Here is a 114,042-nt window from a genome sequence, read left to right on the forward strand (position 1 = left end):
TCGATCCAGGGCGCCATTGACGAGGCAAACCTCACGGTCTCCAAGGCCGAGTCCATCCGCAGTTTCGTCGTCCTGGACGCCGATTTCACGGTGGAATCAGGGCACCTGACGCCCTCGCTCAAACTCAAGCGGGCCGCCGTCGTGCGGGACTACGAGGAGCACATCAACCGCATCTACGGCTGAGCCCGCACGGGCGTCCGGCGCCTCAGACGGTGTGCCGGGTCCGCTCTGTTCCGGTTTCCTCTGTGCCTGAGTTGCCGGTGTTGCCTGAGGTGCCGGCGATTCCTTCCGTGCCGTCCGCCGGCGCAGCCCCGGCGGTGACGCCGGAGTCCGTGTCCGTGTCCGCGCCCTTGGACACGTCCGATGCCTTCTTCTTGCCAAGGCCGCGGCGCCGGCGCGTGGGCCACGTCAGGATGAGGGTGATCAGGGAAGCCAGCAGGACGAGGGCGCCGATGACGATCCCGGCGTCCATCCAGAACTGGCCCGGGAACAGCCGTATCAGGGTGTCCTGGAGCGAAAACGTCCAGGTCCCGTTGGCGAAGAAAATCCGGTGGAAATCGGTGAAGAACTGCTCCCAGCCGAGCATGGCGAGGGTTCCGAGACCGATGATGACCGCGAGGGTGACGATCGAGCCGGCGAACAGGCCGCGCCGGACTCCGCCTGTGTGTTTCCGCTTCAGGTAGATCACCGCAACCAGGCCCAGCAGGATCAGCAGCGTGCCGGCACCGAACGTCGACAGGATGACGGCCTTGACGTCGGCCATGTGACTGACCTCGCCGTCGCGGAACAGCCGCTCCCCGCTTTGGTCCACAAGGCCGCCGAGGTAGCGCGGGCCCGACCAGTTGCTGAGATAGTCCACGGCGTAGGAGCCGTAGGTCATGCGGTCATCGGTGCTGAAGCCGTAGCCGTCGCCGGGGAAGCCCGGACGGTTGTATTCGACCCAGAGGAACAAGGGGCTGGTCACGGCGCGGACGGCCAGCACCAGCAGGATAAGCGGGTAGAACACGGCCAGGAGCACCTGCATCACCCGCGGAAGGACCGGCTTGGTCCTGGCGGCCTGCTCGCGTTCGGCAGTGCGGCGCTCGGCATTGCGGCGTTCGAGATCGTCCTGCGCGGTAGAGGCATCCACCTGGCCTGCATCCTGCCGGGCAGCGTCCTGACCGGTGGCGGCCGCCTCGGCCGCCTTGCGGTCGGCCCGGCTTTCCGGCTGGCCCGCCGTGGACACGGCCGACGGCGCCGCCGTGCCCGCCGCTGGTGTGCCCGGCGCCGTCGTGCCCGCCGCTGCCGTTGTGCCCCTTGCCGTTGTGCCGGTTGCTGCTGCGCCGGCCTCTGGCGCGCCATGTTCCGTATGGGCCGCCGGAACGGCTGCGGACGCCGCGGCGGACCCGGCGGTGGACTTCGCCGTGGAATCGGGTGCGGGCTTGGCGGCCGGGGCCGGCTTCATCCAGTCGAACGCCGGCTCGTCGGTGTCGTCCGTCGGATCCAGGTGCGGATCCGGACGGTCGGGAGTGGTAGGACTTTTGTCAGTCACGTGGAGCTTCGCTTCCGTAGGCTTTCGTGCTGCCCGGCCTGCGCCCGGCTGCGCAACTTATCTGGCTCCGAGCCTACCGTCAGAGGATTAGGCTCGGCGAGGTGCCACCCCGTCAGTTGGCGTATTGGGCCCAAGGGATGTTCCAATCCCCGAATCCGTCGTCGAAGTTGGCGTAGTCCCCCTCGGTGTTCACCACTTGGACGACGTCGCCAGTGGTCATATTGTCAAAGACCCACTGCGCCCCGTCCGGGCCCAGGCCGATGCAGCCGTGCGAGAGGTTTGCCTTGCCCAGGTACGGCATTGCGGTGTCCGTGGCCTGGTGGATGAACTCCCCGCTCGGCGTCAGGCGCGTAGCGTAATTGACGTCAAGCTGGCCGTAGTAGGCCGGGTCCCCCGGCTTGAGCCCGATCGTGGAGGCATCCATGTGCTCCACGCGGTGCTTCTCCATGAACACCAGGAAGCCTCGGGCCGAGGGGAACCGTGTGTCGCCCATCGTCGCCGGCCACTGCCCCACCGGCTTGTCATTGATGCTCACCGAGAACGTATGCGCCTTGGCATCGGCCACGGCCACTTTCTTGTCCCCGATGTGGACGGTGACGGTCTTGTTGAAGTTGCCGACCTGCCCGTTCCCCAGTTCGACGCCAAACATCTTCATTTCCATGGTGATGGTGCTGTTCGCGGCCCAGAAAGCCTCAGGCCGGTACCGGACCGTGTTCTTGCTGAACCAGCGGAAATCGCCCTTCTGGCCGGACGTGGAGGTGATCTTGATGGCCTTCTCGACGGCGTCCCGGTTCAGGACCGGCTCGCTGAAGGTGATCTGCAGGGGCTGGGCCACGCCCACCTTCATCCCGTCCAGGGGGTAGATGGCGGCGTCGGCCTCGTTGGCGGTCGAGACGGTGGTGAACGTCCGTGTGCTGTGGGTCTGGCGCCCGGCGCCGTCCACCACGGAGTAGGTGTAGCTGTAACGGGTGTTGAACGCGAGGTCAGCGGACGAAGTCCAGGCCGCCCCGTCCGCGCTGAGGGTGCCGTCGACGGTGCCGCCGTCGGCGCTGGTGAGCGCCACACGGTCAATGCGGCCGTTGGTGACCTTGAGGGACACCGGTGCCGCCGGGTTGACCTGCTTGGCGTCATCGGCGGGTGTGACGGCGAGTTCAGCGGGGGCAACCACGGGGACTGCGAGTCCCGGCGTCGACCGGGCCGGGGATCCCGCCTCGGAGGAAATCGCGGACTGGGCCAGCCCCGGTGCCGCGGCGGCGAAGGCTCCGCCGCTGGCAGCCAGGGCGCAGACCACCCCCAGCAAGGCGATTTTGCGGCCGGTACTCCAGGTCTTCAGGGCCATCACAGGACCCGGGCGTTTCCACACGTCATCTTGCCAGCATATGCGAGTTACCTTGGAACCCCTGGCGGATTCGACCACGATCCGGTTACAAAAGGGCCCACAAAACGGTCACAAAAAAGGGCCCCGGACCTTCGTCCGGGACCCTTTGGAGGGTTCCTAGTAGCGGTAGTGGGTGGCCTTGTACGGCCCGGCCACCTCGACGTCCAGGTACTCGGCCTGCTCCTTGGACAACTCGGTCAGCTCCACGTCGAGGGCGCCCAGGTGCAGCCGGGCCACCTTTTCGTCGAGGATCTTCGGCAGCACGTAGACCTGCTTTTCGTATTCGCGCTGCCCCTCCGGCTGGCCGGCCTTCGTGAACAGTTCAATCTGGGCGATCGTCTGGTTGGCGAAGGAGTTGCTCATGACGAACGAGGGGTGTCCGGTGGCGTTGCCGAGGTTCAGCAGGCGGCCCTCGGAGAGGACGATGATGGAGCGACTGCCCTTTCCCGTGTCGGGGTCTGAGTCGAAGACCCACTCGTGGACCTGCGGCTTGATCTCGACCTTCTTGATGCCGGGGACGCGGGCCAGCCCGGCCATGTCGATCTCGTTGTCGAAGTGGCCGATGTTGCCCACGATCGCCTTGTCACGCATGCCGGCCATGTGCTCGGCCATGATGACGTCCTTGTTGCCGGTGGTGGTGATGAAGATGTGGCCCTCGCTGAGGACGGATTCGAGCTTCGCCACCTGGTAGCCGTCCATGGCCGCCTGGAGCGCGCAGATCGGGTCGATTTCGGTGACGATCACCCGCGATCCCTGGCCGCGGAAGGCCTCCGCGGCGCCCTTGCCGACGTCGCCGTAACCGCAGACGACGGCGACCTTGCCGCCCATCAGGACGTCCGTGGCGCGGTTGATGCCGTCGGGCAGGGAGTGGCGGATGCCGTACTTGTTGTCGAACTTGCTCTTGGTGACGGAGTCGTTGACGTTGATCGCCGGGAACAGCAGCTTGCCCTGCTCCGCGAGCTGGTACAGGCGGTGCACGCCGGTGGTAGTTTCCTCGGTGACGCCGAGCAGGAGCGCGCCGATGCGGGTCCACTTCTGCGGGTCGGCCTGGAGCGAGGCGCGCAGCACATCGAGGAAGACCCGGCCTTCCTCGGACTCGTCCTCTGCGGCGGCGGGAACGGCACCGGCGGCCTCGAATTCGACACCCTTATGCACCAGCATGGTGGCGTCGCCGCCGTCGTCCAGGATCATGTTCGGACCGAGCTCGGGGTTGGCGTCGGCGCCGGGCCAGGTGAGGATCTGCTTGGCCGTCCACCAGTATTCCTCCAGCGTCTCGCCCTTCCAGGCGAAGACGGGGACACCCTGCGGGTTCTCGACGGTGCCGTTGCCGACCACCACGGCGGCCGCGGCCTCATCCTGGGTGGAGAAGATGTTGCAGGAGGCCCAGCGGACCTCGGCGCCGAGCGCCGTCAGGGTCTCGATCAGCACGGCGGTCTGGACCGTCATGTGCAGCGAGCCGGCGATGCGGGCACCCTTGAGCGGCTGGCTGGCGCCGAACTCCTCGCGCAGGGACATGAGTCCGGGCATCTCGTGCTCGGCGAGGCGGATCTGGTGGCGGCCCGCCTCGGCCAGGGAAATGTCCGCAATCTTGTAATCGAAAGTCATCTGAATCCTTTGTCGTGGCCGGTGGCTTGGCATCTCTGGAGCTGGGTAATTCCTGCTGGTTCTGGGGCTAAGCAGTCATTCGCTGCCGGGGGCGTCCGCGATGGGTGTCCGGCGGGTTTTGGTGGGCGCGCGTTATTCCGCCGCGTGGCGCGGCGCCGTGCCGTGCTGACCGGCGTCGTGCTGACCGGCGTCGTGCTGGTCGGCGGGGGCCGCCGCGGCGGCGGGCAGGAGTTCCGGTGGCAGCAGCAGCGGGATGCCGTCCTCGATCCGGTACCGCAGCTTGTTCCCGGATTCATCCGCCGTGACGGCGACAAGTTCCTCGCCCTCCTGGACCAGGGCGGAGCCGGTGACGGGGCATCGCAGGACAGACAACAGTTCGGGACTGAGCTTGGGCATGGTGAACGCTCCCTGGTGGGCGCCGGGAAAGGGCGCCGGTGGCTGACGGCTTTTTGCAGTTTCCACCCTACCGCCAGTTGGCCGGCTACGAAGGTTCGCGCAGGACCCGCAGATGCCCGCGCCGGGTGCCCTCGGCCGGGGCCGGTGCTTCCAGGGCCGGGTGCAGGCTGCGCTGCCCCTTCGCCGGTTCCGCCGCGGCAGGACGGGAGGCCGCCTCGCGGACTGCGTTGGCGAGGGCCAGGAGGTCGTCGGGGCCTGGACCGGCCGGTGTGGCCGGCATGGCCAGCCGCATGACTTCCCAGCCGCGAGGGACGGTGAGCGAGTCGGCGTGCTGTTCGCACAAGTCGTAGCAGTGCGGTTCTGCGTACGTGGCGAGCGGGCCCAGGACGGCCGTGGAGTCGGCGTATACGTACGTCAAAGTGGCCACCGCAGAGTTGCGGCAGGCAGACCTCGAACAAAGACGAATTGCACCCACGACATCACAGACTACTCTCCCTCGGGGCGGGGCCCCGCATTGAAACGCTGGTGTTTGTTCCGCGGCGGTGTGGCGGCGGATCGCCGGCTGGCACTTGTCGCGTAAATCATTGCGCGGGTTTAGAGTCAAGATATGCAGTCATCGCACCACGATTCGGGATTTACGGTCCGGTTGGCTGACCCCGACGCCGGCCGTGCAGGCGCCGGCTACGGCCCCGCCGGGGCGCCCCTGACGGGGCCGTCCACCGCTGTCCAGGGAAAGAACTTCCGGCAGCGCCGCAGGAACCGGCATGGCCGGGGGCTTCGCGGCGAGCTCATGCTCCCCACGCTGCCGGGCTACCGGACCCGTTCCGACCGTTTCGATGACTTTGTCCTGGACTCGGCCCAGCGGCTTCACGATATCTGGGGCAAACCCCTAGACGGGGTCCGCTTCGCTGTTGACGAGATCCCTCCGGGCCTGGAACAGCTCGTGGCGGACCGCGCGCCCGCGCCGATGGGCGCCTTCACCCCAGCGACGGCCGAGGACGGACCGGTCATCACGCTATACCGCCGGGTGGTGGAGCAGGCGTGCGGGACCCGGGACGAACTCCAGGACCTGGTCCATGACGTCGTGGTGGAATACACGGCCGAGATGCTCGGCGTGCCTCCCGAGTCCCTGGACCCGGTCTACCGCCGGCGGTACTAGCCGGCCCGCGCTCCGGCCTATGGAGTTGGTTCAGTACCCCAGAGTGACGGGGACCTTCTGTTCTCCTGCCGCTTCCGGGGCCACGGCCACCGTGGAAATATCCTGCCCGCCGTCGCGGCCCAGGAGCAGCGCACCGTAGGCAGGGTCCCCGGCGGCGGACACCACGTAGCCCACCAGCGGGGAGCCGCCCACGTCCGCGGGGATCTTGATGGCCACGGTGGTTCCGCCGGCAATATCAGCGGTGGCGGCGGCACGGATCTTGCCGTCCGCCGTGATGGGTGTGTACGAGACGCTTGCTTTGCCCTCGGGTGCGCCGAAGACGAGCTGCCGGTCGCCCGTGCCGGGAACGGCGACGATGTGCTGGCTTCCCAGCCGGGCCGAGGCAGCGGAAAACGCGATGTCCGCTGCGTCCTCGGGCTTCAGCCCCTGCGTGAGCCGGGCGGTGGCCGCAAAGGACACATCCGAGCTCGCCGCCACTGTGTAGGTCCCGGCCGGGACCCCGGCCAGCGAAACTTCCGTGACCGCGCCGGCTTTCGCCGTGACCACGCCCCCGCCGGGCAGGGCCTTCTGGCCGTCGCGCCCGTACAACTTAACTTCGACGACGGCGTCGGCGGCTCCGGGCACGGCGATTTCCAGGGCCGGTCCAGCATCCGCGAAGCCTGGCTTCGCCGTGAGCGTGGCCAGGGCGGCCGGATCCTGGATCTGCAGACCGGACGCCACCTGGCCGACAGACGGGGCGGTGCCGGGGGTGATGAAGTCGACGCCCCCGGGCGTGAGGCCACGGAGCACGCTTTGCTGGATGACGGCAGCCACCGGGCCGCCGGTGCTGCGGACCCGCACACCGAGCCGTTCCTGTCCCGGCGCGAGCCCGGCCAGGACGATGGCGCGGGTACTGCCGGGCGCCACGAGCAGGCCGCGGCTTCCGGGTGCCTGGATGGGGCCCTCGGAGCCAAAGAGATCCAGGCTCACGGTCGCGGGCGTGCTGGAGGCATTGGTGAGGTTCAGGACTGCGGACCGGCCCAGGGCCGTGGTGGCGCCGACCAGCCAGAGATCGTTGCCGGGCTGCTGGCAGGCGGCGGCCGCGGAGCCCTGGAGGTCCCCGTCCTCGGCCGTGTAGCTCAGGACAGCGCCGGCCGCTGCCTGGTGGTTGTCCTGGGCACCTGCGCTCAGGACGCTGATGTTGTCCACCTGGCGCTGGGACACGACGCCGGCAAGCAGTACCGGGGTGCGGACCGCGGGCGCGGGGGTGGATCCAGCAACGGCGCCCTGGGCGATCTCGGCAAGCGGGGCGCCCTTGAGTGGGGCCAGCCGGCTGCCGGGAACGACCCCCGCGCTTGAGCCGAGCACGGCGGCGCTGACGGCGGTCTTCGCGGTGCCGGAGTCCGGGCTGAACTGGGGGTCGGTGCCCACGGGGGTGCCTTCGAGCAGCCGGGCCGGGCCCGGACAGACTCCGACGCTGCTGCCGGCCGGCACCGCGGCAACGGGAGCCTCAAGTTGTCGGCTGGCGGTGCTTTGGGGTGCCAGCGAGGCCGCCGAGACGAGGCCTGCGCCCGCTGCAACGAGTGCGACGGCGGAGAGGACTCCCCCGATCACCCCGCCCCGCGGCACGCCCTTCTTCCGCTGCTTCGCAACGGCTGAGGTCCCACCGGCTGAGGGGTTACCGGCGTCGGACGCTTCTGCGGTCGCGGTGGTTCCCGGGGCCGCATCGTCAGGATCCATGGTGTTTGGGTTGCCGTTCTTGCCCTTAGACATGCTGATGTTCCTTACGCAGGGAGGCTTCGTCCCTGGACAGGCCGGCGTTGGACCGGCGGGCAGGCATGGGCACGGCCAGCAGGACGGTCAGGCCAATCACTACGGCCTGCGCGATTCCGGTAAGAACGGCCCAAGGCGCTTCGTAGCGGATGCTCAGCTGGCCGCCTTGGGCGGGCAGCGTAAAGGCCTGGGCCCATCCCGAGGTCGTGGAGGTCAGGCGGCGGCCGTCGAGCCAGGCACTCCAGCCCGGATCAGCCCGGTCGGCGAGAACCACCAGGCGGCCCTCGGGGCCGGCCGGGACGGTGCCGGCCGCGGAGAAGTCCTCTGACGGGAGCAGGCCGATAGTGGCGCCGGCGCCGTCCACCACGCGGACCCGGTGCGCGACGTCGGAGGCCTTGACGCCTGGCCCCTCTTGCGGGCTGACCCGCCAAAGCCAGCCGGTGCCTGTCTGCCCGACGGCGACAAGCCCGGGGACGGCGTCCATGCGGCTGGCCGTCAGCTCGGAGGCCGAATCTGCCACCCGGAGCACGACAAATCCGACGCCGAGCCGTTCGAGGTCTCCCCGCGGGTCCACGCCTTGGCCCGCCACAATGGCGGCCACTACGTTCCGGAGCGATGAGGCGACGGCGTCGTCGTCGCGGACGGTCTCGTGGCCCGGTTCCCCCATGATGCCGCGCGCCGCGGCGATGGTGGACAGGGCGTCCAGGGTGGTGCCGGCGCCGCGCATGAGTGAGGCGTCGAAGCTTCCGTCTTCGTTGCTGGAGATCAGCAGCGTCCTGGATTGTTCCGGCCCCTCGCCGCGGTCAACTGCCGTGGCGGGGAGGGTACGGGCCTGGGCCGATTGAACGAGCCTCGGGGTCCCGAGACCGGCCGGCCGGCCGGCGGGTGCCGATGGCTGTGACGGGGCGGGTGACATCGCGGTGGGCTGCAGCAGGTTTTGCGCGGTCCACATGGTGAATCCGGCCAGCGGGGCGGCCAGCAGCAGGGTCAGGGCTGCCGCGGCCGTGCCGCGGATCAGGACCTTGCGTGCCAGCCCGGTGCCGGCCGACCGGCTGGCGGCGTCCAGGAGTCCTTCGGCCGCGATGAGGGCCGCGCCGAGGAGCGCGAAGGTGGCCGCCGAAACGGCGGGGCCGGGGAACGGCGTCACCAGGACGTCGGCGCTGGCGCCGGAGGCGACGTGCCCGGCGAGCCAGCCGCCGGCCAGCATCAGGACGGCCACGGCCCACAGGCAGCGTGCCGTCCAGGTGCGTCCCGCCAGGACAAGCCTGCGCGGCATGAAAAGTGCGGTGAGGGCCAGGAGCAGCACCGGCAGCCCGAACAACAGGGCCAGCAGCAATGCCCACGGCAGTCCCGCCAGCCCGGTCGCGCCCGCGGCGGACCCGGCGAAGGCGCTGAGTCCGGTCAGTCCCCCGCCGGCGTCGAAACTGAGCGGCTGGCCCAGGGCCTGCTGCCACAGCGGGGCGGCGTCGAATCCGATCGGAAGGCCGGGGTCGGCCAGGAGTGCCCGCGGCCGGTCCAGGACAGAGAAGGCGAACGGCAGGAACAATGCCAGGCTCGGCAGCAGCGCCCACCAGACCGTGCGGCCGCGGCGGCCCAAAAGCAGGCCGCACAGGGCAACGACGACGACCGCTGGCGCCAGCAGCGACGGCGCCGCCGCAGTGACCACGGCCAGCGCGAGGCCTGCGGCGGCCGCAGCCGTCCACGACGGCGTTCCGTTGACGCCGGGGCGGGCGGCGGGCGGGGGCGTGAGCCGTCCCTGCCCCGGGGCCGGGGCGGCATGGACGCCGTGGCCTGTCGCCGTGCCGGTCGCCCGGAGCAGTGCAAGGACCACAACCGGGATCATGACATGGGCAAGTAAGGCGCCCAGCCGGCCCTGGTTGAGGGACACCTGGAGGGCCGGCGCCCCGGCCCACACGAGGGCGGCCGCCAGGCGCAGGCTCCTGCGCGTGGTCAGGGCGCCCGCAGCGAACCAGGCGCCCAGTGCGGACAGCGGCATCGCAAGGATCAGCAGCCAGCCAACTGCGCCGTTGGCATCACCGGCACCGAGCACGCCGAGCACCCACAGGACGTAGCCGAAGGGGTCGCCGTGGCCAGGAAGGCCCGCGCCGAGGCTGATCCACCAGGTGGAGGCATGGTTCCAGATTTCGGAGAGGCGCAGTGAGACCGGGATCAGTGCGCCGCCGGAAACTGCCGGGGCCCGGAACAGGCTGAGCAGTCCCGTCAGGGAGACCGCCAGGGTGAAGACGATGGCCAGCACGGCGCCGTTGCCCACCCAGCCGCGGTCCGGGGTGGCGATGGCGGCGAAGTCGTCGGTGTCGCCGGTGGGTTGCTCTGCCAGCTGGTCGGCGCCCGCGGGCCCGGGGCCGAAGTCGTCTGCGCCGAGCGCCTCGATCAGGGAGCGCCGGTGCGCCCAGACCTCGCGGCGCGGCGTCTGCAGGCCCTTCATGACGGAGCGCCGGATCCTGCGGGTGCGCGCGGCGTTGCGCCGTCCGCGGATCACCGCGGCCGGGCGGCCCAGCGCGCCAAAGGTGGCCAGCAGTTGGGAGAACCCGTGGCCCGGGTCCTTGACTGCGATGCTCAGGACGAGTTTGAAAAGGCTGCCCAGGAGGGCGCCGACAGCGTGCAGCGGGACCTTCCAGGCTGACGCGTGCTTGAGCCGCAGGTGGACCTGCGCCTTGCGCGCGGCGGAGGCGTTGCCCAGTCCGTGGGGACGGTGCGAGACGTGGAACATTTTCGCGCTCGGGACCACCACCACGCGGTGCCCGGCGAGGCGGTTGCGCCAGCAGAAGTCGACGTCGTCGCCGCTTCCGGGAAGGGCCGGATCAAAACCCCGGAGTTCCTCCCAGATGTCGCGGCGGACCAGCATGCCGGCGGAATTGACGGCAAACGTATCGCTGCGGCCGTCGTACTGGCCCTGGTCGAGCTCATCGGCGTCGATCAGGGTCAGCCGCTCGGCCCAGCGGCTGGTCGAGAGGCCGACGTCCATCAGCCGCCGCTCAGCGTGCCAGTCCAGCTGCTTGCAGCCCGCGACCGTGACGGACGGTGCGCGCTCGACCGCGTGGAGGAGTTCCGCGAGGGCCTCCGGTGCCGGCGCGGCATCGTCGTGAAGCAGCCAGATCCAGTCGGCGCCCGGCGCGGCAGCTTCGGCCCCGGGCGCGGGCCACGGCGCCAGTGCCTTGAGCCCGGCCATGACTGCGCCGCCGAAACCGGACTTGGGCTGGTCAAAGACTGTGACGTTGGCCTTGCCCAATCCCTGTTCGAGGAGGGCTGTGGAGTGATCACGGGAGCCGGTGTCGACCCCAATGACGGCATCGACGGGCCTGGTCTGGGCCGCCAGCGCCGCGAGGGTCCTGGGGAGAAAATCACCGCCGTCGTGTGAGACCACGACGGCGGTGACCCGTACTTCTTGAAGAATTAGACTGCTCGCTTCCTAAGCCGGCGCCGCTCGCGCTCGGAGAGGCCTCCCCAGATCCCGAAACGCTCATCGTTAGACAAGGCGTATTCGAGGCACTGGGAACGCACGTTGCAGGCGCCGCAAACTTTCTTGGCGTCGCGGGTTGAGCCGCCCTTTTCAGGGAAGAAGGCTTCGGGATCCGTCTGGGCGCACAGGGCGTCGGTCTGCCAGCCGAGCTCGCCCTCGTCGTCAAAGTCCTGCCGGGACGGCAGCCCGATCCAGACCGGCTGCGCGGTGGTACCGGAATCGGGAGAATGGAGCTCCATCGGCGGGTCGAGGGGATCGGCTTCATGATCCGGGCCGGCGAGCAGTTCATCGTGCGCCGCAAGGAAGGCCGTGGCCGCGTCCTGCAGGGAATCCTGGCTGTGTTCGTTATAGCGATCAGCTGCGTCCGGATCGGCCGGATCTACATACCAGTCACTCGGCACGCCGCGTGACCGGTATTTCGCCGTGGCCTGGCCGGCAACTACGGCATCTTCATGGATACGCTCTGCTAGCCCCATGGCGTCCCCCTCCTGATTTGCAGCCACTGCAAGACCCCCTTGGCGCTCGGTTGAGTGCCGGTTTATGCGCAGTGGCTTTAGATAACTAATTACACGCGTGTAAGTATCCGGGAGTCAAGCCACGGCGGAGATAATAATCAACTTGATACACAAAGTGCAGGCACGCCACGCCCGAATTTTTTTCGCGCCGCCCGCGGGATCACGCGGAATAATCAGGCTACTGAGCACTTTTGGGGGTTTTCATTGAATTTACGGGAAATTCCCAGCACTCCCGGACCGGGGGCGCGGGAGGTCAGAAGCCGCCGCTATGACGGACGTCACATCGCGGCCGGCCGAATGGCCCGTGGCAAGATGAAGGCATGAGCATTCCGGCAATCGAACTGATGACAGCGCTGCGGTCCGGCCAGTCCACCTCGCCCCGGCTGACCTGGTATGGCCCGGATTCGGAGCGCGTTGAGCTCTCCGGACGGGTGCTGGACAACTGGGTGGCCAAGACTTCCAACCTCCTGCAGGACGAACTCGACGCCGAACCCGGCACGCGGCTGCGCCTGGACCTGCCCGCACATTGGAAGTCGGTGATCCTGGCCCTGGCGGCCTGGCAGCTGGGCATGGAAGTGGTCTTCGACGACGGGGAGGCGGACCTGTTGGCCACCGCGGACCCGGGTCCCGGCGCCGCAGCGGGCGGATTCGACGCCGTCCTGGCCGTGTCGCTGCCGGCGCTGGCCATGCGATGGACAGGCGAGCTGCCCACCGGCGTCCTCGATTACGCCGCGGAGGTCCGCTCCCACGGAGACATCTTCATGCCCCATCTCGATCCGGAAGCAGATCGCCTCGCCGTCCGCACCTCGGACGGCACGGTCCACGCGCACGGCGCGCTCCTGGACGATTTTGCCGCGGCCCGCGATACCGCGATACGGCTACTCGTTCCCGCGGCAGGCGGCCTCGAAGCGGTCCTGGCGCAGTCGCTGGGAACCTGGAAGGCCGACGGTTCCGTCGTCCTGGTACACCCCGAGGTCGAGGTGACCGGCAAGCTGCGGGACGCCGAACGGATCAGCGGGACCTGAGCAGCTGGACTTGAGCAGCTGGGCTGAGCGTCAGGGCTGAGCGTCAGGGCTAAGCGTCAGACCGAGGGGCCGGGCAGCTCCGGATCCTTGACGGCTTCCCGGGCGACGCTGGCGTCAGCCCGGGCGTGCGGGTGCCGTTCGATGATCTCGTGGTCGTGCGAGAACTCCGGCTCTGCGTCGAGTTCCTGGTTGAACACCAGGAAGCGGTAGGCAAAGAAGCGGACCACCGTGGCGACCAGGATGCCGACGACCCCGGCCAGGAACAGCATGTTCTTGTCGGTAATGCCCATGCCGTACTTCGCGATGGCGGTGAGGCCGGTAGAGATGCCGATGCCGATCCCGTTGATGATGACGAACATCACGAACTCGCGCAGCACGTTGGCCTGACGGCGGTGCCGGAAGGTCCAAAAACGGTTCGCAATCCACGAGAACACAGTGGCAACACTGGCCCCGAAGAAGCGGGCCTTGGCCTCACTGTCCGTCATGGGACCGTGCATCAGGTAAAACGTCAGGCCGTTGTCGATGACGAACGCGATGCCGCCAACGGCGCCGAATTTGGCCACTTCGCGCCAAAACAGCGAGGCCAGCCCGCGCATGCGCTCATTAAGTGCAGTAATCATGACCCTCCATGGCCTTTTGGAACTGTCGGCCATTGGGCCAAACTGCCATTTTAGCGCCGTTTCCCGGGAGTTTGCCCGCGCGGGACCGTGAGATGGCTCGCTGCGCACCCGACGCCGGGCGGCGCCCGGGCGGGCACGGAACCGCCAAAACGGCGCTGTTCCTGCGGTCCCCACGCCCAAAAGCCGGGTTCCGGTGAGGTTTTCGGTAGGCTGGGACTTGTGACTTTTCCTGTAATCGGTGTTGTTGGCGGCGGCCAACTTGCCCGCATGATGGCCCCTGCCGCGACCGCACTCGGCTTCGAGCTCCGTGTCCTAGCCGAAGGCGAGGACGTCTCCGCTGTCTCTGCCGTGGCCAAGGCCCCGGTCGGTGACTACAAGGACCTGGAGCACCTGCTTGAGTTCTCCCGCGGCCTGGACGTCCTGACCTTCGACCACGAACACGTCCCCACGGAGCACCTGCGCTCCCTGATCGGCGCCGGCGTGAACGTCCACCCGGGCCCGGATGCGCTGGTCAACGCCCAGGACAAGCTTGTGATGCGCGCCGCGATCGACCGGCTCGAGCTGCCCAACCCCACGTGGGCCGCCGTCGCCAATGTCCCGGACCTCGTCACCTTCGGCGAACAGACCGGCTGGCCGGTGGTTTTGAAGATGCCCCGCGGCGGCTACGACGGCAAGGGCGTGCGGATCGTGTCCTCGGCCGAGGACGCCGCCGCCTCCGCTGACTGGTTCGAGGCCATGTCTACCCTGCTGGCCGAAGCCAAGGTCGAATTCAGCCGGGAGCTCTCGGCCATGGTGGCAAGGACCCCGGACGGTGAATCACGGGCCTGGCCGGTGGTGCACACCATCCAGGTGGACGGGGTGTGCGATGAAGTGATTGCCCCCGCCCTGGACATTCCCCTCGATGTGGCCGCGGCCGCCGAGAACGCGGCGGTCCGGATTGCCAACGAGCTCGGCGTGACAGGTGTCATGGCCGTCGAACTCTTCGAGACCCCGGGCGTGGGTGCGGGCTTCCTGATCAATGAGCTCGCCATGCGCCCGCACAACACGGGGCACTGGACCCAGGACGGCTCGGTGACGAGCCAGTTCGAGCAGCACCTGCGGGCCATCCTGAACCTGCCCCTGGGCGCCACGGACCTCCTGGGGCCCGTCGTCGTGATGAAGAACTTCCTGGGCGGCGCCAACGAAGACCTCTATTCCGCCTACCCCGCCGCCCTCGCGAGCGAACCGGCCGCGAAGGTGCACTGCTACGGCAAGGCCGTCCGGCCCGGCCGGAAGATCGGCCACGTCAACCTGGTGGGGACCTCAGCGGCCGACGTCGACTCCGTGCGGCAGCGGGCTACTGCCGTGGCCGACATCATCCGGAACGGCCGGGCCCACGCCGGCTCGATGCCGGCAACCCCCGAGGAGAGCGCATGAGCACCGCACCGAGCAGCGCACCGAGCAGCGAAGGAACCCCGATCGTAGGCCTCGTCATGGGCTCGGACTCGGACTGGCCGGTCATGGAGGCCGCCGCCGAAGCCCTCGCGGAGTTCGGGATCCCGTTCGAGGCCGACGTCGTCTCGGCCCACCGGATGCCCACGGAGATGATCCGCTACGGCCAGAGCGCCCACGAGCGCGGCCTTCGCCTCATCATCGCCGGAGCCGGCGGCGCCGCGCACCTTCCCGGCATGCTCGCCTCGGTCACCCCGCTGCCCGTGATCGGCGTCCCCGTGCCGCTGAAGACCCTGGACGGCATGGACTCCCTGCTGTCCATCGTGCAGATGCCCGCCGGTGTACCTGTCGCCACCGTCTCGATCGGCGGGGCGCGCAATGCCGGGCTCCTGGCCGTGCGCATGCTGGCCTCGGGCACGGACGAACTCGCCGTCCAGCTCCGCGCCGACCTCCTGGACTTCGCCCAGGAACTCAACGACGCCGCGACCCGGAAGGGTGCGAGCCTGCGCCAGAAGGTCAGCGAAGTGTTTGCCGAAGGAAACGTCTCCACGCGCAGCAGCCAAAATCCCAGCAGCCAAAAAGGCAGCCATTAGGAATCCCGGCATGAGCAACAGCTACGCCCCCACGCACCGCCCTGAGGGCACCGGGGAGTCCGGGCGGGCACCGGGCAACCCGCTCCGGCACCCGACCGGCGCCCCGGCCCCGGTGCTGACCAAACGGGCGTTCGTCCTGATCTTCATGACGCTGCTGGTTCCCGGCAGCGCCCAGATCGTCGCGGGCAAGCGCCGGCTCGGCCGGGCGGCGCTCCGCGTGACCCTCATCGTTTGGGCGCTGGCCCTGCTGGCCGTGCTGCTCCTGCTCGTGTCCCGTTCCACCCTGATCAACATCCTGGCCGGCCCGGTTCCCTCGCTTCTGCTGGTGCTCGGCCTCGCCTTCCTGGCCATCGGCTGGGCGGCCCTGTTCCTGAACACCCTGCGGCTGATCCGGCCCGGGCTGCTCACCCCCAGGATCCGGCCCGTGGTGGTGCTGGCGCTCGTGCTGGCCATGATCCTCAGCAGCGGGTCCCTGGGCTACGCGGCCTACCTGCTCAACGTCAGCCGCGACGCCATCGGCAGCATCTTCTCCGGCTCCGGCCCCACCCTGGAGCCCTCCGACGGCCGCTACAACTTCCTGATGATGGGCGGCGACGCCGGAGCGGACCGCACGGGCCGCCGGCCGGACAGCCTCTCGGTGATCAGCGTCGATGCCAAGACCGGCACCACGGCGATCATCTCCGTTCCCCGCAACCTCCAGAATGCCCAGTTCAGCGCGGAATCCCCGATGCGCCAGGTGTACCCGGACGGCTACAACTGCGGCGACGAATGCCTGATCAACGCCATCAACACCGAGGTCACCAATGAGCACAAGGACCTCTACCCCGGAGTGGCTGACCCGGGCGCGCAGGCAACCCTCGAGGCCGTCTCCGGAACGCTGGGCATCAAGGTCCAGGCGTACGTGCTGGTGGACATGGACGGTTTTTCCAAGCTCATCGACGCCATGGGCGGCATCCGGATCAAGGCCGGCGGGTGGGTCCCCATCAGCGGACCGATGGTGGATGAAGCCCACGGCATCCACGGCATGCCGGACGGCTGGATTCCGGCCGGCGACCAGACCCTCGACGGTTTCCATGCCCTCTGGTACGGCCGGTCCCGGGAATTCGTGGACGACTACGCCCGCATCCAGCGCCAACAGTGCGTCCAGCAGGCGATGCTGAAGCAGCTCGACCCGGCAACCCTGCTGGCCAAGTTTGAGGACATCGCCAAGGCCGGCACCAAGGTGGTCGAATCGAACATCTCCTCCGGCCAGCTCGGCAGTTTCGTGGACCTGGCCATGAAGGCCAAGGGCCAGGACGTCAGCCGCCTGACCATCGGTCCGCCCGATTTCGATGCGTCCTTCTCCACGTCCCCGGACTTCGACGTCATCCACGCGCGGGTGGCCAAACTGCTGGCCAGCCCCTCAAGCGGCGCGGCTGGGGACTCTTCTGTCGATGACACAGTGGTGCAGCCTGGAACGGGAGCGGGCCCGCTGTCCGCGGCCGGAGCCGTGCCGGCCACCGCGCCCTCGCCGTCGCCGTCGACGTCGGACTTCACCCCGGTGACCACCACCCCGGACGGGGAGCCGATCACCGAGGAGATGCTCAACCAGTTCAAGCGCAATGGCGACGAACAGTCCATCCGCGACCTCGTCGCCACCAACGGGCAGTGCGCGCCGCTCTAGGGCCACCAGCCGGCCTGACCGCATTTCATTGACGAGACAGTTCATTCCAAAGACAGGGACCCGTCCATGTACGAACTTGAGAACGTCCTCAGGCCCTATGCCTGGGGCTCCCCGACGGCCATCGCCGAGTTGTTGGGCCGGCCGGCCTCCGGAGGTCCCGAAGCGGAGCTGTGGATCGGCGCCCACCCGGACTCGCCCTCCGTCGCCCTGACACTGCCGGCCGGCACCGGGCGGCATGCGCCCGAAACGCACGACGGCGGACGGCTCGCCCTGGATGCCCTGATCGCCGAGGATCCGGAGCATTGCCTGGGCAGCGCAAGCGTGGACGCTTTCGGGCCGCGCCTGCCGTTCCTGCTCAAGGTCCTCGCGGCCGAGGCGCCGTTGTCCCTGCAGGTGCACCCGACGCTCGAGCAGGCCCGCGAGGGTTTCGCCCGGGAGGAGGCCGCGGGCGTGGACGCCGCCGCACCGGAACGCAACTACAAGGATGCCTTCCACAAGCCGGAAATGATCTTCGCGCTGACCCCGTTCGAGGCCCTCTGCGGTTTCCGGCCGGCAGCCGCTTCCCGTGCTGTCTTCGAGCACCTGGCGGCCTGCTTCGACCTCGCCGGGCTGGAGCTGCCGCCGCTTGTTCCGCTGCTGCTCGAAGACCTGGCGCAGCCGGACGAACCGGCCGCCCTGCGCGCCGCCTTCGAACGGCTCATCGCCGGCGGCGGGGACGTCTCCGGCGCCACCGCGGCGATCGTGGCGGCCCTCGTCTCCGGCGCCCCGATGGGAGCATACGTGGCGGAGCTGACCACCGTCGCGGACCTCAACCGGGACTACCCCGGCGACCCTGGTGTCCTGATCTCGTTGCTGCTGAACCGGATCTCGCTGGCGCCGGGCGAGGCGGTCTACCTGCCCGCCGGAAATGTCCATGCCTACCTGCACGGCCTCGGGATCGAGGTCATGGCGTCATCGGACAACGTGCTGCGCGGCGGGCTCACGCCGAAATTCGTGGACGTGCCGGAACTGCTCAACACGGTGGCATTCGAGGCCGTCGCCGTGCCGATGCTCCGCGCCGAAACCACCATGCTGGGCCAGGACCTCTTCCGGCCGCCGTTCCGGGAATTCCAGCTGCAGCGCCTTGAATTGGCGCCCGGCGCCGAGCCCGTCCCGCTGGCGCAGTCCGGTGCCGCCGTAGTCATCGTCACGGCCGGATCCGTCCGCCTCGACTCCCCGAAGGGCGAGCTGCGGCTCGGACGCGGCGCCAGCGCCTTCCTGCCCGCCGCCGAGGCCCCGGTCAACGTCCACGCAGTCTCCGGCGCCACCGGCATCGCCGTGGCCTTTGCCGTCACCACCGCATTGGAAGCCTGACACCATGGATTATTTCCTGCAGAGCCCGCAATGGGCAAAGTTCCAGCGCGCGCTGGGGCGCACGGTCCACGAACAGTCCGGCCCCGGATGGCGCTTCCTGGCGGTCGAGGAATCCAACCCGGCCGGGAAACTGCTGTACTCCCCCTACGGCCCGGTCGCCGAGTCGCTGGCAGCGTTCGACGCCGCCATTGCGGCCCTGACGGACCTCGCCCGGGCCAGCGGGGCTGTGTTTGTCCGGGTTGAACCGGTCACCGCGGGGTTCACTGCCGCCGAAGCACACTCCGTCCTGCGCGGGCGCGGCCTGCAGCCGGCTCCGGTCAGCAATCAGCCGGAGCACAGCTGGATTGTGGACCTCGACCGCGATTTCAAGGACGTCCTCGCGGATATGAAGCCGGCGAACCGGAACCTCTACCGCAACATTCACAAGAAGGGCGTGACGTTCCGCTCCAGCCAGGATCCGGCGGAGATCAGTGTCCTCCTGGAGTTCCTCCACATGACGGCCGCCCGCAACGGCTTCAAGCCCCAAAGCGACGAATACCTGAGCCAGGTGGCCCGCTCGCTGATGCCGGCCGGCGCCGCGACGCTGTTCATCGCCGAGCTCGACGGCCATCCGATCGCCGCGGCCCTGGCCTACGATTCGGCCGACACCCGGACCTACGCCCACGCGGCGCTCGATGACACCCACCGCAAGCTCAGCGCAGGCATTCCCCTGCTGGTCACCCTGATCGCGGATGCCCAGGCGAAGGGCCTCAAGCACGTGGACTTGTGGGGTGTGGCGCCCGAGGACCAGCCCGACCACAAGTGGGCCGGGTTCACGGCTTTCAAGAAATCGTTCGGCGGGCGCGGGATCGCCTACCCCGGGACGTGGGACCTGCCGGTCCGGAAAGTCCGCTACGGCAGCTACCAGCTGGCCCGCAAGGGCGCCCAGTTCGCCAAGAAGTTGCGCGCCCGGTCCAAGGCCCTCACGAGCCGCTGACGGCGCAGCAGCGCCCGGGCCGCCGGAACCGGCTGCCCGGCGCTGCTAGCTGGCGGCGGTAATCGCGTGCCGCTGGGCGTCGTAGGCGCTGGCGACCATCTGGTCCACCGAATGCCGCATCTTCCAGTTCAGGTCGCGTGCCGCCAGCGTGCCGTCCGCCACGATCCGGTCCGGGTCCCCTGCCCGGCGCGGGCCGATCTCCGGTTCAAAGTCGATTCCGGTGACGTTGGCCATCGCCGTCATGATCTGGCGCACGGACAACCCGTCCCCTGATCCGAGGTTGTACACGCGCTCCAGCGGCTTGCCGGCGGCGAGGGCCTGGGCGGCGGCCACATGCGAGGTGGCCAGATCGGCCACGTGCACGTAGTCGCGTACGCAGGTTCCGTCCGGGGTGTTGTAGTCGACGCCGTTGATGCGCGGGGTCTGGCCCGCCGTGAGCGCGCGCAGCACGATCGGGAAGAGGTTGTGCGGGCTTGTGTCGTAGAGCTCCGGCGCGCCGGAGCCGACCACGTTGAAGTACCGCAGGGAGGTGTGCTTCAGGCCCCGGGCCCGGCCCTGGTCCCGGATCAGCCACTCGCCGATCAGCTTGCTCTCGCCGTAGGGAGATTCCGGGTTGGTGGGCGTGTCCTCGGTGACGATGTCACCGGTGGGCGTGCCGTAGGTGGCGGCGGAGGAGGAGAAAACCAGTTTGTCGACGCCGGCGAGCTCCATGGCCTTGAGCAGCTCGGCGGTGCCCGTAACGTTCTGTTCGTACGTCAGCAGCGGCTCCTGGACGGAGACCCCGGCGTACTTGAAACCGGCCAGGTGGATCACGCCGGTCACCGAGTGCTTGCGCAACGTGTCGGCCACGAGCTCGGCGTCGAGGATGCTGCCGTGGATGAACGGCACATCGGCGGGCACAAACTCGCGGTGTCCGCTGGAGAGGGAATCAATCACCACCGGCTGGATCCGGGCACCGCGCAAGGCGGAAACCACATGAGAACCGATATATCCTGCACCGCCAGTTACGAGCCACGTCATGGCTCCACCCTATCTAATCCGTTGGGCGCTGCGCGTACCGCGGCACTGGACACGGCATCAGGCATCGGGATTAAGACGACGAATCCCGGGACGCGGAGGCGGCCCGGGATTCGCTGTGCAGTTCAGTGGTGCGGGTGCTAGCTCTTGCGGGCGTAGCCCTCCCACTTGCTGGCCTGGTGCTCGCCGTCGACAAAGCGGATGGTGCCGGACTTGGAGCGCATCACGATGGACTGGGTGAGGACCTTGTCCTTGGAGTAGCGGACACCCCGGAGGAGGTCACCGTCCGTGATGCCGGTGGCGGCGAAGTAGCAGTTGTCGCTGGAGACGAGGTCGTTGGTCGAGAGCACGCGCTCCAGATCGTGGCCGGCGTCGATCGCCTTCTGCTTCTCTTCGTCGCTCGTGGGCCACAGCCGGCCCTGGATGACGCCGCCGAGGGACTTGATGGCGCAGGCGGCGACGATGCCCTCCGGGGTTCCGCCGATGCCCATCAGGGCGTCCACGCCGGTGCCGGCGCGCGCGGCGGCGATGGCCCCTGCGACGTCGCCGTCCATGATGAACTTCGTGCGGGCGCCGGCTTCGCGGATTTCCTCGACAAGGGGGCGGTGCCGGTCGCGGTCCAGGATCATGACATTGAGCTGGTTGACCTTGACGCCCTTGGCCTTGGCGATCAGGTGCAGGTTCTGCTTGACCGGCAGGCGCAGGTCCACCATGTCGGCCGCTTCGGGGCCGGTGACCAGCTTCTCCATGTAGAACACGGCGGAGGGATCGAACATGGAGCCGCGTTCGGCCACGGCCAGCACGGCCAGGGCGTTGTTGATGCCCAGGGCGGTCAGGCGGGTTCCGTCGATGGGGTCGACGGCGACGTCACACTCGGGGCCGGTGCCGTCACCCACGCGCTCACCGTTGAACAGCATCGGGGCTTCGTCCTTCTCGCCCTCGCCGATGACCACGACGCCGTTGAAGTGGACGGTCTGCAGGAACGAGCGCATGGCATCCACGGCGGCGCCATCGGCCTTGTTCTTGTCGCCGAAGCCCACCCAGTGGCCACCGGCGATGGCCGCGGCCTCGGTGACGCGGACAAGTTCCAGTGCGAGGTTGCGGTCAGGCTCGTCGATCCCGACTGCGAGCGAGGGGGAAAGTGTGGAGTACTTCTGGGACATGGGCGCTGGTGTCACGTGAACCTCTTCTTCGAGTGGCGGTCGTTGAACCCGTACGGCCAGGATCGATCCGTCGCGGTGATTCGTCTGATATTGATCATAGTCGGGGCGGGCTCCTCAGGTCATGGGATGACCCGCGCGTGACGCACTTCACCTCCGGGCGGCCGGCAAGGCAGCGAATGTGAGATCGGACCGGACATGGGCGACTATAGAAGGGTGAGTGAAAAGCAGGACACCGCCCCCGCCGCCCCCGGTTCTCCGGCTGGCAGCGCCCCCGCAGCCGGCCCGGACGCTTCCGCGCAGCCTGCGGCGAAGCCCGTCATCGCCGCCGCGGCGGCCAAACGCGCCAACGCCTCCGTGATGGGCATGATCATCGCCCTGGTGGTGAGCATCGCCGCGTTCCTTCCGATCGTCCTCATGAACCCCTCGCCGAAGTCCGATGGCTACCGGCCGGACATCAACGTCAGCTCCATTGCGCACAACGCCACGGATGTGGCGGGATTCACACCCGTGACGGCCGATACCGGCGACACATTTCGTGCCAACTACGCCCGCTGGGAATCCGGCGCCGGCAGCGGCGTCCCGACCTGGGAGGTCGGTTACCTGACGCCCAAGGAGTCCTTCATTGGCCTCGTGCAGACCCGCCAGGCCAACCCGACCTGGCTCTTGCAGCAGACCAAGAACGCGCCCGTAACCGGAACCCGCAACGCCGGCGGCCGCGACTGGGAGCTGCGCGACACCGGCAAGGGCGAGAAGTCCATGGTGCTTTCCGATCGCGGCACCACCGTCATCCTGTCCGGATCCGCGACGCTGGATGAGTTCACCACCCTGGCGGCCGCCGTCGTGAAATCGCTGGAAAGCAACCCTCCCGCCGTGGCACCGTCCGGCACCGCGGCGCCCACACCGGGCGCAACAGTTTCCCCTTCGGCCAGCCCTTCACCGTAAAGTAGCCACGTGGCTACTTACCTGACACCCGAACTCGCCTGGCAGCGTCTCCGTGACGGCAACAAGCGCTTTGTCGCCGGCACGTCCTCACACCCCAACCAGGACGCGTCGAGGCGCTCGTCACTGGTAGAAAACCAGCACCCCTTCGCCGTCATCTTCGGCTGCTCCGACTCCCGCCTTGCCGCCGAGATCATCTTCGACCTCGGCCTCGGGGACGCCTTCGTCGTCCGCACCGCCGGCCAGGTGATCGACGACGCCGTGCTCGGCTCGCTGGAATACAGCGTCAGCGAACTGGACGTCCCGCTGATCGTCGTCCTGGGGCACGACCGTTGCGGCGCCGTCACCGCCACCAAGGCCGCCGTGGAAACCGGCCAGATGCCGGCGGGATTCATCCGCAGCCTGGTGGAGCGGATCACCCCGTCAGTGCTGACCTCGCTGCGTAACAATCAGACCGACATCAACGACATGGTGATCGAAAACGTCAAGCAGACCTCGCAGCGGCTGGTGGACAGCTCCCGGGTGATTTCGGGCGCCGTCGACAGCGGCCGCACCGCCGTGGTGGGCCTCGCCTACAGCCTTGCCGACGGCCGGGCCGACCTCGTCTCCAGCATCGGACGGCTCTAAACCCAGGCACCCGGCCCCTGTGGACAGATCCCGGTTTTCGATGGGACTCCCACTCCCAATAAGCTAGCCCCATGACTTCCACAGATGAGTTGAACACCGAAGAGTTCCGCATTGAACACGACACGATGGGCGAAGTCCGCGTTCCCGTGAACGCCCTGTACCGCGCGCAGACGCAGCGGGCAGTCGAGAACTTCCCGATCTCCGGCAAGACCCTGGAACGCGCCCACATCGAAGCCCTGGCACGGGTGAAGAAGGCCGCCGCCCAGGCGAACGCCGAACTGGGGGTGCTCGACGGCGAGCTCGCCCAGGCGATCGCCGACGCCGCCGACGAGGTTGCGGCCGGCAAGTACGACGGCGACTTCCCGATCGATGTCTTCCAGACCGGCTCCGGCACGTCCTCGAACATGAACACCAACGAGGTCCTCGCCGAGCTTGCCTCCCGCGCCCTCAAGGCCGGCGGCAGCGACAAGGTGGTCCACCCGAACGACCACGTCAACGCCTCGCAGTCCTCCAACGACGTCTTCCCGACCTCCGTGCACGTGGCCGCGACCTCCGCCCTGATCAACGACCTGATCCCGGCCCTCGGCTACCTGGCAGAGTCGCTGGAGCGCAAAGCCGTCGAGTTCAAGGACGTCGTGAAGTCCGGACGCACGCACCTCATGGACGCCACCCCCGTCACGCTGGGCCAGGAGTTCGGCGGCTACGCCGCGCAGGTCCGCTACGGCATCGAACGCATCAATGCCTCCCTCCCCCGCGTCGCCGAAGTACCCCTGGGCGGCACGGCCGTCGGCACCGGCATCAACACCCCGGCGGGATTCCCCGAACGCGTGATCGAACTCCTCGCCGCCGACACCGGCCTGCCGCTGACCGAGGCCCGCGACCACTTCGAGGCCCAGGCCAACCGTGACGGCCTGATCGAGGCCTCCAGCCAGCTGCGCAACATCGCGATCTCCTTCATGAAGATCAACAACGACCTGCGCTGGATGGGATCCGGGCCCAACACCGGCCTCGGCGAAATCGCCATCCCGGACCTGCAGCCGGGCTCCTCGATCATGCCCGGCAAGGTCAACCCGGTCATCTGCGAAGCCTCCATCATGGTGTGCGCCCAGGTCATCGGCAACGACACCGCCATCGCCTGGTCCGGCACCAACGGCGCGTTCGAACTCAATGTCGGCATCCCCGTCATGGCCGCCAACCTGCTCGAGTCCGTGCGCCTGCTGGCCAACACCAGCCGCGTCATGGCCGACAAGATGATCGACGGCATCACCGCGAACGTCGAACGTGCCCGCTTCCTGGCCGAGGCCTCGCCGTCCATCGTGACCCCGCTGAACAAGTTCATCGGCTACGAGAACGCCGCCAAGATCGCCAAGAAGGCCGTGGCCGAGGGCCTGACCATCCGAGAAACCGTCGTGGCCATGGGCTTCCTGGAGCGCGGCGAACTGACCGAGGAGCAGCTGGACACAGCCCTGGACGTCATGTCCATGACGCGTCCGCCGCACAAGGCCTAGCAGCACACCCGGCCCGGGAACGGGTCACACCGGCAACCAGCGACGGCGGCCGGCGCCTTCCAGTGGGTGCCGGTGCAGGCCATGGGTCACGCCCCCCGGACCATCTTTTGCACTATCTGTAATTAAGTGCAAAAATACACTCTATGGGAAACAGTGCAACTAATGCGGGCGGCCACCGCGAGCGCAAACGGGCCGCAACCCGGGCGGCCATCACCGCCGTCGCCCGTTCCCTCACCGCCGAACGCGGCCTCAACGGCTACACCGTGGAGGAAGTCTGCGAGCGCGCCGGCATCTCCCGCCGGACCTTCTTCAACTACTTCCCGGCGAAGGAAGATGCGATCCTCGGCCACGTCGACGACGACTTCCCCGAAGAAGTCGTGGCGCGGTTCATGGCGGGCGGTGCGGGCTCACCGCCCGGCGAAATATCGGCTTCCCTGCTCGCCGACCTCGTCCGTCTCTCCCTCGACCTGGCCGAACGGATGAGCGGCTCCGAAGAGGAGACGCGCCAGCTGATCGGGGTGATCAAGAAAGAGCCCCAGTTGATGCTCCGGATCATCGGCGCCTCAGAGGAACGCGAGGCCGAGTTCGCCCTCCTGCTCGCGGCCAGGGAAGGCGTTACCGCCGACCATCCCGTGGTCCGCATGGCCGTGGTGGTCCTGGGAAACATCGCCAGGAGGACCAGCGCCGACTACTTCTCCGAAGGCAACACCCGGCCGTACAAGGACATGTTGATCGAAAACATCTCCGCCGCCCGCGCGCTGTTCTCCCTCCCGTTCGACCCGTCCCACTTCGACCTGTCCCCAACGGACGCCGTCCCCTCCGACGGCGTTCTCTCCGACAGCGTCCCCTCCAATACCGTCCAGCCCATCTCCTCCGAAGGAGCGCAATGAGCGCCGCCGTCAGCACCAAACCAGCAGCCGAGCCGCTGCTGCTGACCCAGAAACGCATCTGGATCATCTTCTCCGCCCTCATCGCGGGCATGCTCCTCTCCAGCCTCGACCAGACCATCGTTTCCACTGCCATGCCCACGATCGTCGGCAAACTCGGCGGCGTGGAACACCAGGCCTGGATCACCACTGCCTACCTGCTGGCCACCACCATCGTCATGCCGATTTACGGAAAGTTCGGCGACATCCTGGGGCGCCGGAACCTGTTCCTGGTCGCCATCGGACTCTTCACCCTCGCGTCCGTCGGCTGCGCCCTCGCCACGGACTTCTGGGGCTTCGTGATCTTCCGCGCCATCCAGGGCCTGGGCGGCGGCGGCCTGATGATCCTGTCCCAGGCCATCATCGCCGACATCGTTCCGGCCAAGGAACGCGGCAAGTACATGGGTCCGCTGGGCGCCATCTTCGGCCTCTCCGCCGTCGCCGGACCCCTGCTGGGCGGCTTCTTCGTGGACCACCTGACCTGGGAATGGGCCTTCTACATCAACATCCCGATCGGCATCGCCGCGTTCACCATTGCCTGGTTCACCCTGACGCTGCCGAACAAGAAGGCCGAGAAGCGCATCGACATCCTCGGTGTGCTGCTGCTCTCCGCCGCCACCACCTGCCTGATTTTCTTCACCGACTTCGGCGGCAAGAAGGACGAGGGCTGGGATTCGCCGCTGACGTGGGCCTTCGGCGCCGGTCTGGTGCTCGCCGCTGCCGCCTTCGTCCTGGTGGAGCGCCGGGCCGAGGACCCCATCATTCCGCTGAGCCTGTTCAAGAACCGCATCTTCGTGAACTCCACGGCCATCGGCTTCACCCTGGGCCTGGGCATGTTCGCCGCGATCGCGTTCGTCCCGACGTTCCTGCAGATGTCCTCCGGAACTTCCGCCGCGGAATCCGGCCTGCTGATGCTCCCCATGATGGTGGGGCTCATGGGGATGGCCATCTTCTCCGGCATCCGGATCTCCAAGACCGGCAAGTACAAGATGTTCCCGGTCCTCGGGGCCACCCTGACCATTGCGGCAATGCTGTGGCTGACCACGCTCACGGCCGCCACCCCCATTTGGGTCATCTGCGTGCAGCTGTTCATCTTCGGCGCCGGACTTGGCTCGATCATGCAGGTGATTGTCCTGGTGGTGCAGAACTCGGTGCCGGCGGACCAGATCGGGACGGCGACGAGCACCAACAACTACTTCCGTGAGGTTGGCGCGTCCCTCGGCGTCGCCGTGTTCGGCTCCATCTTCACTACCCGGCTCGCCGAATCCCTCACCAACGCCTTCACCGGCGCCGGGGCATCCGCCGAGCAGGCGTCGCAGTCCACTAGGACCATGGACCCGCAGATGCTCAGCCAGCTCCCGGCACAGCTCAAGGACGCGATCGTCAACGCCTACGCGGATTCACTCGCCCCGGTCTTCTGGTACCTGTTGCCGTTCCTGGGCATCGCCCTGATCCTGGCACTGACCCTCAAGCAGATTCCGCTCTCGGACACCGCTGGAATGGTGGCCCGCGGCGAAGCGGTAGGCGGCGAGGAGGCCGAGCGGCTCGAGGCGGAACGGGCGGCGGCCCGCAACGCCGCCGACGGCGCGGACAGCAATGACGGGGAACCCAGTAGGGACGAGCCCGGCACCGACAACCCCGGGACCGAAGGCCACACGCACGGCGAGGAACTCACCCGTCTGCGGGGCTGATCGTCCGTAGTTGGCGTCTGCCGACAGTCAATGCCTGCAGGGGCGCCGCAGTCTTGGGGGTTGCGGCGCCCCTGCTGCGTTCCCGGCCGGTCAGCGCCGGTCAGCAGGCGGGCGTCCGGTCAGCAGGCGGGGCCCGGTCAGCGACGGTAGTGGACCTCGCCGGCGGGGTCGGTGGCCTGCCGGATCATCTCCAGATGCCCGGGCATAAGGTCTGGGATGTCCTCCGGATGGAACCATCCGACGTCGAGGGATTCATCGTCATTGACCCGGGCCTCTCCCGAGACAAAGCGGCAGCGGAACACCAATGTCAGGAAGTGGCAGACGTCGCCGTTGGGATAGCGGGTGGGACCCACGGCGTCCACCGAGACCAGCCGCTGCACCTCGGCCACGACGCCGGTCTCTTCGAAGATCTCCCGCAACAGCCCCGGAGCGGGGTCCTCGCCCGGTTCCAGGATCCCGGTAATCAGGCCCCATTGTCCGTTGTCGGCCCGCTGGCCGAGCAGGACCCTGCCGGCGTCGTCGAACACCACTCCCCTGACGCCGGGCAACCAGAGGGGTTCGTGTCCGATCTTCTCGCGCAGTCTCAGGATGAAATCCGGGGTGGCCATGCGTCAGCCTAACCGGCCGGAATCAGCAGCATGGCGGCCGCCGTGCCGGCCAGCATGAACGGTCCGAAGGGAATGGCCGACTGGAGCGTGCCGCGGCGTGCGGCGAGCATTCCGACACTCCACAGGCCGCCCAGGACGAACGCCGCCAGGGTCCCGGCCAGAACGTGCTCCCAGCCGAGAAACCCCAGGTACATCCCCAGGACGCCGGCAAGCTTCACATCGCCGAATCCCATTCCCGGCGGATACACCGCGTGCAGGAGGAAATAGAAGAGCCAGAGTGCCGCCCCGCCGGCGAGGACACGCAGCCCCGGGACTCCGAACGCCCCGGCGTCCGCCGTGCCGGCCATGTCCTGCCCGCCGGGAAGAAGCAGGCTGGCGGCCGCACCCAGCAGGAGAACTCCGGCGATCGCATAGGAAGGAAACACAATCCGGTCCGGCAGCAGGTGGTGCCGGACGTCAATGACGGTGAGCCGGACGGCCATCACGGCGAAATAGGCGCACGCGGCAAGGGCGAGCCAGAAGGCCAAAGGGCTGGCGGCGCCCAGGGTGCCGAGTCGTTCGATCACTCTCGGATGCTACTGGATATTCGTCGGGCCCGGCGGTCCCCGCGCGTAAACTGTGGATATGGCCGCATGGGACAGTAGGGACCGGAACGGAGCGGCCGCGCCCCGCGGCCCGGGGGACCAGGCGTCGGCCTTCCGGGACCTGTGCCGGTCCTCACCCTGGAAGTGGCAGTCGCTGAGGTTCGAGTACCTCGACCGGCCCCTCGCGGCTTCGGCGGGCTCCCTGACGGCCGTGCCCTCTCCCGACGACCTCGTCCGAGGGTGGCTGCGCAGGCCCGGTGCCCTGCGGCTGGAGACCGCCGGCGGCCTCGTGATCGGCAGCACCACCGGCATCAATGATTCCCGCGGCGGTCAATATGTCAGTTCCACGCGGAAGACCTGGCTCCTGCCGCCGCATCTGGTCACCCCGGTGTACGACGACGACGGGCTGGTCCGCCGCCGCCCGGAGGCAGCCTACGGCGAGCCCTCGTTCGGCAACGGCCGCTTCGCCGCCGTCCTGGACCCCGTCGAGCTAGCGGGGAACTCACCCGTTCCGTTGGAGTTCCCCAATTCGAACGCTGTGGAGCTCGGGCCCATCACTGAGGTTGACCACGAGGGCCGGCCCGCCCTGGAAACCACGGTCAGCCCGAACCTTTCATACCGCCCCGCCGATCCCGTGGCCCCGCTGTGCAGGCCCGGACACACGCTTCTGAGGATCGACTCCGGCACGGGCGTCTGCGTCGCGAGCCGCTGGCTGGACGCGCCCGGAGGCGGCAACGCGCAGGACGGCTACGGCCACTGGCTCAGGATCCTGGGCGTCGATGAATACATGCTCGATGACCTGTTCCTGGCCGAATCGATGAACCTCACAGACGTCCGGCGCCACATCAGCTGGGACGTTCCCGCCGAGTAGCCGGCCTGTGACTGGCATCCGCGCGCCGGCACCGTTAGGCTTCCCCGATGACTGAACCCGCCGGCTATTGGCCCCCTTTCGGCCTGACCCTCACCACGCCGCACCTAGAGCTGCGCCCCATCCGCGACGAGGAGATCCCCGCCGCGGTTCAGGCCGCCCTGAGCGGCGTGCACGAGCCGGGCCGGAACCCGTTCAGCAACCCCTGGACCGAAGCCCCGGCCCACGAGCTCGGGACCAACATGGCCCAGTGGTACTGGCGGTGCCGCGGCACTATGAGCCCCGAGGACTGGACCCTCCTGCTCGGCATCTGGCACAACGGCGACTTCGGGGGCTGCCAGGACATCGCGGCCAAGAACTTCGCCACCCTCAAGACGGTCACCACGGGCTCCTGGCTCCGCCAGAGCGTCCAGGGCCGCGGCCTCGGCAAGGAAATGCGGGCCGCCGTCGCCCTCTATGCCTTCGACTGGCTCGGCGCGGAAGTGGCGGAATCCGAGGCGGCCGCCTGGAACCAGCAGTCCCTGGGCGTCTCACGCTCCCTCGGCTACGAGCTCAACGGCGTCACCCGCGCCGCCTGGGGCGGCAAGGCCCAGGACGTCCAAAACGTCCGCCTCACCCCAGCAACCTTCAAACGCCCCGACTGGAATCTGCAGGTAAAGGGCCACGAAGCAACAGCGAAGTACCTGGGCATCCAGAAATAGTAACAACGGCTCCGCAGCGGTGCTACCGCGCCCCGCCATCCCATAGACACCGCCCCTTCGCTGTGTGCCGTGGTTGGGTTTGCGGTGCTGCGGCGCCCCGCCATCCCAGAGACACCGCCCCTTCGCTGTGTGCCGTGGTTGGGTTTGCGGTGCTGCGGCGCCCCGCCGTCGCTTAGACACCTCCCGCCGCTACGCTGCGGTCGCTGGGCGACCTTCGCTTCGCTTTGGTCGGCGATGCGCTCCTTAGCGGAACACCGCAACCCCGCGAAGGTGGGAGGCTCACCAAGCCGGGATGCTCCCCATTCGAAAAGTAGACTGCCGCACTCGCCGGGACGCGGTCTTTCGTAAAGGAGCGCATCGCGGCGCATCGGACCCCGGAGGTCGCCCAGCGACCGCAGCGGGTCCCCATGCGCCGTGTCTAAGCGACGGCGAAAGGCCGCGTCCCGGCGAACCCAACCACGGCACCGGCAACCACAGCACGTCAAATAAGGCACCCAACAACGGCGAAGGGCCGTGGTCCGGTAACCGGACCACGGCCCCAAGGGCGAGCCTAGATCTCCGCCCCCTCCAGCAGCTCCGTCACCAGGGCCGCGATCGGCGAGCGCTCCGAGCGGGTGAGCGTGACGTGGCCGAACAGCGGGTGCCCCTTGAGCGTCTCGACGACGGCAGCCACGCCGTCGTGCCGTCCGACCCGCAGGTTGTCCCGCTGGGCAACGTCGTGCGTGAGGACAATCTTCGAGTTCTGGCCGATCCGGCTCATCACCGTCAGCAGCACATTCTTCTCCAGCGACTGCGCCTCGTCGACGATCACGAAGGCGTCGTGCAGCGAGCGTCCTCGGATGTGCGTCAGCGGCATGACCTCCAGCATGCCGCGGTCCATCACTTCCTCCACGACTTCCTGGCTGACCAGCGCGCCCAGGGTGTCAAAGACGGCCTGCGCCCACGGGTTCATCTTTTCCGCCTCGGACCCGGGCAGGTAGCCCAGTTCCTGGCCGCCCACCGCGTAGAGGGGACGGAACACGATCACCTTGCGGTGTTCCCGGCGCTCCAGCACGGCCTCCAGGCCTGCACACAGTGCCAGCGCGGACTTGCCCGTTCCGGCCCGGCCGCCCAGGGACACGATGCCGACCGACGGGTCCATCAGGAGGTCGATGGCCAGCCGCTGCTCGGCCGAGCGTCCGTGGAGTCCGAAGACGTCGCGGTCCCCCTTGACGAGCCGCACCTGCTTGTCCGCCCCTACCCGTCCGAGGGCCGAGCCCCGGCTGGAAAGCAGCACCAGCCCGGTGTTCGTGGGCATCTCGGCCGCGGCCGGGATGAAGACCGGCTCGTGCCCGTACAGGGTCGCGACCTGGTCCTCGCCCGCGTCGAGCTCGGCCACGCCGGTCCAGCCGGAGTCCTTGACGAGTTCATTGCGGTATTCGTCGGCCAGCAGCCCCATGGCCGAGGCTTTGACGCGCATCGGCAGGTCCTTGGACACCACCGTGACGTCGCGGCCCTCGTTGGCCAGGTTCTTGGCCACGGCCAGGATGCGGCTGTCGTTGTCCGCCCCGCGGAAGCCGGCGGGCAGCACCTCGGCGGAGATGTGGTTCAGCTCCACCATGAGCGTGCCGCCGTCGGGGCCTAGCGGGATGGGGCGGTCCAGGCCGCCGTGCTCGAGCCGCAGGTCATCCAGCAGCCGAAGGGCCTTGCGCGCAAAGTAACCCAGTTCCGGGTCGTGGCGTTTTCCTTCGAGCTCGGTGATGACGACGATTGGCAGGATGACTTCGTGCTCGGCGAAACGCAGGAGGGCCCGCGGATCGGAGAGCAGCACGGAGGTATCGATCACGAAGCTGCGGGCCGTGCCCCGATTCCCTGTTCCTTCCCCGGAAACAGCAAGACCGGCCGCAGCATCTTTACGTGCCGCACCGGTCTTTGAGGTGGCTCGCTTGGCGCGAGAGGTAGCTTTCTGTCCCTGATCTCCCTGATCGGAAATAACGTCGGGCAGTTGCTCAGAAATAGCCACATCGACTCCAGCCCCGGGGCAAATGCCCGGATTTGTTATTGGTGAGGCGGCTCGGCCTGGAGGCCGGACGCGGCCTCCCATACACCCGGTGCGAAAATCCGCTCCATGTACTGGCCTCCCCGATCGGCCGGCGAATTGCCCGCCGATGGGATAAACGTACGTCTCCGGGGCCGGGTTTGTCCGATAATTTTTCGGCGATTCTTGTTGCCGTCTCGTGAACTCCGTGTGAACGGCTCAGGCGCCGAAGCGGCGCTGCCTGCCGGCGTAATCGCGCAGGGCCCGCAGGAAGTCGACCTTGCGGAACGCCGGCCACAAAGCCTCGCAGAAGTAGAACTCACTGTACGCGCTTTGCCACATGAGGAACCCGGACAGCCGCTGCTCTCCGGAGGTCCTGATCACGAGTTCCGGGTCCGGCTGGCCGCGGGTGTAGAGAAACCGGGAGATGTCGTCCACGGTCAGGTCGTCGGCGAGTTTGCCGATGTCCGCTCCGCGGCCGACGGCGTCGTGCAGCAGTTCCCGGACGGCGTCGACAATCTCCCGCCGTCCGCCGTAGCCGACGGCGACATTGACGTGCAGCTTTTCCTGCGCAGGCGTGCGCGCCGTGAGATTGTTCAGGCGCTCGGCGAGGTAGTCCGGCAGCAGTTCGGGGGCGCCCATGGCGTGCACCGAGATGTTGGCGTCCTCGTCCAGCCGGTCCAGGGTGTTCGCGATGATCCCCATCAGGAGGTCCAGTTCCTCACCGGAGCGGTTCATGTTGTCCGTGGAGAGCATGTACAAGGTGACAACCTTGACGCCGAGTTCCTGGCACCAGCCGAGGAATTCGTGGATCTTGTCCGCACCGGCCTGGTGTCCCTGGCTGGTGGGGGCGTTGAACTGGCGGGCCCAGCGCCGGTTGCCGTCGACCATGACGCCGACGTGCCGGGGGATGCGTTCCGGGTCGAGGGAGCGCTGGAGCTTGCGCTCGTAGAAGCCGTAAAGGAACCCGGGCATTTCCATCCGGAGTTTCACCTGGCTTCCTTGAGGTCCTTGTTCAGTGCACATCCTAGGGTACCCGCCGGAGGCCCCTGCCGCGCGCAGCTTCGACTGTGAACGAGCCCGGAACTCTTATTACCCATCAGTAACTTACTAGTGCGTAAGATATTATTGCGGCATGGAAAGCAACAGTTTGGAGCCGCGGCCGGAGCCTTCGGCGCAGCGGGGAACCCCGGTGGACGACGCCGCGGTGAAGCTGGCCGAGCTGCTGATGATCAAGCCCAAATGGCGCGGCTGGATCCACACCGTGACGGCCCCGTTGGCGCTGGCCGCCGGGCTGGTGCTCGTTATCCTGGCCCCGCCAGACCTTAAGGTCGCCTGCGCGGTCTATGCCGTCACCGGTGTGCTGCTGTTCGGCGTCAGCGCCGTCTATCACCGCGGGAACTGGTCACCGCGGGTCAAGATGGTGCTGAAGCGGTTGGACCACACGAACATCATGCTGGTGATCGCCGGAAGCTACACACCCCTTGCCTGGGCCCTGCTGGACCGGCAGCAGGCCGAACTGCTGCTGTGGGTCATCTGGTCAGGCGCCATCCTCGGTGTGCTGTTCCGCCTGCTGTGGACCAACGCCCCGCGGTGGCTCTACGTGCCGATCTACATCGCCCTGGGCTGCGGGTCGCTGTTCTACCTCCCGGAGTTCTTCGCGGCCAACGCCGCCTCGGCGGTGCTGATCTGCGTGGGCGGCGTCCTGTACATCACCGGGGCCGTCTTCTACGCCCTGAAGAAACCCAACTTCAGCTACAAGCACTTCGGCTTCCACGAGCTGTTCCATGCCCTGACGGTCTTTGCCTTCGCCGCGCACTACATCGCCATTGCCATCGCGGTCCTGAGCTGACCCTGCCCGCCCGCCGGCCGGCCGCGGATTCTCCCCACCTTTGAGGCAGCGACGGCGGGAATCACCGGCAGCTTTGCCCGACACTCCGGACACCGACGTCAAAGGTGGGGAAATTCCGACGGCGCGGGACGGCTGGGGGCAGTCTGGCCCCAGGCGGGCGGTCCCGCCGCGATGAGCCCGGGCAGCTGCCGCATGTCGGAGAAGACTGTTGTCCCGGTGCCCGCCAACCGTTCGGCCGGCGTGACGCCTCCGGCGTAGGCGAAGACGTGCATTCCGGCGGCCCGGGCGGCCTGGACGCCGTAGGCACTGTCCTCGACGACGGCGCACCGCTGCGGCGCGGTGTCCAGGCTCGCGGCGGCGTGAAGGAACAGGTCCGGTGCGGGTTTGCCGTTGGCAACCTCCGTGGCGCTGTAGATACGGCCCTGGAAGCGGTGCAGCAGGCCGGTCTTGCCCAAGGTCCGGCGCATTTTTTCGTGGCTGCCGCTGGAGGCGACACAATGCGGCAGGGTCAGCCGGTCCAGGGCTTCCTCGATGCCGTCGACCGCTTCGAGCTCGCGCTCAAACGCGTCCCGGTACCAGCGTCCGTAGTCCCGGTCCCAGCCCTCGGCCAGCCGCACACCGAGCTGCTGTTCGACGGCGGCGACAAAGTGCGCCTCGGACTTCCCGACAAACCGTTCCACAATTTCGTCGAGCTCCAGTTCCCAGCCAAGATCGGCCAGCACCCGCTGGTCCACCCGGATGGAGATCACCTCGGAATCAACCAGCACGCCGTCGCAATCGAACACCACCAGCTCAAAACCGTCCTGATTTCTCATCAGGCCATCGTAGCCAGCCGCTCGCGGACTCCTTCGACAGAACCCGTGGGCAGGTCGCAGACCATGCCGCGGCACAGGAACACCTGCGGGGCGCCGTCCGGGCCAGCGCCCCGGCCGCGCAGCAGCGGCACTTGTGGGGCGGCGTCGTCGTCCTGGACCGCAACCACCAGTCCCGGGCTGGCCGAGAGCAGCAGCTCCCGGTGCAGCGCGGCCCGTTCTGGCGTGTCCGGGCCGGTGACGGCGGCCTCGACGGGGCCGGCGAGCGCGGCCTGGGCGGTCGCGAGCAGCCAGCCGGCCGCGCGGGGCGCCCGGGCCGCAAGCGCGGGCACCAGCAGGGCGAGGATGTTGGCCGCCAGGGTGCGGTGTTCGGACGAACCGGAGAGCGCTGCGTGGGTCACCAGGGCGCCGGCCAACGCGGCGGCACCGCTGGGGGTGGCGCTGTCGAACGGGTCCATGCCGTCCCGGCCGCCCTGGGCGGCCGTGACCTGTGTGGACTCCCCCGCCGCGTCCTTCAGGATTCCGTTGGCCGCGAACCGCGTGCAGGCGGCGTCCAGCACAGCTTCGGCCAGGTCATACCAGCGGGTGTGGCCGGTGACCCCGTAGAGCGCGAACAGCCCCTCGGCACACAGGGCGTAGTCCTCCAGCAGGCCGCCGATTCCGCGCGCCACGCCGTCGTGGGAGACGCGCATGAGCCGGCCGGGCCCGCCCGCCGCGGGGCGCCAGTGCACGCGCTCGAGATAGGCCGCGATCCGTTCCGCGGCGTCCACGAGCTCCGGCCGCGCCAGGACGGCCCCGGCGTCGGCGAGCGCCGCGATGGCCAGCCCGTTCCAGCCGGCCACCACTTTGTCATCCCGGCCCGGCTGGGCCCGCCCGCTGCGCGCCTGCTCCAGCAGCGGACGCACCCGCTGCCACAGGGCGGCGTCTTCGCCGGTGATCTCCCGGCCCGGATGCAGCGGCGAACCGCCGGCCTCCACGCTCCCGGGCGTGCGGACGTTCATGAGGTCCGCCACGGCAGCGCCGTCCTCCTGGCCCAGGAGCTCCTCCAGCCCGGCGGGGGTCCACAGGTAGGTGGCCCCCTCGGCGTGCACGCCGTCCACCACCGTATCCGCATCAAGGGACGACGCCAGGGCCACGACTTCCACGTCTGCGGCGGGGTCTGTCGACCGGCCTGTCGCCGGATTCGCCCCCACCCCAAGCCGGGCCAGGAGCCAGTCGGCGGTGCGCCCGGCGGTCACTGCGGCCTCGTCCGCCGGATATTCCGGGGTGCCGCCCAGCCGGACCCAGTGGACATAGGCGCGCAGCAGCTGGGCGTTGTCGTAGAGCATTTTCTCGAAGTGCGGAACGGACCAGTCGCCGGTCACCGAATAGCGGGCGAAGCCGCCGTCGAGCTGGTCGAACAACGCCGAGCGGGACATTGCCGCGAGGGCGCGGCCCGCCATGTCCCGGGCCGCGGCGGCGGTGTCGGCGGCGGTGTCGGCTTCGGCGTCCGGTGCCAGGGTGTCGAGAGTGTCCGGGGCGCTGGGAGCCGGCCGTACGGCCGCCGCGTGCCGGATCAGGAACTCGAGCACGGCCGAGGGCGGGAACTTCGGCGCGCCGCCGAAGCCGCCGTGGGCCGGGTCCTCGGCACCGGACAGTGCGGCAACGGCTTCGCCCAGGAGCGCCGCGTCCAGGGGTTCGGGCGGCCCGTCGAGGCGGACGGCGGCGGCGGGCTGGGATGCAGCGATGCCGCGCGCCAGGGTGGCGGCGTTGGCTTCGACGCCGCCGCGGCGTTCGGCCCAGGCCTCGCTCACGGCCTCAAGGACCTGGCGGAAGGACGGACGGCCGGGCATGGGCCGGGGCGGGAAGTAGGTGCCGGCGTGGAAGGCGCGGCCGTCGGGCAGGAGGAAGACGGACATCGGCCAGCCGCCCTCGCCGCTGATGGCCTGGGTGGCGGCCATGTAGACGGCGTCGACGTCGGGGCGCTCTTCCCGGTCCACCTTGACGGAGACAAAGTGGGCGTTCAGGTAGTCGGCGGTGTCCTGGTCCTCGAAGGATTCATGGGCCATGACGTGGCACCAGTGGCAGGCCGCGTAGCCGATCGAGAGGAACACCGGCACGTCCCGGGCGGCCGCCGCGGCGAAGGCCGGGTCGCCGAACGGCTGCCAGTGCACGGGGTTTCCGGCGTGCTGGCGCAGGTAGGCCGAGGGTTCCGCCGCGAGGGCGTTCGAGGCCCCGGACAGCCTGTTGGGGGAACCGCCGTCAGCGGCTTCCGGGTCCCGCATCGCCGTTGACCTCCGGCCGGGAAACCCCGCCGTCCGCGGGCAATGCGCTGCCGTCCGCGGGGAGCGCGGCCCCAAGCGTTCCCGCGTCCTCGGCGTCGGCACGCTCGGCTTCCACCTGGGCACGGTAGCGGACCCGGCGGATGCGCCGCACCATGTCCACGATCAGCAGCGCGGTCAGCACCACGATGAAGGCTGTCAGCAGGAAGCCCAGCAGACCCGGGCTGACCTGGTCCTCGGACAGGCCCGGCCGCAGCGACGGCGTGGGGGTCGGCGCCGGTGTTGTGGCCAGGGCGATGAGCAAGGAATGCACGTGAAAACCTTCTGTGGAAACTGGTGTCTTTTCTACGGTGTCTATTCTGCAGTGTCCCGCAGCGTCTTTTCTACACCGGATAGAAGAGCCCTTTCGTCTCTATCTTAGCCCGGCAAAGACGTCCGTTTCGGGCAGGTCCGTCGGGATCCGGGACTCGATCAGGGAGTAGTCCTCCCACGGCCAGACCTTGCGCTGCATGGCCGCGGATACCGCGAAGAAGAATCCCTCCGGGTCCACCTGGGTGCGGTGGGATCGGAGCGCATCATCCCGGGCTTCAAAGAAGTCTCCGCACTCGATCTGGGTGGTGGTGGGGTGCGTCGGCGGCGGCGGGGTGTGCCCCTCGGCGTCGGCTTCCAGCCAGGCGGCCAGGCGCTCGGCGTACGGTGACTGCAGGCCTGCTTCCTCCAGCGCGGAGTGCAGGGCGCGGAAGCGGTCCGGGCTGAACGCGCGGTCGTAGTAGAGCTTGCTGGGCTCCCAGGGTTCCCCGTTGCCCTGGTACCGGGCGGGATCGCCGGCCGCCGCGAAGGCTTCGACGGCCACCCGGTGGGCCATGATGTGGTCCGGGTGCGGATAGCCGCCGTTCTCGTCATAGCTGAGGATCACGTGGGGTTTGAAGTCCCGGACCATCCGGACCAGGGGCGCGGCCGCACGTTCCAGCGGCTGCAGGGCGAAGCACCCGGCCGGGAGGGCCGGCAGGGGGTCGCCCTCCGGCAGCCCGGAATCGACGAATCCGAGCCAGCGCTGCCGGATCCCGAGGACCTTGGCAGCGGCATCCATCTCGAGCCGCCGCGCCCCCGCCATGTCGCGCTTGGGGTGCGGCTCTGCCTCCATCGCGGGATTCTGGATGTCGCCGCGGGAACCGTCGGTGCAGGTGGCCACCAGGACGTCCACTCCAGAGGCTGCGTACATCGCCATCGTGGCGGCCCCCTTGCTGGATTCGTCGTCGGGATGAGCATGGACCGCCAGCAGGCGAAGCGGTGCTGACGGGCTGGGGGATGCAGTCATCGTGGGACGGCTCCTCTTTCTGCTGTTCTGCTCTGTTGGGGTGCGGCGTGATCTGTGCGCTCAGCCGCCGCGGAAACTTCCCGGTCCGATCCACACTAAACTGGACTGGTGACTTCCGAGGATCAGCCTGCCGCGCCGGCACCTACCAGCCTAGCCAATCGTTACGGTGGCCAAAAGCGCGCGCTGACGCGCAAGGGCAAACGCAACATCCTGATCGCTGCCCTTGCCGTGGGCATCGCCTTCCTGGCTTGGGTTTCGACGTCGGCGGCCACCAACAGCGTCAGCTTCAAGGACGTCGGCTACAGCACCCCTGACGCGACGGTGACGGAAATCGACTTCCAGGTCACGAAGGATCCCGCCGCGGACGCGAAATGCGCGGTCAAGGCGATGGATTCCAAGTTCGCGATTGTCGGCTGGAAAGTCGTGGACATCGGGCCGAACGCGGCCGACGCCGGCACGGACGGCGGACGCACCACCGCCCACCGCACCCGGCTGCACACGGAATCCCAGGCGGTCTCTGCCGTCGTGGACAGCTGCTGGATTCCTGCCACGGGACAATAGCCCGCGGCACCCACCGGATAGCAGCCGCGCCCAAGCAACAGCGAACCAACACCGAACCAGCACCGAACCGGTCGGCCGGCCGGCAACACGGTGTGATCCACGCCGCAGCCCTCTTTGGTTTATCCACAGGATTGACTACAATGGATCAATACCTTTCCCCCGCTGAGCTGGTTACTGCGTCATAAAGTGGCCACCGTGGCGGGGTCTTTTCTTGTATGACCACCAAAGGAGAAGTCCGTGTCTACCACCAACAGCGCAACTGCGGCTTGGCTTACCCAGGAAGCTTTTGACCGCCTGAAGGCAGAGCTGGACCACCTTTCCGGCCCCGGCCGGGCAGAAATCGTCCAGAAGATCGAAGCCGCGCGCCAGGAGGGCGACCTCAAGGAAAACGGCGGTTACCACGCGGCCAAGGAGGAGCAGGGCAAGATCGAGGCCCGCATCCGCCAGCTCACCGCACTTCTCCGGGACGCCCACGTCGGCGAGTCCCCGGCCGACGACGGCATTGTGGAGCCTGGCATGCTCGTCGTGGCCAAGATCGCAGGCGACGAGGAAACCTTCCTGCTCGGCTCCCGCGAGATCGCCGGCGACTCGGACCTGGATGTCTTCAGCGAGAAGTCCCCCCTCGGCGCCGCAATCGTCGGCCACAAGGAGGGCGACAAGCTCAGCTACACCGCCCCGAACGGCAAGGACATCACTGTGGAGATCATCTCCGCCAAGCCGTACGCCGGCTGACACCGCAGCGCGCCTGTGTTCCGTCACGGGAACACATTCACGAAACACGACGCCGGTCTCCCCTTTGCGGGGAGGCCGGCGTCGTGTTTTGCGCCTGTTGGCCGTTGCGGGTTGGCCGGGCAGGTTGGCTGGGCAGCTTGGCGGGGCAGACCGTCCGCCGGTCTTCCCGGTGGGTCAGGGTCCGGAGGTCAGCGCCCCCGGGCGCCGGGTGCTCAGCAGCAGCGCGGCTGCGACGCCGCCGATCGCCCCGCCCAGGTGCGCCTGCCACGAGACGAAACTGGCCACGGTGGGCAGCACGCCGAACAGGATGCCGCCGTAGGCCATGAACAGCACCACTGAGAGTACGATCTGCCACCAGTTCCGGTTGATGAAGCCACGGACCAGCAGGAACGCGAAAAGCCCGAACACCAGGCCGGACGCGCCGACTGTGACGCTGGCGCCGCCGATGAGCCACACCACCAGCCCGGATGCCAGCCAGCTGGCGGCCAGGGCGGTGATGAAGACCCGGCGTCCGGAGAGGAACACCAGGAACCCGAAGATGATCAGCGGGAGCGTGTTGGACATCAGGTGGGCGAGGCTGGAGTGCAGCAGCGGAAAGGTGAGGATGTCCAGGATCCCGTCCAGGCTGCGCGGCCGCAGCCCGAAGGTGCGGTTCAGGGAATGGAACATGGCGGTGTTGACGATCTCGATCAGGTAGAGCAGCACCACGAAGGAACCCACCACCAGCAGTCCCCGGCGGGCCCGTACCGCCGTGCTGTCCCCCACCCGCTGCGGTCCGTCCGGGGACGCCTCCGTCACCATGGCCCCTAGTGCACCACGATCGGCTGGAAACCCTCGGCGCGCAGTGCCGCAAGGACCTGGCTGCAGTGCTCGTGGCCCTTGGTTTCCAGGTTGACGGTGATGGAGACGTCGCCCATGCTGATGGAGCCGCCCACCCGGGTGTGGTCCAGGCCGGTGACATTGGCGTCGTTTTCGGCAATGATCCGGGCGATCGTGGCCAGCGAGCCCGGACGGTCATCGAGCATCATCCGCACGGTCATGTAGCGGCCGGCGGCGGAGAGGCCGCGCTGGATCACCTTGAGCATCAGCATGGGGTCGATGTTGCCTCCGGAGAGGACCACCGCCACGGTTCCGGGGTTCTCGATCTTGCCTTCCATGAGCGCGGCGACGCCGACGGCTCCGGCCGGTTCCACCACCATCTTGGCGCGCTCCAGCAGGAAGATCAGCGCCCTGGCCAGGGCGTCTTCGCTGACGGTGACGACGTCGTCGACCAGTTCGCGGATGATGCTGAACGGCAGCTGGCCGGGCCGGCCGACGGCGATGCCGTCCGCCATGGTGGACACTTTTTTCAGCGGGACGAGGGCGTCCGCGGCGAGCGAGGGCGGGTATGCGGCAGCGTTCTCGGCCTGGACGCCGATGATGCGGATGTTGCGGCCCAGTTCCTTGGCGCGCGCCTTCACGGCCACGGCAACGCCTGCCAGGAGGCCGCCTCCGCCGACGCCCATGAGGATGGTGTCGACGTCGGGGACCTGCTCCAGGATTTCCAGCCCCACTGTCCCCTGGCCGGCGACGACGTCGACGTCGTCGAAGGGGTGGACAAAGACGGCACCGCTTTCGTCGGCGTACCGCTTCGCTTCGGCCAGCGCCTCGTCAACGTTGTGGCCGTGCAGCACCACCTCGGCGCCGTGGCTGCGGGTGGCCGCAAGCTTGGGCAAAGCGACGCCGAGCGGCATGTAGATCCGGGCCTTGATGCCGAGGCTCTTGGCTGCAACGGCCACGCCCTGGGCGTGGTTTCCTGCGGAGGCCGCCACCACGCCACGCTTCTTTTCGGCGTCGGAGAGCTTGGCCATCCGAACATAGGCGCCGCGGACCTTGAAGGAGCCGGCGCGCTGCAGGTTTTCGCATTTGAGGAAGACCTCGCCGCCAACCGTGCTGCCGAGGGCCCGCGAGGATTCCACCGGCGTCCGCGTAATAATCCCGTCGAGCAGCTTCTGCGCCTCCAGGACAGCGTCCAGCGTGACGGGCAGGCTCTCAAGGGTATTCACGAACTGTTCTCCTTCTTCGGATCAGGCGTCGGTGCCCCGTCCGGCATCGCTGCCCGGAGCACCGCTGGTGGGTGCGGCGCCCTCGCGGCCGGGGGTTCCGCCCGGCAGGTGGACGTCTGTGAAGGTGGTGTCGGCGCCGGGTTCGAGGGCAGGGCTGCCCTCTGGCCCCGCGGTTGCCAGCACTTCCTCATGTTCCCACGTTCTGCCGGCAATGTAGCGAATCGACGAGTTTGCTACGGCGAGGATCGGCACGGAGAACAGTGCGCCGGGGATCCCGGCGAGGTAGGAGCCCGCCGCGACGGACAGGATTACGGCCACCGGATGGAGGGACACGGCCTTGCCCATGACGAGCGGCTGCAGGATGTGGCTTTCGAGCTGCTGGACGCCGAGCACGATCGCCAGCATGATCAGTGCGTTGACGGGCCCGTTGGCGACCAGGGCCAGCAGCACCGCGATCGCGCCCGTGACCAGCGCACCGACCACCGGGATGAAGGAACCCAGGAAGACCAGCACGCCCAGCGGCAGCGCGAGCGGCACGCCAATGATGGCGGCGCCGACGCCGATTCCCACGGCGTCCACGAACGCGACGAACATCTGGATGCGCGCGTAGCTGACCATGGAGGCCCAGCCTCGCCGGCCCGCGCCGTCCGTGGCCCGGCGCGCCTTCCGGGGCATGAGCCTGACGAGGAAGGCCCAGATCCTGTCCCCCTCGAGCAGGAAGAAGATCAGCACGAACAGCGCCAGGACCAGGCCGGCCGCGAAGTGTCCGGCGGTGCTCCCGAACGTCAGGGCCCCGCTGAGGATGCTGCTGCTGTTGTTCTGCAGTGCGGCGGTGGCGTCCTGGACGTACTTGTCGATCTGTGCGGCGGTCAGGTGGAGCGGGCCTTCCGACAGCCAGGTCTGGACCTGCTGCACGCCCTCGAGCGCCTGGGACCACAGCTCGCCGAAGCCCTGCGTGAGCTGGCGCCCGACCAGGGTCAGGGCACCGACGATGATGCCGATGAAGCCGAGAACGGTGATGGCGACGGCGAGCCCCTTGGGCACTCTGCGGTTGGCCATCCAGCGCACGGCAGGGCTGAGCAATCCTGAGAGGAGCGCGGCCACCATGATCGGGATGATGAGGAAGCTGACGTGGCTGAGCAGCCAGACCAGGCCGCCGGCCACAAGCAGGATGAGTCCGGCGCGCCACGCCCAGGCGGCGGCGATCCGCACCCCGTAGGGAATGTCCTGGTCAATCTCGCTGTCCGTCAGCACCCGGCCCGCGGCACGTGCACCGGCCCCCGCAACGGAATAGGAGGGGCTTGTGGCGGGTGCGGCGTCCTCAGCTGGCGTCATAGCCCCATAATTCCGCAGCGGGCGGTTAATAGGAAACCAGCAACCAGGCGCGGGCTCAGAGCCGTCGGCGTCAGCCCGCGGTGGCCGTCAGCGAGGCGGAGATGCCCCAGGTCATGGAGAACTGCTCCCCCGGCGCGAGCCAGCGCAGTCCCTCGCCGCTGTTGAAGGCGTTGGCAGGCCCGGTCATCGGCTCGATCGCGACCGCCTTCGACCGGCCCGGAAATTCCGTCGTCACGAAAACATGGACGTAGCCGCAGCCCTCGTCCTGCCACAGGCTCACCGTCCGCCCGTCCGGTGAGTGCAGCGTGTGGCGGGCAATGCCGCCGTCGAAGGCCAGGTCCGTGTAGGCCGAATCGAGGTCCAAGGTCCCCACCAGCCGGCCGCCGCGCAGGTCGAATTCGCCGCCCACCGGCTCGGTGCTCCGCGGGATGAGGCGGTCATCGGCAACCAGCCGGGTCCGGGCGTCCACGCTCACCGTGAGGTCCTCGCTGGGCACATCGCCCAGCCGCAGGTACGGATGGGCGCCGAGCACGAAGGGCGCAGGGTCCTGGGAGTCGTTGATGAGGGTTTGGCGCACCACCAGCCCCAGGTCCTCCGCAAGTTCGTAGCGGACGCGGTGCCGCAGCAGGAAGGGGTAGCCGTGCTGCGGGAAAACGGCCGCCTCCAAGGTGACGGAGAACTGGTCCTCATCCACGAGTTCGTAGGAGGAGTTCCGCAGCAGCCCGTGGCTGGCGTTGTTGCGGGAGACCTCGGTGATGTCCAGCTGCATCTTCTTGCCGTTGAGGTACCAGACACCGTCCTCCACGCGGTTGGCCCACGGTGCCAGCGTGATCCCGGTGGCACCGGCGGAAATGTCGGCGTCGCCGTAGGTCTCCGTCAGGGCCGTGCCGCCGCGGCTGTAGAGCCGCAGGCCGGCGGCGAGTTCGGTCACGACGGCCAGGGCGTCGCCGCGCCGGATTTCGTACTGCCGCCCGGACGCATACCGCCGCATGGTTTCATTCACGCCGTCGTCGGGGCCGGCTGCCGAGGGTGTCACTGAGAAGTCCATGGTGACCACCGTACAGAGGAGCCCGGCAACCCGTATACCTTGGTTCCATGACTTCCAGCAGCGCAGGAGCCAGGCCATGAATCCGTCCCTGGACAGCAGCGGGCTCGCCGCCCGGTTTGAGTCGGTCTTCGGCGCCCGGCCCGACGGCGTTTGGCGGGCACCGGGACGCGTCAACCTCATTGGCGAGCACACGGACTACAACGAGGGCTTCGTGCTGCCGTTCGCAATCGACCGCTCAGCCCGGGTGGCGGTCAGGGTCCGGCCGGATTCCACCGTGCGTATGCTCTCCACGTTTGGGAACCAGGGGCTGACCACCGCAGACACCGGCTCCCTGGCCCGCGCCAGCGCCCGGGGCTGGACAAAGTACCCGCTGGGGGTCATCTGGGCCCTGCAACAGCTGGGCCTCCCGATTCCCGGAGTGGACCTGCTCCTGGATTCCGATGTTCCCCGCGGCGCCGGCCTGTCCTCCTCCCACGCCATCGAATGCGCCGTGATTTCCGCATTGAACGAGCTCATGGCCGCCGGCCTCTCCCCGCAAGACATGGTCCTGGCCACGCAGCGCGCGGAGAACGACTTCGTCGGCGCGCCCACCGGCATCATGGACCAGTCCGCCTCGCTCCGGGCTACGGCCGGGCATGCCGTTTTCCTGGACTGCCGGGACCAGAGCGTCCGGCTGGTGCCGTTCGACGCCGAGGCCGCCGGGCTGGTGCTGCTGGTCATCGACACCCGGGTGTCGCATTCGCACGCCGACGGCGGGTACGCGGCCCGGCGGGAATCGTGTGAGCTCGCCGCCGAGGTGCTCGGCGTGGCGGCCCTGCGCGACATCGGGTTGGAGGACCTTGAGGAGGCCAGCGGGCTCCTGGACCCGGAGACGTTCCGCCGCGCCCGCCACGTGGTCACCGAGAACGACCGCGTGCTGCAGACGGTGGAGCTGCTGGACACCCTGGGCCCGGCCGCCATCGGCCCCCTGCTGGACGCTTCCCACGCCTCCATGCGGGATGACTTCGAGATCTCCTGCGCCGAACTGGACCTCGCCGTCGACACGGCCCGCGGCGCGGGTGCGATCGGCGCCCGCATGACCGGCGGCGGCTTCGGCGGCTCAGCCATCGCGCTCACCCCGGCGGCCTCGGCCCGGCAGGTGTGTTCCGCCGTCGAACAAGCCTTTGCCCGGGCCGGGTACGCGGCGCCGGAGATCTTCAGCGTCAGCCCCGCCGCAGGGGCAATGCGGCTGGCATAGCCGGGGCGTAGTCTGGGCGCATGCCAGAAGCCGTCATCGTTTCCACCGCCAGAAGCCCTATCGGGCGTGCGTTCAAGGGGTCGTTGAAGGACGAGCGGCCGGACGATCTGGCCGCCGCCATGGTCACCGCGGCCCTCGCCAGGATCCCGGCGTTCGACGCCGCCGCCGGGCCGGGCCGCGGCCTGGACGACATCTATCTGGGGTGCGCCGAGCCCAGCGGCGAGGCCGGCTCCAACATGGCCCGCGTGGTCAGCATCCTGGCCGGGCTGGACGACGTTCCTGCCGCCACCATCAACCGGTTCTGCGCCTCGAGCCTGCAGACGCTCCGGATGGCCTTCCACGCCATCAAGGCCGGCGAAGGGCACGCGTTCGTCTCCGCCGGCGTGGAGGCAGTCTCCCGCTACCGGGACTGGGCCGGGGCGGGCGAGACGGACGCCAGCACCCACAATCCGCGGTTCGAGGCCGCCCGGAAGCGCACCGAGGCCAGGGCCGCCTCCAACGCGCCGTGGACCGACCCGCGCCTGGGCGGCCGGATGCCCGACGTCTACATCGCCATGGGCCAGACGGCGGAGAACGTCGCCACGAGCTACGGCATCAGCCGCGCCGAGCAGGACGCCTGGGCCGTGCTCAGCCAGAACCGGGCCGAGGCGGCCATCGCCTCCGGGTTCTACGCCCGCGAAATCACGCCCTACACCCGCACCGACGGTTCCGTGGTGGACCGCGACGATTCACCGCGGCCCGGCGTGACCGCCGAAGCCGTCGGCGCCCTGCAGCCGGTCTTCCGCAGCGGCGGTACCGTGACAGCCGGGAACGCGTGTCCGCTCAATGACGGGGCCGCCGCCGTCGTGGTCATGAGCGACGTCCGGGCCCACGAGCTGGGCCTGGAACCCCTGGCCCGGATCATTTCCACCGGGGTCAGCGCCCTGTCCCCGGAGTTGATGGGCATGGGCCCGGTGGAAGCGACCCGCCGGGCGCTCACGCTCGCCGGGCTGAGTATCCGGGACATCGACCTCGTCGAACTCAACGAGGCGTTCGCGGTCCAGGTGGTGGCCAGTGCCCGGGAGCTCGGCATCGATCCGGAGAAGCTCAACATCCACGGCGGCGCCATCGCCCTCGGCCACCCCTTCGGCATGACCGGCACACGCATGACCACCACATTGCTCAACGGGCTCCGCGCCCGGGACGCCTCCCTGGGCCTGGCGACGCTGTGCGTCGGCGGCGGCCAGGGCATGGCGGTGGTGCTGGAGCGGCTCGGCTGATCGAGTTGCCGCTGGAGGCGTCCATTTGGAATGCGTGTCTCGGGCAGCAGCTCCCGCAAACGCGAGGAGCCCCGCCATTTGGCGGGGCTCCTCGGTGTTTACAGGCGTTTGAGAACGACGGCGGTCAGTCGTCGCCACGGAGGATGGCCAGCAGCCGGATGATTTCGACGTAGAGCCAGACCAGTGTGACCGTCAGGCCGAAGGCGGCGGTCCAGGAGAAGCGCTGCGGGGCGCCGGCGTTGATGGCAGCCTCGATGCTGGTGAAGTCCATGATCAGGGAGAAGGCGGCCAGGCCGATCGCCAGGATGCCGATGAAGACACCGAGCGGGATGCCCATGATCGTCACGCTGGTGCTCAGGCCGAACGGCGTGGTCACTGCCCCGGTCATCATCATGAACATGTTGACCAGCGCGAACACGGCATAGCCGATCAGGGCGATCATGAAGAACCGCATGACTTTGGGCGTGGCCCGGACCTTGCCGCTCTTGAACAGCACCAGCGTCACGGCGAAGACGGACAGTGTCCCGACGACGGCCTGGATGCCGACGCCCGGGTACAGGTTGTCGAGGATGCGGGTCAGGCCGCCGAGGAAGAACCCTTCGAGCAGGGCGTAGGCCAGGATCAGTCCGGGCGAGGGCTGCTTCTTGAAGGTGTTGACCATGGCGAGGGCGAAGCCGCCGAGGGCGCCGAGGATCATCAGCAGGGATCCGGTGCCCTGCGGGACGGCGAGCGCCACAGCGGCGCCGACAACCAGGATGCCGAGGCACCCGGCAGTCTTGACGATGACGTCGTCGTAAGTCATCCGGCCGATGTCAGCCGGACCGGCCGCCGGGCGGTTGTAGAGGTCCTGGAGCTGGTCCTGGGTCATGCCCTGCTGCGCGGAGCTCCACGCGCCCTGGGCACCCGCGGCCTGGCCGTAGGCGTTCTGGCCGTAGGGGTTCTGGCCGTAGTTCTGTCCGTACGGGGCCTGCGGGGCAGGCGGGGCCTGGGTGGCTTCGCGGAAATTCTTTCCGCTGAAGATCGGGTTTCCGCCAGTTGCCATTGCGGGTATCCTCCAAGATTTAGGGGTAGGTGATGAACCGGTGCGAAGCGGACTATAGAAAGGGGTTCTATATAGTCACGCTACCAATTCCCACGGCCGACCGGGAGGGATAGTTCCCCGCCCGGGCCGCCGCAACCGAACCGTGACCTAAGTCAGCGGAGCCTGCGGCGCCCGCTGCGCACCGCTGCGGTGCCCGCTGCCAGCATGGTTGCCTGTCCGTCGCCACGGAAGTCGTCGAACCGTTTCGACGGGTCCACCTTCGGCACCGGAAGCGGTCCGGGAACCGGCGCCGGGGTTCCCGTGCTGCTGTTGACGATGACGTCGTCAATGTAGATGTCGCCCATTTGCTGATCGTGTTCGGAGCCCAGCTGGAGCGTGTCGACCGTGGCCGCGGAAATACTGACCGTGCCCGCATAGACGGAACGGCCGTCCCACCAGATCTGGACGGTGGTCCCGGGACCGTTGGGGACCACGTGCATGACCAGCCGGTGCCAGGAATCGGTGGGGACGTCCTGCCTCAGCGTGGTGTAGGCGAATCCTGCCGGTGACGAAGTACGGAGCACCAGCTCATGGGAGATGTTCTGACGGAACACATCCATGACGCGGACGCCACGGGAAAAGAACCGGAAATACGGAACATTGTTGCCCTCCACTCCCTCAGCGGCGATGTTGAACCAGCCGTCCGCATACGCCTCAGTCGCCCCGGCCGCCAGGCTCACGGTCAGCCTTGCCAGGGAGCCGGGGGCAGCGGTGGTATGCAGGAGCGCAGCGCAGTTTCCTGAGTGCGAGGGACCAGGGGACGCCGAGGCATTCCCCGTCCCGGAGGTGGAGACGCCGAACCCGTCCAGGGTGCCTGTCTCGAAGTTGGAGGCTGCGGCCATGATCCCGGGATAGGGATCCGTGACCGGCGACGTCGAGGGGACGCAGGCCTGCGCCCCGGCGGTCTCGGGGCCAAGGCTAAGCGCCGGGAGACCCAGGATCGCCAGCACAAGCGATCCCGCGAGGCACAGCTTCACCGCCCGGTTCATCAGTCGGCCCTCCACGATCGGCCCCCTGCCAAGGGCGCCGGCCCGGGTTTTGGAGTTCCGGGGCTGGCGCTCTTCGCACCATAACGCCGGGGTACTTGGAAAAAGCTTGAAGACACCGGTCCCGCACACCGGGTCGGACCCGCCTGGAAGGCGGCGCGAGCCCCGGGCCGGCCACTCGAAACGGGGGCCCGATCGGGCACTGTTTAGGCATACTCTGAATCAACAAAAGTTTTCTTTAGCTGGACTACATCGAGGTGCTGCCGCCACTACACGGTTGTTACCCGATCGCGACGTTCTGCCTGCTCGCAGCGGCATTCTTTGGCCCGCCCGGGCTGTAGCATAGGCCACACAGGGTGACGGACATCACAACAAATGATCGGACTGCAAGGCCCTCGTCCCCTGACCGTTCGCAACGGTTGCAAAGGCGCAACCCACAGCACCCCCATGTGGAGGTTTTCAATTTGAGAAGCACATCGAGCGGCCTGTCGCAGAGACGGCGTGGCAGACTACTGAGGTCTGTGGGGGCAATATTTGCCGCCATGGCTGCGCTACTGCTCATCGTTGCCCCGGCGTCCAGCGCCGCGACCCCGTCGCCGACACCATCCCCGTCGGCCACCCAGTTCACCAACAGCATCAGCGGCTTCCTGCGCGGCGACGACCGCGCACCGATCCCCGGGGTGACGATCACCGCCACGAGCGGCGATTTCACCGGAACCACCAAATCGGGACCCAACGGCGCCTGGACCATCGGCGTCCCCACGCAGGGGACCTACGTGGTCAAACTCGACGAGTCCACGCTTCCGAAGGGCATCAAGCTGGCCGAGGGCCAGGAGAACCCCCGCAAAGTTACCTTCAGCCAGACCTCAAACCTCTCGGTGATCTTCACCTTTGGCAAGGGAATCGTCGTGGCAGAGGAGAACTTCGGGCAGAACCTGCTCAACCGGCTAGTGGCCGGCCTGAGCTTCGGCCTGCTGCTCGCCCTCGCGTCCGTGGGCCTGTCCCTGATCTTCGGCACCACCGGCCTGACGAACTTCGCCCACGGTGAGATGGTCACGCTGGGCGCGGTCCTGGTGTTCGCCTTCAACCAGATGCACCTGCCGTTCTGGTTGGCCGTCATCCTGGCCGTCATCGGCGGCGGCGTGTTCGGCTACGTCCAGGACGCGGGCCTGTGGAAGCCGCTGCGGCGCCGCGGCACCGGGCTTGTTCCGATGATGATCGTCAGCATCGGCCTCGCCCTGTCCGTGCGCTACATCATCCAGTTCTATTTCGGCGGCGCCACCCAGCAACTGCCGTTCGCCCAGAGCGTGGAAATTCTGATCGGCCCGATCTCCATTTCCCCCAACAACCTCTTGTCCCTCCTCGTCAGCGCCGTCGTGATCGCCGCCCTCGGCGTCGTCCTGCTCAAGACCCGCCTCGGCAAGGCCACCCGTGCGGTGGCCGACAACCCGGCGTTGGCCGCGGCCTCCGGCATCGACGTCGACTCCGTCATCCGGATCGTCTGGGTGGTCGGCGGCATGCTCGCCGCCCTCGGCGGCATCCTCTGGGCCTACTACCGTCCCGGCGTCACCTTCGACATGGGCTCGCAGATCCTGCTGCTCATCTTCGCCAGCGTCACCCTCGGCGGCCTCGGCACGGTCTGGGGCGCCCTGGTCGGTTCAATCATCGTCGGCATCTTCGTTGAGCTGACCACCGTGTTCGGCCTCGCAGCCGACCTCAAATACGTGGGAGCGTTGTTCATCATGATTGTTGTCCTCTTGTTCCGCCCTCAGGGCATTCTGGGCCGCAAAGAGCGCGTGGGTTAGGAGACAGCCATGGATTTCGGATTCATATTTTCCAGCGCCGCCGGCGAACTTTTCAGCCCGACGACAGCTGCCTACGCCCTGGCCACCCTCGGGCTCGCGGTTCACTTCGGCTACACCGGCCTGCTCAACTTCGGCCAGGCAGGCTTCATGGCAGTGGGGGCCTATGGCTTCGCCATATCCACTCTGACGTTCCATGTGCCGTTCTTCGTCGGACTGCTCATCGCCGTCGTCGCCTCCGCCATCTTCGCCCTGTTGCTGGGTATCCCGACGCTGCGGCTGCGGGCAGACTACCTGGCCATCGTGACCATCGCGGCGGCCGAAATCGTGCGTTACATCGTCACGACCAACCAGCTGACCGCCGTTACCGGCTCGGCCAACGGCCTGGCCGCCTTCGAGGGCGATTTCTACGCCATGAACCCCTTCCCGCCGGGGACCTACGTTGGCATGAACAACCGCGACTTCTTCATCCGGGTGGTCGCCTGGGCAGTCGTGGCCATCTTCTGCACCCTGGTGTGGCTGCTGATGCGAAGCCCCTGGGGCCGGGTACTCAAGGGCATCCGCGAGGACGAGAACGCCGTCCGCTCGCTCGGCAAGAACGTGTACGCCTACAAGATGCAGTCCCTGATCATCGGCGGCGCGCTCGGTGCCCTGGCAGGCATGATCTTCACGATTCCCCGCGGCGCGGTGCAGCCGGCCAACTACGGCACGGAACTGACGTTCTTCCTCTACACCTGCCTGCTGCTCGGCGGGCTCGGCACTGTGCTCGGCCCCGTGGTCGGCGCGATGATCTTCTGGGTGGTGCTCTCGCTCACCCAGGGCATCCTCTACGGCCTGATCGAGTCCGGCACCATCACGTGGCTGAACACGGTCCAGGCCGGGCAGCTGCGTTACATCCTGGTCGGCGTGGCGCTCATGCTGCTGATGATCTTCAGGCCCCAGGGCGTTCTCGGCAATAAGAAGGAGCTGGCATTCGCATGAGCATTCCAAGCGAAGAGTCACGGGACCAACCCCGCACGTCGGAAGAAATCGACTATATGACGGACAACCGTCCGATCGCCGCCGGGGAGATCGCGCCCGGCTGCAAGAAGCGGGATCCGATCGTGGTGGCGGAGAACGTCACCCGCACCTTCGGCGGCATCAACGCCGTCGACGTCCAGTACCTCGAGATCCCGCGGCACAAGATCACCGCCCTGATCGGCCCCAACGGCGCCGGCAAGACTACGTTGTTCAACCTGCTGACGGGTTTCGACACCCCGAACTCGGGTACATGGCAGTTCGAGGGCAACAACATCGCCGGCGTCTCCTCGTACAAGGTGGCCAGGATGGGAATGGTGCGCACGTTCCAGCTCACCAAGGTCATGGGCAAGCTCACCGTCATGGAGAACATGCGCCTCGGCGCCTCCAGCCAGTCCGGCGAACGGCTGTCCAAGGCTTTGTTCAAGGGCATCTGGGGCGGCCAGGAAAAGAAGATCACCCAGGAAGCCAACGTGCTGCTGGAGAAGTTCAAACTGGACGCCAAGAAGGACGACTACGCGGCGTCGCTGTCCGGCGGGCAGCGGAAGCTGCTGGAAATGGCCCGGTCCCTGATGGTGCGGCCCAAGCTGGTCATGCTCGACGAGCCGATGGCCGGCGTGAACCCGGCACTGACGCAGTCCCTGCTTGACCACATCAAGAACCTCAAGGCCGAAGGCATGACCGTCCTGTTCGTCGAGCACGACATGAACATGGTCCGCCACATCGCCGACTGGGTGGTGGTGATGGCAGAGGGAAAGATCGTGGCCGAAGGGCCGCCCGCCGAGGTCATGAAGAACCCCGCCGTGATCGACGCCTACCTCGGCGCCCACCACGACGTCGACCTCGGCGACGCGGAAGGCATCAAGGAACTGGCCGCGGAGCTGGTCGCGGACGAGGAATCGATTGTCGGCACCGAAAACGCCGGCATCATCTCCGCCGACGTCCTCGCCACTGAGGCGGACGAAGCGGCGCAGCCGGATCCGAACGGGACGACCCGGGGTCGCCGCAGCGCCGAAGGGCCGAACCTCGGCGAAGAGCCGAACCGCACAGAGAAGGACACAGAATGAGCGCCACCAGCGCGGCACCGTCCGCCCAGCCAACCTTCGATGGCGACTCGGTTGTGAAGGTCACCGATCTGGTGGCCGGCTATATCCCCGGCGTCAATATCCTCAACGGCTGCAGCATCGAAGCCCGCAAGGGTGAGCTGATCGGCATCATCGGCCCCAACGGCGCCGGCAAGTCCACGTTGCTGAAAGCCATGTTCGGCCTGGTCAAGGTCCACTCCGGCTCGGTAGTGGTCCGCGGCCAGGACATCACCGGGCTCAAGGCCAACAAGCTGGTCACCAAGGGCGTCGGTTTCGTTCCGCAGAACAACAACGTATTCGCCGCCCTGACCATCGAGGAAAACCTGCAGATGGGCATGTTCCAGCGGCCCAAGGACTTCGCCAAACGGTTCGACTTTGTCTCCGAACTGTTCCCGGAGCTCGCCAAACGGCGCGCCCAGCGGGCCGGCTCGCTCTCCGGCGGCGAACGCCAAATGGTCGCCATGGGACGGGCCCTCATGATGGACCCGGCCGTGCTGCTGCTCGATGAGCCCTCCGCAGGCCTCTCCCCTGTCAAGCAGGATGAGACCTTCCTCCGGGTACACGAGATCAACCGCGCCGGCGTCTCCGTCATCATGGTGGAGCAAAACGCGCGCCGCTGCCTTCAGATCTGCGACCGCGCCTACGTCCTGGACCAGGGCAAGGACGCGTACACAGGTACAGGCCGGGAACTCATGAAGGATCCCAAGGTCATCCAGCTCTACCTGGGCACGCTCGCAGACACCGTGGAATAGGACCTCCCGCAGCATCCGCACAGGGCAACCCGCGAAGGGGCCGTCACCAGCCGGTGGCGGCCCTTTTGCGTGCCCGGCGTCTATCCAGTCGAGTTGTACCGAGTTGTACCCTCCGGTCGCCTCCGCAGCCACTTGCTCGGCGCCTGCCTCCGGCGCGCTCAGCGTCTTGTCTCACCGACCGCTCCCCCAACAGGACGACGGCGTCACGCGGCGCAGAGTATTAGCAGGCCACACACCGGGTTGAGGCGGCTTTCCGCCGTCGGGCTGTCCACTGCCTGCCCAAAGCTTGCCGTGTGTGACGCCGCGTCCCCGCGTGACGCGTCGTCCCACGCGTGACACCCATGCCCCGCTCCCCCGGGCACAAAAAACCCCCGTCCGGTGAAGGACGGGGGTCTTTTGTTTGTCGGTGGGAAGCGGCTTACAGCTTGCCGAATTCTTCCTTGACCGGCTTGTAGGTGTTGTCATCCTGGTACTCGTAGATGCCGATGTAGGCTTCCGTCGGGTCGCCGGCGTCGGAGAACGTCACGGGGCCGGACTGGCCGTCGTAGTCGATGTCCTTGCCGTTGCGGAGCAGGGTGACGCAGGACGGGAAGGTGTTGCACTTCTCCCCGCCTTCAGAGACGTCCTTCAGGTGCGCCGCGATGTCGGTGCCCTTGGTGCTCTTGGCTTCCTCAGCCGCCAGAGCGATCAGGTTCACGGCGTCGTAGGACTCGCCGGAGTAGCTGTAGTCCTTCAGCGCGGGGTCGATTGCCAGGAGCTTCTTCTTGAAGTCATCCTTGGCGAAGGTGCCCGGGATGGTGCCCTGGGCGCCCTTCAGGGTTCCCGGCTGGAAGTCCTTGCTGTAGTCGGACATGTTGCCGTCCACCATGAAGATCTGGTTGGGCTTGACGCCCTTGCCGGTCATCAGCGGGACGATGCTCTTGGCCTGGTCGAAGGTGATCAGGGCAATGGCATCCGGCTTGGCGGCCAGGACCTTATCCACCTGGCTGCTGAACTGGGAATCGCCCTCGTTGAAGAGCTCCTGGGCAACAACCTTGCCGCCGGCTGCCTCGAAAGCGGCCTGGACGTTCTTGGCAAGGCCGGTTCCGTAGGCGTCGTTCAGGACGATCATGCCGACCGTCTGGGCGCCACAGGTAGCCATGTAGTTGCCGAGGACCTTGCCCTGGAGCACGTCCGAGGGGGCCGTGCGCCAGTAGAGGCCCTTGTCATCCCACGCGGTGAAGTCCGGCGAGGTGTTGGCCGGGGAGAACTGGACGACGCCGGCACCGGTGATCTGGTTGATCACGGTCTTGGAGACACCCGAAGACGCGGCACCGACGATTGCGCTGACGCCCTGTCCGAGCAGTGCTGTGGTGGACTGGGTGGCGATGTCGGTCTTGGTGTCACCGGAGTCGCGGTGGATGACCTCGACCGGCTTGCCCAGGACGCCGCCGGCATCGTTGACTTCCTTGATGCCGAGGTTAACACCGGCAATTTCGGGCGGGCCGAGGAATGCCAGGGACCCGGTCGTCGGCAGGAGCGAGCCGATCTTCAGGGGTGTGGGGGTGGTGGTGGCCGAAGCGGGCACGGAGCCCGTGTCACTGGCAGCGCTGGTGCCGGCGCCGGTGGCGCTGGGTGCCGGGCACGCGATGCCGGCGGCCGCGGCTGAGCTGGATCCCGTCGAGCTTGGGGCGGGCGAGCCACCGCAAGCCGTAGCCAGAAGGGCGACGCCGAGGCTAAGCACTGTGAGCTTAGCGATGCGGGGCGCAACCTGGGGGAGTGAAGTCATGTACAAGCTCCTCGATCTAAAGGTGCGAACGGCCTTTGACGCGAAAGATCAGGTGTTCCTGATTCCACTTCAAGCTAATGCAATTTCGGCGCGAAAATAAGTGACTACGGTCACATCCTTATAACACTCGTTGCATAGAGGAAATCTGGACGGTTCCACGACCGTCCCACACTGTGCCCCAGGTGGGACTCGAACCCACAACACGCGGATTTTAAGTCCGCTGCCTCTGCCAATTGGGCTACTGGGGCGCCCGGTCCATGGTATCCCGCGCCGGCCGGATCAGCCCGAAAACGGGCCCGCGTAGCGGAACGTGCCGCTGACGCCGCCGGGCCATACGGCGAGCGGGAGCAGCTGGAAGTAGGCACCCCAGCCGGCCTCCGGCGGCGCGACCCCGAGCGAGGTTGACGGCACAAAGCCGAAGCGGGAGTAATACTCGGGACTGCCCAGCAGGGCGATCCCCCGCTCCCCCGCCGCGTTCGCCCGCGCCACGGTCTCGTTCATGAGAGCGGTGCCGATCCCGTGGCGCTGCAGCCGGGGTGTTATCCCGATCGGGCCGAGCCCGAGCAGCTCCAGCCCGTCCACCCACCCCCGGGTGCTGATCACGTGCCCCACGACTTCGCCGTCGAGTTCGGCAACAATGCTGAACCCCGGCAGGTATTCCCCGCACTCGAACAGCCGGGCGAGCAGTTTCACTTCCTCAGGTTCGCCCTCGACGTGTTCCCCGGTGACGGGCGAGATGGCAAATGCGGCGGCTGTGAGCGCGAGGATGGCGGGACGGTCCGCTGGTTCCTCGCTGCGCAGCATCAGCGCCGGGGCCGGCTTGTGCTCCCCGCTGGCCGCGACGAGTTCGTGCAGCGTCTCCAGCGCCCGCTCGGCGTCCCCCACCGGCACCAGCAGATGGTCATGGTGGAAGCCCGCCAACACGTTGCAGCTGATCTTCGCCTCCGTCAGAGCGGCGCTGACGGCCGCTGTCAGGCCGATCGCCTCCAGCGAAGAATGCACCTGGAGGGTGATCCACGCAGCGACGAAGTCGTAGGAGAGCCCCAGGCTGTCCGCCTCCGCCCGCGGCAGCACGACGGTCAGCCCTTCCGCCTCGCGAACAGCCGCCGAGATCGCCCCGGCCAGGGGCCTGCCGTGCGGCCACAGGGCGTAGACGTACTCGCCTTCGCGCAGTTCGGGGCGCATGGTGGCCAGGAGCGTGTGCAGGTCCTTTTCAGCAGTCATGCAGCCAGTCTAGGCGCGGGTCTTACACACCGGCCCGTTCCCGATACCCCACCGCGGCAGCAACGAAAACGGCGGCCGCTCCCCCTGAGGGGAACGGCCGCCGTCGAAAGCTCGGGTCTGGCTACTTGGAGTCGGCCGGAACAGCTTCCTTCGTGTCGTTCTTTGCCGCGTCGTTCTTTGCGGCGTCGTTCTTTGCCGCGTCGTTCTTTGCCGCGTCGTTCTTGGCGGCGTCGGCCGGCGTGCCGGCAGCCGGAGCAGCGGCCGGCTTCGGGGCCGGCGTCGCTGCGGCCACGAAGGCGCCACGGGGGTTGTCCAGGTCCATCAGCTGCGTGGTGTCGCGGCCCAGGAAGAACGCCCAGATCCAGCCGGAGATGACGCGGATCTTGCGCTCCACCGTCGGGATGGCCATGCCGTGGTAGCCACGGTGCGCCAGCCAGGCCAGCGGGCCCTTGAGGCCGATGCGGCCAACCAGGTTGATGTTCGCGACGCCCTTCCATTCACCGAAGCCGGCGACGGCGCCCAGGTTCTTGTGCTTGTAGTCCTTGAGCGGCTTGTTCCAGCGGGAGGCCCACAGGTTCTTGGCCAGGCGCTTGGACTGGCGCAGCGCGTGCTGGGCGTTCGGCACGCAGGTGCCGTCCGGCAGGCCGCTGCCCGTGAGGTCGGGGACGGCGGCGATGTCGCCGGCAGCCCAGGCGTTCTCGATGATGCCCTCGTCGCCTGCGATGCGCAGGTCGGCCAGGACGCGGACGCGTCCGCGCGGCTCAAGCGGGAAGTCGGTGGAGCGGACCATCGGGTTGGCCTGCACACCGGCAGTCCAGACCAGGGTGTCGGTCTCGAATTCCTGGGCCGGGCTCTTGTCCGGGAGGTTGATGAGCTTCAGGGAGCCCTCGGCGTTGTCGAGGGAGGTGTTCAGCAGGACCTCGATGCCGCGGCTGCGGAGGTGCTCGACAACCCATTCGGCCTGCGGAGCGGTGACTTCGGGCATGATGCGGCCCATGGCCTCGACCAGGACGAAGCGGACTTCCTCCTGCTTGACGCGCGGGTTGTTCTTGACCGCGGCGCGGGCGAGGTCTTCCATTTCGGTGATGCACTCGATGCCGGCGAAGCCGCCGCCGACGACGACGAAGGTCAGGGCGCGGGCGCGCTCAGCGGGGTCCGTCATGAGCGAGCCGGTTTCGATGCGCTCGAGGACCTTGTTGCGCAGGGCAACGGCCTCTTCGATGGTCTTCAGGCCGATGCCCTTGTCCGCGAGGCCCTTGATCGGGAACGTGCGGGTGATGGCGCCGGCGGCCAGGACGACGTCGAAGTAGGGAATCTCGAACGTGTCGCCGCCGTCGGAGGGTGCGACCACTGCCGTGCGGTTGGCGTGGTCGATTGAGGTGACGCGGCCCTGGATGAGTTCCGTCTGCTTCAGGTGCTGGCGGTGCGAGACGACAGCGTGGCGCGCCTCGATGTTGCCGCCGGCAACTTCCGGCAGGAAGGGCTGGTAGGTCATGTAGGGCAGCGGATCGACGAGGGTGACGATGCCACCGGCATTCGCGATCTTTTTCTGAAGTTTGAGGGCTACATACAGGCCGACGTACCCGCCGCCGACGACGAGTACCCGGGGACGGTCCTGGAGCTGAAGGGAGGATGCCATGCCTCAAGAATACAGTAGTTTGTGAAAACCTTCACTAACTATGACGGGTTGCTGGAGTCCACGGATTTCATGGGCCCCGGTTCGGTCTTGTCCGCCCGCTCCGGACCGTCATTGCGCGGCGTCGTCCCTGCCGGAAGGCCCTTTTCCGGCGTCGTCGTTGGCGTCGTCGGCGGCGGTGCGTCAATCGCCGTCGTCGACGGTGGTGCGTCATTCGCCGGCGTCGTCTTTACCGGGCGCATGGCGGACCTCAGCTGGAGCGCGGCGGCCACGATGATGCCCACGAACAGGCAGGCGAAGCCCAGGACCACCACGGCCGGCACTGCGCTGTCCAGCTGGGAGGGTTTCTCCGCGACCGGCACGGTCGCTTCGGGCAGGGTGGGCGCGGCACTGGAGGGCGCGGGCGCCGCCGCGGCGGGCGTCGTGGCGAGGTTTCCACGCCGGTGGACCCGGATCCAGTCCGATATCGATCCCAGCGGGTTGACCTTCGTCTCGGGGACATCGGCCTTGAGGGCGGCCTCGGCGTTGAGCACGCCGAACCCGTACAGCGGGTCTTTCCCCGGCTCCCCGGCGTCCTTGGCCGTGCTGACGATCCGGTTGATGACCTGGCTCGCGGACATCTCGGGCCATTTGGAGCGGATCAGGGCCGCGACGCCGGAGACGATGGGCGTGGCGCCGGAGGTGCCCGCCCAGTCGGCGTAGCCGCCGGCGGGCATGCCGCCGACCAGGTCCTCGGCGGGGGCCGCGACGCCGATGCTGATGCCCTGGGAGGAGGAGTCGATGCTGGCCACGCCTGTGCGGTCCAGGCCCGCAACGGTCAGGACGCCGGGAATCGTGGCCGGCGCGCCGACCTGGACGTTTCCGCCCACCCGGTTGCCGGCGGCGGCGACGATGACGACGTCCTTCTGTTCGGCGTAGAGGAACGCGGCATCCCAGCTCTGGGGCCATTCCGGTGAGGTGCTGCCGAGGGAGATGTTGATGACGCGGGCGCCGTTGTCGACGGCCCAGCGCACGGCCTCCGGGATCTGCTCCTGGTCACTCTTGCCGCCCGGGTTGGCGGAACCGAGCCATGTGGACACGGAGAGCACCTGCGCCTCGGGGGCAACGCCGATGATTCCGTCGGGGCCGCCCGGAGCGGCGGGTGCTGCGCTGGCACTGGGTTTGGCGGCCTCTCCGGGCGGCTGGTGCCCGCGGCCGGCGAGCATGGTGGCCACGAGGGTCCCGTGCTCGGGTTTGGCGCCGATGCTGTCCTGGCCGTTTGCACTGCCGGCGCCGGAGATGTCGGCGCCGCCGGCGAGCACGCCCGCCAGGTCGGGATGCTTGCCGTCCACGCCGCTGTCAATCACGGCGACCTTGACGCCGGCCCCCTTGGAAACGTCCCAGGCCTTGGTGATGCCGGACTCTGCGAGCCAGTATTCCTTGTCCCGCCAGGAATCGGCGAAGGCGGGCGTGGCCGAGGCCAGCGCCGCCGTGGACGCTCCGCCGGCAAGTGCCAGGGCCATCAACGCGGATGAAATCCGGCGGCCTGTTGCTCTGGTCATTCAGGTCCTATCGGCTGTGCGCCAGCGGCGCGGGCACTGTGTCGGTACGCAACTGTCGGTACACACGGCCGGTGCACAACTGCGGGGAAAATTTAGCGGATGCTGAGGGCAATTCCGTCAAGAATATCGTGTTCACTGGTCACTGCCGTGGTGATGCGGCCGGCCGTGACCTCGGCCAGGCGTTGCAGGACCCGCCGCCACACCAGACCGCCGGCGCCGATCACGTCCACCCGCCCGGGGTGCATGTACGGCAGGGCGGCCCGCTCCTCCCGGGTCATTTCGAGCAGCTCGGTGCAGGCTTTGCGGACCGCGTCCAGGTCCAGTTCGGTGCCGTGGATCGCGGCCGGCGAATACTCCGGCAGGCCCAGGGCATGTGCCGTGATGGTGGTGACGGAACCGGCCACGCCGACGACGGCGGTGGCGCGTTCCAGCGGAACCGTCTTTGCCGCCTCGCTGATGGCGGCGTCGACGTCGGCCTCCGCCGCCGCGATCTGCTCCGGTGTGGGCGGATCGCTGCGCAGGTGCCGTTCGGTCATCCGCACGCAGCCGACGTCGACCGAGCGGGCGGCGATGACGCCGTCGGCGTTGCCCAACACGAACTCCGTGCTTCCGCCGCCGAGGTCCACCACCAGCACTGGGTCCTCCCCGCGGGAGGGCAGCACACTGCTGGCGCCGGCGAAGGACAGCGCGGCCTCCTCGTCCCCGGTGATCACTTCGGGTTCGACGCCGAGGATGGCGCGGATGCCGTCCACGAAGACTTGCCGGTTGCGGGCGTCGCGGGTGGCGGAGGTGGCCACGAAGCGCACTTTGTCGACGCCGTGCCGGCGGATAAGGTCTGCGTAGTCCCGGGTGGCGGCGAAGGTGCGTTCGAGCGCTTCCTGGGCCAGTTCGCCGGTGGAGTCCACGCCCTGGCCCAGCCGGACCACCCGCATTTCCCGCACGACGTCGGTCAGCCGCGGTGTGGGCTGTCCGGCTCCGCCCGGGTTCAGCTCTGTGTCTACATTTGTGTCGATATCGGCGATCAGCAGGCGGATCGAGTTGGTGCCGCAGTCCACGGCCGCGACCCGGGTCACTTGGACTCCCCCGCGCCGGCGTCGCCGGGAATATCGGCAGTATCGTCTGCGGCTGCGCGGGACTTGCGGACGGGGGCGGGCCGGCCCACAATCTCCGGCAGGCCCTGGGGTCCGTGGCGGCTGAGGTCCTGGGAGGGGACCTCGCCGCCGGTGTCCCAGGCGCCGTCACAGTAGCAGCGGTCCGCGGTCCACCACTCGGCGATGGCGGCGACCGACTCGTCGCCCAGCGGGTTCACGCCAGGCCCGGCGGCCAGCGAGTGCCCCACGAGGACGTGCAGGCATTTGACGCGGGTCGGCATGCCGCCGGCGGAGACGCCGTCGATTTCCGGGACGGCACCGATGCCGGACCGTGCGCCGATCTCGGCCCGGGAGGCCAGGTACGCCTCGTGGGCGGCGCGGTACCGCGCGGCGAGATCGGTATCGGCGGCGAGCCTGTCGTTCATCTCGTTCATCAGCCCGGCAGCTTCCAGCCGCGACACCGCGGACGTGATCACCGGATGCGTGAGGTAAAACGTGGTGGGGAACGGCGTACCGTTGCTGAGCCGCGGCGAGGTGGCGGCCACGAGCGGGTTTCCGCAGACGCAGCGGGCCGGGATTTCGACGACGTCCCGCACTGGCCGGCCCAGCTGGCGGCTCAGGACCTCGAGGTCGTGCGGGGTCGGCAGGGCCGAGGCCTCCGGGGCGCTGGCCCCCTCAGATGACGCCGGGGCCTGGGCCGCACTGTTCTCGTCCGGTCGGTTCTGGTCCACTCGGTTCTGGTCCACGGGAGTGGCACCTTCCTGCCCTGTTCTTGGATCGTCCGCGGGACAATCCCGGCGGCGGGCGCCGCTTCTAGTCTGTTGCCGATCGCCGGACGGACTCCCAGAGGGCATCCACCCATGGCAGGTTGGCCGGGTCTTGTGCTGATGCTGCGCCCGCCGTGCCACTGGACTGCGCGGCAGGAAGATCGCTGCCAAATACCCAGTAGCCCGTTTCGCCGGGCATAACCATGTTAATGCGGTCGCGGGCCTGCTGCTTCACGTAGTTGGGGTCCTGCCACCGTGAAACCTGCCGCTTGAGGTCCTCCTGCTTGGTCTGTTTGGCCGCGATATCGGCCTGCAGCGCCGCGATTTCGGCGCGCTTGTCGACGAAGATCTTGACCGTGGGGGCCAGCAGGATGGTGATGGCAATCATGACGACGCCGAGGGCAAGCAGCCGGCCCGAGAACGCCTTGGCGGGCACGGGGTCCAGGGATTCGTCCGCAGCCGCGCCGCCGGCCCGGGCTGTGGCTTTGCCGTTGGCCTTCCCGCTGGCCTTCCCGGGTGCGCGCCGGGTTGCCGGTTTCGCGGCTGATGCTGCTGCGGGGCCCGTTGTGGCGGGCTTGCCCGCTGCGGTCGCCGACGCGCGGGACGTGGAAGGAGCGGTGCCGGAGGATGCGGCCGGCGTCGCCGCGCCGCCGCGGGAGCCGCCAAAGTCGGCCTGGATGACCTCGCCGCCGTCGTCCGTTTCCCCTAAGCCTCCGGCCGGAGGCCTGACGGCCTCAGTCTTGCGGGCAGCAGGGGTAGCCCGGGGAACATTGGGGCGTCGGGTAGCCATGTCACTCCTTCAAAAGCGGCCAAAAACAGAACCGGTGGCCATGGTCTTTCAACCATAGCCACCGGTTACCGGTTTTCGCGGCTAACTAGCCCTTGAAACGCGGGAAGGCGCTGCGGCCGGCGTACCGTGCGGCGTCGTCGAGCTCTTCTTCGATGCGCAGCAGCTGGTTGTACTTGGCGACGCGCTCGGAGCGGGCCGGGGCACCGGTCTTGATCTGTCCCGCGTTGGTTGCCACGGAGATGTCAGCGATGGTGGTGTCCTCGGTTTCGCCGGAGCGGTGCGAGGTGATGGTCGTGTAACCCGCGCGCTGGGCGAGGGAGACTGCGTCCAGGGTCTCGGTCAGGGAGCCGATCTGGTTGACCTTGACCAGCAGCGAGTTGGCGGTCTTGGTGTCGATGCCGCGCTGCAGGATGGACGGGTTGGTGACGAAGAGGTCATCGCCCACCAGCTGGACCTTGTCGCCGATGGCGTCGGTGAGGGTCTTCCAGCCTTCCCAGTCGTTCTCGTCCAGCGGGTCCTCGATGGAAACCAGCGGGTAGTCGGCCACGAGCTCGGCGTAGTACGCGCTCATCTCGGACGCCGTCAGGGCCTTGCCCTCGAACTGGTAGGCGCCGTCGGTGAAGAACTCGGAGGAGGCGACATCCAGTGCCAGGGCGATGTCCTTGCCCGGGGTGTAGCCGGCGTTCTTGATCGCTTCCTGGATCAGGTCCAGGGCAGCACGGTTGGACGGCAGGTTCGGCGCGAAGCCGCCCTCGTCGCCAAGGCCGGTGGAGAGGCCCTTGGCCTGCAGGACGGACTTGAGGTTGTGGTAGACCTCAACGCCCCAGCGCAGGCCCTCGGAGAAGGTCTCGGCGCCGATCGGGACGATCATGAATTCCTGGATGTCCACGTCAGAGTCGGCGTGCGAGCCACCGTTGAGGATGTTCATCAGCGGAACGGGCAGGACGTGGGCGTTGGGGCCGCCGAGGTACTTGTACAGCGGCAGGTCTGCGGAGGCGGCGGCAGCGTTAGCCACGGCCAGGGAAACGCCCAGGATGGCGTTGGCGCCGAGCTTGGCCTTGTTGGGGGTGCCGTCCAGGTCGATCATGGCCTGGTCGATGCTGCGCTGGTCGGTGGCGTCGAAACCGGTCAGCGCCGGGGCGATCTGATCGATGACGGCGTCAACGGCCTTCTGGACACCCTTGCCGAGGTAGCGGCCCTTGTCGCCGTCGCGCAGTTCAACGGCCTCGTGCTCGCCGGTGGAGGCGCCGGAGGGAACTGCTGCGCGGCCGATCTGGCCGTCCGAGAGCAGGACTTCAACTTCTACGGTGGGGTTGCCACGGGAATCGAGGATCTCGCGGGCGTGGATGGCATCGATAAGCGCCATGGATATGCTCCTTTGGGTGAAGCGATCTGCAGGGAATCTGACTGCTTGGACTCTGGCTGTACATCAAGCTGGAAAGCCGACGTCGTCGTCGCTACTAGCGTAGTCGAGAGTGGCGGAGGTTACGGAAACCTATCCAATCCCCGGACGTCATCATGGCGTCCGCGGGTGCGCCCGGTCCGCCTGGAAGCGCCGGCCGGCCCCGCGGAGGGCACGCTCGGCGTCGAACCCGCTGCGGCGGGCCGCCGCAACGATGCCGAACAAGAGCTCACCGAGCTCCTCTTCGGTGGCTGGCATTTCGACGGCGGTTTCGCCTGCGGCCGCCGGGAGGCCCGCGCGTTCGGCCCGGTCCAGCAGCTTCTGGGCCCGCGCCAGTGCCGGAAGAGCGGCCGGGACACCGTCCAGCGCCTCTCCGGGGTGGGACTTCTCCGTGTGCAGCTTTTCGGAACGCTTGACGGCATCCCACTTCAGGACGATCTCCTCCACCGTTGCCGGGAAGGTTTCCTGCAACGAGCCGTCGGGCCGGAACACGTGAGGGTTGCGGCGGATCATCTTGGCAGCGAGGCCGCGGGCGACGTCGTCGAGGTCAAAGGCGCCCCGTTCTTCGGCCAACCGGGCGTGCAGGACCACCTGGAGCAGCACATCACCCAGTTCGGACTTCAGTTCGGCATCGCCGCCGGCGGTCTCGATGGTTTCGGCGACCTCGTGGGCCTCCTCGAGGAGGTACTCCACGAGGGACTCGTGGGTGAGGGCACCCATCCAGGGGCAGTGCTCGCGCAGCGCCGCAATCACAGCGACAAGCCCCTGGACGGGTGATGGTTCTTCGTTAGCCAAGGTCGGCGTAGGCCTCGTTGATGTATTCCACCAGTGCTTCCTTCTCCTCGAGCGGGAGGAAGGCGGCCTCGGCCGCGTTGAGCGTCAGTTCCAGCAGGTCGTCGAGGTCGTAGTCGAATGTCTCGACCAGGAGCTCGAACTCGTCCGTGAGGGTCACGCCGCTCATGAGGCGGTTGTCGGTGTTGATGGTGACGTTGAAGCCCAGCTGGTAGAGCATGTCCAGCGGGTGGCTTTCGATGCCCTCGCCGAAGCCGGCGATCGCACCGGTCTGCAGGTTCGACGACGGGCAGATCTCCAGCGCGATGCCGCGGTCGCGCACCCAGCTGGCAAGCTCGCCCAGGGTCACCATCCCGATGGTGTCATCGACTTCGTCCTCGGAGCCGTCCCCGGCGTCGTCGGCGTCTTCGAATTCGATCGTGACGTCCTCGGCGATCCGCACACCGTGGCCCAGGCGCAGGGCCCGGCCATCCACGAGGGCCGACTGGATGCTTTCCAGGCCCGCGGCCTCGCCGGCGTGGACCGTGGCCGGGAAGTTGTGCTGGGCGAGGTAGGTGAAGGCGTCTTTGAAGCGGGAGGGCAGGAAGCCGTCCTCGGCTCCGGCGATGTCGAAGCCCACGGCACCGTTGTTGCGGTGACGGACCGCCAGTTCGGCGATCTCCTGCCCGCGGTCGGCGTGGCGCATGGCGGTGATGAGCTGGCCCACCTGGATGTCGCGGCCGGTTTCGGCGACGGCGTCCACGCCGGCTTCCAGCCCGGCCTGCACGGCCTCCACCACTTCGTCCAGGTTCAGACCCTTCTGCAGGTGCTGTTCCGGGGCCCAGCGCACTTCGCCGTATACGACGCCGTCGTCGGCCAGGTCTTCGACGAATTCCTTCGCGACCCGGAACAGGCCTTCCTTGGTCTGCATCACGGCGATGGTGTGGTCAAACGTTTCCAGGTAGCGGACCAGGGAGCCGGAATCGGCGGACTCGCGGAACCACTCCCCCAGCGCTACGGGATCCGTGGACGGCAGCGTGTGGCCCACAGCCTCCGCAAGTTCAATGATGGTGGCCGGCCGGAGCCCGCCGTCCAGGTGGTCGTGAAGGGAAACCTTGGGAAGGGCCTTCAGGTCGAATTCGAGGTCAGGGGCAGCGTCAGGAATAGTCTCAGTCACGTTCCAACCATAGGGTCGCGGGGCGCCGGATGCTACTTTCTGGATGCTCCGGCCTCAGTGGACGGACCGGCCAGGATGGTGCCGTGCATCCCGGAAGCCTGTTCCCGGGGAGCGTGCTCCTGGCTGGGCCCGGCGTCGGCGGGGACGGGACGGGCGTCGCCGTGGCTGGGCCCTGTGTCGTTGCGGCCGAGGCGCTTGTGCCACCAGCGCAGGAGGTGGTCGATCAGGACCCCGAGCACGATCGCGAATACCACCGCGATCCCCGCGCTGAGCAGCGGGTTGTGGTGCAGCCACGGGAAGGAACTGGCCAGGACGCCGATGCCGATCGAGTAGGCGACCCATGTGAGGCACGCGAAGGCGTCCAGGAAGAAGAACCTCCGGTGCGGGAACGCCGTCGTGCCCGCCACGTAGTTGACGGCGACCCTGCCCCACGGGATGTACCGGGCGGTGAAGATCAGGACGGCGCCGCGCTTCTCGAGTTCATAGTGGGCCCACCCAAAGACCTTTTGGACCTTCGGTTTGCGCATCCAGCGGAACCGTTCGAGGCCAATCTTCCGGCCGAGCATGTAGGCCATGTTGTCGCCCGCCATGGCTCCGACGAGCGCCGTGAGGCCCAGGATCCACAGGTTGGGCTGGCCGCTGTGCAGCGAGTACGCCGCAAGGGCAACGATCAGGGTCTCGCTGGGGACCACCATCGCGAAGCCGTCCACGAAGAAGAAAACCAGCAACAGGGGGTAGATCCACCACTGGCCAGCGGCATGGAGCACGGCCTCGTTAATGAACTCCATGCGGGTGGTGCTCCTTGATGACTGGAAACGGACAACTAAGCCGTAGCGGACAAGCGATGACAGTGGGTGGTGCCTTGGACGAAATGCGGCCCACGAACGTGACCCAAATCGCTCCTAAGTGTCCCATGGGCGGGCCCAATCCGCCTAGGACTCGGCGGGCGGAACGGATTGGGTCGATTCCTCGGGGACGCGGCCCCGCACCTTGCCGATCACGAAGTCCACGGCGACGCCCAGGACGACTGCGCAGACGATCGCAATGGCCGCGCCCAGCACATGGTTTTTCTCAAACCACGGCCCAACAAACAGCCCGATCCCCACCGAGTAGCCGGCCCACAACAGCGCCGAAAGCACCGTCAGGCTCATGAAACGGGGCCGCGGGTAGTGCGTGGCCCCGGCAGTCAGGTTGACAGCCACCCGTCCGATCGGGACGAAGCGCGCCACGAGGATCAGGGACGCGGGCCGTTTCCGCAGTTCCCGTCCGGCCCAACGGAAGGCCGCCTGCATCTTGACGCCGCGCTGCCAGGCCCAGCGCCGCGTCCCGGTCCTGCGGCCGATCAGGTAGGCGAGGTTGTCGCCCACCCAGGCCCCGGCAGCGGCGGTGGCGATCAGGAGGAAAGGATTGGGAACACCCGCGGTGGCGGCGACGGCGGCCAGGCCCACCACCACGGATTCGCTGGGGATCGGCGGGAAGAAGCCGTCGATCACGCAGCACGCGAAAACGAGGACCAGAACCCAGGGTTGCCCTGCGGCGGCGAGGATGAAGTCGTTGATTGCCTGCACAGCTTCCTAACGCGCGGCGGGGCCAGATAGGTCCTTCAGGTAGAGATACTTCAAACGCAGGCTCGGCCGGAGCCGTGCCTGCGTTTGAAGTGTACTGCTGTGGGGTTAGTGTACCGCCGGCCCCGCTCGCGCCGCCGAAATGCCGCGGACACGCCCGTTGCCCTATCACTTATGGCGGCTAAACCAGGGGTTTGGGGACCATAGGTGATAGGGCAACCGGGGGTGGGGCTTAGGCGATGCGGTCGATGATGAGCTTCTGGGCGGGCCGGGAGCCCTCCGGCGCGATCACCGCGGCGCGCTCCAGGGCTTCCTTGGCGCGCTCGAACTTCTCCGGGGTGTCCGTCAGGAGGGTCATGAGCGGTTCGCCCGCCTTGACCGTGGCGCCCGGCTTGGCGTGCATCCGCACCCCGGCGCCGGCCTGGACCTGGTCCTCCTTGCGGGCACGTCCGGCACCGAGCCGCCAGGCCGCAACGCCGACGGCCATCGCGTCGAGTTCCACCAGGACGCCGTCGGCCGCGGCGTAGATGACCTCGGATTCCTTGGCGACCGGGAGCTTGGCGCGCGGGTCGCCGCCCTGCGCCTCAATCATTCGGTTCCACACATCCATGGCCCGGCCGTCCCGGAGGGCGGCCCGGGGATCGGCGTCACGGACGCCGGCGCATGCCAGCATTTCCTCCGCGAGCCGAACGGTGAGTTCGACGACGTCTTCCGGGCCGCCGCCGGCGAGGACCTCGACGGATTCCTCAACCTCGATCGCGTTGCCGGCGGTGAGGCCCAGGGGCGTGTTCATGTTGGTCAGCAGGGCCACGGTGTTGACGCCGGCGTCCTTGCCCAGGGCCACCATGGTTTCGGCCAGTTCGCGGGCCCGGGCCTCGTCCTTCATGAAGGCGCCGCTGCCCACCTTGACATCGAGAACGAGCGAGCCGGTGCCTTCGGCGATCTTCTTGCTCATGATCGAGGACGCGATCAGCGGGATGGCCTCCACGGTCCCGGTGACGTCACGCAGCGCGTACAGCTTCTTGTCCGCCGGGGCCAGTCCCGCGCCGGCAGCGCAAATGACCGCGCCGACGTCCTGGAGCTGGGCCATCATTTCCTCATTGCTGAGGTCTGCACGCCAGCCCGGGATGGCCTCGAGCTTGTCCAGGGTGCCGCCGGTGTGGCCGAGGCCGCGGCCCGAGAGCTGCGGCACGGCCACGCCGAACACCGCCACCAGGGGCGCCAGCGGCAGGGTGATCTTGTCCCCGACACCGCCCGTGGAGTGCTTGTCCGACGTCGCCTTCATGCCGCCGTCGGGCCGGCGCAGGCCGGAGAAGTCCATCCGCTCGCCGGAGGCGATCATGGCCGCCGTCCAGCGGGAGATCTCGGCCCGGTCCATGCCGTTGAGCAGGATGGCCATGTTCAGGGCAGCCATCTGCTCATCGGCGATGGCGCCGCGGGTGTACGCATCGATCGTCCAGTCGATCTGGGCCGGGCTGAGCACGCCCTTGTCCCGCTTGACGCGGATGATGTCGACGGCGTCGAACGCTTCGGTGTTGCCTGTTGTCTGTGTCGGAAGTGTCACCGGGGTTCCTCCAGGTGTTGGGGGCCAAAGGCATCGGGAAGGACCTGGTCCATGGTCTTGATTCCCTGCGTGGTCATGAGCTCCATGTCGGGAGCCCGGAATTCATAGAGCAGCTGGCGGCAGCGCCCGCACGGCATGAGGACGTTCCCGCCGGCGTCGACGCAGTAGAAGGCCCGGAGCAGTCCCCCGCCGGTCATATGCAGGTTGCCCACCAGGGCGCACTCGGCGCACAGGGTCAGCCCGTAGCTTGCGTTCTCCACGTTGCAGCCGCTGACGATCCGGCCGTCCCCGGTGAGGGCAGCTGCCCCCACCGGAAACTTCGAATACGGCGCGTAGGCGTTCTTCATGGCGGACACTGCCGCGGCTTCGAGCGCCGCCCAGTCCACCGCGATGTCCGCCACGGTCAGCCCTTGACGTACGGTATGCCGTCGGCTGCCGGCGGCCGGGAGCGGCCAACCAGTCCGGCCACGGCAAACACGGTCACGACGTACGGCAGCATGGCCATGAACTGGCTCGGTACCGGGGTGCCGATGATCGTCACGATGCTCTGCAGGTTGTCGGCGAAGCCAAACAGCAGCGCGGCGAAGAACGCCCCGATCGGGTTCCAGCGGCCCAGGATCATGGCGGCGAGGGCGATGAAGCCGCGGCCGCCGGAGATTTCCTTGGTGAAGCTGTCGATCGCCACGAGGGTGAAGAACGATCCGCCGATTCCGGCGACGGCCCCGCCCATCGTGACGTTCCAGAAGCGGGTCGCGTTGACCTTGATGCCCAGCGTGTCAGCCGCCTGAGGGTGCTCGCCCACAGCCCGGACGCGCAGGCCCCACTTGGTCTTGAACAGTCCAATCCAGATCACAATCACGGCGATATACATCAGATATCCCACAACGGACTGCTTGAACAGGATGGGCCCGATCACGGGGATGCCGGAAAGGACCGGGATGTCGATGATGGGCAGCCGGCCGGGAGAGTTGTATTTCTCCGGGTCGGACTGCATCACGGTGGTGAACAGGAAGCCGGTGAGCCCGGAGACCAGGACGTTGAGCACGACGCCGACGATGATTTGGTTAACCACGTATTTGATGCTGAACAGCGCCAGCACCATGGAGACCAGGGCGCCGGCAACGGCTGCCGCCAGCAGTCCCAGGTAGGGGTTGTGGGTCAGGCTGGCGACGAGCGCGGCCGTGAAGGCACCGCCCAGGAGCTGGCCTTCGATGGCGATGTTCACGACGCCGGCGCGTTCGCACAGCACACCTGAGAGGGAGCCGAAGACGATCGGCACGGCCAGGGTCACGGATCCGGCGATGAGGCCGGCCAGCGAAATGCTGGGGGTCCGGGCTCCGCCCACCACCCAGATCAGGAAGGCGACCACGAACACGACGGTGAACACGGCCGGCAGCCAGCGTGGGGGCCGGGCGTTCTGTTTCGCCTTCAGGACCAAGGCGTAGCCCGCGAGGCCCAGCAGGATCAGGGAGAGCACCATCCCGGACAGGAATGCAGGGACTTGGATCGCGGGGAGTTGGAAGAAGTCGCCACCGGAGGAAACCCCGAACTTGGCGGTTCCTTGCGGGCCCAGGAGGCCGAAGAAGATGAAGGCGACGGTGGCCAGCACCGCCAGGGTGACCGGCAGCTTCCAGGTTACGGGCTTCGCGGACACAGCGGGCCTGCGGCCCTTGTCCGGCTGGGATTCCCCCTGAACGGGTGAGGTTGCTGTTGTGCTCATGCGGCACCTCCGGTGGTTGCTGCCTGCTTGGTTTTGCCGGCGGTCGCGGGCTTCTTCTTGCGCGGGTTCAGTCCGAAGATCGACCGGACCAGGGGCGGAGCCGCGATGAACAGCACAATGAGCGACTGGACCACGAGGACGATGTCGATCGGAGTTCCGGTCTGGATCTGCATCTGGACGGCGCCTGCGCGGAAGGCTCCGAACAGCAGGCCGGCGGCAAAGGTGCCCCACGGCGACGAGCGTCCCAGCAGCGCCACGGTGATCGCGTCAAAGCCGTAGGTTGCCGCGACACCGTCGGTCAGGACTTTTTCGGTGCCTGCCACCTGCGCGACACCGGCCAGGCCGGCCAGGCCACCGGCAATGGTCATCACCAGGATGGTGGCCCGGGAGACGTTGATCCCGGCAGTCAGGGCTGCCTTGGGGTTGGCACCGACGGCACGGAACTCGAAACCGAGGGTGGAACGGTTCAGCAGCCACGAGACAAACACGGTGGCCGCGATGGCCAGCAGGAAGCCCAGGTGCAGCCGGTACTGGCTGCCGAAGAGCAGCGGGTACACGGCGCTCGGGTCCAGGATCGGCGAGATCGGGGTGTCCGCCCCCGGGCGCTGGAACAAGTCGGTGTCGAGCAGGTAGCGCAGGAAATAGAGGGCGATGTAGTTGAACATGATGGTCACGATGACCTCGTGGGCGCCCGTCCTGGCTTTGAGCACGCCGACGATGCCGCCCCAGACGGCGCCGCCGATGACGCCGGCCACGAGGACCAGCAGCAGGTGCAGGCCCAGCGGCAGGTGCAGCGCGAAGCCGACCCACGAAGCCAGGATGCCGGCCATGATGATTTGGCCCTGCGCACCGATGTTGAACAGGCCTGCCCGGAAGGCCAGGGCGACGCCCAGGCCGGCTGTGATCAGCGGGGTGGCGATGGTCAGTGTCTCCATGAGGGGCGCGAACTGTCCGGCCGCTCCGGTCCCGTGGGGGTTGAAGACCGCGCCCTGGAAGAGGGCGACGTAGGAATCGGTGGCGGCGGACCAGACGGCGGTGAGGAAGTCGCTGGGCCGGGCAAAGAGATAGCCGGCGGTGGTGCCGACAACCTTGTCCGTCATGGCGATGAGCAGGCCGCCCAGGATCAGTGCCAGCAGCACCGCCAGGATGGTCACTATGCCGTTGCCGGTGAAGATCTTGCGCAGCAGCGACTCGTCTTCCGGGGCACCGGGAAGGGTTCCGCTCTGGGCCGAGACCGGAACGGCCGATGGCTGGTGGGCACCTCCAGCGGTGTCCAGCGAGGTGACGAACTCGGCGTCGTCCTCTAGCGGTTCAGGCTCCACCTCGGTGGTTATGGCTGCCGGAATCCGGTCCGGGTCCGGTGCGGCCGCGGGCCGCGGCTCGGTGTTCTCACTCATGGTGGTCTCCTACGGCGCCGGAGCGGGGCTCCTGCACGGACGGGGCGGCGGGCGCCGGGTTCGTTGCTGGGGTGTCGGCAGTGTTTTCGGCAGCGTTCGCCGTGCTGTCTTCGACGGATTGCGCCGGTTGTTTCTCCGCGGCTTCGGCCTGGGCCTCGTCCGGGGAAACACCGGCCATCATCAGGCCCAGGACGTCGCGGCCGGTGCCGGCCGGGACGATCCCGACCAGCCGGCCCTTGTAGAGCACGGCGATGCGGTCGGCGAGTTCAATGACTTCGTCCAGTTCCGTGGAGACGATCATGACCGGCGTGCCGTGGTCCCGTTCCGCGACGATGCGCTTGTGCAGGAATTCGATGGAGCCGACGTCCACGCCGCGCGTGGGCTGGGAGGCGATGAAGAGCCGCAGCGGCCGGGAGAGCTCCCGCGCCATGACGACTTTCTGCTGGTTGCCGCCGGACAGGGTGCCCGCGGCAAGCATGCCGGACGGGGTGCGGACGTCGAATTCCTCAATCCGGGTCTTGGCGTTCTCCAGGACCTTGGCCGGGCTCATGCTGATGCCCTTGGCGAACGGTGCCTGGTCGTAGCGGTCCAGGATCAGGTTCTCGGCGATGGAGAAGGTGCCGATCAGCCCGTCGAGCGAACGGTCCTCCGGGACGAATCCGACGCCGGAGTTGAGGACGTCCTTGACGCTTTTGCCCAAGAGTTCCTCGCCGTCGAGGGTGATCGAGCCGTGGGCCCTCTCGTGCAGGCCCAGGATGGCCTCGGTCAGTTCGGTCTGGCCGTTGCCCTGGACGCCAGCGACGGCGAGAATCTCGCCGCGGGCGATCCCGAAGCTGATGCCGTCCACGACGTGCTGGCCGCTGGGCGCGATCACGGTGAGGTCCTTGACCTCGAACGTGGTTTCCTGGGGCTGGGCGGGAGCCTTGTCCAGGGTCAGGCTCACGGCGCGGCCCACCATCATGGACGCCAGCTCGGTGGTGGAGGCGCCGGGATCGGCTGAGCCCACTACTTTGCCGCGCCGGATGACTGTGATGGTGTCCGAAACGGCCTTGACCTCACGGAGCTTGTGGGAAATGAAGACGATGGAGGTTCCGTGGCTCTTGAGCTGGCGCATGATGTCCAGCAGCTCATCGGTGTCCTGCGGCGTCAGGACGGCCGTGGGCTCATCGAGGATGAGCACCTTGGCGTCGCGGACGAGCGCCTTGATGATTTCGACGCGCTGCTGCACGCCCACGGGGAGGTCTTCGATCAGTGCGTCGGGGTCGACGTCGAAGCCGTAGCGGTCGGAAATCTCCCGGATCTTCCGGCGGGTGTCCTCCAGGTCCAGGAATCCACCAGTTTTGGTGGTCTCCGCTCCCAGTGCGACGTTCTCGGCGACGGTAAAGACGGGGACAAGCATGAAGTGCTGGTGCACCATGCCGATGCCGGCCGCCATCGCGTCGCCGGGGCCGCGGAAGGTGACAGGTTTGTCGTCGATCAGGATTTCGCCCTCTGTGGGCTCGTACAGTCCGTAGAGGACGTTCATCAGCGTGGACTTGCCAGCGCCGTTCTCGCCGAGCAGACAGTGGATCTGCCCGGGTTCAACAACCACATCGATGTGATCGTTTGCTACCAGGGAGCCGAAGCGTTTTGTAATGCCCTTGAGTTCAAGTTTCAAAACTCTGACCAATCTCGAGATGTCCGGAAGGCTTGATCCGGACGCGTAGTGGGGGCTGCAGCACCAGCTTAGTGCCTGCGGTGTGAGGCGCGGCGGGCCGCAACGAAAAGCGCCACAGCCCGTGCGGTGGTGACCGGACGGGCCGTGGCGCTTAGCGGAGGAAGTTAGGCCTTCGGGCTGGCTGCGGATTCAACCTTCAGCTTGCCGTCGGCGATGTCCTTCTTGATCTGGTCCAGCTCGGTCTTCAGTTCGGCCGGAACCTGGGCATCCATGTCGTGGAACGGAGCCAGCTGGACGCCGTCGTTCGCGAGGGTGCCGATGTACGGCGCGTTGGTGAACTGGCCGTCCTTGTCCTGCTTGACGACCGCCTCGACGGCCTGGCCCATCTGCTTCATGACGGAGGAGAGCATGATGTCCTTGTAATCCGGTGCCGTGAGGAAGCCGTCCGAGTCAACCCAGATGAGCTTGACGTCCTTGCCGGCTGCCTTGGCTTCCTGCAGGGCCGCGCCCGCACCCTTGCCAACCGGACCGGCGACGGGCATGACGATGTCTGCCCCCTGGTCCAGGAAGTTCTGGGTGAACTGCTTGCCCTTGTCCTGCTTTTCGAAGTCGCCGGTGAAGGAGCCGTCCTGCTTGGCCTTGTCCCAGCCAAGGAGCTTGACGTCCTTGCCCTTCTTTTCGTTGTAGTACTTCACGCCGTCGGCGAAGCCGTCCATGAAGATGGTGACCGTGGGGATCTTGATGCCGCCGAAGGTGGCAACCGTTCCGGTCTTGGTGGTGCCCGCTGCGAGGTAGCCGGCCAGGAACGCGGCCTGGGCGGTGTCGTAGATGATCGGCTTGACGTTGGCGACCGGGGTGTCGTAGCCGAAGTCGATGATGGCGAAGTGCTTGTCCGGGTTCGCGGTGGCCTGGGACTTGGTGGCGTCGCCGAGCAGGAAGCCGACCGTGATGGTCAGGTTGCAGCCGGCGGAGACCATGGCGCGCAGGTTGGGCTCGAAGTCGTTGTTGGTCTTGGACTCGGCCTGGTTCATCTTAAGGCCCAGCTCCGACGTGACCTTCTTCAGCCCCTCGTAGGAGGACTGGTTGAACGACTGGTCATCGAACCCACCCGAGTCGGACACGATGCAGCCCTGGTAGTTGCTGGCGGTGTTGGTGGCGGTGCTGGCCTCCGGGGCAGCGCCGCAGCCGGTCAGCAGGAGTGCAGCCGCGCCCGCGGTGGCAACCCCGGCCATTGATCCGCGCTTAAAGGTGGCACGCAGAGAGTTCTTCAATTTTCCTCCAGGAAGAAAGAGTAGGCGCTACGACGGGAGCTCAATGAGTGTCTGTCTGCGGTGTTCCGCTGAATTCTGTTTTCACTGATGGATTCGCAGCACTGCGCCAAGGCGCACTGATGGATGCTACTTTAGTGGCCTGCGACACGTCCACATAGCGGACTTCACAGCAATTCCCCAGATCGTTGAGAACTTGTTACCTAGTGGTAGCTGGGCCCTCCTGCCAGCGACCGGCGCACAGACGCCTCCGGCGCCAGTTCCTGCGGGAACTGGCGCCGGAGGCGTCTGTGTTTTAGGCGATGCAGTGTGTGGTGTTGCGCCGCTGCGGCTACAGCCGGACCAGCATCTTGCCGGTGTTGGCGCCGTCGAGCAGGTCCATGAAGGCCTGCGGGGCGTTCTCCAGGCCATCCACCACGGTCTCGTCGTAGCGGACGGTTCCGTCGGCCAGCCAGGCGGACATGGTCTCGACGAATTCGGCCATGTGCTGCCAGTAGCCGCCGACCAGGAAGCCCTTGAGCGTCAGCTGCTTGCCGATTGCCAGCATGAGGTTCCGCGGCGCCGGGGTGGGCTCGGTCGAGTTGTACTGGGCGATGGCCCCGCACATGGCCACGCGACCGCCAACGGTGAGCACGGACAACGCGGCTTCGAGGTGCTCGCCGCCGACGTTGTCGAAGTAGACGTCGATCCCGCGCTCACCGGCGGCCGCGGCGAGCTGTTCCGCGACCGGGCCGTCGTGGTAGTTGAAGGCGGCGTCGAAGCCGAGTTCGAGCAGCCGTGCCACCTTTTCCGGTGAGCCCGCGCTGCCGATGACCCGGGACGCACCCATGGCCTTGGCGATCTGCCCCACGAGTGAGCCGACAGCACCTGCGGCGCCGGAGACGAAAACGGCGTCGCCGGCCTTGAATTCAGCGACTTTCAGCAGTCCCGCGTAGGCGGTGAGGCCGGTCATGCCGAGGGCGCCGAGGAATGCCGGGGCAGGGGCCAGATCGGTGCGCGCCGGGGCGGTGGCTGCGGCATCGACGACGGCGTATTCGCGCCAGCCGAGGCTGTGCACGACCGTATCGCCGACGGCGCGCCCTTCGGCCCGGGAGGCGATGACTTCGCCGACGGCGCCGCCCTCCATCGCCGCGTCCAGCGCAAACGGCGCCGAGTAGGACTTGACGTCATTCATGCGGCCCCGCATGTACGGGTCCACCGAAATGAAGAGGTTGCGGACCAGGACCTGGCCGTCCTGCAGCTCGGGCAGCGGCGACTCGGCGAGGCGGAAGTTCGCCGGAACCGGGCGGCCGTGCGGGCGGGACGCAAGCTGGATCTCGCGGGTGGTGACGGGAAGGGTTTCGGTGCTGGCGCTCATGCGGCTACCTCCAGGATTGTGATGTCGACGGTGATGTTGCCACGGGTGGCGTTGGAGTACGGGCAGACCTGATGGGCTTTGGCCACGAGGGCCTCGGCGGTTTCCCGGTCCAGGGCAGGCAACGCGATCTCGAGCTCGGCGGCGATGCCGAAGCCGGCGCCGTCTTCGAGTGCGCCAAGGTGGACCTTCGCGGCGACCGCGGAGTCCGTCAGGTCGGCGCGCTCCTTGCGTCCGACGAGGCGCAGCGCGGAGTGGAAACACGCGGCATAGCCGGCGGCGAACAGCTGCTCGGGGTTGGTTCCCGCGCCGTCGCCGCCAAGCTCCACCGGGCTGGCCAGGGTGACGCTGAGCTTGCCGTCGTTGCTGACGGCTGTGCCGTCGCGGCCTTCGCCCGAGGCCAGGGCCTCGGCTGTGTAAAGGGTTTTCATGGGTTTCCGTTCTGTCGGCGGGAAGTCTTGGCGGGAAAGTGTTACGTGGGAGAAAGGTTCGGCGGGGAAAAGCTCAGTGGGAGGCGTGAAGGGCGTTCGTCAGCCGGCCAAGGGTTTCGCGGAGCTGGTCCAGTTCCGCGGCCGTGAGGCCGGCGGCGTCCGCCAGCCGCTGCGGGATGCCGCTGGCTTTCGCGCTCAGGGCGGCCCCGGCGTCGGTCAGGAAAATTTCCACACGGCGCTCGTCCTCGGCGGACCGGCGGCGCTGGACGAGTCCGAGCGCTTCGAGCCGCTTGAGCAGCGGCGAGAGCGTGCCGGAGTCGAGTCCGAGCTCCTCCCCCAGTTCACGGACACTGCGCGGCTCCGCTTCCCACAGCACCAGCATGACAAGGTACTGCGGGTAGGTCAGGCCAAGCTCCTCCAGCATGGGCCGGTAGACGGCTGTGGCTGCGCGCGAAGCCGAGTACATCGCAAAGCAGACCTGACGATTCAGGCGGAGGGCTTCCGGGCCGGTCGTGGGGGCCGCTTCTGGCGTGGTCATGCTTCCACCGTACGGCATTATTCGATTGTGCACAACTCGATTGTGCACAACCGAATTGCCGATGCCGGAACCGTCCGTCAATCTGTGCGCAACCAACGCCGCGTGCCCGCCGGATTTCCCCATGTTTGGCAGGAGCCGACGGCGTGTCGGCCGGCACCGCCGGTGTGTCCCGGCGTCGTGCCGTCAAAGGTGGGGAAAACCCGCGCGCGGCGGCACGCAGCAGGCCAGCGCCGCGGGTGTCTGCGGCGCCTAGAGGTCGCGGATGGTGCGCAGGGCCGCCGCCGTGAGGACCTGGATGCCGAGGCCAAGCGCCCGCTCGTCAACGATGTAGTCGCCGCGGTGGAGGTCGTACTCTTCCCCGCCGGGAGTCTTGGTGCCGAGGCGCATCATGGCGCCGGGGGTGTCGGCCAGGAACCAGGCGAAGTCTTCCCCGCCCATTGACTGCGGGGTCAGAACCACGGCGCCCTCGCCGATTTCGGCGCGGGCCGCGGCCTCGATCAGCGCGGTCTCATGTTCGGAGTTGACCACCGGCGGCACGCCGCGGGTGTGTTCCAGATGGACATCGACGCCGTAGGGCTCCGCGATCTGCCGGATGATGTCATCGAGCAGCTCGCCGGCGTCGTGCCAGGCCTCGCGGTCCAGGCACCGCATGGTGCCGGCCATGTAGCCGCTGCCGGGGATGGCGTTCGGGGCCGAGCCTGCGGAGATCTGGCCCCAGACCACCGAGACGCCGCTGCGGACGTCGACGCGGCGGGACAGCACGGCGGGGACGTTGATCGCGATCTGCGCCAGGGCGAAAACCAGTTCTTCGGTCAGGTGGGGGCGTGAAGTGTGCCCGCCGCGGCCGGAGAGCTCGATCTTGATGGTGTCCGAGGCGGAAGTGATGGCCCCGATCCGGGTGCCGACCTTGCCGATCTCGATCCGGGGGTCGCAGTGCAGCGCCAGGATGCGCGGCACGCCTTCCAGGACGCCCTGCTCGATGCAGGAGGTGGCGCCGCCGGGCATGGTTTCCTCGGCCGGCTGGAAGATGATCCGGACCGTCCCCCGCAGTGGGGACACCTCGTTCATGCGCTGGAGGACCAGGGCGATGCCGAGCATGGTGGTGGTGTGGACATCGTGGCCGCAGGCGTGGGTCACACCGTGGTTCTTCGAGGCGAACTCAAGGCCGGTTTCCTCGATGATGGGCAGGGCGTCGATGTCCCCCCGCAGTGCGGTGGCGATGGGCCCCTGTCCGACGTCGACCGTCAGACCTGTGCCCTCGAGCCGGCGGGGCTTGAGTCCGGCTTCCTCGAGCCGTTTCGCCAGCTTGTCGGTGGTCCTGAACTCCTTGAACGAGAGCTCCGGATGCGCATGGAGGTCGCGGCGGAAAGCGATCAGCTCCGGCAGGAGGGGCTCCAGCCACGGCCCCACGAGAGTCGTGGGCTCAGCTTCAGTCGAGTAGTTGCGCACAGAATCACTCTATCTAGCGGACAAAGAATAGCGGCATCGGGTACGGCGCGTTACGGATTGCTGAACAATTCACAAGCCCTGGTCCGCCCCATTCCCCTACAGAACGTCCGTGTCGCCCTTGGCCTTGATGGCATCCACGGCCTGCTTGACCCGCTGCGAGTGTTCCTTCGTGGTGACCAGCAGGGCATCCGGGGTGTCCACGATCACGACATCCTTGATGCCGATCAGGGCAATCACCCGCTTGGTGTCCGAGACCACCACGCCGCTGGCGTTCTCGGTGAAGACGCGTGCGCCTTCGCCCAGGACGGTGACCTCGTCGACTTCCTTTGCGCTGTTGAGCCGGCCTACGGAGGCGAAGTCCCCGACGTCGTCCCAGCGGAAGGTGCCGGGAACGACGGCTACGTCGCCGGCGGCCGCCGCGGGTTCTGCCACGGCATAGTCAATGGCGATCTTGGGCAGCGTGGGCCACACCCGGGCCGTGACGGCGTCGCGCTCCGGGGTGTCCCAGGCCTTGGCGATTTCCTGGAGTCCGGCGAAGAGCTCGGGCTGGTTGGCTTCGAGGTGCTTGAGCATCAGCGAGACCGGCGCCACGAACATGCCCGCGTTCCAGACGTAGTCCCCGCTGTCGATGTACTGCTGGGCCACTTCCTCGCTGGGCTTTTCGACGAACTCCACCACGGACTGCGCGCTGGGGGCGTCGGGGATGTTCAGGTTCGCGCCGGAGCGGATGTAGCCGAATCCGGTGGAGGGATGGGTGGGCTTGATACCGATGGTGACGATCTTCCCGGCGGCCGCGGTGTAGACGGCCTCCCGGACCGCGTCCTGGAAGAGCCCGTCCGGGCTGATGACCTGGTCCGCGGCGAACGAGCCCATGATGGTGTCCGGATCCCGCTCGTGGAGGATGGCCGCGGCGAGGCCGATAGCCGCACCGGAGTCCTTGGGCTCACTTTCCAGGACGAGGTCCGATTCCAGGACCTCAGGCAGCTGCCGGCAGACGGCGTCACGGTGGGCGGCGCCGGTCACCACCAGCACGTGCGTGCCCGCGACGGGCTGGAGGCGGTCATAGGTCGCCCGCAGTAGCGTGCTGCCCGATCCGGTGAGGTCGTGAAGGAATTTCGGGGCTGCTGCCCGCGACAGGGGCCAAAGGCGGGTCCCCACCCCGCCCGCCGGAATGACCGCCATAAAACGGTCCAGCGGTGAATCCTGGCTTGTCACTTTGTCTGTAGTCATCACCGCTACTTTAGCCGACGGCGGCCGAATCACCCCTGACTTCGCCGGGATCACGCCCTTCAAGCCCCCGCAGGGACGGCCGAATGTGGCGTTCGTCTCAAATCAGACGCAAATCCGCGCCGGCGCCTGTCAACAAGGGGTTCCTAAATTGAATAAGCTGTGAGCGAAGCCTAGATTTAGGCTTGAGCTTACGAGTGCTCTCGCAGCAGGCGTTCCCCCCGCGTGGATCCCATGCCAGCGCCGCTGTGTTGCAGGGAGGTTTATTCAGTGCCGACAAAACCAGCTGGCACCTTGTACCGCGGCCGTGAAGGCATGTGGTCTTGGGTTGGACACCGCATTACCGGTGTAGTGATTTTCTTCTTCTTGTTGGTCCACGTGCTGGACACCTCATTGGTGCGTGTGTCCCCCGAGGCCTACACCGCCGTGATTGGTGCCTACAAGAACCCCCTCATGGCCCTGGGTGAAACGGGCCTTGTCGCAGCGATCGTGTTCCACGCCTTCAACGGCCTGCGGATCATCGCCGTCGACTTCTGGAAGAAGGGCGCCAAGTACCAGCGCCAGATGCTCTGGACGGTCCTGGGTCTCTGGGTCGTCGTCATGGTCGGCTTCTCCATCCGCCACCTGTCCCTCGCACTTGGAGGTCACTAAGCCATGACTGCAACTATTCAGAGCCCGCGCAGCGGCAAGATCCAGCCGAAGTACCGCCGCAGCGGTTCCTCGAGGGGCAACTTCGAGATGCTCGCCTGGCTCTTCATGCGCCTCTCCGGCGTGGTGCTGGTTGTGCTGATCTTCGGCCACCTCACCGTTAACCTGCTGGTCGGCGAGGGCATCCACGCGATCGACTTCGGCTTCGTGGCCGGCAAGTGGGCCGACCCGTTCTGGCAGTTCTGGGACCTGGCCATGCTGTGGCTGGCCATGCTGCACGGCACCAACGGCGTCCGCACGATCATCAATGACTACGCCGAGAGGGACGCGACGCGTCTCTGGCTCAAGATTGTGCTCTACGCGGCCACCACGGTCATCATCATCCTGGGCACCCTGGTCATCTTCACGTTCAACCCGTGCCCCGTGGCCAACGGCGTCCAGCTTCCCGGCGGCTTCTGCCCGGCGCCTTAGGGGCACTGGCCGTTAGGCAATGGCCTTAACGGCCCAGGCCGTAACGGCGGAGCCGCCGCGGACCGCTGCCCCCAACGGGCAAGAACCGGCGGTCCGTCACGGCAACTGATCTTGCCTGCCGAGCGCAGGCGCAGATTGCACGAGAATTCACCGGGCAGGCACGTACCTGCCGGTGGGTTATAGCGAATTTTGAGAGAAAGAGCGTCTGGTATGCAGGTCCATAAGTACGACGTCGTGATCGTCGGTGCCGGTGGCGCCGGGATGCGCGCGGCGATCGAATCAGGTCAGCGCGCCCGAACAGCAGTATTGACCAAGCTCTACCCCACCCGGTCCCACACCGGCGCGGCGCAGGGCGGCATGTGTGCGGCCCTGGCCAACGTCGAGGAAGACAACTGGGAGTGGCACACCTTCGACACCATCAAGGGCGGCGACTACCTGGTTGACCAGGACGCAGCCGAGGTCATGGCCAAGGAAGCGATCGACGCCGTCCTGGACCTGGAGAAGATGGGCCTGCCGTTCAACCGCACGCCCGAGGGCCGCATTGACCAGCGCCGTTTCGGTGGCCACACCCGCGACCACGGCAAGGCGCCGGTCCGCCGCGCCTGCTACGCCGCGGACCGTACCGGCCACATGATCCTGCAGACCCTGTACCAGAACTGCGTCAAGCACAACGTCGAGTTCTACAACGAGTACTACGTCCTGGACCTGCTGACCGTCGAGGAAGACGCTGTCCGCGAGGATGGCACGCCGTACAAGCAGAAGCGTGTTGCCGGCGTCGTGTCCTACGACCTCGCCTCCGGTGAGCTGCACGTCTTCCAGGCCAAGTCCGTGGTGTTCGCCTCTGGCGGCGCCGGCAAGGTCTTCAAGACCACCTCCAACGCCCACACCCTGACCGGTGACGGCATGGGCATCGCGTTCCGTCGCGGCATCCCGCTGGAGGACATGGAGTTCTTCCAGTTCCACCCGACAGGCCTCGCCGGCCTGGGCATCCTGCTCTCCGAGGCCGCCCGCGGCGAAGGAGCCATCCTGCGCAACTCCGAGGGTGAGCGCTTCATGGAGCGCTACGCCCCCACCATCAAGGACCTCGCCCCGCGCGACATCGTGGCCCGCTCCATGGCCAACGAAGTCCGTGAGGGCCGCGGCTGCGGTCCGAACAAGGACTACGTCCTGTTGGACCTGACGCACCTTGAGCCCGCACACATCGACGCCAAGCTGCCGGACATCACCGAGTTCGCCCGCACCTACCTGGGTGTGGAGCCGTACACGGAGCCGGTTCCGGTGTTCCCGACGGCGCACTACGCCATGGGCGGCATCCCCACGAACATCAGCGCCGAGGTCCTCCAGGACAACGACACCGTTGTCCCGGGCCTGTACGCCGCCGGCGAGGTCGCCTGCGTCTCGGTCCACGGCTCCAACCGCCTGGGCACCAACTCGCTGCTGGACATCAACGTGTTCGGCAAGCGCGCCGGCATCGCCGCCGCCGAATACGCCAAGACCGCGGACTTCGTGGAGCTCCCGGCGGATCCGGAGGCGTACACGCTGGACCTGCTGGGCCACGTCCGCACCTCCGACGGCACCGAGAAGGTCGCTGCGATCCGCAAGGAACTGCAGGACACCATGGACGCCAACATGCAGGTGTTCCGCACGGCAGAGACGCTGAACCAGGTCCTGACGGACATCGCGTCCTTCGAGGAGCGGTACCAGCGCATCAGCGTCCAGGACAAGGGCAAGCGCTTCAACCTGGACCTGCTCGAGGCCGTGGAGCTGGGCTTCCTGCTGGAACTGGCCAAGGTCATGACCGTGGCGGCCCTGCACCGCGAGGAATCCCGCGGCGGCCACTTCCGCGAGGACTTCCCCGAGCGCGACGACGAGAAATTCATGAAGCACTCCATGGCGTACAAGGATGAGCATGCTCCGGCGGATGGTTCTGCCGAGGCCATTGCCGGCATCCGGCTTGCCACCAAACCGGTGGTCTTTACGCGCTACGAGCCGATGGTGAGGAAGTACTAAGATGAGCGCTGAACTCGCTGAGCCAGCATCCAAGATCGAACTGCCCGCCGGCGTCGGCGGGGGCGGGGAAATCCCGTCCTTCGACGTCACGCTGCGCGTGCGCCGCTACAACCCCGAGGTCTCCGAGGATGCCACGTGGGATGACTTCAAGGTCACCATGTACGGCACCGACCGTGTCCTGGACGCCCTGCACAAGATCAAGTGGGAGATGGACGGCAGCGTCTCCTTCCGCCGCTCCTGCGCCCACGGCGTCTGCGGCTCCGATGCCATGCGCATCAACGGCCGCAACCGCCTCGCCTGCAAGACCCTGCTGAAGGACCTGGACACCTCCAAGCCCATCACGGTCGAGCCGATCAAGGGCCTGCCGGTCGAGAAGGACCTGATCGTGGATATGGAGCCGTTCTTCCAGTCCTTCCGCGAAGTCATGCCCTTCCTGATCAACCGCGGCCACGAGCCCACTAAGGAACGCCTGCAGTCCGCCGAGGACCGCGAACGCTTCGATGACACCACCAAGTGCATCCTGTGCGCCGCGTGCACCTCCTCCTGCCCGGTGTTCTGGACCGACGGGCAGTACTTCGGCCCGGCGGCGATCGTCAACGCGCACCGCTTCATCTTCGATTCCCGCGATGACGCCGGCGACATGCGCCTGGAGATCCTCAACGACAAGGAAGGCGTGTGGCGTTGCCGCACCACCTTCAACTGCTCCGAAGCATGCCCGCGCGGCATCCAGGTCACTCAGGCAATCGCCGAGGTCAAGCAGGCGATCCTCGCCCGCAAGATCTAGCAGCTGGTCCGCCAGCACCTGGCGAGCCAGAACGCAGAGACTCAGTACCAAGAGAACCACGACGACGGCGCCTCTCACCTCACGGGTGGGGGCGCCGTCGTCGTCTTCCCGCCCAACACGAAAGGGGACACCGTGTCCCGCTCAGAAAAAGTGACTTTCAAGGGTTCCACCGGGGAACTCCTCTCCGGCATTGTGGACGTGCCGGAGGGCCCGGTGAAGGGCTGGGGCGTGTTCTCCCACGGCTTCACGCTCGGCAAGGACAGCCCGTCGGCGTCACGGATGTGCAAGGCCCTGGCGGACAACGGCGTGGGCATGCTCCGGTTCGACAACCTGGGCCTCGGCGAGTCCGCGGGGCTGTGGTCGGAGGGGTCCTTCAGCCACAAGGTGGCCGACACCGTCAAGGCCGCCGGGTTCATGCGGGACTCGCAGCGGCGGGTGTCCTTGCTGGTGGGCCACTCATTCGGCGGCGCCGCGGTCCTGTCCGCGGCACGGCAGATCCCTGAGCTCAAGGCCGTGGCCACGGTGGGTGCCCCCTTCTCCCCCAAGCACGTCGCCCACGTCTTCGACGCGGCGCTGGACCGGATCCTGAGCGAGGGAAGCGCCGAGGTGGACCTGGGCGGCAAGAGGGTGGAGATCCGGCGCCACTTCGTCGAGGACCTCGAAAACGCGGACCTGACGGACTGCATCCACCGGCTCCACAAGCCGCTCATGGTGCTGCACTCCCCCACCGACAACACGGTGGGCATCGAAAATGCCAGCACCATCTTCCAGACCGCACGCCATCCCCGCAGCTTCGTCTCGCTCGAGGGCAGCGACCACCTCCTGACGGGCAAGGGCCAGGCGGCCCGTGCCGCGAAGATTATTTCGGCGTGGGCCGACCAGTACCTCGACGCCTGAACGCGGCCGACAGCGGCCGCCGGCGGGCCCTGTGCTCCACCGGTGTCTTGCCCGGCTGGACCCGCCGGGCGCCCCAGCCGGTGGTCGCGGTGGCGGGTCCGGCCTTGAGGTCCTCTTCCCGGATCGCCACCCACGCGGCGCAGATCACGTAGACCTGGCTGACCAGGTTGAACCAGATCAGCAGGCCAATGATGATGGCGAAGGGCGCCAGGATGGGGTTCTTGCCCGCACTGGCCAGCAGCTGGGTGCTGAAGATCTGCAGGATGGTGGTGCCCACTGCGGCGAGGGTTGTCCCTTCCAGCAGGGAGCGCCGGGCCGGTTTCAGGCCCGCGGCCACCCGGTACATGATCAGGGCGGTACCCCAGCCGAGCAGCAGCGGCACGAGGATAGTGATCGAGGTCGTCATCGGCCCGGCCAGCACGGGATCGAGTTCCAGCTGCTCGGTCACCCATCCCGCGGCCGTACCGAATATCAGCGAGGCCGCGGCGCTGACCACCAGGGCCACCCCCATTAGCAGCAGCGTGCCGACGTCCTTGAGTATCTGCAGGATCGGATTCATCACCAGGGGGCCGAGCTGCATCATGCCCCGCATACCGTCGCGAATGCCGCTGATCCAGCCCAGGGACGTAAAGACCGTCACCACGGCCGCGATCCCGGCGGCCCAGCCCAGGCTGGCTGGGTTCAGGAGCTGATAGGGGTCAACCAGTCCTTCGCTGCCGTCGACCTGCAGCAGCCCGGGCGCGGCGGCGTCCACGCTCTTGATAATCGTCTCCAGCAGGGCCGGATGTCCGCTGAGGACGAGGCCGGCAAGGGAGAGTCCGGTGGCCAGGAGGCCCGTGATGGAGAAAAACATCCTGAACCCGATTCCCGCGCTCAGCAGCGGGCCGCGCTGGCGCAGGTAGTGCAGGTACGCGCGCATCGGCAGCAGGGCGTTGACCCGGGCCAGCAGCCACGCCACCATGGCCATCAGCGAGGCGATCCATCCGCCCCCGGAGCGCCGGGTCCTGCCCCACTCGACCCGCTTGCGGATGACTTCCAGTTTCAGCCCGGCCAGATCGGTGGGGAGCGGCGGCTCAGCGGGCGTTTGCGGTGCCGTCCGGGCCTCTGTCGTGGTCAGGTTTGGTCCCAAAGTCAAGCTCTTCCCGTAGCTGCCAGATGCCGTTGTCATCGTGCTCGTAAAGTCCCATGCTAGCCACAGGGAACGTGGCCCTGTAGTCCTTGAGGGCCGTTTCGGCCTCATCGAGGCTTTCCGGGGCGACATCGTGGGCCACGGTGACGTGCGGATGGTAGGCGAAGGGCAACTCCCGCTCCAGCGGGCCGGACTGCAGCTGGCGGTGCAGGTTCACGCAGTCCCCGAAACCGTCCTCGACGTTCAGGAACACCACCGGGGACACGGGCCGGAATGACCCGGTCCCCGCGATGGTGATCGTGAACGGCTGCTGGCCGCGTGCCACGTCCCGGACATGGTTACAGGTCGCCTCCCAGTCCTGCGTCATCGTCGTGGTCACCAGCGTGATGTGGGCCGGAACGACGGCGGCCATGGGGTCACCGAAGGATGCCCGCCATCGCTGGAGCTCCTCAGCGATGTCCGCCGGGAAGCTCAGGATCACACCGATGCTGATGCCTTCGCTGCGTGCCTGCCCGTTCGACGCGGCGACTTTGGCGGTGACTTTGCTGACGGAGGACATTGACCTAGCGGACTCCCTGGGCGCCGGCGTAGGGCAGGAAACCCACCTTGGCGTAGACGTCGCGCAGAGTGAGCGAGGCAATCTCCCGGGCCTTGTCCGCGCCGAGGGCCAGGAGCCGGTCCAGCTCCGCGGGGTCGTTCAGCAGCTCGTTGGCCCGGTTCCGGATCGGAGTCAGGTGCTCGGTGACTACCTCGGCCAGGTTCACCTTGAGGTGGCCGTACATCTTGCCCTCATACGCGGTGACCAGGGCGTCAACGCTTTGCCCGGTAATGGCCGAGTAAATGGTCAGCAGGTTGGAGACGCCCGGCTTGGTTTCGCGGTCGAACCGGATTTCCGTTTCGGCATCCGTCACGGCCGACTTGATCCGCTTGGCCGTGACCTTGGGATCGTCCAGCAGGTTGATCAGGCCTGCCGGGGATTCCGCGGACTTGGACATCTTCGCGGTGGGATGCTGCAGGTCGTAGATCTTGGCGGATTCCTTCTGGATGAAGGGCTGCGGGACCGTGAAGGTGTGGCCGAAGCGGGTGTTGAACCGCTGGGCCAGGTCGCGGCTGAGTTCCACGTGCTGGCGCTGGTCCTCGCCCACGGGTACGCCGTGCGGCTGGTACAGGAGGATGTCCGCGGCCTGCAGGATGGGGTAGGTGAACAGTCCCACGCTGGCGTGGTCTGAGCCCTGTTTGTGGGCCTTGTCCTTGAACTGGGTCATCCGCGATGCCTCGCCGAATCCGGTGATGCAGTTCAGCACCCAGGCCAGCTGGGCGTGCTCGGGCACCTGGGACTGGACGAACAGCGTGCACTTGTCCACGTCCACGCCGCCGGCAATGTACTGAGCGGCCGTGACCCGGGTGCGGTGGGCCAGTTCGGCGGGATCCTGCGGAACGGTGATCGCGTGCAGGTCCGGGATGAAGAAGACGGCGTCGTACTCGTCCTGCATCCGGACCCAGTTCACGAGCGCCCCGAGGTAGTTGCCCAGGTGCAGGGAGTCGGCGGAGGGCTGCATGCCGGAGAGGATGCGGTGCCGGGCGGCGGTGGCCGTGCCGGTCGTGGGGGCGGCCGCGAGGACGGCGTCAGGGACGGTGCCGGCGTCGGCGTCGGCGGCCGCGCCTGTGGTCGCGGTGGAAGGAGAGGTCATTCGTGGAAGCCTTACAACTAGAGCCGGTAGTCCACTACCAGCGGGGCGTGGTCGGAGAAGCGGGTGTCCCAGGACGCTGCCCGGTCAACAACGGCTGACACTGCGGCTGCAGCGAGAGCGGGCGTGGCCATGTGGTAATCGATGCGCCAGCCGGTGTCATTGTCGAAGGCCTGGCCCCGTTGCGACCACCAAGTGTAGGGGCCGTCGACGTTACCCGCCAGGCCCCTGTGAACATCCTTCCAGCCGATTTCCTCGCCGAAGAAGCGGTCGAAATAGGCCCTCTCCTCCGGCAGGAACCCGGCACGTTTGACGTTGCCCTTCCAGTTCCTGATGTCCAGTTCCGTGTGGCCGACGTTGAGGTCGCCCACCACCAGGGCGTGGTCACTGTGCTTGGCGAGTTCGGGCAGGCGCGTGGTCATGACATCCAGGAAACGGAACTTGTCGTCCTGTTTGGGGGTGCCGGCCTCGCCCGAGTGCACATAGGCGCTGACAACGGACAGCTGCGAGGCCTGCCCGGCAGCATCCCGGACGATGTAATCGGCCTCGACCCAGCGACCGGCTGTGGCGAAGAAGTCATCCCCGATCCCCACCCGGGTGGCAAGGGGCTCTTCGCGGGAGGCGATGGCGACGCCGGCCCGGCCCTTGGCCTCGGCCTCTGCGTGCAGGATGTACCAGCCCTCGCCGAGCAGTTCCTCGACGATCGCGTCAGGCGCGCGCACCTCCTGGAGGCACAGGATGTCCACCTCGCGGGGCTCAAGCCACTCCGCCATGCCCTTCTTGTAGGCGGCACGCAGGCCGTTGACGTTGACTGACGCGATGCGAAGGTGGTCCTTCTTCAATGCCGAGCTCACCCGATCCACTCTAGTCGATGATGGTTCCGCTAACGGGTGCGTCGTCGCCGCCCGAGGATTTGATCATGTCCCGCGCATTGGTGGCGGTGATCTCAATGGTTTCCAGGGCGCGGCGGATCGTGTCGGGATCCGCGGCGTCACCCTTTTCGCGCTCCTGCTCGACGACGCGGACCTGGACCTGGACGATCTTGAAGGAGTGGTCCAGCTTCATGTCCCGGACGCCGTCCGATTCGCGACGTTCGCTGACCACGCGGGTGCCGCCGTGGTCAGCGCTGCCGGCGGCCGGCGGCCGGCCGGTGGCGGCGTTGAAGGCGTTCTGGGCCTCGTTGAGCCTGGCGCCGGCTTTTTTGGCGGCCTTCTGGATGCTGAACACGACGAAGGACGCCAGGACCAGCCAGAAGCCGGCGATGATCGCCACGATCCAGCCCACGACCTCGTTCTGGTTGGCCGCGAAGATGACGGCCACCACGAACGCGATGATCAAGACCAGCAACCCCGGCCCGCTGATGCGGAACATGGAGAACCGGCCCCTGGCCGTGGAGTCGTTGGACATTGACGCGGAGTTACCCAGAGATTGCATGAGCCCATTATCGCAAACGGGGCCGGCCGCCCGGTGCGCTTCCACCCCGGGCGAACGCCGCCCCACCTTGGGACAGACCCGGCAAGCCAGGTCACAACCGCGTCTAGGTAAGAACCAGGCAGAAGGGGTGGCCGCTGGGGTCCGTGTAGACCCGGAAGGTCTTCGAACCGGCATTCAGGCTTGCCGCGCCGAGGCGGAACACCTCGGCTTCGGCGGCCTCGAGGTCCTCGACGAGTACATCCACGTGCATCTGCTGCGGGTGCTCGGCGTCGGGCCACTGCGGACGGACCAGCCGTTCGACGCGCTGGAAGTCCACGCCCGGCCGGCCGGTGGCGTCGCCGATCGAAATCCAGTCCTCGTGCTCCTGGATCCGGTCCAAGCCCAGCAGCTCCTGATAGAAGGCCGCCAGGGTGTCCGGGTCCTCACAGTCGATGACGAGGGATTGCCATTTGCCGATCATGGGTTCTCCTTTTGTCGAAGGATCGCTTGGAAGGATCCCTACTTGAGGAACAGTTTGCGCAGCCGGCTCGTGGTGAGCAGGACGCCGAGGGCGATCATCACGAGGTAGTAGCCGATGTGCACGGCCGTGGCCGGGGTGAAGACGCCCACACTGATCTGGCGCAGCAGTTCCACGCCGTGCCACAGGGGCATGGCCTGGATGAGCCACTGGATGGACTGCGGGTAGACGCTGAGCGGGTAGAACGTGGCGCTGAAGAGGAACATCGGCAGCATCACGAAGTTGATCCAGTCCATCTGCTGGAAGGTCTTCATGAAGCTCGTGATCCCCATGCCGAAGCTCGCGAAGCCGAAGGCAATGAGCACCGAGGCCGGGATCATCAGGATGGCCCACGGCGTGGTGATCAGCCCCATCACGCCCATGACGGCCGTGAAGCCGGTCGCGTACATGGCCCCGCGCAGCAGGGCCAGGAAGATCTCCCCCATGGCGACATCCAGCGGCCCCAGCGAGGTGTAGAGCATGCCCTGGTACAGCTTGGCGAAGTTCATCTTGAAGAAGACGTTCCAGGTGGAGTCATAGACAGCGCCGTTCATGGCGGAAACGGCCAGCAGCGCCGGAGCGATGTACGCGGCGTAGCTGATCTCCTGCCCGCCCGGGCCCTGGACGGAACCGACGATGGCGCCCAGGCCCACGCCCATGGAGATCAGGTACAGCACGGGTTCGAAAAACCCGGAGACCATGACCATCCAGTTGCTGCTCTTGGTCGCCATGAGCCCGCGGGCCACGACGGCGCGGACGTTGCGGGAGTAGATGGGCCCGAAGCGCCGGCGGCGCGCCGCGTCGGTGACGCTGTGGTCGCCCGCGTTGAAACTTCCGGTCAGCACGCTCATGAGGCCATCCTTTTGGCGAACTGGCGCTTGGTCAGGATCCAGCCGACGGCCGCCAGGCCCAGCAGGAACAGGAGGTGGACGATGGTGAGCCACGGCGGTTCCTCGTAGCCGTAGCTGACCACGCGGCCCAGTTCCGTGCCGTGCCAGATCGGTGAGATCCAGCCGATCCAGCGGACGCCGAGCGGGAGCGTGTCCAGGGGGAAGAACGTGCCGGAGAAGAGGAACAGCGGCATGACAATGAACCGCATGACCATGGCGAACTGGCCCTTGTCCTCCTTGATGGTGGCCGCGTAGGCCATCAGCGGCAGGCCGAAGGACAGGCCGGCGAGGGTGGCGATGAGGATCGATACCCAGCCCCAGGCGCCGGGCGAGGCCCCGAACAGCGCGACGACGGCGAAGTAGATGGCCGACTGCAGCAGGAAACGGACGGTCACGGCGATGACCTGGCCGCCTGCGATCTGTTCCGGCGTCAGCGGCGAGGCATGCGGGCCGTAGTAGACGCGCCGCCATTTGAAGCCGTCCATGACGGGAAACGTGAACTCGTTGGCGGCTGTCATGACGGCGGCCGAGATCAGCAGGGCCGGCGCTATGAACGTCAGGTAGCTGACCCCGCCGAACACGCCGGCGCCGTTGGCCTGGACCAGCGTGGCCAGGCCAACGCCCATCGCGAACAGGTAGGCCACCGGCTGTCCCACGCCATACATGACGATGGTCCAGCCGTAGCCCTTCATGACGCGCAGGACCTGTTCGGCGTAGTAGAAGGCACCCCACTTCCGGGCCCGTGCCGCCGAGATTTCCGGCGAGTGCGCGCGCAGGGCAGGCGCCGCCGTCGTGCCTGCCGCCTGCGGTGCCGGCGTTACGTTAGTCAACGAGGCTCCTGCCGGTCAGGCGCAGGAAGACGTCTTCGAGCGAGGAGCGGCGGACCAGGGACGTGACCGGCCGCAGGCCGCGGGCGGTGACCTGCTCCAGGGCGGCCTCGCCGTCGTGGGCGTAGATGAGCACCCGGTCCGGCAGGGTCTCCAGGCGTTCGCCGATGCCCTCGAGCTCCGCGCCCACGCTGGCGTTGCGCTCCGAGCCGAAGCGCAGTTCAAGGACCTCCCGGGTGGAGTATTCGCGGATCAGGCTGGCCGGAGACCCCTCGGCCATGATCTTGCCCTTGTCCACCACGATCAGGCGGTCGCAGAGCTGTTCGGCCTCGTCCATGTAGTGCGTGGTGAGGATCAGGGTGACGCCCTGTTCCTTGAGCCGGAACAGCCGGTCCCAGAGGATGTGCCGTGCCTGCGGGTCCAGGCCCGTCGTCGGCTCGTCCAGCAGCAGGATCCGGGGCTCGTTGATCAGCGAGCGGGCGATTGTCAGGCGGCGCTTCATGCCCCCGGACAGGGCGTCGACCTTGGACTTGGCTTTGTCGGTGAGCTGGGCGAATTCCAGCAGCTCGTCGGCCTTGGGCTTGAGGTAGCTCATGGGCAGGCCGAAGTAGCGGCCGTAGACCAGCAGGTTGTCCCGGACCTTCAGTTCCTCGTCCAGGTTGTCCTGCTGGGGCACCACGCCCAGGTGGGCGCGGACTTCCGGACCGTGCTGTTCGGGATCCAGGCCCATGATGCTCAGGCTGCCGGAGGTGCGCTGCGAGACCCCGCCGATCATCTTCATCGTGGTTGACTTGCCGGCGCCATTGGGACCCAGCAGGCCGAAGGCTTCCCCGGCAGGGACGCGGAAGGAGATGCCGTCCACGGCGGTGACATCGCCGTAGCGTTTGGTGAGGTTCTCGGCGGTGATGACGTACTGCGGAGGGGCATCTGATGGGCCGCTCACGCGCGATTCTTTCGAGACAAGTTCGGACACCCGCACCACGGTAGTGGATACCCGCAAACTATGAAAGAGTCTTTTCGTAAAATCTCCGGATGTATCCGTTCCGTTATGCCTTTAACGGCACAGGGCACCTGCTTCGCGGGAAGCAGGTGCCCTGTCATCAGACGGGATCCTTAGGCGATCCCCGGGTGGCTTTCCGCCGCCAGGTGGCGCTCCGCGGTTTCCACCACGTTGGCCAGCAGCATGGCGCGGGTCATGGGACCCACTCCCCCGGGGTTCGGCGAAAGCCAGGCGGCGACGTCGGCCGCGGCGGGCTCAACGTCTCCGGTGACCACGGCCTTGCCGTTGCCGTCGTCAACCCGGCTGACGCCGACGTCGAGGACAATGGCGCCCGGCTTCAGGTCTGCCGCCTTGATCATGTGCGGCTGGCCGGCCGCGGCGATCACGACGTCGGCCTGCCGCAGTTCCGCCGGCAGGTCCACCGTTCCGGTGTGGGCCAGGATGACCGTGGCGTTGACGTCCTTGCGGGTCAGCAGCAGGCCCACCGGCCGGCCGATGGTGACGCCGCGGCCGACCACGAGGACGCGTTTGCCCTTCAGGTCGATCCCGTGCCGGGTCAGCAGCTCCACGCAGCCCTTGGGCGTGCAAGGCAACGGGGACTTCATGGGTCCGCTGACGTTGGCCACGAGCCGGCCCAGGTTCATCGGGTGCAGACCGTCGGCGTCCTTCTCGGGATCCATGGCCTCCAGGACGACGTCCTGGTCGATGTGCTTGGGCAGCGGCAGCTGGACGATGTAGCCGGTGCACTCCGGGTTGGCGTTGAGCTCGCGTACCACGGTCAGGAGCTCCTCCTGGCTGGTCTCTTCCGGCAGGTCGCGGCGGATGGACGTGATGCCCACCTCGGCGCAGTCCTTGTGCTTGCCGGCCACATACCAGGTACTGCCGGGATCGGAGCCCACCAGGATGGTGCCCAGCCCGGGGGTGATGCCCTTGGCCTTCAGTGCGGCCACGCGCTGGGTCAGTTCGGCCTTGATGGTTGCGGCGGTAGCCTTCCCGTCAAGGATTTGTGCAGTGTCAGCCGTTTTTGCAGCTGCTCTTGCGGTGTCAGCAGAAGTCATGGCCTACCACTGCTCGTGCTGCGGGTACAGCGGGAAGTCGGCAGCGAGCTTGTCCACGCGTGCCTGCAGGGCCTCGATATCGGTGGCCGCGCCGGACTTCAGCGCCGTGGCGATGATGTCCGCAACCTCGGTGAATTCCTCGGCGCCGAAGCCGCGGGTGGCCAGGGCCGGGGTGCCGATGCGCAGGCCGGAGGTGACCATCGGCGGGCGGGGGTCGAACGGCACGGCGTTGCGGTTGACGGTGATGCCCACCGAGTGCAGGAGGTCCTCGGCCTGCTGGCCGTCCAGCTGGGAGTTGCGCAGGTCCACCAGGACCAGGTGCACGTCCGTGCCGCCGGTCAGGACCGAGACGCCGGCGCCGGCGACATCGGCCTGGCCGAGGCGTTCGGCGATGATCTTGGCGCCTTCGAGCACGCGCTCCTGGCGTTCCTTGAATTCCTCGGTGCCGGCGATCTTGAAGGCCACGGCCTTCGCGGCGATCACGTGCATGAGCGGGCCGCCCTGCTGGCCGGGGAAGACTGCGGAGTTAAGCTTCTTGGCCCATTCCTGCTTGGCCAGGATCACGCCGGAGCGCGGACCGGACAGCGTCTTGTGCACTGTGGAGGTCACGACGTCGGAGTGCGGGACCGGGCTCGGGTGCAGCCCGGCGGCGACGAGGCCGGCGAAGTGCGCCATGTCGGTCCAGAGCAGGGCGCCGACCTCGTCGGCGATCGAGCGGAAGGCGGCGAAGTCGAGGTGCCGCGGGTAGGCGGACCAGCCGGCGATGATGACCTGGGGCTTTTCGGCGATGGCCTGCTCGCGCAGCTTGTCCATGTCGATCCGGAAGTTGTCTTCCTCGACCTGGTAGGCGGCTACGTTGTAGAGCTTGCCGGAGAAGTTCAGCTTCATGCCGTGGGTGAGGTGACCGCCGTGGGCAAGGGAGAGGCCCAGGATCTTGTCACCCGGGGTGATCATGGCGGCGAGCGCTGCTGCGTTGGCCTGCGCGCCGGAGTGCGGCTGCACGTTGGCGTATTCGGCGCCGAAGAGATCCTTGACGCGGTCGATCGCGAGCTGCTCGGCGACGTCGACGTACTCACAGCCGCCGTAGTAGCGGCGTCCCGGGTAGCCTTCGGCGTACTTGTTGGTCAGGACGGAACCCTGGGCTTCCATGACGGCGCGCGGGGCAAAGTTCTCGGAGGCGATCATTTCCAGGGTGCCGCGCTGGCGGCCAAGCTCCTGGGCCAGTACGGCGGCGATTTCAGGGTCGAGTTCGGCCAGCGGCTGGTTGCTCACGGCGGCTGAGGTGGCGGTAGTAGTAGTCACGAGGAACTCCTGGTAGGCAACGGGTACGGCTATTGGTCAAGCTACCGGCTGGCCCGTTGCACCGCTCTTTGATTACGGGCCCGTGGACAGCAAGACTGACAGCGGGCCGCGACAGCGGCGGATGGCACCCGCATGGGAGCCAGCAACGGCCGTGGCAGCACTGGTGCTGCCGACCGGTAAAACATGACCCTCGGCCCAGGCGTACGATCCGTGGTCTTCGTGAGTGCCGCTCCCTGATGGTTAGCCCATCCAACGCCAGTTGCGACGGGTTAACACTACCAAAACCCTTTCAAAACTGCCCCTGAAGCGCAGGTAGGCTGTTCTTCGTGACTGACCAGAACCTCACTGCCTCCTATATCCTCACCCTCTCCTGCCCCGACCGGCCCGGAATCGTGCACGCCGTCGCCGGGGCCCTCCTGGTGGCGGGCTGCAATATTACAGACTCCCAGCAGTACGGCAGCCAGGGCACAGGCACCTTCTTCATGCGGGTGGAGGCGACCACGGCGGCGACCCTGGCGGAGCTGCAGGCGGCGCTCGAACCCGTGGCGCAGGCCTTCGGAATGCAGTGGAGCCTCAACCCGGCCGGCCGGAAGGTCCGCACCCTGCTGATGGCCAGCACGTCCGCGCACTGCCTGAACGATCTGCTGTTCCTGCAGCGCTCCGGCACCCTGCCGATTGAGATTCCGGCCATCGTGTCCAACCACCGCGACCTTGAGGGTCTGGCGGACTTCTACGGCATCCCGTTCCACCACATCCCCGTCACCCCGGACACCAAGGTCCAGGCAGAAGACGCCCTCCGGGTCCTGATGAAAGAGCACGACATCGAGCTCACCGTGCTGGCCCGGTACATGCAGATCATCTCCGACGAACTGTGCGCCGACCTCACGGGCAAGGCCATCAACATCCACCACTCGTTCCTGCCCTCCTTCAAGGGGGCCAAGCCCTACCACCAGGCGCACGCCCGCGGCGTGAAGCTCATCGGCGCCACGGCACACTACGTCACGGCCGCCCTGGATGAGGGCCCCATCATCGAGCAGGAAGTCATCCGCGTGGACCACCGGCGTACCGCTGAGCAGTTCGTCCAGATGGGCCGCGACGTGGAGGGCCGCACGCTCGCCCAGGCCGTGCAGTGGCACGCCGAGCACCGCGTCCTGCTCGACGGCAACCGGACGGTTGTCTTTAACTGAAACCGGTCCTTCACTAGGACTATGGGATCCACCCGGCGGGACCGGCTCGAATCGTTTGTGGCGCTGTTGAAGTCCGAGGGACGGCACGGCGTGCTGGGGCTGGACTGCGGCCGGGGCGCCGACGGGCTGCATTTTGTACAGTCCGGCATCCATTTCACAGGCGTGGACCCGTCCGAGGAGAACATCCATGTCGCCCGGGCGCACGGGCTGGAGGCCTCTGTGGCCAGCCCGGTATCGCTGCCGTTCGCCGACGCCGCGTTTTCCTCGGTGTGGGCGGTGGACGCCCTGGCGGGTCTGGCCCCCGGGGAGTGGGACGACGTCGTCCGCGAACTGGGGCGGGTGGCGGAACCGGGCGCGCCGATCGCCGTCGTCCTCCCCGTTCCCGACCCGCGCAGCGAGGGCCACAACCGCGGCCCGGGCTTCACGGTTCTCCGCGGCCCGGCCTGACCCATCCTTCCCGTTGCGCTATCACTTGTGGTGCTCAAACAGCGCCGATGGGGACCACAACTGATAGCTCAACGGCATTGGGGGGTGGCAGCGGGAGGTGTTCTAGGCTGGTGGCATGGCTCCCCTCTACGCATTCGCCGGCACCGCCCCGGCCGTCCATGACTCCGCCTTCATCGCACCCACGGCCTCCGTGATCGGCAACGCCACCCTGGCCGAGAACTCCAGCGCCTTCTACGGTGTCTCCGTCCGGGCCGACACCGCCGCGATCACCGTGGGCGCGGGCAGCAACCTGCAGGACAACGTGGTCCTGCACGCCGATCCCGGCTTCCCCTGCACGGTCGGGGCCAGGGTCAGCGTCGGCCACAGCGCCGTGGTCCACGGCTGCACTGTCGAGGACGACTGCCTGATCGGCATGAGCGCCACCATCCTCAACGGGGCCGTGATTGGCGCGGGGTCCCTCATCGCCGCCGGGGCCGTGGTGCTGGAGGGCACTGTCATCCCGCCCCGATCGCTGGTGGCAGGAGTTCCGGCCAAAGTCCGGCGCGAACTCAGCGACGAAGAGTTCGCCGGCGTCCAGCACAACGCGGCGCACTACCAGGAACTGGCCCGGGCGCACCGCGAACTCCACGGCGCCTGAGGTCCGCGGCGGCTGAGGCGGCCGTTACCGTTGCGTTAACTTCTTGACTACAAGCCGCGGATACGGCACGCTTCATAGCATGCCCTCACCAACGCGCTCAACGAGGAGCCGAACCAAGAACCCGGGATCGCAGTCCGCCCTCCGGCACCTGAACCAGCAGCGGATCATCGAATGCCTCCTCGCGGGACCGTCCACGCAGGCAGAACTGGCCCGGCAGACAGGCCTCTCCACCGCTACGGTCTCGAACATCGTCAAGATCATGCAGGACGCCGGTCTCGCCTCGACCGAGCCCATCACCAGCTCCGGGCGGCGGGCCCTGAACGTCCGGCTCAACAGCAACGGAGCGGTCGCCGTCGGGATCGATTTTGGCCGGCGCCACCTGCGCGTGGTGTTGGCCTCGCTCAGCTATCACGTGATCGCCGAGGAGTCGGTCCTGCTGCCCCTGGGCCACCACGCCGAGGAAGGCATCCAGGCCGCCGTCGGAGTGCTGGACCGGCTGCTCGCGGACAGCGGCGTGGAGCGCAGCGCCCTGGTGGGTGCCGGCGTCGGAATCCCCGGCCCCATCGACCGCCGCACCGGCACCGTGGCACAGGGGGCGATCCTGCCCGAATGGGTGGGCATCAACATCCTCAAACGCCTAGAAGAAGCGTTGCAACTGTCCGTATTCGTGGACAATGACTCCAACTTGGGCGCCCTTTCCGAGGTCACGTGGGGGCCGCACAGCGGCATCAGCAACCTGATGTTCCTCAAGATCGGCTCGGGTATTGGCGCGGGCCTGATCCTCAACGGCGCCCCCTACTACGGCAACGTCGGCATCACCGGCGAAATAGGCCATGCCACCATCCACGAACACGGGCTGATCTGCCGCTGCGGGAACCGCGGCTGCCTGGAAACCATCGCCTCCACCACCACCATGATCGAGCTCCTGAGCCGCGGCGAGGACCGGCCCCTGACGCCCGGGGACATCGTCCGCAAGGCCCTGGAACGGGACTCCGCGACGCTCCGCGTGGTGGACGACGCCGGTCTCGCCGTCGGACGCGCCCTGGGCAACGTGGCGAACCTGATCAACCCCGAAGTCATTGTGGTCGGCGGCCCGCTGGCGGGGCTTGGCGAGCTGCTCCTGGACCCCATCCGGCGCGGCTTGATCCGCCACGCCGTGCCGGTGATCGGCGAGACCACCACCCTCACGATGTCGTCCCTGGGCGACCGCGCGGAGGCCCTCGGAGCCACGGCTTTGGTGTTCCAACACGCGGGAATCCGGCGCAACTAATCATTTTGTTATCCGCCCGTTGCGTTAAAGACTTGACGACAAGGGCGTGATCCAGTTTACTTTTCCATCAGACGGCCCTGCGGTTTGCAGGGGCGGACAACGAAGTCATGCATTGGAGGCGTAAGGGCAGATGACGTCCCTCAACACGCACAGTGAGCCGCTAATCCTCGAGATGCGCTCCATCACCAAGGAGTTCCCCGGCGTTAAAGCTTTGGCCGATGTGAGCCTGCGGGTGAAGGCAGGCGAGATCCACGCCATCTGCGGTGAGAACGGCGCCGGCAAATCGACCCTCATGAAGGTCCTGTCGGGGGTCTACCCCTTCGGCACGTACACCGGCGACATCGTTTACCAGAACGAGGTCCAGGAGTTCAAGGACATCCGCGCCAGCGAGCACGCCGGGATCGTGATCATCCACCAGGAACTCGCGCTCATCCCCGAACTGTCCATCATGGAGAACATCTTCCTCGGCAACGAGCCGACCAAGCGCGGGGTGATCGACTGGGCCGAGGCCCGGCTGCGGTCCACCGAACTGCTGGCCCGGGTGGGGCTGCGGGAGGACCCGGACACCCCCATCAAGGAGATCGGCGTCGGCAAGCAGCAGCTCGTGGAAATCGCGAAGGCGCTGAACAAGTCCGTGAAGCTCCTGATCCTGGACGAGCCCACCGCCGCGCTGAACGAATCCGATTCCCAGCACCTGCTGGACCTCATGCTGGGCCTGAAGGGCCGGGGCATCACCTCGATCATCATTTCCCACAAGCTCAACGAGATCGAACAGATCGCCGATGAGATCACGATCATCCGCGACGGCAAGTCGATCGAGACGCTGAACGTCAAGGCCGACGGTGTCGACGAGGACCGCATCATCAAGGGCATGGTGGGCCGGACGCTGGAATCCCGGTTCCCGGACCACGAGCCGAAGATCGGCGAGGTGCTATTCGAAGTGAAGGACTGGAACGTCGGGCATCCGCAGGTCCAGGACCGCCTGGTCTGCAAGAACTCCAGCTTCTTCGTCCGCCGGGGCGAGATCGTCGGCTTCGCAGGCCTGATGGGGGCCGGCCGCACCGAGCTGGCCCGGTCCGTGTTCGGCCGCTCCTACGGCCGCTTCATCTCCGGCCATGTCTTCAAAGACGGCAAGGAACTGCAGCTCAAGAACGTCCGCCAGGCGATCGACGCCGGGCTGGGATACGTCACGGAGGACCGCAAGTCCTTGGGCCTGAACCTGCTGGATGACATCAAGGCCACCACCGTCTCGGCGAACCTGCGCAAGATCAGCAAGCACTTCGTGGTGGACAAGAACAAGGAATACGCCGTCGCGGAGGAATACCGGAAGTCGCTGCGGACCAAGACCCCTTCGGTGGAGGAAGGCGTCGCGAAGCTCTCCGGCGGCAACCAGCAGAAGGTAGTGCTGGCGAAGTGGATGTTCACCGACCCGGACGTGCTGATCCTGGACGAGCCCACCCGAGGAATCGACGTCGGCGCCAAGTACGAGATCTACGGCATCATCCAGAGGCTGGCCAACGAGGGCAAAGCCGTGATCGTCATTTCCTCGGAACTGCCCGAGTTGCTGGGCCTCTCAGACCGGATCTACACGATTTTCGAAGGCGCCATCACCGGCGTGCTGACCAAGGACGAAGCCAGCCAGGAAAACCTCATGAAGCTCATGACGTCCGCCCGCAAGACTGCATCGCCCACTGGGACCATCCAGAACTAGCCGAACTACCCGGAAACAAGGACTGAAACAATGAACGCGCTCAAGAAGCTCTTTGGCGGCAACACCCGCCAATTCGGCATGATCTTCGCCCTGGTTGCGCTGATCGTGTTCTTCGAGATTTTCACGGAGGGCCGCACGCTCACGTCGGGCAACGTCATCAACCTCTTCAACGGCAACTCCTACATCCTGATCCTCGCCATCGGCATGGTGCTGGTCATCATCGCCGGCCACATCGACCTCTCCGTCGGCTCCGTCGCGGCCTTCGTGGGCGTCTGCGTTGCCCTCTTCATCCGCGACTGGGGCATGCCCTGGTACATCGGCATCCTGATGGGGCTGGGGCTGGGCGTCCTGATCGGAGCCTGGCACGGATTCTGGGTCGCCTACGTCGGCATTCCCGCGTTCATCGTCACGCTCTCCGGCATGCTGATCTTCCGCGGCGCCAACCAGTTCGTCGGCAAGTCGAACACCATCCCGGTCCCCGGCGACTTCCAGTACATCGGCTCCGGCTACCTGCCTGAGATCGGCCCGAAAACCGGATACAACAACCTCACCCTGCTGATCGGCCTGCTGGCCGTCGCGTACGTGATCTTCAGCGAGATCCGCTCCCGCCGCGCCGCCAAGGAACTCGGCGCCGATGTTCCCGAAGCCTGGATCAGCATCCTCAAGCTGGTCCTGGTCTGCGGCGCCATCCTCTACGCCACGTACCTCTTCGCCACCGGCCGGCCCGGCACCTCGTTCCCGATCCCGGGCCTGATCCTCGCCGTCCTGATCCTCATCTACGGCTTCATCTCCTCCAAGACCGTCATCGGCCGCCACATCTACGCCGTCGGCGGCAACCGGCACGCCGCCGAGCTCTCCGGCGTCCAGTCCAAGAAGGTCAACTTCCTGGTCATGATGAACATGTCCATCCTCGCCGGCCTCGCCGGCATGATCTTCGTCGGCCGCTCCACCGCATCGGGGCCGTTCGACGGCGTCGGCTGGGAACTGGACGCCATCGCTGCTGTGTTTATCGGCGGCGCCGCGGTTACCGGCGGCGTGGGCACCGTGATCGGCTCGATCATCGGTGGCCTGGTCATGGCCGTGCTGAACAACGGCCTGCAGCTCCTGGGCGTCGGCGCCGACCTCACCCAGATGATCAAGGGCCTGGTCCTGCTGATCGCCGTCGCGTTCGACGTCTACAACAAGACCCAGAGCAAGAAGTCGGTCATCGGCATGCTGATGAAGAACTTCGGCCGCAGCAGCGAGATCAAGGCCGACGAAACCACCCAGACCAAAGAGGTCATCTCCCGGGGGATCTGATTCACTCCCCCGGCCCCGAATTCCCATAGTTCTCCGCACACCACCAAAAGAAAGTGAACCAAGCAATGCGAATGATTGGTAAAGCAGGAAAGGCAGCAGCAATCGCTGCTATTGCGGCACTGGCGCTGACAGCCTGCGGCCGTTCGGACACCGGGACTACCGGCGGTTCAACCACCGGAGGCGAGGCGTTCCCGAAGGGCTCCGCGATCGGCGTCGCACTCCCCCAGAAGACCTCGGAAAACTGGGTCCTGGCGGAGCAGCTGTTCAACGACGGCCTCACCAAGGCCGGCTACAAGCCGGATGTTCAGTTCGCCAATGGCGGCGTTTCGGAGCAGCAGAACCAGATCAGTGCCATGATCACCAAGGGCGACAAGGTCATCATCGTCGGCGCCATCGACGGTGCGCAGCTGGGCACCCAGCTCCAGCAGGCCAAGGACGCCGGCGCCACGATCATCGCGTATGACCGTCTGCTGCTGAACACCCCGAACGTGGACTACTACGTGGCCTACGACAACTTCAAGGTCGGTGTACTCCAGGGCCAGGCGCTGCTGGACGGAATGAAGGCCAAGAAGCCGGACGGCCCGTACAACATCGAGCTGTTCGCAGGGTCCCCTGATGACGCCAACGCGAAGGTCTTCTTCGACGGCGCCATGAGCGTCCTGAAGCCGAAGATCGACGACGGCACGCTGAAGGTCCTCTCCGGCCAGTCGACCTTCGAGCAGGCAGTTACCCAGGGCTGGAAGGCAGAGAACGCCCAGAAGCGCATGGACACCCTGCTCGCCGGAACCTACGGCACTGCAGCGCTGGACGGCGTACTGTCCCCGAACGACACCCTGGCCCGCGCCATCATCACCTCGGTCAAGGCCGCCGGCAAGCCGATCCCGGTTGTCACGGGCCAGGACTCCGAGGTTGAGTCCGTCAAGTCCATCATGGCGGGCGAGCAGTACTCCACCATCAACAAGGACACCCGCGCGCTCGTTGAGCACTCGATCGTCATGGTCAACGACATCCAGGCAGGCAAGAAGCCGGAGATCAACGACGACAAGTCCTACAACAACACGGTCAAGGTTGTTCCGGCCTACCTGCTGGAGCCGGTCATCGTGACACAGGCCAACGTCCACACGGCCTACGCCAACGATCCGGTACTCGGACCGATCACCAAGCAGTAATTCCTTATCCAGGTGCCCCTTCCACGGGCGCCGGACAGGCACAAGAGCCCCGGCTCTCCCGCAAGGGAGGGCCGGGGCTCTTGCGTTGACTGCGCTTCACAGCGGATCCATAGCTTCGCCGGGAGGTTCGCACAGCGGCCCGTACCACTGTGGGACCAGCGCCGGGCATTGGGTCCGGCAAGTGGCACCACCCAAGAAAATTAGGAGTACCGTGAGCGTTCTTGCCCGGAGTGTAGGCAACGCCTTTCGAAACAAGGTCAGGACCGCCGCCGTGGTGGCCGTGCTGGCCGTAGCCATCGGCCTTGCCCTTGCCATGCTCGTGGCCAACCAGGCCGTCACCGGCAAGGTCGCCGAGCTGAACGCCTCGGTGGGCACGGTCCTGACCGTGAATCCGGCCGGCGGCCAGGGCTTCGAGGGCGGCGGCGAACCGCTGACCTCGGCGCAGGCGGCCACCGCCGCCGCGGTCCCGAACGTCAGCAGCGTGGTCGGCACCAAGGCGCTGCGCCTGCGCAACGCCGCCGAAATTGCGGCCGAGGCCGCGTCCGGGCGCACAGGCCAGGGCGGCCCCGGCGGGCAGTCGGCCACATCAGTCACCACGAGCCTCACGGCCGCCGTCGACGCCGGTACGCTCGGCAACCGTAACCAAGCCAGTACCGGCACCTCGGGAACCTCCGGAACGGGCACAACCGGCAGCGGCACAGCCGCGGCGCCCACGTTCTCGCTGCCCGTCACGGCCACGGGCATCGGCGCCGAGGTCGACTCCACCGGCAAGGCCCTGCAGCTGACCCAGGGTACCGGCCTGGGCGACTACACCGCCGCGTCCACCGGCGCCCTGCTGGGCACCACGCTGGCCACCAAGAACGGCCTTAGCGTCGGCTCGACCTTCACCATCGGCGATCAGACGTTCACCGTCAGGGGACTGTTCGACGCCGGGACCGCCTTCGGCAACAACGCCCTCTACGTGACGCTTCCGACCGCCCAGACCCTCGCCGCGCTGCCGGACGAACTCTCCACGATGATCGTCACGGTCAACAGCATGGAAAACGTCGACGCCGCCAAGACCGCCCTGCAGGCGGCCCTGGGCTCGGACAAGGCCGACGTCACCCAGGGCCAGCGGAACCTTGAGACCGCCGTCAGCTCGCTGGACAGCGTCAAGAACATTTCCTTCATCGCCTTCGTCGCCGCCCTTGGCACCGCCGGCCTGATCATCCTGCTGATCATGGTCATGCTGGTCCGCGAACGCCGCCGCGAGATCGGTGTCCTGAAGGCCATCGGCGCCCCCAACCGCACCATCGGCCTGCAGTTTGTGCTCGAGGCACTGGTCCTGGTGGCCCTGGGCAGCGTGGTGGGCGCGGCCGTCGCCTCCTTTGCCAGCGGCGGCATCGCCAGCGCCCTCATCAGCTCAAGCAGCTCCAGCACGAGCGCGGCGACCGGCCAGCGCGGCGGCCCGGGCGGGTTCGCCGGCGGGTTCCCCGGCGGCCAGGGCGGACCCCTGGGCGGCGCGAGCCAGCTGCTGACCTCCGTGACGGCGAGCGCCTCCCCCGGCGTCATCGCCGCCGGCATCGCCGCGGTGTTCGGCGTCGCCATCATCGGGGCCCTCGTCCCGGCCCTGCTCACCGCACGCATCCGTCCCATCGAAGTCCTCCGAGGAGAGTAGCCATGATCGAAGTCAAGAACCTGGTCCGCACATTCAAGTCCGGCGACCGGACCATCAAGCCGGTGAACGACGTCAGCTTCGAGCTCGAACAGGGCACGCTGGCCTCGATCGTGGGCAAGAGCGGCAGCGGCAAAAGCACCCTGCTCTCCCTGCTCGGAGCCCTGGACAAGCCCACCAGCGGCGATGTGGTGGTCAACGGCGTGAGCCTGGCCAGCCTGCCGGACGGGAAGCTGACCAACTACCGCCGCCGGGATATCGGATTCGTGTTCCAGCAGTTCAACCTGATTCCGAACCTCTCGGCCGTGGACAACGTGATGCTGCCGATGGAGTTTGCCGGGGTGCGCAAGTCCGTCCGGGCCGAACGCGCCCGGGCGCTGCTCGAACAGGTCCAGCTCGATCCGGACAAGCACGTGCGGCGCATCTACCGGCTCTCCGGCGGCGAGCAGCAGCGGGTGGCGATCGCGCGGGCGCTGGCCAACGAACCCAAGCTGATCCTGGCCGATGAGCCCACGGGCAACCTGGACGAGCAGACCGGTGAGCACATCATCGAGCTGCTCAGCACGCTCAGCCGGGACCACAACACCACCATCCTGGTGGTCACCCACGACCGCGCCCTGGCCAACAAGACGGACCGGCGCTTCCGGCTCCAGCAGGGCCGGCTCACGGAGGAAACGGCCCGGCCCCGCGCGACGGTGGCCGTCACCGGCTGAGGTCCGCCCGGCGCCTCTCCGGCGCCGGGGCTGCGGCGCCGTTCCGGCGTCGGAGCGGCGGGCGGGCCTTGGGGGTCCGCCCGCAGCTCCGGCGTCGAACGGCCCGAACTACACCTCCTGAACTGAACTCCTTACCTGAACCCCTGAACTGAAAGCCCGGCGTCGAGCCTCCGGCGTTTATCCTCCGGCGTGCCAGGGCCGGCGACACCGCGGACCTTCCGCCCCCGGGTGAGAAGATGGCACCATGTCTGCCCTCATCGCGAAGCCGTGGCTGTTCAGCCAGCCGGACCAGGATCCCCGCACAGCCACCGGCGCTAGGCTGCGCTGGGGCATCATCGCAACCGGCGGGATCGCCGCCGCCGTCACCCGCGACCTTGAATTGCTCTCCGATGCGGAACTCTACGCCGTCAGCTCCCGCAGCCAGGCGGCGGCCGATGCCTTCGCAACCGACTACGGCTTTGTCCGCGCCTACGGTGACCGGGACGGCGTGAGCGGCTATGACCGCCTGCTGGCGGACGACGGCGTCGACGTCGTCTACGTCGCCACGCCGCACGCCCACCACCACCGGATCGCCCTTGCAGCCCTCAACGCCGGCAAGCATGTGCTGTGCGAGAAGGCCCTCACCGTCAACGCCCGGGAGGCCGCCGAGCTGATCGCTGTGGCCCGGGCAAAGGGCCTGTTCCTGATGGAGGCGGTGTGGAGCCGGTTCCTGCCCAGCATGCAGCGGGCCTTCGAGATCGCTGCCTCGGGCGAGATCGGCGAGATCAAATGGGTCGGCGCCGACCTCGGTTTCCCGGCGCCCTACTCCCCCGCGTCCCGGCTCTGGTCGCCCAAGGACGGCGGCGGCGCCCTGCTGGACCTGACGGTGTATCCGCTGCTCTGGGCTCTGGGCACCTTGGGGTTCCCGCAAACCGTCAGCGCCACTGGCTGGCTCAACGACGACGGCGTGGACGCCCAGAACGCTTTGACCCTCGGCTACCACCATGGCGCCCAGGCCCAACTGACGTCCTCGTTGCTGGCGCATGGACCCCGCACGGCCACGGTCGCCGGCAGCCAGGGCTACCTGCAGGCCTCCGGCTCCATTAACAACCCCAAGGAATTGCTCATCAGGATCGGCTTCGACGATCCCCGCACCGAGCAGTTCTCGGTGGTCGGGCGGGGCTACACCTACGAGCTCCGCGAGGTCACCCGGTGCATCCAGCAGGGACTCACTGAGAGCCCGGTCATGCCGCTGGAGGACTCCCTGAACACGATGCGGCTTTTCGACGGTGTCCGCGCGCAACTTGGAGTGAGCTATCCGAACGACGCCCACTGACCCGGGCCCGCGGGCGGTCGGAACCGGCTGCATGCCAAGTGTCTCAGTCTGCGCACAGTTTCGGCTCTACTCTGGACTCTCCTTGGGGGCCGACTTACCCTGTAGGCAATTGTCCAGTCTTCCGGGAGCGGGGGTGCGCGCATGGAACCTGCAGCTGCGTCCTTCCGCGCGGGCCGCATCCTGCGCCCCTCGGGCCACTTGCGCCCCGTGCGCCGCGTGCTCCTGGCCGCCGTCGCCGGCGCCGCATGGCTGACGCTCTCCGCCGCCGCCGCGCAGGCGGATGACGCCTGCACGTTCTCCGGACCGGCCGAGGACGCCGGTTCTACAGCGGCCGCCGCCGGCTGCGCTGACGCGGACGACCTCCCCGTTCCGGCCCTAGAGGGCCTGGTCTCCCTGGACATCGCCCCGGCCCCGGCGCGCACGTGGTCGGCGGGCGCCGTTCCCGGCCTGCAGGTTGCCGCCGCGGCCGAGACCGCCGCTGCCGACGCCGCAGCCACAGACGCGCCGCCGCCCGCGACCCAACCGGGCGACGTGGATCCGGCCGGCACGGACCCGGCCAACACAGATCCGGCCAACACAGATCCGACGACGCCGGCCCCCGCGCTCCCCGGACCAGCAGCCACCCCGCCGGCAACCGTGCCGGTGGTGGACCCCGGTGTCCCGGCGGTTCCTGCCGTCCCGGACCCCGGAATCGTCCCCCCGGTCGTTGACCCCTCGGCCCCGTCTCCCGTCGTCGATCCGCCGGTGGCGGACCCCGCGGTCCCCATTCCCGATCCGGTCCCTCTGCCCGGAGACCCGGCGGCGACACCGGCAGGGACACCGGCGGGGACTCCTGCAGCTGTCGACGGCGCATCGCCGTCGGCGGGCAACCCCACCGCCGGGCCCTCAAACGCGGGCACACCCAACGCGGGCACCGCAAACCCAGGCACGTCCACCCCAGGCACCGGAAACCCAGACACAGTAAAGGCGGCCACGGCAAAGGCAGCCGCCGGAAAGACGGGTCCGGGCGAGGCAACATCGCCGGCACCTTCGGCGTCTGTTGGCCCCGGGACGGCCGCTCTACCTGCGGCCTACCGTGCCCCGGTGGCGTATTCTGCCTGGCTGGTCCCTGAACGACACCCCGCGGCGGCACCGGTTGCGGCAGGCGCAGCCCCTCCGGCGGAGCCTCCCACCGGAACGGGCGAGCCACCGGCTCCCGCCGGCAACCCGGGTCCGAGCCCGTGGCATGGCGGTACGGGCCTGCCTGTGCCTGACGCACTCCCGCCTGCTCCGGGCTCCGGATCCGGCAGCGGGCACACGGCCAACGGGCCAACAGGAACGGCGGCGTGGATGCCCAGCCTGTTCTTCAGCCTGCCCACGACAGGTGCCGACCCCATCAGCGGTCCGCTCCAGCACGAGTACTCAGCCGTTTGCGCTGATCCGGGTTCTTCTCCCGACTAATCGGGCCGTCTCTGCCTCCACAGAGCACGGCCCGTCGGGCTGCCTTGGCCGCCCGCTAACAGTCACCCAGGAGAACTCCCCATGGACTCCACCGTCCACCGCCGGGTTTCCGGCACCCCAAATGCTTCCGGCCTGATCCCGTCAGCGCCTTCACTGACCACCGCGTCCATGCCCGCATCCGGGCCGTTCCGGGATGGACTGCACTCCCCCGCGCACCAGGAACGCTCTGGTCAGCGTCCGCGTCCCGGGTGCAGACCGCGGCCGCCGTAACGCATGCCCCGCTCCCGTTGAGGTCTTGTAACCGCCGGAGCGAGGTCGTTGGGTCCGCTGGGGGACCCAACGGCAAGCACTGGCTCCGGCGGTAAGGCCCTGCAGATGAGCGGACCGGCAGAATTACGCCATGCAATACCTCTAGCACTGCGCTTCCATGCCGGGACCGGCGCGGCCGGTCGGCCTCCGGTCGGCACAGAAGCGGAATCCGTCCCCGTATCATTCTCTAAGTGCGCCGACGGTGCGCACACGGAAGGTACGGGGGACATCGTGGACGGATCGCCCAACAGCATCGCGGCGGAGCCATTGGGCGGGCGCTATCAGCTGGGCGAGGTGATTGGCCGGGGCGGGATGGCCTCGGTCTACACGGCCAAGGACCTCAACCTTGGCCGGGACGTGGCCCTGAAACTCTTCGCACCACAGTCGGCCGATCCAGACGAGCTTCGCCGCCAGGAAGCAGAGATCAAGCTCTTGGCGACCCTGAACCATCCGAGCCTGGTGACGCTGTTCGACGCCGGGACGGACACTAGGATTCCCGACGAGCCCCGGCCCTTCCTGACCATGGAGCTCTTGGACGGCCAGGACCTGCGGACCCGTGTCCGTCACAGTCCCCTGCCGCTGGAGGAGTTGGCCGTGATCGGCGCAGGGACGGCGGACGCCCTCGCGTATGTTCACGGCCTCGGCATCATTCACCGGGACATTAAGCCCGCCAACATCCTCCTGGTGCCGGTCCGGCCGGGCGAGCCGCTTCGGCCCAAGCTCACAGACTTCGGAATCGCCCGGATCGTCGACGGGACCCGGCTGACGGCCACGGGAACCATGGTGGGAACCGCTGCCTATCTCAGTCCGGAACAGGCCCGCGGCGCCGACCTCGGACCGGCAAGTGACATCTACTCCCTGGGCCTGGTCCTGCTCGAATGCCTCAAGGGCGAAGTGGAGTACCCGGGCAGTGCCGTCGAATCCGCGGTGGCCCGTCTGCACCGCGCCCCCGCCATTCCGGACGCCGTGCCCGCCGAGTGGGCCCGGATTATCCGGGCCATGACCGACCTCGACCCGCTGGCGCGCCCCTCTGCTGCCGATCTCGAGTCAGCCTTCCGCTTCGCCCTCGTTTCCCCCGGGTCCGTGCCGGGGCCCGTCAAGACGGAACCCACACGGGTCCTCCCCGCCCCGCCGGCGAGGCCGCCCCGCCCACCCCGACGCGCAGCCTGGGCTGCTGGCCGAACACGTCCCCTGTACGTGCTGGACACTGGATCAATATCGGCCCGGCCACGCCACCGCTTCAATCGCCCCGCTTCCCGTGGGGCCGCATGGTTCCTCGGTGCCGGGCGCCGCACCCGGCTGGCCGTTGTGCTCGCCGCGCTGGCCGTGCTAGCCGTTGGGGCAGCGATTGCGATCCCCATCTCTACCCCTACTGCCCCCGACGTCGTCCCCTACCCCACTGTCACGGGGTCGCTCGGCGATCATCTGAAGGATCTCCAGAAGAGCGTGGAACCATGAGCCAATCGCGCATCGCTGGGCGGAACCGCCACAGGTCGCCGTACAGATGGCCCGCAGGCCTGCTCGCCGGGCTGTTGCTGGCGGGGGCACTGGCAGGCTGCGGCTCCCCGGCCCCCGAGCTGGGCCGCGACGCGGCGAGGCAGCTGCAGTCCCAGGTCCTGGCGGTCAGCGAAGCTGCAGCCTCCAACGACCCCGCGAGCTCCCTGAAAAGGCTTGATGAGCTGCTGGCCGGGCTGGATGCTGCAGCCGCGAGCGGCGAAGTGTCTTTCAAACGCCACCAGAGCATCAAGTCATCCATCGACGCCGTCCGGGCCGACCTTGCCGCGCAACAGGCTGCGGCCGAGGCAGCCCGCCTGGCGGCCGAGAAAGAAGCCGCAGCCCAGGCCGCCGCGGCTGCTGCGGCAGCTGCTGCGGCCGCGGCGCCGGCACCGGCCGCCGTCGTTCCTGCCCCCGCCCCGGCGAACAGCGGCAAGGCCAAGGGAAAGGAAAAAGGGAAGGGCAACGGCTGATTCGTCGTCACTGTCGTCAGCCTGCTTACTATTTTGGCCAAACCCCGCTAGCGTAAGGGAACGCGGCTTTATGCCGGTCAACGACCAAGAATCGCGGGCTGCCGCCCGCCAATCGAAGGAGTGACCCCTGCATGGCAACTGTTCAGGAATCCATTGAAGTCAATGTTCCGCTGAGCCAGGCCTATAACCAGTGGACGCAATTCGAGGAATTTCCGCTCTTCATGAGCGGTGTGGAATCCGTTCAGCAACTCGACGACACCACTGTCCACTTCAAGACCAGCATCGGTGGAGTCCGGCGCGAATATGACGCGCGGATCACCACACAGGAACCCGACCAGCGCGTGTCGTGGGAAAGCCTTGATGAACCACGGAACGCCGGCACCGTCTGGTTCGAGGACCTCGGCGACGCCGAAACGAAGGTTAACGTAGAGCTGAGGTGGGAGCCGGACTCGGCAGCGGAAAAGATCGGCGCGGCGATCGGCCTCGATTCCCGCCAGGTTGCTGCCGACCTGAAGAAATTCAAGCTCTTTATTGAAGGGCGCGGCGCCGAGACGGGCGGATGGCGCGGACGCGTGGACGGCGTCGCTCCGGGCGCCACCACCGCCGTGCCGCTCCAAGAAGAAGTGGGCTACAGCGCGGAGCCTGCCTTCGAACGCGTGGACGCCGACCCGGACATTGCTCCCGAGCCGCCCTTCGACCAGGACCAGCAACGCTGACCAGAGTTCGCATTGACCTGACGTGTGGCTGCGCCTCCGGACGGGCAGCAGAAACGCCCCGCCTCCCTTGTGGGGGACGGGGCGTTCTGCGTGGCGGTGAGCCGGGGACTGCCGGGCGCTGGCTGAGTGCTCCTTTGTCTGGGCAGTGGGGCCGCTATTTTGTCAGCGTGGCAAGCACTTCGCTGAAAGTGGCCGAGGGGCGCATGACCGCGGAGGCCTTTGCCGCGTCCGGACGGTAGTATCCGCCGATGTCCACCGGGGAGCCCTGCACTGCCAGGAGTTCACCGGTGATGGCGTCCTCATTGGAGTCCAGTGCGCCGGAAACGGCGGCGAAGGCCGCGGCGAGCTCGGCGTCGTCGTCCTGGCGGGCCAGTTCCTGGGCCCAGAACTTGGCCAGGAAGAAGTGGCTGCCGCGGTTGTCCAGCTCGCCGGCCTTGCGCTTGGGGGACTTGTCCTCGAGCAGGAAGGTGCCGGTGGCGCGGTCCAGGGTGTCGGCCAGGACCTGGGCGCGGGCGTTGCCCGTGCTCGTGGCGAGGTGCTCGAAGCTCACGGCCAGCGCGAGGAATTCGCCCAGGCTGTCCCAGCGCAGGTGGTTTTCCTTCAGCAGCTGCTGGACGTGCTTCGGGGCGGATCCGCCGGCGCCGGTCTCGAACAGGCCGCCGCCGTTGATGAGCGGCACAACGGAGAGCATCTTGGCGCTGGTGCCCAGTTCCAGGATCGGGAAGAGGTCCGTGAGGTAGTCGCGGAGCACGTTGCCGGTCACCGAGATGGTGTCCTCGCCCTTGCGGATGCGTTCGATGGTGAAGGCGGTGGCCTTCTCCGGGGACATGATGGCGATCTCCAGGCCCTCGGTGTCGTGGTCCTTGAGGTATTCCTCCACCTTGGCGATCATCCGGGCGTCGTGTGCGCGGCCCTTGTCCAGCCAGAAGATGGCCGGCGTAGCGGAGGCGCGGGCACGGGTGACGGCCAGCTTGACCCAGTCACGGATCGGCACGTCCTTGGTCTGGCAGGCGCGCCAGATGTCGCCGGGGGCGACCTGGTGCTCGATCAGCACGGTGCCGGCGTCGTCGACGATCTGCACGGTGCCGGCGGACTGGATCTCGAAGGTCTTGTCGTGGCTGCCGTATTCCTCGGCGGCCTGGGCCATGAGGCCAACGTTCGGGACGGTGCCCATGGTGGTGGGGTCGAAGGCGCCGTGGGCGCGGCAGTCGTCGACGACGACCTGGTAGATGCCGGCGTAGCTGCTGTCCGGGAGGACAGCCAGGGTGTCGGCTTCCTGTCCGTCGCGGCCCCACATGTGGCCGGAGCTGCGGATCATGGCCGGCATCGAGGCGTCGACGATCACGTCGGAGGGAACGTGCAGGTTGGTGATGCCCTTGTCGGAATCGACCATGGCGAGTTCGGGGCCGTCGTTGAGGCCCTTTTCGATCGCTGCCTGGACGTCGCCGCGGATTTCCTCGGGCAGGTCCTCGAGGCCGTTGAGGATGGAGGCGAGGCCGTTGTTCGGGCTCAGTCCGGCGGCGGCGATCTGCTCGCCGTAGGTGGCGAAGAGGTCCGCGAAGTAGGCCTTGACGACGTGGCCGAAGATGATGGGGTCCGAGACCTTCATCATGGTGGCCTTCAGGTGGGCGGAGAAGAGCACGCCCTCTTTCTTGGCCCGGGCAACCTGTGCGGCCAGGAACGTGTCCAGGGCGGCGGCGCGCATCACGGTGCCGTCGATGACCTCGCCGGCCAGGACCGGGAAGGCACGCTTGAGGACCTTGACCGTGCCGTCTTCCTTGACGAGCTGGATCTTGATGTTGGTGTCCGCGTCGATGACCACGGACTTCTCGTTGGCGCGGAAGTCGTCGGCCTCCATGTGGGCCACGTTGGTCTTCGATTCCGGGGTCCAGGCACCCATGCTGTGCGGGTTCTGGCGGGCGTAATTCTTGACCGAGAGCGGGGCGCGGCGGTCCGAGTTGCCTTCGCGCAGGACCGGGTTCACGGCGGAGCCCTTGATCTTGTCGTAGCGGGACCGGATGTCCGTTTCCTCGTCCGAGGAGGGGTTGTCCGGGTAGTCCGGCAGCGCGTAGCCGTGGCCCTGGAGTTCGGCGATTGCCGCCTTCAGCTGCGGCACGGAGGCGCTGATGTTGGGCAGCTTGATGATGTTGGCTTCGGGCGTCTTGGCAAGGGCACCAAGCTCGGCCAGGGCGTCACTGACGCGCTGCTCTTCGGTGAGGTAGTCGCCGAATGCGGCGATGATGCGGCCGGCCAGCGAGATGTCGCGGGTCTCCACTTCCACACCGGCCGTCGAGGCGAACGCCTCAATGATCGGCAAGAACGAATAGGTGGCCAGCATCGGCGCTTCGTCGGTGTGGGTATAGATAATCTTTGCCATTGCTCGGGCGTCTCCCTGAAGGTCTGGGTATTTCCGGAATCTTGTGTTATCTCAACACCCCTAACTTACCCGAGGTGCCCCCGTTGACGCCTACCGGCGTCGTGCGCGGACGGATGCGTGACACCCCACATGCGGATTAACAAGAATTGACAATCGACTTTACAGATTAGTCAAATTGCCGTAGTTTCGTTCCATCCAGCGGCCGCCACCAGCTGTCGCCCCATATTTCCACCGGTTAGGACACCCATGAGAACACCCAAGACTCTGGCCACCAGCCTGCTGACTCTTTCGGCCGCGGCGCTGCTGGCCCTGAGTGCCGCGGGGGCGGCCACCGCCTCCCCAGCCCCGGCCAAGGCACCGGTTTCCACATCCGATGTCACAAGCCACACCGTCACAGAGACCGGCGCGGCCGACTACTGGACCGCGGACCGCATGCGCAACGCCGTCCCCGGCGACGTCCTGGCGGACAAGGCCATGAAACGGAACGGCAAGGCCGCGGCCAAGCCCGCGGCGGCACTGCTGGAGGGTGCCGCCCCGAGTACCGTCGAGGCGACCGCACCGAAGCAGCAGTCCCAGCCGGCGCTGACGCAGACGCCGCAGACCAAGGCCAATGCGAGCGAATCCCCCGTCCCGCACATCGGCAAGGTCTTCTTCACCCTCGGCGGGACCAACTACGTCTGCTCCGGCAACGCAGTGTCCTCCGGCAACAAGAGCACCGTCTCCACGGCCGGGCACTGCGTGAATGAGGGCCCGGGCGCCTTCGCCACCAAGTTCACGTTCGTCCCGGCGTACCTCAACGGCGCCTCGCCCTACGGCAAGTGGACGGCCAAGGCCCTCTACGCCCCCACCCAGTGGAGCTCCTCCGGCGACATGACCTACGACACCGGCTTCGCCGTCATGTCCACGCTGAACGGCCAGTACCTGAGCGACGTCGTCGGCGCCTCCGGACTGCAGTTCAACGCCGCCCGCGGCCTGAGCTACAAGTCGTTCGGCTACCCCGCCGCGGCCCCGTTCAACGGTGAATCCCTCAAGAGCTGCTCCGGCACGGCCACCAACGATCCCTACAACCCGCAGTTCAACACCCAGGGGATTCCCTGCAACATGACCGGCGGGTCTTCGGGCGGACCGTGGTTCATCGGCAGCAGCGCTTCGGGCTACCAGAACTCGATCAACAGCTACGGCTACGGCACCAACTCCACCACCATGTATGGCCCGTACTGGGGCAGCGTGATCCAGCAGGCCTACACCACGGCCGCCGCTTCCTAGCCTCCGGGTGCACGGGCCCGGTTCGCGCCGGGCCCGTGCAGTCCGGGGACGTGGGTGCCCGGCCTTGGTACCCCTAGTGTTACTCCAGGTCCGGGCATCCAAAGCTTTGTTGCCCAAGCCTGATTAGCCCACCTTGTTACCCCAGCTTGATGCTCCAGCGCGGGGTCACTTGCGGCCCATCTTCAGCAGTGAGGAAGCCGCAGTGGCCCCGCGCTGGTTTTCTTGGTTCACGACGGCGGGTCTCCACGGGACATGCCCTCCCCACCCGCCGAGGCCTGGACATA

General features: G+C 67.5%; 104 protein-coding genes, 1 tRNA gene and 1 riboswitch (1 of these 106 only partly in view). Of the genes, 44 read left to right on the forward strand and 61 right to left on the reverse strand.

Annotation, left to right across the window (positions count from 1 at the left end):
* Positions 1-183, forward strand: partial view of an AMP-dependent synthetase/ligase gene (locus AC1DDO_RS13175; RefSeq protein ID WP_476867658.1) — the 3' end only. Its footprint begins 1,647 nt before the window's first position; the window shows 183 of its 1,830 coding nt (coding positions 1,648-1,830); the start codon falls outside the window, past its left edge; its stop codon occupies positions 181-183.
* Positions 184-205: 22 nt separating this feature from the next.
* On the opposite strand, the gene AC1DDO_RS13180 is transcribed toward AC1DDO_RS13175, so the two are convergent.
* From AC1DDO_RS13180 to AC1DDO_RS13200, 5 genes are all read right to left on the reverse strand, one after another.
* The gene (locus AC1DDO_RS13180) at positions 206-1,531 is read right to left on the reverse strand and encodes a TIGR01906 family membrane protein (protein WP_476867659.1); all 1,326 of its coding nucleotides are present in this window, start codon (positions 1,529-1,531) and stop codon (positions 206-208) included.
* 112 nt (positions 1,532-1,643) lie between these two features.
* Entirely contained in the window at positions 1,644-2,870 is a 1,227-nt protein-coding gene (locus AC1DDO_RS13185) for a L,D-transpeptidase (protein ID WP_476867660.1), read from the reverse strand.
* A 156-nt stretch (positions 2,871-3,026) separates the two neighbouring features.
* Positions 3,027-4,514 carry an adenosylhomocysteinase gene (gene ahcY, locus AC1DDO_RS13190; RefSeq protein WP_476867661.1) on the reverse strand — a complete coding sequence of 496 codons (1,488 nt, stop codon included), beginning with the start codon at positions 4,512-4,514 and terminating at the stop codon, positions 3,027-3,029.
* A 132-nt stretch (positions 4,515-4,646) separates the two neighbouring features.
* Positions 4,647-4,910, reverse strand: coding sequence for a Trm112 family protein (locus tag AC1DDO_RS13195; RefSeq protein ID WP_476867662.1), 264 nt, complete (start codon positions 4,908-4,910; stop codon positions 4,647-4,649).
* An 85-nt stretch (positions 4,911-4,995) separates the two neighbouring features.
* Complete coding sequence (locus AC1DDO_RS13200) at positions 4,996-5,385, reverse strand: DUF3499 domain-containing protein (protein WP_441410315.1); 390 nt, start codon at positions 5,383-5,385, stop codon at positions 4,996-4,998.
* Positions 5,386-5,517: 132 nt separating this feature from the next.
* On the opposite strand from AC1DDO_RS13200, the gene AC1DDO_RS13205 reads away from it, so the two are divergent.
* Entirely contained in the window at positions 5,518-6,069 is a 552-nt protein-coding gene (locus tag AC1DDO_RS13205) for a metallopeptidase family protein (protein ID WP_476867663.1), read from the forward strand.
* A 30-nt stretch (positions 6,070-6,099) separates the two neighbouring features.
* Here the strand turns inward: AC1DDO_RS13205 and AC1DDO_RS13210 are convergent, their stop codons facing one another.
* From AC1DDO_RS13210 to AC1DDO_RS13220, 3 genes are read right to left on the reverse strand one after another with little or no spacing between them, the layout of a single operon-like run.
* Positions 6,100-7,821, reverse strand: a complete 1,722-nt coding sequence (locus AC1DDO_RS13210) for a DUF5719 family protein (protein ID WP_476867664.1) — start codon at positions 7,819-7,821, stop codon at positions 6,100-6,102.
* The gene (locus AC1DDO_RS13215) at positions 7,814-11,206 is read right to left on the reverse strand and encodes a glycosyltransferase (protein WP_476867665.1); all 3,393 of its coding nucleotides are present in this window, start codon (positions 11,204-11,206) and stop codon (positions 7,814-7,816) included. Before AC1DDO_RS13215 ends, AC1DDO_RS13210 begins: the two co-directional genes overlap by 8 nt.
* A gap of 29 nt (positions 11,207-11,235) precedes the next feature.
* The gene (locus AC1DDO_RS13220) at positions 11,236-11,778 is read right to left on the reverse strand and encodes a WhiB family transcriptional regulator (RefSeq protein ID WP_476867709.1); all 543 of its coding nucleotides are present in this window, start codon (positions 11,776-11,778) and stop codon (positions 11,236-11,238) included.
* A gap of 359 nt (positions 11,779-12,137) precedes the next feature.
* Between AC1DDO_RS13220 and AC1DDO_RS13225 the strand changes: the two genes are divergently transcribed.
* A complete protein-coding gene (locus tag AC1DDO_RS13225) occupies positions 12,138-12,842 on the forward strand; it encodes a TIGR03089 family protein (protein WP_476867666.1) in 705 nt (234 codons plus the stop codon).
* Between the two features lie 56 nt (positions 12,843-12,898).
* On the opposite strand, the gene AC1DDO_RS13230 is transcribed toward AC1DDO_RS13225, so the two are convergent.
* On the reverse strand, positions 12,899-13,462 hold the full coding sequence (locus AC1DDO_RS13230) for a GtrA family protein (protein ID WP_476867667.1): 564 nt from the start codon (positions 13,460-13,462) through the stop codon (positions 12,899-12,901).
* A gap of 267 nt (positions 13,463-13,729) precedes the next feature.
* On the opposite strand from AC1DDO_RS13230, the gene AC1DDO_RS13235 reads away from it, so the two are divergent.
* The 5 genes from AC1DDO_RS13235 (at position 13,730) to AC1DDO_RS13255 (ending at position 19,478) form a co-directional block, all read left to right on the forward strand.
* On the forward strand, positions 13,730-14,878 hold the full coding sequence (locus tag AC1DDO_RS13235) for a 5-(carboxyamino)imidazole ribonucleotide synthase (protein ID WP_476972070.1): 1,149 nt from the start codon (positions 13,730-13,732) through the stop codon (positions 14,876-14,878).
* Complete coding sequence (gene purE / locus AC1DDO_RS13240; protein ID WP_476867668.1) at positions 14,875-15,486, forward strand: 5-(carboxyamino)imidazole ribonucleotide mutase; 612 nt, start codon at positions 14,875-14,877, stop codon at positions 15,484-15,486. The genes AC1DDO_RS13235 and purE overlap by 4 nt, the downstream gene beginning before the upstream one ends.
* 10 nt (positions 15,487-15,496) lie before the next feature.
* Entirely contained in the window at positions 15,497-17,149 is a 1,653-nt protein-coding gene (locus tag AC1DDO_RS13245) for an LCP family protein (RefSeq protein WP_476867669.1), read from the forward strand.
* A gap of 66 nt (positions 17,150-17,215) precedes the next feature.
* A complete protein-coding gene (manA, locus tag AC1DDO_RS13250; protein ID WP_476867670.1) occupies positions 17,216-18,502 on the forward strand; it encodes a mannose-6-phosphate isomerase, class I in 1,287 nt (428 codons plus the stop codon).
* Positions 18,503-18,506: 4 nt separating this feature from the next.
* Positions 18,507-19,478, forward strand: coding sequence for a lipid II:glycine glycyltransferase FemX (locus AC1DDO_RS13255; RefSeq protein ID WP_476867671.1), 972 nt, complete (start codon positions 18,507-18,509; stop codon positions 19,476-19,478).
* 45 nt (positions 19,479-19,523) lie between these two features.
* Here AC1DDO_RS13255 and galE read toward each other — a convergent pair whose 3' ends face one another.
* Together galE and glpX are read right to left on the reverse strand one after the other, a co-directional pair.
* A complete protein-coding gene (galE, locus tag AC1DDO_RS13260; protein ID WP_476867672.1) occupies positions 19,524-20,498 on the reverse strand; it encodes a UDP-glucose 4-epimerase GalE in 975 nt (324 codons plus the stop codon).
* A gap of 137 nt (positions 20,499-20,635) precedes the next feature.
* The gene (gene glpX, locus AC1DDO_RS13265) at positions 20,636-21,658 is read right to left on the reverse strand and encodes a class II fructose-bisphosphatase (RefSeq protein WP_441410341.1); all 1,023 of its coding nucleotides are present in this window, start codon (positions 21,656-21,658) and stop codon (positions 20,636-20,638) included.
* Between the two features lie 195 nt (positions 21,659-21,853).
* Here glpX and AC1DDO_RS13270 point away from each other — a divergent pair, with 195 nt between their 5' ends.
* From AC1DDO_RS13270 to AC1DDO_RS13290, 5 genes are all read left to right on the forward strand, one after another.
* Positions 21,854-22,600 (forward strand): DUF4245 domain-containing protein, encoded by a 747-nt coding sequence (locus AC1DDO_RS13270; protein ID WP_476867673.1) that lies wholly within the window; start codon positions 21,854-21,856, stop codon positions 22,598-22,600.
* Positions 22,601-22,609: 9 nt separating this feature from the next.
* The gene (locus AC1DDO_RS13275; protein WP_441410302.1) at positions 22,610-23,224 is read left to right on the forward strand and encodes a carbonic anhydrase; all 615 of its coding nucleotides are present in this window, start codon (positions 22,610-22,612) and stop codon (positions 23,222-23,224) included.
* A 71-nt stretch (positions 23,225-23,295) separates the two neighbouring features.
* Positions 23,296-24,732, forward strand: coding sequence for a class II fumarate hydratase (locus AC1DDO_RS13280; RefSeq protein ID WP_476867674.1), 1,437 nt, complete (start codon positions 23,296-23,298; stop codon positions 24,730-24,732).
* A 143-nt stretch (positions 24,733-24,875) separates the two neighbouring features.
* Positions 24,876-25,622: a TetR/AcrR family transcriptional regulator gene (locus AC1DDO_RS13285; RefSeq protein ID WP_476867675.1), complete on the forward strand. Its 747-nt coding sequence runs from the start codon at positions 24,876-24,878 to the stop codon at positions 25,620-25,622.
* A complete protein-coding gene (locus AC1DDO_RS13290) occupies positions 25,619-27,349 on the forward strand; it encodes an MDR family MFS transporter (RefSeq protein WP_476867676.1) in 1,731 nt (576 codons plus the stop codon). Before AC1DDO_RS13285 ends, AC1DDO_RS13290 begins: the two co-directional genes overlap by 4 nt.
* A 137-nt stretch (positions 27,350-27,486) precedes the next feature.
* Here AC1DDO_RS13290 and AC1DDO_RS13295 read toward each other — a convergent pair whose 3' ends face one another.
* Positions 27,487-27,957: an NUDIX hydrolase gene (locus tag AC1DDO_RS13295; RefSeq protein WP_476971995.1), complete on the reverse strand. Its 471-nt coding sequence runs from the start codon at positions 27,955-27,957 to the stop codon at positions 27,487-27,489.
* Between the two features lie 8 nt (positions 27,958-27,965).
* Positions 27,966-28,523, reverse strand: coding sequence for a prepilin peptidase (locus tag AC1DDO_RS13300; RefSeq protein WP_476971996.1), 558 nt, complete (start codon positions 28,521-28,523; stop codon positions 27,966-27,968).
* Between the two features lie 58 nt (positions 28,524-28,581).
* Between AC1DDO_RS13300 and AC1DDO_RS13305 the strand changes: the two genes are divergently transcribed.
* Both AC1DDO_RS13305 and AC1DDO_RS13310 read left to right on the forward strand, forming a co-directional pair.
* Positions 28,582-29,412 carry a hypothetical protein gene (locus AC1DDO_RS13305; RefSeq protein WP_476971997.1) on the forward strand — a complete coding sequence of 277 codons (831 nt, stop codon included), beginning with the start codon at positions 28,582-28,584 and terminating at the stop codon, positions 29,410-29,412.
* 47 nt (positions 29,413-29,459) lie between these two features.
* Positions 29,460-30,110 (forward strand): GNAT family N-acetyltransferase, encoded by a 651-nt coding sequence (locus tag AC1DDO_RS13310; protein WP_476971998.1) that lies wholly within the window; start codon positions 29,460-29,462, stop codon positions 30,108-30,110.
* A 550-nt stretch (positions 30,111-30,660) separates the two neighbouring features.
* Here the strand turns inward: AC1DDO_RS13310 and AC1DDO_RS13315 are convergent.
* A complete protein-coding gene (locus tag AC1DDO_RS13315) occupies positions 30,661-32,112 on the reverse strand; it encodes a PhoH family protein (protein WP_476971999.1) in 1,452 nt (483 codons plus the stop codon).
* A 234-nt stretch (positions 32,113-32,346) separates the two neighbouring features.
* Positions 32,347-33,108, reverse strand: a complete 762-nt coding sequence (locus AC1DDO_RS13320; RefSeq protein WP_476867711.1) for an isoprenyl transferase — start codon at positions 33,106-33,108, stop codon at positions 32,347-32,349.
* 154 nt (positions 33,109-33,262) lie between these two features.
* On the opposite strand from AC1DDO_RS13320, the gene trhA reads away from it, so the two are divergent.
* A complete protein-coding gene (trhA, locus tag AC1DDO_RS13325) occupies positions 33,263-33,979 on the forward strand; it encodes a PAQR family membrane homeostasis protein TrhA (RefSeq protein WP_476972000.1) in 717 nt (238 codons plus the stop codon).
* 98 nt (positions 33,980-34,077) lie between these two features.
* On the opposite strand, the gene AC1DDO_RS13330 is transcribed toward trhA, so the two are convergent.
* The 4 genes from AC1DDO_RS13330 to mca all read right to left on the reverse strand — a co-directional run bounded on the left by AC1DDO_RS13330 (position 34,078) and on the right by mca (position 38,370).
* Positions 34,078-34,794, reverse strand: coding sequence for an HAD family hydrolase (locus tag AC1DDO_RS13330; RefSeq protein ID WP_476972001.1), 717 nt, complete (start codon positions 34,792-34,794; stop codon positions 34,078-34,080).
* Complete coding sequence (locus tag AC1DDO_RS13335; protein ID WP_476972002.1) at positions 34,794-37,055, reverse strand: thioredoxin domain-containing protein; 2,262 nt, start codon at positions 37,053-37,055, stop codon at positions 34,794-34,796. Before AC1DDO_RS13335 ends, AC1DDO_RS13330 begins: the two co-directional genes overlap by 1 nt.
* Positions 37,033-37,365, reverse strand: coding sequence for a hypothetical protein (locus AC1DDO_RS13340; RefSeq protein WP_476972003.1), 333 nt, complete (start codon positions 37,363-37,365; stop codon positions 37,033-37,035). Before AC1DDO_RS13340 ends, AC1DDO_RS13335 begins: the two co-directional genes overlap by 23 nt.
* A gap of 99 nt (positions 37,366-37,464) precedes the next feature.
* Positions 37,465-38,370: a mycothiol conjugate amidase Mca gene (gene mca / locus AC1DDO_RS13345; protein ID WP_476972004.1), complete on the reverse strand. Its 906-nt coding sequence runs from the start codon at positions 38,368-38,370 to the stop codon at positions 37,465-37,467.
* 108 nt (positions 38,371-38,478) lie between these two features.
* Between mca and AC1DDO_RS13350 the strand changes: the two genes are divergently transcribed.
* A complete protein-coding gene (locus tag AC1DDO_RS13350) occupies positions 38,479-38,931 on the forward strand; it encodes a DUF4307 domain-containing protein (protein ID WP_476972005.1) in 453 nt (150 codons plus the stop codon).
* 237 nt (positions 38,932-39,168) lie between these two features.
* Positions 39,169-39,663, forward strand: coding sequence for a transcription elongation factor GreA (gene greA / locus AC1DDO_RS13355; RefSeq protein WP_441410287.1), 495 nt, complete (start codon positions 39,169-39,171; stop codon positions 39,661-39,663).
* A 174-nt stretch (positions 39,664-39,837) separates the two neighbouring features.
* On the opposite strand, the gene AC1DDO_RS13360 is transcribed toward greA, so the two are convergent.
* The 4 genes from AC1DDO_RS13360 to AC1DDO_RS13375 form a co-directional block, all read right to left on the reverse strand.
* The gene (locus AC1DDO_RS13360; protein ID WP_476972006.1) at positions 39,838-40,464 is read right to left on the reverse strand and encodes a rhomboid family intramembrane serine protease; all 627 of its coding nucleotides are present in this window, start codon (positions 40,462-40,464) and stop codon (positions 39,838-39,840) included.
* A 5-nt stretch (positions 40,465-40,469) separates the two neighbouring features.
* The gene (ilvA, locus tag AC1DDO_RS13365) at positions 40,470-41,708 is read right to left on the reverse strand and encodes a threonine ammonia-lyase (RefSeq protein ID WP_441410285.1); all 1,239 of its coding nucleotides are present in this window, start codon (positions 41,706-41,708) and stop codon (positions 40,470-40,472) included.
* Between the two features lie 21 nt (positions 41,709-41,729).
* Positions 41,730-43,043, reverse strand: coding sequence for an AI-2E family transporter (locus AC1DDO_RS13370; RefSeq protein WP_476972007.1), 1,314 nt, complete (start codon positions 43,041-43,043; stop codon positions 41,730-41,732).
* Between the two features lie 70 nt (positions 43,044-43,113).
* Positions 43,114-44,091: an aldose 1-epimerase family protein gene (locus AC1DDO_RS13375; RefSeq protein ID WP_476972008.1), complete on the reverse strand. Its 978-nt coding sequence runs from the start codon at positions 44,089-44,091 to the stop codon at positions 43,114-43,116.
* A 76-nt stretch (positions 44,092-44,167) separates the two neighbouring features.
* On the opposite strand from AC1DDO_RS13375, the gene galK reads away from it, so the two are divergent.
* Together galK and AC1DDO_RS13385 are read left to right on the forward strand one after the other, a co-directional pair.
* Complete coding sequence (gene galK / locus AC1DDO_RS13380) at positions 44,168-45,328, forward strand: galactokinase (RefSeq protein ID WP_476972009.1); 1,161 nt, start codon at positions 44,168-44,170, stop codon at positions 45,326-45,328.
* 20 nt (positions 45,329-45,348) lie between these two features.
* Complete coding sequence (locus AC1DDO_RS13385) at positions 45,349-46,587, forward strand: acetyl-CoA C-acetyltransferase (protein ID WP_476972010.1); 1,239 nt, start codon at positions 45,349-45,351, stop codon at positions 46,585-46,587.
* A 124-nt stretch (positions 46,588-46,711) separates the two neighbouring features.
* On the opposite strand, the gene AC1DDO_RS13390 is transcribed toward AC1DDO_RS13385, so the two are convergent.
* Both AC1DDO_RS13390 and AC1DDO_RS13395 read right to left on the reverse strand, forming a co-directional pair.
* A complete protein-coding gene (locus AC1DDO_RS13390) occupies positions 46,712-47,629 on the reverse strand; it encodes a Bax inhibitor-1/YccA family protein (RefSeq protein ID WP_476972011.1) in 918 nt (305 codons plus the stop codon).
* 152 nt (positions 47,630-47,781) lie between these two features.
* Positions 47,782-48,672, reverse strand: coding sequence for a hypothetical protein (locus AC1DDO_RS13395; RefSeq protein WP_476972012.1), 891 nt, complete (start codon positions 48,670-48,672; stop codon positions 47,782-47,784).
* Between the two features lie 524 nt (positions 48,673-49,196).
* Here AC1DDO_RS13395 and AC1DDO_RS13400 point away from each other — a divergent pair.
* From AC1DDO_RS13400 to AC1DDO_RS13415, 4 genes are read left to right on the forward strand one after another with little or no spacing between them, the layout of a single operon-like run.
* Positions 49,197-50,459: a branched-chain amino acid ABC transporter permease gene (locus tag AC1DDO_RS13400; RefSeq protein ID WP_476972013.1), complete on the forward strand. Its 1,263-nt coding sequence runs from the start codon at positions 49,197-49,199 to the stop codon at positions 50,457-50,459.
* A gap of 9 nt (positions 50,460-50,468) precedes the next feature.
* A complete protein-coding gene (locus tag AC1DDO_RS13405) occupies positions 50,469-51,437 on the forward strand; it encodes a branched-chain amino acid ABC transporter permease (protein WP_476972014.1) in 969 nt (322 codons plus the stop codon).
* On the forward strand, positions 51,434-52,540 hold the full coding sequence (locus tag AC1DDO_RS13410) for an ABC transporter ATP-binding protein (protein WP_476972015.1): 1,107 nt from the start codon (positions 51,434-51,436) through the stop codon (positions 52,538-52,540). Before AC1DDO_RS13405 ends, AC1DDO_RS13410 begins: the two co-directional genes overlap by 4 nt.
* A complete protein-coding gene (locus AC1DDO_RS13415) occupies positions 52,537-53,310 on the forward strand; it encodes an ABC transporter ATP-binding protein (RefSeq protein ID WP_476972016.1) in 774 nt (257 codons plus the stop codon). The genes AC1DDO_RS13410 and AC1DDO_RS13415 overlap by 4 nt, the downstream gene beginning before the upstream one ends.
* 418 nt (positions 53,311-53,728) lie before the next feature.
* On the opposite strand, the gene AC1DDO_RS13420 is transcribed toward AC1DDO_RS13415, so the two are convergent.
* The 24 genes from AC1DDO_RS13420 to AC1DDO_RS13535 form a co-directional block, all read right to left on the reverse strand.
* Positions 53,729-55,078, reverse strand: coding sequence for an ABC transporter substrate-binding protein (locus AC1DDO_RS13420; protein ID WP_441410274.1), 1,350 nt, complete (start codon positions 55,076-55,078; stop codon positions 53,729-53,731).
* Between the two features lie 174 nt (positions 55,079-55,252).
* Positions 55,253-55,326: transfer RNA gene (locus AC1DDO_RS13425), tRNA-Leu, on the reverse strand.
* Between the two features lie 31 nt (positions 55,327-55,357).
* The gene (locus AC1DDO_RS13430; protein WP_476972017.1) at positions 55,358-56,302 is read right to left on the reverse strand and encodes an N-acetyltransferase; all 945 of its coding nucleotides are present in this window, start codon (positions 56,300-56,302) and stop codon (positions 55,358-55,360) included.
* A 121-nt stretch (positions 56,303-56,423) separates the two neighbouring features.
* The gene (locus tag AC1DDO_RS13435) at positions 56,424-57,941 is read right to left on the reverse strand and encodes an NAD(P)/FAD-dependent oxidoreductase (RefSeq protein WP_476972018.1); all 1,518 of its coding nucleotides are present in this window, start codon (positions 57,939-57,941) and stop codon (positions 56,424-56,426) included.
* A gap of 38 nt (positions 57,942-57,979) precedes the next feature.
* A complete protein-coding gene (locus AC1DDO_RS13440; protein WP_476972019.1) occupies positions 57,980-59,479 on the reverse strand; it encodes a S8 family serine peptidase in 1,500 nt (499 codons plus the stop codon).
* 92 nt (positions 59,480-59,571) lie between these two features.
* Complete coding sequence (locus tag AC1DDO_RS13445; RefSeq protein WP_476972020.1) at positions 59,572-60,552, reverse strand: Ppx/GppA phosphatase family protein; 981 nt, start codon at positions 60,550-60,552, stop codon at positions 59,572-59,574.
* Positions 60,549-61,217 (reverse strand): DUF501 domain-containing protein, encoded by a 669-nt coding sequence (locus AC1DDO_RS13450; protein WP_476972071.1) that lies wholly within the window; start codon positions 61,215-61,217, stop codon positions 60,549-60,551. Before AC1DDO_RS13450 ends, AC1DDO_RS13445 begins: the two co-directional genes overlap by 4 nt.
* Before the next feature lie 166 nt (positions 61,218-61,383).
* Positions 61,384-62,127: an FtsB family cell division protein gene (locus tag AC1DDO_RS13455; protein ID WP_476972021.1), complete on the reverse strand. Its 744-nt coding sequence runs from the start codon at positions 62,125-62,127 to the stop codon at positions 61,384-61,386.
* 85 nt (positions 62,128-62,212) lie between these two features.
* Entirely contained in the window at positions 62,213-63,493 is a 1,281-nt protein-coding gene (gene eno / locus AC1DDO_RS13460; RefSeq protein WP_476867702.1) for a phosphopyruvate hydratase, read from the reverse strand.
* 150 nt (positions 63,494-63,643) lie between these two features.
* Positions 63,644-64,249: a MazG nucleotide pyrophosphohydrolase domain-containing protein gene (locus tag AC1DDO_RS13465; protein WP_476972072.1), complete on the reverse strand. Its 606-nt coding sequence runs from the start codon at positions 64,247-64,249 to the stop codon at positions 63,644-63,646.
* Between the two features lie 67 nt (positions 64,250-64,316).
* Complete coding sequence (locus AC1DDO_RS13470) at positions 64,317-65,477, reverse strand: adenosine deaminase (RefSeq protein ID WP_476868584.1); 1,161 nt, start codon at positions 65,475-65,477, stop codon at positions 64,317-64,319.
* A 32-nt stretch (positions 65,478-65,509) separates the two neighbouring features.
* Positions 65,510-66,265 carry a DedA family protein gene (locus AC1DDO_RS13475; RefSeq protein WP_476972022.1) on the reverse strand — a complete coding sequence of 252 codons (756 nt, stop codon included), beginning with the start codon at positions 66,263-66,265 and terminating at the stop codon, positions 65,510-65,512.
* A gap of 144 nt (positions 66,266-66,409) precedes the next feature.
* On the reverse strand, positions 66,410-67,045 hold the full coding sequence (locus tag AC1DDO_RS13480) for a DedA family protein (RefSeq protein WP_441410265.1): 636 nt from the start codon (positions 67,043-67,045) through the stop codon (positions 66,410-66,412).
* 229 nt (positions 67,046-67,274) lie between these two features.
* Positions 67,275-68,606, reverse strand: coding sequence for a thymidine phosphorylase (locus tag AC1DDO_RS13485; RefSeq protein WP_476972023.1), 1,332 nt, complete (start codon positions 68,604-68,606; stop codon positions 67,275-67,277).
* Positions 68,603-69,007: a cytidine deaminase gene (locus tag AC1DDO_RS13490; RefSeq protein WP_476972024.1), complete on the reverse strand. Its 405-nt coding sequence runs from the start codon at positions 69,005-69,007 to the stop codon at positions 68,603-68,605. The genes AC1DDO_RS13485 and AC1DDO_RS13490 overlap by 4 nt, the downstream gene beginning before the upstream one ends.
* A 2-nt stretch (positions 69,008-69,009) precedes the next feature.
* Positions 69,010-70,326, reverse strand: coding sequence for an ABC transporter permease (locus tag AC1DDO_RS13495; protein WP_476972025.1), 1,317 nt, complete (start codon positions 70,324-70,326; stop codon positions 69,010-69,012).
* On the reverse strand, positions 70,323-71,723 hold the full coding sequence (locus AC1DDO_RS13500) for an ABC transporter permease (RefSeq protein WP_476972026.1): 1,401 nt from the start codon (positions 71,721-71,723) through the stop codon (positions 70,323-70,325). The genes AC1DDO_RS13495 and AC1DDO_RS13500 overlap by 4 nt, the downstream gene beginning before the upstream one ends.
* Positions 71,716-73,380: an ABC transporter ATP-binding protein gene (locus AC1DDO_RS13505; protein ID WP_476868578.1), complete on the reverse strand. Its 1,665-nt coding sequence runs from the start codon at positions 73,378-73,380 to the stop codon at positions 71,716-71,718. Before AC1DDO_RS13505 ends, AC1DDO_RS13500 begins: the two co-directional genes overlap by 8 nt.
* Before the next feature lie 164 nt (positions 73,381-73,544).
* Positions 73,545-74,651, reverse strand: coding sequence for a BMP family lipoprotein (locus AC1DDO_RS13510; RefSeq protein WP_441410259.1), 1,107 nt, complete (start codon positions 74,649-74,651; stop codon positions 73,545-73,547).
* A 328-nt stretch (positions 74,652-74,979) separates the two neighbouring features.
* Positions 74,980-76,005 (reverse strand): NADP-dependent oxidoreductase, encoded by a 1,026-nt coding sequence (locus AC1DDO_RS13515; RefSeq protein WP_476868577.1) that lies wholly within the window; start codon positions 76,003-76,005, stop codon positions 74,980-74,982.
* Positions 76,002-76,433 carry an organic hydroperoxide resistance protein gene (locus tag AC1DDO_RS13520; RefSeq protein WP_476972027.1) on the reverse strand — a complete coding sequence of 144 codons (432 nt, stop codon included), beginning with the start codon at positions 76,431-76,433 and terminating at the stop codon, positions 76,002-76,004. The genes AC1DDO_RS13515 and AC1DDO_RS13520 overlap by 4 nt, the downstream gene beginning before the upstream one ends.
* A 73-nt stretch (positions 76,434-76,506) precedes the next feature.
* The gene (locus tag AC1DDO_RS13525) at positions 76,507-76,971 is read right to left on the reverse strand and encodes a MarR family winged helix-turn-helix transcriptional regulator (protein WP_476972028.1); all 465 of its coding nucleotides are present in this window, start codon (positions 76,969-76,971) and stop codon (positions 76,507-76,509) included.
* Positions 76,972-77,220: 249 nt separating this feature from the next.
* The gene (locus AC1DDO_RS13530) at positions 77,221-78,420 is read right to left on the reverse strand and encodes an amidohydrolase (RefSeq protein ID WP_441410255.1); all 1,200 of its coding nucleotides are present in this window, start codon (positions 78,418-78,420) and stop codon (positions 77,221-77,223) included.
* A 96-nt stretch (positions 78,421-78,516) separates the two neighbouring features.
* A complete protein-coding gene (locus AC1DDO_RS13535; RefSeq protein WP_476972029.1) occupies positions 78,517-79,650 on the reverse strand; it encodes a mannose-1-phosphate guanylyltransferase in 1,134 nt (377 codons plus the stop codon).
* 267 nt (positions 79,651-79,917) lie between these two features.
* On the opposite strand from AC1DDO_RS13535, the gene sdhC reads away from it, so the two are divergent.
* The 5 genes from sdhC (at position 79,918) to AC1DDO_RS13560 (ending at position 84,457) form a co-directional block, all read left to right on the forward strand.
* A complete protein-coding gene (gene sdhC / locus AC1DDO_RS13540; protein WP_079553238.1) occupies positions 79,918-80,298 on the forward strand; it encodes a succinate dehydrogenase, cytochrome b556 subunit in 381 nt (126 codons plus the stop codon).
* Between the two features lie 3 nt (positions 80,299-80,301).
* Entirely contained in the window at positions 80,302-80,766 is a 465-nt protein-coding gene (locus tag AC1DDO_RS13545; RefSeq protein ID WP_476972030.1) for a succinate dehydrogenase hydrophobic membrane anchor subunit, read from the forward strand.
* A gap of 210 nt (positions 80,767-80,976) precedes the next feature.
* Positions 80,977-82,776 carry a succinate dehydrogenase flavoprotein subunit gene (gene sdhA / locus AC1DDO_RS13550; RefSeq protein WP_476972031.1) on the forward strand — a complete coding sequence of 600 codons (1,800 nt, stop codon included), beginning with the start codon at positions 80,977-80,979 and terminating at the stop codon, positions 82,774-82,776.
* Between the two features lies 1 nt (position 82,777).
* Positions 82,778-83,560, forward strand: a complete 783-nt coding sequence (locus AC1DDO_RS13555) for a succinate dehydrogenase iron-sulfur subunit (protein WP_441410251.1) — start codon at positions 82,778-82,780, stop codon at positions 83,558-83,560.
* Positions 83,561-83,692: 132 nt separating this feature from the next.
* Positions 83,693-84,457: an alpha/beta hydrolase family protein gene (locus AC1DDO_RS13560; protein WP_476972032.1), complete on the forward strand. Its 765-nt coding sequence runs from the start codon at positions 83,693-83,695 to the stop codon at positions 84,455-84,457.
* Here the strand turns inward: AC1DDO_RS13560 and AC1DDO_RS13565 are convergent.
* From AC1DDO_RS13565 to glyA, 11 genes are all read right to left on the reverse strand, one after another.
* Complete coding sequence (locus AC1DDO_RS13565; RefSeq protein WP_476972073.1) at positions 84,420-85,586, reverse strand: YihY/virulence factor BrkB family protein; 1,167 nt, start codon at positions 85,584-85,586, stop codon at positions 84,420-84,422. The two genes, AC1DDO_RS13560 and AC1DDO_RS13565, sit on opposite strands and share 38 nt — an antisense overlap.
* Positions 85,531-86,145: a 2'-5' RNA ligase family protein gene (locus tag AC1DDO_RS13570; RefSeq protein WP_476868570.1), complete on the reverse strand. Its 615-nt coding sequence runs from the start codon at positions 86,143-86,145 to the stop codon at positions 85,531-85,533. Before AC1DDO_RS13570 ends, AC1DDO_RS13565 begins: the two co-directional genes overlap by 56 nt.
* Positions 86,146-86,149: 4 nt before the next feature.
* On the reverse strand, positions 86,150-87,277 hold the full coding sequence (gene trpS, locus AC1DDO_RS13575) for a tryptophan--tRNA ligase (protein ID WP_476972033.1): 1,128 nt from the start codon (positions 87,275-87,277) through the stop codon (positions 86,150-86,152).
* Positions 87,278-87,294: 17 nt separating this feature from the next.
* Entirely contained in the window at positions 87,295-88,128 is an 834-nt protein-coding gene (locus tag AC1DDO_RS13580) for an exodeoxyribonuclease III (RefSeq protein WP_441410247.1), read from the reverse strand.
* Positions 88,129-88,138: 10 nt separating this feature from the next.
* Positions 88,139-88,708, reverse strand: a complete 570-nt coding sequence (locus AC1DDO_RS13585; RefSeq protein ID WP_441410246.1) for a hypothetical protein — start codon at positions 88,706-88,708, stop codon at positions 88,139-88,141.
* 103 nt (positions 88,709-88,811) lie between these two features.
* The gene (locus AC1DDO_RS13590; protein ID WP_476972034.1) at positions 88,812-89,168 is read right to left on the reverse strand and encodes a VOC family protein; all 357 of its coding nucleotides are present in this window, start codon (positions 89,166-89,168) and stop codon (positions 88,812-88,814) included.
* Between the two features lie 38 nt (positions 89,169-89,206).
* Positions 89,207-90,055, reverse strand: a complete 849-nt coding sequence (locus tag AC1DDO_RS13595) for an ABC transporter permease (protein WP_476868566.1) — start codon at positions 90,053-90,055, stop codon at positions 89,207-89,209.
* Positions 90,052-90,924, reverse strand: coding sequence for an ABC transporter permease (locus AC1DDO_RS13600; protein WP_476972035.1), 873 nt, complete (start codon positions 90,922-90,924; stop codon positions 90,052-90,054). The genes AC1DDO_RS13595 and AC1DDO_RS13600 overlap by 4 nt, the downstream gene beginning before the upstream one ends.
* Positions 90,917-91,864, reverse strand: coding sequence for an ABC transporter ATP-binding protein (locus tag AC1DDO_RS13605; protein WP_441410243.1), 948 nt, complete (start codon positions 91,862-91,864; stop codon positions 90,917-90,919). Before AC1DDO_RS13605 ends, AC1DDO_RS13600 begins: the two co-directional genes overlap by 8 nt.
* A 170-nt stretch (positions 91,865-92,034) precedes the next feature.
* The gene (locus tag AC1DDO_RS13610) at positions 92,035-92,979 is read right to left on the reverse strand and encodes a bifunctional methylenetetrahydrofolate dehydrogenase/methenyltetrahydrofolate cyclohydrolase (protein ID WP_476972036.1); all 945 of its coding nucleotides are present in this window, start codon (positions 92,977-92,979) and stop codon (positions 92,035-92,037) included.
* Positions 92,980-92,982: 3 nt separating this feature from the next.
* Positions 92,983-94,281 (reverse strand): serine hydroxymethyltransferase, encoded by a 1,299-nt coding sequence (gene glyA / locus AC1DDO_RS13615; RefSeq protein ID WP_441410241.1) that lies wholly within the window; start codon positions 94,279-94,281, stop codon positions 92,983-92,985.
* A 186-nt stretch (positions 94,282-94,467) separates the two neighbouring features.
* A riboswitch (ZMP/ZTP riboswitch) is annotated at positions 94,468-94,554 on the reverse strand.
* Positions 94,555-94,607: 53 nt separating this feature from the next.
* Between glyA and purU the strand changes: the two genes are divergently transcribed.
* The 14 genes from purU (at position 94,608) to AC1DDO_RS13685 (ending at position 110,115) form a co-directional block, all read left to right on the forward strand.
* Complete coding sequence (gene purU / locus AC1DDO_RS13620; RefSeq protein WP_476868562.1) at positions 94,608-95,468, forward strand: formyltetrahydrofolate deformylase; 861 nt, start codon at positions 94,608-94,610, stop codon at positions 95,466-95,468.
* Positions 95,469-95,489: 21 nt separating this feature from the next.
* On the forward strand, positions 95,490-95,915 hold the full coding sequence (locus AC1DDO_RS13625; protein WP_476972037.1) for a class I SAM-dependent methyltransferase: 426 nt from the start codon (positions 95,490-95,492) through the stop codon (positions 95,913-95,915).
* 115 nt (positions 95,916-96,030) lie between these two features.
* On the forward strand, positions 96,031-96,552 hold the full coding sequence (locus AC1DDO_RS13630; RefSeq protein ID WP_476868560.1) for a gamma carbonic anhydrase family protein: 522 nt from the start codon (positions 96,031-96,033) through the stop codon (positions 96,550-96,552).
* 79 nt (positions 96,553-96,631) lie between these two features.
* Positions 96,632-97,822 (forward strand): ROK family transcriptional regulator, encoded by a 1,191-nt coding sequence (locus AC1DDO_RS13635; protein WP_441410237.1) that lies wholly within the window; start codon positions 96,632-96,634, stop codon positions 97,820-97,822.
* A gap of 130 nt (positions 97,823-97,952) precedes the next feature.
* Positions 97,953-99,533: a multiple monosaccharide ABC transporter ATP-binding protein gene (gene mmsA, locus AC1DDO_RS13640; RefSeq protein ID WP_476972038.1), complete on the forward strand. Its 1,581-nt coding sequence runs from the start codon at positions 97,953-97,955 to the stop codon at positions 99,531-99,533.
* A gap of 30 nt (positions 99,534-99,563) precedes the next feature.
* Positions 99,564-100,832 carry a multiple monosaccharide ABC transporter permease gene (gene mmsB, locus AC1DDO_RS13645; protein ID WP_441410235.1) on the forward strand — a complete coding sequence of 423 codons (1,269 nt, stop codon included), beginning with the start codon at positions 99,564-99,566 and terminating at the stop codon, positions 100,830-100,832.
* Between the two features lie 65 nt (positions 100,833-100,897).
* Positions 100,898-102,001: a substrate-binding domain-containing protein gene (locus AC1DDO_RS13650; protein WP_476868558.1), complete on the forward strand. Its 1,104-nt coding sequence runs from the start codon at positions 100,898-100,900 to the stop codon at positions 101,999-102,001.
* Positions 102,002-102,212: 211 nt separating this feature from the next.
* Positions 102,213-103,658 (forward strand): ABC transporter permease, encoded by a 1,446-nt coding sequence (locus tag AC1DDO_RS13655; RefSeq protein ID WP_476868557.1) that lies wholly within the window; start codon positions 102,213-102,215, stop codon positions 103,656-103,658.
* A gap of 2 nt (positions 103,659-103,660) precedes the next feature.
* On the forward strand, positions 103,661-104,368 hold the full coding sequence (locus AC1DDO_RS13660) for an ABC transporter ATP-binding protein (protein ID WP_476868556.1): 708 nt from the start codon (positions 103,661-103,663) through the stop codon (positions 104,366-104,368).
* A gap of 244 nt (positions 104,369-104,612) precedes the next feature.
* Positions 104,613-105,683: a Gfo/Idh/MocA family protein gene (locus tag AC1DDO_RS13665; RefSeq protein ID WP_476972039.1), complete on the forward strand. Its 1,071-nt coding sequence runs from the start codon at positions 104,613-104,615 to the stop codon at positions 105,681-105,683.
* 141 nt (positions 105,684-105,824) lie between these two features.
* Entirely contained in the window at positions 105,825-107,123 is a 1,299-nt protein-coding gene (locus AC1DDO_RS13670; protein ID WP_476868554.1) for a hypothetical protein, read from the forward strand.
* Positions 107,124-107,660: 537 nt separating this feature from the next.
* Positions 107,661-108,890: a serine/threonine-protein kinase gene (locus AC1DDO_RS13675; RefSeq protein WP_476868586.1), complete on the forward strand. Its 1,230-nt coding sequence runs from the start codon at positions 107,661-107,663 to the stop codon at positions 108,888-108,890.
* Positions 108,887-109,399, forward strand: a complete 513-nt coding sequence (locus AC1DDO_RS13680; RefSeq protein ID WP_476972040.1) for a mucin-associated surface protein — start codon at positions 108,887-108,889, stop codon at positions 109,397-109,399. Before AC1DDO_RS13675 ends, AC1DDO_RS13680 begins: the two co-directional genes overlap by 4 nt.
* 131 nt (positions 109,400-109,530) lie before the next feature.
* On the forward strand, positions 109,531-110,115 hold the full coding sequence (locus AC1DDO_RS13685) for an SRPBCC family protein (protein ID WP_476868552.1): 585 nt from the start codon (positions 109,531-109,533) through the stop codon (positions 110,113-110,115).
* Between the two features lie 154 nt (positions 110,116-110,269).
* Here AC1DDO_RS13685 and AC1DDO_RS13690 read toward each other — a convergent pair whose 3' ends face one another.
* Positions 110,270-112,492: an NADP-dependent isocitrate dehydrogenase gene (locus tag AC1DDO_RS13690; protein ID WP_476868551.1), complete on the reverse strand. Its 2,223-nt coding sequence runs from the start codon at positions 112,490-112,492 to the stop codon at positions 110,270-110,272.
* A 246-nt stretch (positions 112,493-112,738) separates the two neighbouring features.
* Between AC1DDO_RS13690 and AC1DDO_RS13695 the strand changes: the two genes are divergently transcribed.
* Positions 112,739-113,758 (forward strand): trypsin-like serine peptidase, encoded by a 1,020-nt coding sequence (locus AC1DDO_RS13695; RefSeq protein WP_476868550.1) that lies wholly within the window; start codon positions 112,739-112,741, stop codon positions 113,756-113,758.
* Positions 113,759-114,042: the final 284 nt, after the last annotated feature.

It is taken from the genome of Arthrobacter sp. 10N43, assembly GCF_056394525.1.

What these genes read in the sequence shown, in the direction of transcription:
- AC1DDO_RS13245 (WP_476867669.1), top strand. Translation starts at nt 15,497, where the DNA reads ATGAGCAACAGCTACGCCCCCACGCACCGCCCTGAGGGCACCGGGGAG.
- AC1DDO_RS13665 (WP_476972039.1), top strand. Translation starts at nt 104,613, where the DNA reads ATGTCTGCCCTCATCGCGAAGCCGTGGCTGTTCAGCCAGCCGGACCAG.
- AC1DDO_RS13685 (WP_476868552.1), top strand. Translation starts at nt 109,531, where the DNA reads ATGGCAACTGTTCAGGAATCCATTGAAGTCAATGTTCCGCTGAGCCAG.
- AC1DDO_RS13670 (WP_476868554.1), top strand. Translation starts at nt 105,825, where the DNA reads ATGGAACCTGCAGCTGCGTCCTTCCGCGCGGGCCGCATCCTGCGCCCC.
- AC1DDO_RS13405 (WP_476972014.1), top strand. Translation starts at nt 50,469, where the DNA reads ATGGATTTCGGATTCATATTTTCCAGCGCCGCCGGCGAACTTTTCAGC.
- AC1DDO_RS13595 (WP_476868566.1), bottom strand. Translation starts at nt 90,055, where the DNA reads ATGAGCGTGCTGACCGGAAGTTTCAACGCGGGCGACCACAGCGTCACC.
- AC1DDO_RS13650 (WP_476868558.1), top strand. Translation starts at nt 100,898, where the DNA reads ATGCGAATGATTGGTAAAGCAGGAAAGGCAGCAGCAATCGCTGCTATT.
- AC1DDO_RS13335 (WP_476972002.1), bottom strand. Translation starts at nt 37,055, where the DNA reads ATGCGGGACCCGGAAGCCGCTGACGGCGGTTCCCCCAACAGGCTGTCC.
- AC1DDO_RS13660 (WP_476868556.1), top strand. Translation starts at nt 103,661, where the DNA reads ATGATCGAAGTCAAGAACCTGGTCCGCACATTCAAGTCCGGCGACCGG.
- AC1DDO_RS13495 (WP_476972025.1), bottom strand. Translation starts at nt 70,326, where the DNA reads ATGAGCACAACAGCAACCTCACCCGTTCAGGGGGAATCCCAGCCGGAC.
- ahcY (WP_476867661.1), bottom strand. Translation starts at nt 4,514, where the DNA reads ATGACTTTCGATTACAAGATTGCGGACATTTCCCTGGCCGAGGCGGGC.
- trpS (WP_476972033.1), bottom strand. Translation starts at nt 87,277, where the DNA reads ATGACCTCTCCTTCCACCGCGACCACAGGCGCGGCCGCCGACGCCGAC.
- AC1DDO_RS13535 (WP_476972029.1), bottom strand. Translation starts at nt 79,650, where the DNA reads ATGACTACAGACAAAGTGACAAGCCAGGATTCACCGCTGGACCGTTTT.
- AC1DDO_RS13430 (WP_476972017.1), bottom strand. Translation starts at nt 56,302, where the DNA reads ATGACTGCTGAAAAGGACCTGCACACGCTCCTGGCCACCATGCGCCCC.
- AC1DDO_RS13695 (WP_476868550.1), top strand. Translation starts at nt 112,739, where the DNA reads ATGAGAACACCCAAGACTCTGGCCACCAGCCTGCTGACTCTTTCGGCC.
- manA (WP_476867670.1), top strand. Translation starts at nt 17,216, where the DNA reads ATGTACGAACTTGAGAACGTCCTCAGGCCCTATGCCTGGGGCTCCCCG.
- eno (WP_476867702.1), bottom strand. Translation starts at nt 63,493, where the DNA reads ATGGCGCTTATCGATGCCATCCACGCCCGCGAGATCCTCGATTCCCGT.
- AC1DDO_RS13205 (WP_476867663.1), top strand. Translation starts at nt 5,518, where the DNA reads ATGCAGTCATCGCACCACGATTCGGGATTTACGGTCCGGTTGGCTGAC.
- mmsB (WP_441410235.1), top strand. Translation starts at nt 99,564, where the DNA reads ATGAACGCGCTCAAGAAGCTCTTTGGCGGCAACACCCGCCAATTCGGC.
- AC1DDO_RS13230 (WP_476867667.1), bottom strand. Translation starts at nt 13,462, where the DNA reads ATGATTACTGCACTTAATGAGCGCATGCGCGGGCTGGCCTCGCTGTTT.
- galK (WP_476972009.1), top strand. Translation starts at nt 44,168, where the DNA reads ATGAATCCGTCCCTGGACAGCAGCGGGCTCGCCGCCCGGTTTGAGTCG.
- AC1DDO_RS13370 (WP_476972007.1), bottom strand. Translation starts at nt 43,043, where the DNA reads ATGACGCCAGCTGAGGACGCCGCACCCGCCACAAGCCCCTCCTATTCC.
- AC1DDO_RS13520 (WP_476972027.1), bottom strand. Translation starts at nt 76,433, where the DNA reads ATGAAAACCCTTTACACAGCCGAGGCCCTGGCCTCGGGCGAAGGCCGC.
- AC1DDO_RS13545 (WP_476972030.1), top strand. Translation starts at nt 80,302, where the DNA reads ATGACTGCAACTATTCAGAGCCCGCGCAGCGGCAAGATCCAGCCGAAG.
- AC1DDO_RS13630 (WP_476868560.1), top strand. Translation starts at nt 96,031, where the DNA reads ATGGCTCCCCTCTACGCATTCGCCGGCACCGCCCCGGCCGTCCATGAC.
- AC1DDO_RS13610 (WP_476972036.1), bottom strand. Translation starts at nt 92,979, where the DNA reads ATGACTTCTGCTGACACCGCAAGAGCAGCTGCAAAAACGGCTGACACT.
- AC1DDO_RS13330 (WP_476972001.1), bottom strand. Translation starts at nt 34,794, where the DNA reads ATGAGAAATCAGGACGGTTTTGAGCTGGTGGTGTTCGATTGCGACGGC.
- AC1DDO_RS13415 (WP_476972016.1), top strand. Translation starts at nt 52,537, where the DNA reads ATGAGCGCCACCAGCGCGGCACCGTCCGCCCAGCCAACCTTCGATGGC.
- AC1DDO_RS13420 (WP_441410274.1), bottom strand. Translation starts at nt 55,078, where the DNA reads ATGACTTCACTCCCCCAGGTTGCGCCCCGCATCGCTAAGCTCACAGTG.
- AC1DDO_RS13320 (WP_476867711.1), bottom strand. Translation starts at nt 33,108, where the DNA reads ATGGAAATGCCCGGGTTCCTTTACGGCTTCTACGAGCGCAAGCTCCAG.
- AC1DDO_RS13515 (WP_476868577.1), bottom strand. Translation starts at nt 76,005, where the DNA reads ATGAGCGCCAGCACCGAAACCCTTCCCGTCACCACCCGCGAGATCCAG.
- AC1DDO_RS13270 (WP_476867673.1), top strand. Translation starts at nt 21,854, where the DNA reads ATGGGCGACTATAGAAGGGTGAGTGAAAAGCAGGACACCGCCCCCGCC.
- AC1DDO_RS13465 (WP_476972072.1), bottom strand. Translation starts at nt 64,249, where the DNA reads ATGGGTGCCCTCACCCACGAGTCCCTCGTGGAGTACCTCCTCGAGGAG.
- AC1DDO_RS13285 (WP_476867675.1), top strand. Translation starts at nt 24,876, where the DNA reads ATGGGAAACAGTGCAACTAATGCGGGCGGCCACCGCGAGCGCAAACGG.
- AC1DDO_RS13360 (WP_476972006.1), bottom strand. Translation starts at nt 40,464, where the DNA reads ATGGTGACGGAGGCGTCCCCGGACGGACCGCAGCGGGTGGGGGACAGC.
- AC1DDO_RS13305 (WP_476971997.1), top strand. Translation starts at nt 28,582, where the DNA reads ATGGCCGCATGGGACAGTAGGGACCGGAACGGAGCGGCCGCGCCCCGC.
- AC1DDO_RS13210 (WP_476867664.1), bottom strand. Translation starts at nt 7,821, where the DNA reads ATGTCTAAGGGCAAGAACGGCAACCCAAACACCATGGATCCTGACGAT.
- sdhA (WP_476972031.1), top strand. Translation starts at nt 80,977, where the DNA reads ATGCAGGTCCATAAGTACGACGTCGTGATCGTCGGTGCCGGTGGCGCC.
- AC1DDO_RS13585 (WP_441410246.1), bottom strand. Translation starts at nt 88,708, where the DNA reads ATGCAATCTCTGGGTAACTCCGCGTCAATGTCCAACGACTCCACGGCC.
- AC1DDO_RS13525 (WP_476972028.1), bottom strand. Translation starts at nt 76,971, where the DNA reads ATGACCACGCCAGAAGCGGCCCCCACGACCGGCCCGGAAGCCCTCCGC.
- AC1DDO_RS13225 (WP_476867666.1), top strand. Translation starts at nt 12,138, where the DNA reads ATGAGCATTCCGGCAATCGAACTGATGACAGCGCTGCGGTCCGGCCAG.
- AC1DDO_RS13455 (WP_476972021.1), bottom strand. Translation starts at nt 62,127, where the DNA reads ATGGCTACCCGACGCCCCAATGTTCCCCGGGCTACCCCTGCTGCCCGC.
- AC1DDO_RS13185 (WP_476867660.1), bottom strand. Translation starts at nt 2,870, where the DNA reads ATGGCCCTGAAGACCTGGAGTACCGGCCGCAAAATCGCCTTGCTGGGG.
- AC1DDO_RS13625 (WP_476972037.1), top strand. Translation starts at nt 95,490, where the DNA reads ATGGGATCCACCCGGCGGGACCGGCTCGAATCGTTTGTGGCGCTGTTG.
- AC1DDO_RS13310 (WP_476971998.1), top strand. Translation starts at nt 29,460, where the DNA reads ATGACTGAACCCGCCGGCTATTGGCCCCCTTTCGGCCTGACCCTCACC.
- AC1DDO_RS13195 (WP_476867662.1), bottom strand. Translation starts at nt 4,910, where the DNA reads ATGCCCAAGCTCAGTCCCGAACTGTTGTCTGTCCTGCGATGCCCCGTC.
- trhA (WP_476972000.1), top strand. Translation starts at nt 33,263, where the DNA reads ATGGAAAGCAACAGTTTGGAGCCGCGGCCGGAGCCTTCGGCGCAGCGG.
- AC1DDO_RS13235 (WP_476972070.1), top strand. Translation starts at nt 13,730, where the DNA reads ATGATGGCCCCTGCCGCGACCGCACTCGGCTTCGAGCTCCGTGTCCTA.
- AC1DDO_RS13475 (WP_476972022.1), bottom strand. Translation starts at nt 66,265, where the DNA reads ATGGAGTTCATTAACGAGGCCGTGCTCCATGCCGCTGGCCAGTGGTGG.
- AC1DDO_RS13410 (WP_476972015.1), top strand. Translation starts at nt 51,434, where the DNA reads ATGAGCATTCCAAGCGAAGAGTCACGGGACCAACCCCGCACGTCGGAA.
- AC1DDO_RS13680 (WP_476972040.1), top strand. Translation starts at nt 108,887, where the DNA reads ATGAGCCAATCGCGCATCGCTGGGCGGAACCGCCACAGGTCGCCGTAC.
- AC1DDO_RS13255 (WP_476867671.1), top strand. Translation starts at nt 18,507, where the DNA reads ATGGATTATTTCCTGCAGAGCCCGCAATGGGCAAAGTTCCAGCGCGCG.
- AC1DDO_RS13400 (WP_476972013.1), top strand. Translation starts at nt 49,197, where the DNA reads ATGGCTGCGCTACTGCTCATCGTTGCCCCGGCGTCCAGCGCCGCGACC.
- AC1DDO_RS13590 (WP_476972034.1), bottom strand. Translation starts at nt 89,168, where the DNA reads ATGATCGGCAAATGGCAATCCCTCGTCATCGACTGTGAGGACCCGGAC.
- AC1DDO_RS13375 (WP_476972008.1), bottom strand. Translation starts at nt 44,091, where the DNA reads ATGGACTTCTCAGTGACACCCTCGGCAGCCGGCCCCGACGACGGCGTG.
- AC1DDO_RS13440 (WP_476972019.1), bottom strand. Translation starts at nt 59,479, where the DNA reads ATGACCAGAGCAACAGGCCGCCGGATTTCATCCGCGTTGATGGCCCTG.
- AC1DDO_RS13500 (WP_476972026.1), bottom strand. Translation starts at nt 71,723, where the DNA reads ATGAGTGAGAACACCGAGCCGCGGCCCGCGGCCGCACCGGACCCGGAC.
- AC1DDO_RS13635 (WP_441410237.1), top strand. Translation starts at nt 96,632, where the DNA reads ATGCCCTCACCAACGCGCTCAACGAGGAGCCGAACCAAGAACCCGGGA.
- AC1DDO_RS13555 (WP_441410251.1), top strand. Translation starts at nt 82,778, where the DNA reads ATGAGCGCTGAACTCGCTGAGCCAGCATCCAAGATCGAACTGCCCGCC.
- purE (WP_476867668.1), top strand. Translation starts at nt 14,875, where the DNA reads ATGAGCACCGCACCGAGCAGCGCACCGAGCAGCGAAGGAACCCCGATC.
- AC1DDO_RS13690 (WP_476868551.1), bottom strand. Translation starts at nt 112,492, where the DNA reads ATGGCAAAGATTATCTATACCCACACCGACGAAGCGCCGATGCTGGCC.
- AC1DDO_RS13390 (WP_476972011.1), bottom strand. Translation starts at nt 47,629, where the DNA reads ATGGCAACTGGCGGAAACCCGATCTTCAGCGGAAAGAATTTCCGCGAA.
- AC1DDO_RS13570 (WP_476868570.1), bottom strand. Translation starts at nt 86,145, where the DNA reads ATGTCCTCCGTCAGCAAAGTCACCGCCAAAGTCGCCGCGTCGAACGGG.
- galE (WP_476867672.1), bottom strand. Translation starts at nt 20,498, where the DNA reads ATGACGTGGCTCGTAACTGGCGGTGCAGGATATATCGGTTCTCATGTG.
- AC1DDO_RS13295 (WP_476971995.1), bottom strand. Translation starts at nt 27,957, where the DNA reads ATGGCCACCCCGGATTTCATCCTGAGACTGCGCGAGAAGATCGGACAC.
- AC1DDO_RS13385 (WP_476972010.1), top strand. Translation starts at nt 45,349, where the DNA reads ATGCCAGAAGCCGTCATCGTTTCCACCGCCAGAAGCCCTATCGGGCGT.
- glpX (WP_441410341.1), bottom strand. Translation starts at nt 21,658, where the DNA reads ATGTCCCAGAAGTACTCCACACTTTCCCCCTCGCTCGCAGTCGGGATC.
- AC1DDO_RS13220 (WP_476867709.1), bottom strand. Translation starts at nt 11,778, where the DNA reads ATGGGGCTAGCAGAGCGTATCCATGAAGATGCCGTAGTTGCCGGCCAG.
- mmsA (WP_476972038.1), top strand. Translation starts at nt 97,953, where the DNA reads ATGACGTCCCTCAACACGCACAGTGAGCCGCTAATCCTCGAGATGCGC.
- AC1DDO_RS13435 (WP_476972018.1), bottom strand. Translation starts at nt 57,941, where the DNA reads ATGGCATCCTCCCTTCAGCTCCAGGACCGTCCCCGGGTACTCGTCGTC.
- AC1DDO_RS13280 (WP_476867674.1), top strand. Translation starts at nt 23,296, where the DNA reads ATGACTTCCACAGATGAGTTGAACACCGAAGAGTTCCGCATTGAACAC.
- AC1DDO_RS13290 (WP_476867676.1), top strand. Translation starts at nt 25,619, where the DNA reads ATGAGCGCCGCCGTCAGCACCAAACCAGCAGCCGAGCCGCTGCTGCTG.
- mca (WP_476972004.1), bottom strand. Translation starts at nt 38,370, where the DNA reads ATGACTGCATCCCCCAGCCCGTCAGCACCGCTTCGCCTGCTGGCGGTC.